Origin of the sequence: Vibrio antiquarius, assembly GCF_000024825.1 — a bacterium.
GTDB classification, from domain to species: domain Bacteria; phylum Pseudomonadota; class Gammaproteobacteria; order Enterobacterales; family Vibrionaceae; genus Vibrio; species Vibrio diabolicus.
This window is the reverse complement of the sequence record NC_013456.1, coordinates 1,613,140-1,728,482: the sequence shown is the minus strand read 5'-3', so window position 1 is coordinate 1,728,482 and position 115,343 is coordinate 1,613,140. Positions and strand designations below refer to the sequence as shown.

At 44.5% G+C, this 115,343-nt stretch carries 95 protein-coding genes, 4 tRNA genes and 1 other annotated feature (1 of these 100 running past the window's edge); of the genes, 46 read left to right on the top strand and 53 right to left on the bottom strand.

Going from position 1 to position 115,343, the window contains the following annotated elements; all coding sequences use genetic code 11:
* The 3 genes from VEA_RS08090 to VEA_RS08080 all read left to right on the top strand — a co-directional run.
* Positions 1 to 413: the 3' end of an L-serine ammonia-lyase gene (locus tag VEA_RS08090; RefSeq protein ID WP_005396900.1), read on the top strand. The gene continues 949 nt to the left of window position 1, outside the view; the window shows 413 of its 1,362 coding nt (coding positions 950-1,362); its start codon lies beyond the left edge, outside the window; the stop codon is at positions 411 to 413.
* Positions 414 to 620: 207 nt separating this feature from the next.
* Positions 621 to 2,336 carry a cyclic di-GMP phosphodiesterase TpdA gene (tpdA, locus tag VEA_RS08085; protein ID WP_006741437.1) on the top strand — a complete coding sequence of 572 codons (1,716 nt, stop codon included), beginning with the start codon at positions 621 to 623 and terminating at the stop codon, positions 2,334 to 2,336.
* 94 nt (positions 2,337 to 2,430) lie between these two features.
* Positions 2,431 to 2,898, top strand: a complete 468-nt coding sequence (locus VEA_RS08080) for a GNAT family N-acetyltransferase (protein WP_012841650.1) — start codon at positions 2,431 to 2,433, stop codon at positions 2,896 to 2,898.
* 89 nt (positions 2,899 to 2,987) lie between these two features.
* Here VEA_RS08080 and queD read toward each other — a convergent pair whose 3' ends face one another.
* Complete coding sequence (gene queD, locus VEA_RS08075; protein ID WP_005376896.1) at positions 2,988 to 3,350, bottom strand: 6-carboxytetrahydropterin synthase QueD; 363 nt, start codon at positions 3,348 to 3,350, stop codon at positions 2,988 to 2,990.
* Positions 3,351 to 3,642: 292 nt separating this feature from the next.
* Between queD and VEA_RS08070 the strand changes: the two genes are divergently transcribed.
* Together VEA_RS08070 and asnS are read left to right on the top strand one after the other, a co-directional pair.
* Positions 3,643 to 5,268 (top strand): methyl-accepting chemotaxis protein, encoded by a 1,626-nt coding sequence (locus tag VEA_RS08070; RefSeq protein WP_006741436.1) that lies wholly within the window; start codon positions 3,643 to 3,645, stop codon positions 5,266 to 5,268.
* A 188-nt stretch (positions 5,269 to 5,456) separates the two neighbouring features.
* The gene (gene asnS / locus VEA_RS08065) at positions 5,457 to 6,857 is read left to right on the top strand and encodes an asparagine--tRNA ligase (protein ID WP_041852918.1); all 1,401 of its coding nucleotides are present in this window, start codon (positions 5,457 to 5,459) and stop codon (positions 6,855 to 6,857) included.
* Between the two features lie 101 nt (positions 6,858 to 6,958).
* Here the strand turns inward: asnS and VEA_RS08060 are convergent, their stop codons facing one another.
* Positions 6,959 to 7,177: a hypothetical protein gene (locus VEA_RS08060; RefSeq protein ID WP_012841649.1), complete on the bottom strand. Its 219-nt coding sequence runs from the start codon at positions 7,175 to 7,177 to the stop codon at positions 6,959 to 6,961.
* Positions 7,178 to 7,298: 121 nt separating this feature from the next.
* Positions 7,299 to 8,705 carry an aminotransferase-like domain-containing protein gene (locus tag VEA_RS08055; RefSeq protein ID WP_006741434.1) on the bottom strand — a complete coding sequence of 469 codons (1,407 nt, stop codon included), beginning with the start codon at positions 8,703 to 8,705 and terminating at the stop codon, positions 7,299 to 7,301.
* Between the two features lie 259 nt (positions 8,706 to 8,964).
* Between VEA_RS08055 and VEA_RS08050 the strand changes: the two genes are divergently transcribed.
* The 3 genes from VEA_RS08050 (at position 8,965) to VEA_RS08040 (ending at position 11,298) form a co-directional block, all read left to right on the top strand.
* Complete coding sequence (locus tag VEA_RS08050) at positions 8,965 to 9,195, top strand: hypothetical protein (protein ID WP_005396877.1); 231 nt, start codon at positions 8,965 to 8,967, stop codon at positions 9,193 to 9,195.
* 281 nt (positions 9,196 to 9,476) lie between these two features.
* Positions 9,477 to 9,776 carry a hypothetical protein gene (locus VEA_RS08045; RefSeq protein ID WP_005396873.1) on the top strand — a complete coding sequence of 100 codons (300 nt, stop codon included), beginning with the start codon at positions 9,477 to 9,479 and terminating at the stop codon, positions 9,774 to 9,776.
* A gap of 331 nt (positions 9,777 to 10,107) precedes the next feature.
* Positions 10,108 to 11,298 (top strand): amino acid aminotransferase, encoded by a 1,191-nt coding sequence (locus tag VEA_RS08040; protein WP_012841647.1) that lies wholly within the window; start codon positions 10,108 to 10,110, stop codon positions 11,296 to 11,298.
* Positions 11,299 to 11,380: 82 nt separating this feature from the next.
* On the opposite strand, the gene VEA_RS08035 is transcribed toward VEA_RS08040, so the two are convergent.
* A complete protein-coding gene (locus VEA_RS08035) occupies positions 11,381 to 12,022 on the bottom strand; it encodes an outer membrane beta-barrel protein (protein WP_012841646.1) in 642 nt (213 codons plus the stop codon).
* Between the two features lie 318 nt (positions 12,023 to 12,340).
* On the opposite strand from VEA_RS08035, the gene VEA_RS08030 reads away from it, so the two are divergent.
* Both VEA_RS08030 and VEA_RS08025 read left to right on the top strand, forming a co-directional pair.
* The gene (locus VEA_RS08030) at positions 12,341 to 14,230 is read left to right on the top strand and encodes a DUF294 nucleotidyltransferase-like domain-containing protein (protein ID WP_005396868.1); all 1,890 of its coding nucleotides are present in this window, start codon (positions 12,341 to 12,343) and stop codon (positions 14,228 to 14,230) included.
* Between the two features lie 8 nt (positions 14,231 to 14,238).
* The gene (locus VEA_RS08025) at positions 14,239 to 14,958 is read left to right on the top strand and encodes a 3'-5' exonuclease (RefSeq protein ID WP_006741431.1); all 720 of its coding nucleotides are present in this window, start codon (positions 14,239 to 14,241) and stop codon (positions 14,956 to 14,958) included.
* A 70-nt stretch (positions 14,959 to 15,028) separates the two neighbouring features.
* Here the strand turns inward: VEA_RS08025 and VEA_RS08020 are convergent, their stop codons facing one another.
* Together VEA_RS08020 and VEA_RS08015 are read right to left on the bottom strand one after the other, a co-directional pair.
* Positions 15,029 to 16,912: a methyl-accepting chemotaxis protein gene (locus tag VEA_RS08020; RefSeq protein ID WP_012841645.1), complete on the bottom strand. Its 1,884-nt coding sequence runs from the start codon at positions 16,910 to 16,912 to the stop codon at positions 15,029 to 15,031.
* 230 nt (positions 16,913 to 17,142) lie between these two features.
* The gene (locus tag VEA_RS08015) at positions 17,143 to 18,714 is read right to left on the bottom strand and encodes a BCCT family transporter (RefSeq protein WP_005394723.1); all 1,572 of its coding nucleotides are present in this window, start codon (positions 18,712 to 18,714) and stop codon (positions 17,143 to 17,145) included.
* A 388-nt stretch (positions 18,715 to 19,102) separates the two neighbouring features.
* On the opposite strand from VEA_RS08015, the gene VEA_RS08010 reads away from it, so the two are divergent.
* A complete protein-coding gene (locus tag VEA_RS08010) occupies positions 19,103 to 19,579 on the top strand; it encodes a MarR family winged helix-turn-helix transcriptional regulator (protein ID WP_031780419.1) in 477 nt (158 codons plus the stop codon).
* A 40-nt stretch (positions 19,580 to 19,619) separates the two neighbouring features.
* Here VEA_RS08010 and VEA_RS08005 read toward each other — a convergent pair whose 3' ends face one another.
* The 6 genes from VEA_RS08005 to VEA_RS07980 form a co-directional block, all read right to left on the bottom strand.
* Complete coding sequence (locus VEA_RS08005) at positions 19,620 to 20,258, bottom strand: response regulator (RefSeq protein WP_005394727.1); 639 nt, start codon at positions 20,256 to 20,258, stop codon at positions 19,620 to 19,622.
* Positions 20,251 to 21,606, bottom strand: a complete 1,356-nt coding sequence (locus VEA_RS08000; protein WP_012841643.1) for a cache domain-containing protein — start codon at positions 21,604 to 21,606, stop codon at positions 20,251 to 20,253. The genes VEA_RS08005 and VEA_RS08000 overlap by 8 nt, the downstream gene beginning before the upstream one ends.
* 151 nt (positions 21,607 to 21,757) lie before the next feature.
* Positions 21,758 to 23,044 carry a TRAP transporter large permease gene (locus tag VEA_RS07995; RefSeq protein ID WP_005394731.1) on the bottom strand — a complete coding sequence of 429 codons (1,287 nt, stop codon included), beginning with the start codon at positions 23,042 to 23,044 and terminating at the stop codon, positions 21,758 to 21,760.
* A 12-nt stretch (positions 23,045 to 23,056) separates the two neighbouring features.
* The gene (locus tag VEA_RS07990) at positions 23,057 to 23,596 is read right to left on the bottom strand and encodes a TRAP transporter small permease subunit (RefSeq protein WP_012841642.1); all 540 of its coding nucleotides are present in this window, start codon (positions 23,594 to 23,596) and stop codon (positions 23,057 to 23,059) included.
* Between the two features lie 115 nt (positions 23,597 to 23,711).
* Positions 23,712 to 24,803 (bottom strand): TRAP transporter substrate-binding protein, encoded by a 1,092-nt coding sequence (locus tag VEA_RS07985; RefSeq protein WP_005394734.1) that lies wholly within the window; start codon positions 24,801 to 24,803, stop codon positions 23,712 to 23,714.
* A 414-nt stretch (positions 24,804 to 25,217) separates the two neighbouring features.
* Positions 25,218 to 25,622, bottom strand: coding sequence for a hypothetical protein (locus VEA_RS07980; RefSeq protein WP_005394736.1), 405 nt, complete (start codon positions 25,620 to 25,622; stop codon positions 25,218 to 25,220).
* A gap of 273 nt (positions 25,623 to 25,895) precedes the next feature.
* Here VEA_RS07980 and VEA_RS07975 point away from each other — a divergent pair, with 273 nt between their 5' ends.
* Positions 25,896 to 26,561, top strand: coding sequence for a DUF2982 domain-containing protein (locus tag VEA_RS07975; RefSeq protein ID WP_012841641.1), 666 nt, complete (start codon positions 25,896 to 25,898; stop codon positions 26,559 to 26,561).
* Between the two features lie 18 nt (positions 26,562 to 26,579).
* On the opposite strand, the gene VEA_RS07970 is transcribed toward VEA_RS07975, so the two are convergent.
* From VEA_RS07970 to nrfB, 15 genes are all read right to left on the bottom strand, one after another.
* Entirely contained in the window at positions 26,580 to 27,236 is a 657-nt protein-coding gene (locus VEA_RS07970; RefSeq protein WP_006743374.1) for an MBL fold metallo-hydrolase, read from the bottom strand.
* An 85-nt stretch (positions 27,237 to 27,321) separates the two neighbouring features.
* Positions 27,322 to 27,870: a peptidoglycan L,D-endopeptidase MepK gene (gene mepK / locus VEA_RS07965; protein WP_041852917.1), complete on the bottom strand. Its 549-nt coding sequence runs from the start codon at positions 27,868 to 27,870 to the stop codon at positions 27,322 to 27,324.
* A gap of 166 nt (positions 27,871 to 28,036) precedes the next feature.
* Positions 28,037 to 29,599 (bottom strand): L,D-transpeptidase family protein, encoded by a 1,563-nt coding sequence (locus VEA_RS07960; RefSeq protein ID WP_483027954.1) that lies wholly within the window; start codon positions 29,597 to 29,599, stop codon positions 28,037 to 28,039.
* Positions 29,600 to 29,719: 120 nt separating this feature from the next.
* The gene (locus VEA_RS07955) at positions 29,720 to 30,802 is read right to left on the bottom strand and encodes a DUF1513 domain-containing protein (RefSeq protein ID WP_012841637.1); all 1,083 of its coding nucleotides are present in this window, start codon (positions 30,800 to 30,802) and stop codon (positions 29,720 to 29,722) included.
* A complete protein-coding gene (locus VEA_RS07950; protein WP_006743134.1) occupies positions 30,783 to 31,820 on the bottom strand; it encodes an imelysin family protein in 1,038 nt (345 codons plus the stop codon). Before VEA_RS07950 ends, VEA_RS07955 begins: the two co-directional genes overlap by 20 nt.
* A gap of 10 nt (positions 31,821 to 31,830) precedes the next feature.
* Positions 31,831 to 33,213, bottom strand: coding sequence for a di-heme oxidoreductase family protein (locus VEA_RS07945; RefSeq protein WP_006743135.1), 1,383 nt, complete (start codon positions 33,211 to 33,213; stop codon positions 31,831 to 31,833).
* Positions 33,214 to 33,310: 97 nt separating this feature from the next.
* On the bottom strand, positions 33,311 to 34,573 hold the full coding sequence (locus VEA_RS07940; RefSeq protein ID WP_012841636.1) for an imelysin family protein: 1,263 nt from the start codon (positions 34,571 to 34,573) through the stop codon (positions 33,311 to 33,313).
* Positions 34,574 to 34,749: 176 nt separating this feature from the next.
* On the bottom strand, positions 34,750 to 35,406 hold the full coding sequence (locus tag VEA_RS07935) for a GTP cyclohydrolase II (protein ID WP_005394759.1): 657 nt from the start codon (positions 35,404 to 35,406) through the stop codon (positions 34,750 to 34,752).
* Between the two features lie 216 nt (positions 35,407 to 35,622).
* The gene (locus VEA_RS07930) at positions 35,623 to 35,799 is read right to left on the bottom strand and encodes a hypothetical protein (RefSeq protein ID WP_005394761.1); all 177 of its coding nucleotides are present in this window, start codon (positions 35,797 to 35,799) and stop codon (positions 35,623 to 35,625) included.
* A 146-nt stretch (positions 35,800 to 35,945) separates the two neighbouring features.
* Entirely contained in the window at positions 35,946 to 36,356 is a 411-nt protein-coding gene (nrfF, locus tag VEA_RS07925; RefSeq protein ID WP_005394762.1) for a heme lyase NrfEFG subunit NrfF, read from the bottom strand.
* The gene (locus VEA_RS07920) at positions 36,343 to 36,876 is read right to left on the bottom strand and encodes a DsbE family thiol:disulfide interchange protein (protein ID WP_041852916.1); all 534 of its coding nucleotides are present in this window, start codon (positions 36,874 to 36,876) and stop codon (positions 36,343 to 36,345) included. Before VEA_RS07920 ends, nrfF begins: the two co-directional genes overlap by 14 nt.
* Entirely contained in the window at positions 36,854 to 38,758 is a 1,905-nt protein-coding gene (locus VEA_RS07915; RefSeq protein ID WP_006743138.1) for a heme lyase CcmF/NrfE family subunit, read from the bottom strand. The genes VEA_RS07920 and VEA_RS07915 overlap by 23 nt, the downstream gene beginning before the upstream one ends.
* A 9-nt stretch (positions 38,759 to 38,767) precedes the next feature.
* Positions 38,768 to 39,739 carry a cytochrome c nitrite reductase subunit NrfD gene (gene nrfD, locus VEA_RS07910; protein WP_006743139.1) on the bottom strand — a complete coding sequence of 324 codons (972 nt, stop codon included), beginning with the start codon at positions 39,737 to 39,739 and terminating at the stop codon, positions 38,768 to 38,770.
* Complete coding sequence (gene nrfC / locus VEA_RS07905) at positions 39,736 to 40,422, bottom strand: cytochrome c nitrite reductase Fe-S protein (RefSeq protein ID WP_012841634.1); 687 nt, start codon at positions 40,420 to 40,422, stop codon at positions 39,736 to 39,738. Before nrfC ends, nrfD begins: the two co-directional genes overlap by 4 nt.
* Before the next feature lies 1 nt (position 40,423).
* On the bottom strand, positions 40,424 to 41,026 hold the full coding sequence (gene nrfB / locus VEA_RS07900) for a cytochrome c nitrite reductase pentaheme subunit (protein WP_012841633.1): 603 nt from the start codon (positions 41,024 to 41,026) through the stop codon (positions 40,424 to 40,426).
* 467 nt (positions 41,027 to 41,493) lie between these two features.
* Here nrfB and nrfA point away from each other — a divergent pair, with 467 nt between their 5' ends.
* Positions 41,494 to 42,903, top strand: coding sequence for an ammonia-forming nitrite reductase cytochrome c552 subunit (gene nrfA, locus VEA_RS07895; protein WP_006743141.1), 1,410 nt, complete (start codon positions 41,494 to 41,496; stop codon positions 42,901 to 42,903).
* A gap of 87 nt (positions 42,904 to 42,990) precedes the next feature.
* Here the strand turns inward: nrfA and VEA_RS07890 are convergent, their stop codons facing one another.
* The 3 genes from VEA_RS07890 to gyrA all read right to left on the bottom strand — a co-directional run bounded on the left by VEA_RS07890 (position 42,991) and on the right by gyrA (position 47,052).
* The gene (locus VEA_RS07890; RefSeq protein WP_012841631.1) at positions 42,991 to 43,545 is read right to left on the bottom strand and encodes a hypothetical protein; all 555 of its coding nucleotides are present in this window, start codon (positions 43,543 to 43,545) and stop codon (positions 42,991 to 42,993) included.
* Between the two features lie 39 nt (positions 43,546 to 43,584).
* Entirely contained in the window at positions 43,585 to 44,208 is a 624-nt protein-coding gene (locus tag VEA_RS07885) for a TPR domain-containing protein (protein WP_006743142.1), read from the bottom strand.
* Positions 44,209 to 44,331: 123 nt separating this feature from the next.
* Complete coding sequence (gyrA, locus tag VEA_RS07880; RefSeq protein WP_012841630.1) at positions 44,332 to 47,052, bottom strand: DNA topoisomerase (ATP-hydrolyzing) subunit A; 2,721 nt, start codon at positions 47,050 to 47,052, stop codon at positions 44,332 to 44,334.
* Between the two features lie 480 nt (positions 47,053 to 47,532).
* Between gyrA and ubiG the strand changes: the two genes are divergently transcribed.
* The 4 genes from ubiG to yfaE all read left to right on the top strand — a co-directional run bounded on the left by ubiG (position 47,533) and on the right by yfaE (position 52,519).
* Entirely contained in the window at positions 47,533 to 48,240 is a 708-nt protein-coding gene (ubiG, locus tag VEA_RS07875) for a bifunctional 2-polyprenyl-6-hydroxyphenol methylase/3-demethylubiquinol 3-O-methyltransferase UbiG (RefSeq protein WP_031780424.1), read from the top strand.
* Positions 48,241 to 48,741: 501 nt separating this feature from the next.
* Complete coding sequence (nrdA, locus tag VEA_RS07870) at positions 48,742 to 51,024, top strand: class 1a ribonucleoside-diphosphate reductase subunit alpha (RefSeq protein ID WP_006743144.1); 2,283 nt, start codon at positions 48,742 to 48,744, stop codon at positions 51,022 to 51,024.
* Between the two features lie 80 nt (positions 51,025 to 51,104).
* Positions 51,105 to 52,238 (top strand): class Ia ribonucleoside-diphosphate reductase subunit beta, encoded by a 1,134-nt coding sequence (nrdB, locus tag VEA_RS07865; RefSeq protein WP_005376818.1) that lies wholly within the window; start codon positions 51,105 to 51,107, stop codon positions 52,236 to 52,238.
* Entirely contained in the window at positions 52,238 to 52,519 is a 282-nt protein-coding gene (yfaE, locus tag VEA_RS07860) for a class I ribonucleotide reductase maintenance protein YfaE (protein ID WP_005376817.1), read from the top strand. Before nrdB ends, yfaE begins: the two co-directional genes overlap by 1 nt.
* Positions 52,520 to 52,614: 95 nt before the next feature.
* On the opposite strand, the gene VEA_RS07855 is transcribed toward yfaE, so the two are convergent.
* Positions 52,615 to 53,847: a CinA family nicotinamide mononucleotide deamidase-related protein gene (locus tag VEA_RS07855; protein ID WP_005394791.1), complete on the bottom strand. Its 1,233-nt coding sequence runs from the start codon at positions 53,845 to 53,847 to the stop codon at positions 52,615 to 52,617.
* Positions 53,848 to 54,040: 193 nt separating this feature from the next.
* Here VEA_RS07855 and VEA_RS07850 point away from each other — a divergent pair, with 193 nt between their 5' ends.
* Positions 54,041 to 54,943 carry a DUF3943 domain-containing protein gene (locus VEA_RS07850; RefSeq protein WP_041853032.1) on the top strand — a complete coding sequence of 301 codons (903 nt, stop codon included), beginning with the start codon at positions 54,041 to 54,043 and terminating at the stop codon, positions 54,941 to 54,943.
* A 226-nt stretch (positions 54,944 to 55,169) separates the two neighbouring features.
* Positions 55,170 to 55,682, top strand: coding sequence for a glycine cleavage system transcriptional repressor (locus VEA_RS07845; protein ID WP_012841629.1), 513 nt, complete (start codon positions 55,170 to 55,172; stop codon positions 55,680 to 55,682).
* Between the two features lie 78 nt (positions 55,683 to 55,760).
* Here VEA_RS07845 and nspC read toward each other — a convergent pair whose 3' ends face one another.
* The 10 genes from nspC to uvrY all read right to left on the bottom strand — a co-directional run bounded on the left by nspC (position 55,761) and on the right by uvrY (position 66,035).
* Positions 55,761 to 56,894, bottom strand: a complete 1,134-nt coding sequence (gene nspC / locus VEA_RS07840; protein WP_005394797.1) for a carboxynorspermidine decarboxylase — start codon at positions 56,892 to 56,894, stop codon at positions 55,761 to 55,763.
* Positions 56,895 to 56,997: 103 nt separating this feature from the next.
* Entirely contained in the window at positions 56,998 to 58,242 is a 1,245-nt protein-coding gene (locus tag VEA_RS07835) for a carboxynorspermidine synthase (RefSeq protein ID WP_012841628.1), read from the bottom strand.
* Between the two features lie 18 nt (positions 58,243 to 58,260).
* Positions 58,261 to 61,137: a pyridoxal phosphate-dependent class III aminotransferase gene (locus VEA_RS07830; protein WP_012841627.1), complete on the bottom strand. Its 2,877-nt coding sequence runs from the start codon at positions 61,135 to 61,137 to the stop codon at positions 58,261 to 58,263.
* Between the two features lie 911 nt (positions 61,138 to 62,048).
* Positions 62,049 to 62,124, bottom strand: a tRNA-Gly gene (locus tag VEA_RS07825).
* Between the two features lie 13 nt (positions 62,125 to 62,137).
* A tRNA-Leu gene (locus tag VEA_RS07820) sits at positions 62,138 to 62,224 on the bottom strand.
* 77 nt (positions 62,225 to 62,301) lie between these two features.
* A tRNA-Gly gene (locus VEA_RS07815) sits at positions 62,302 to 62,377 on the bottom strand.
* Positions 62,378 to 62,414: 37 nt separating this feature from the next.
* A tRNA-Cys gene (locus VEA_RS07810) sits at positions 62,415 to 62,488 on the bottom strand.
* A 464-nt stretch (positions 62,489 to 62,952) separates the two neighbouring features.
* Entirely contained in the window at positions 62,953 to 63,510 is a 558-nt protein-coding gene (pgsA, locus tag VEA_RS07805; RefSeq protein WP_005394805.1) for a CDP-diacylglycerol--glycerol-3-phosphate 3-phosphatidyltransferase, read from the bottom strand.
* 46 nt (positions 63,511 to 63,556) lie between these two features.
* The gene (gene uvrC, locus VEA_RS07800) at positions 63,557 to 65,389 is read right to left on the bottom strand and encodes an excinuclease ABC subunit UvrC (RefSeq protein ID WP_081441203.1); all 1,833 of its coding nucleotides are present in this window, start codon (positions 65,387 to 65,389) and stop codon (positions 63,557 to 63,559) included.
* A gap of 1 nt (position 65,390) precedes the next feature.
* Complete coding sequence (gene uvrY / locus VEA_RS07795; RefSeq protein ID WP_005386783.1) at positions 65,391 to 66,035, bottom strand: UvrY/SirA/GacA family response regulator transcription factor; 645 nt, start codon at positions 66,033 to 66,035, stop codon at positions 65,391 to 65,393.
* 427 nt (positions 66,036 to 66,462) lie between these two features.
* Between uvrY and VEA_RS07790 the strand changes: the two genes are divergently transcribed.
* Complete coding sequence (locus VEA_RS07790) at positions 66,463 to 68,826, top strand: DNA polymerase II (RefSeq protein WP_012841625.1); 2,364 nt, start codon at positions 66,463 to 66,465, stop codon at positions 68,824 to 68,826.
* Here VEA_RS07790 and VEA_RS07785 read toward each other — a convergent pair.
* Positions 68,823 to 69,590, bottom strand: coding sequence for a nucleotidyltransferase family protein (locus VEA_RS07785; RefSeq protein ID WP_012841624.1), 768 nt, complete (start codon positions 69,588 to 69,590; stop codon positions 68,823 to 68,825). The genes VEA_RS07790 and VEA_RS07785 overlap by 4 nt on opposite strands.
* Before the next feature lie 194 nt (positions 69,591 to 69,784).
* Between VEA_RS07785 and efpL the strand changes: the two genes are divergently transcribed.
* Together efpL and VEA_RS07775 are read left to right on the top strand one after the other, a co-directional pair.
* Positions 69,785 to 70,351 carry an elongation factor P-like protein EfpL gene (gene efpL, locus VEA_RS07780; protein WP_005376801.1) on the top strand — a complete coding sequence of 189 codons (567 nt, stop codon included), beginning with the start codon at positions 69,785 to 69,787 and terminating at the stop codon, positions 70,349 to 70,351.
* Positions 70,352 to 70,353: 2 nt separating this feature from the next.
* Positions 70,354 to 70,674 carry an HI1450 family dsDNA-mimic protein gene (locus tag VEA_RS07775; protein WP_005376800.1) on the top strand — a complete coding sequence of 107 codons (321 nt, stop codon included), beginning with the start codon at positions 70,354 to 70,356 and terminating at the stop codon, positions 70,672 to 70,674.
* A gap of 188 nt (positions 70,675 to 70,862) precedes the next feature.
* On the opposite strand, the gene rluB is transcribed toward VEA_RS07775, so the two are convergent.
* The gene (rluB, locus tag VEA_RS07770; RefSeq protein WP_006743307.1) at positions 70,863 to 71,801 is read right to left on the bottom strand and encodes a 23S rRNA pseudouridine(2605) synthase RluB; all 939 of its coding nucleotides are present in this window, start codon (positions 71,799 to 71,801) and stop codon (positions 70,863 to 70,865) included.
* A 546-nt stretch (positions 71,802 to 72,347) separates the two neighbouring features.
* On the opposite strand from rluB, the gene VEA_RS07765 reads away from it, so the two are divergent.
* Entirely contained in the window at positions 72,348 to 73,058 is a 711-nt protein-coding gene (locus VEA_RS07765) for a calcium-binding protein (RefSeq protein ID WP_005394815.1), read from the top strand.
* Between the two features lie 104 nt (positions 73,059 to 73,162).
* On the opposite strand, the gene VEA_RS07760 is transcribed toward VEA_RS07765, so the two are convergent.
* A complete protein-coding gene (locus VEA_RS07760) occupies positions 73,163 to 73,783 on the bottom strand; it encodes an L-threonylcarbamoyladenylate synthase (RefSeq protein WP_005376791.1) in 621 nt (206 codons plus the stop codon).
* 185 nt (positions 73,784 to 73,968) lie between these two features.
* Positions 73,969 to 74,826 carry an RNase RNM gene (gene rnm / locus VEA_RS07755; protein WP_006743306.1) on the bottom strand — a complete coding sequence of 286 codons (858 nt, stop codon included), beginning with the start codon at positions 74,824 to 74,826 and terminating at the stop codon, positions 73,969 to 73,971.
* Between the two features lie 95 nt (positions 74,827 to 74,921).
* On the opposite strand from rnm, the gene trpL2 reads away from it, so the two are divergent.
* The 8 genes from trpL2 to VEA_RS07715 all read left to right on the top strand — a co-directional run bounded on the left by trpL2 (position 74,922) and on the right by VEA_RS07715 (position 82,874).
* The gene (gene trpL2 / locus VEA_RS07750; protein ID WP_005376787.1) at positions 74,922 to 75,047 is read left to right on the top strand and encodes a tryptophan operon leader peptide; all 126 of its coding nucleotides are present in this window, start codon (positions 74,922 to 74,924) and stop codon (positions 75,045 to 75,047) included.
* Positions 74,994 to 75,097 (top strand) — a sequence feature (Trp leader region). (Overlaps the previous gene by 54 nt.)
* 126 nt (positions 75,098 to 75,223) lie before the next feature.
* A complete protein-coding gene (locus tag VEA_RS07745; protein WP_012841622.1) occupies positions 75,224 to 76,801 on the top strand; it encodes an anthranilate synthase component 1 in 1,578 nt (525 codons plus the stop codon).
* A gap of 5 nt (positions 76,802 to 76,806) precedes the next feature.
* Positions 76,807 to 77,415 carry an aminodeoxychorismate/anthranilate synthase component II gene (locus tag VEA_RS07740; protein ID WP_006743304.1) on the top strand — a complete coding sequence of 203 codons (609 nt, stop codon included), beginning with the start codon at positions 76,807 to 76,809 and terminating at the stop codon, positions 77,413 to 77,415.
* A gap of 37 nt (positions 77,416 to 77,452) precedes the next feature.
* A complete protein-coding gene (gene trpD / locus VEA_RS07735; protein ID WP_006743303.1) occupies positions 77,453 to 78,463 on the top strand; it encodes an anthranilate phosphoribosyltransferase in 1,011 nt (336 codons plus the stop codon).
* Positions 78,464 to 78,476: 13 nt separating this feature from the next.
* Positions 78,477 to 79,916 carry a bifunctional indole-3-glycerol-phosphate synthase TrpC/phosphoribosylanthranilate isomerase TrpF gene (gene trpCF, locus VEA_RS07730; RefSeq protein ID WP_006743302.1) on the top strand — a complete coding sequence of 480 codons (1,440 nt, stop codon included), beginning with the start codon at positions 78,477 to 78,479 and terminating at the stop codon, positions 79,914 to 79,916.
* A gap of 64 nt (positions 79,917 to 79,980) precedes the next feature.
* Complete coding sequence (trpB, locus tag VEA_RS07725; protein ID WP_005394827.1) at positions 79,981 to 81,171, top strand: tryptophan synthase subunit beta; 1,191 nt, start codon at positions 79,981 to 79,983, stop codon at positions 81,169 to 81,171.
* On the top strand, positions 81,171 to 81,977 hold the full coding sequence (gene trpA, locus VEA_RS07720) for a tryptophan synthase subunit alpha (protein WP_006743301.1): 807 nt from the start codon (positions 81,171 to 81,173) through the stop codon (positions 81,975 to 81,977). Before trpB ends, trpA begins: the two co-directional genes overlap by 1 nt.
* 201 nt (positions 81,978 to 82,178) lie before the next feature.
* Positions 82,179 to 82,874: a Crp/Fnr family transcriptional regulator gene (locus VEA_RS07715; protein WP_006743300.1), complete on the top strand. Its 696-nt coding sequence runs from the start codon at positions 82,179 to 82,181 to the stop codon at positions 82,872 to 82,874.
* Between the two features lie 125 nt (positions 82,875 to 82,999).
* Here VEA_RS07715 and VEA_RS07710 read toward each other — a convergent pair whose 3' ends face one another.
* Complete coding sequence (locus VEA_RS07710) at positions 83,000 to 84,541, bottom strand: long-chain-fatty-acid--CoA ligase (protein WP_006743299.1); 1,542 nt, start codon at positions 84,539 to 84,541, stop codon at positions 83,000 to 83,002.
* Between the two features lie 544 nt (positions 84,542 to 85,085).
* On the opposite strand from VEA_RS07710, the gene VEA_RS07700 reads away from it, so the two are divergent.
* The 8 genes from VEA_RS07700 to VEA_RS07665 all read left to right on the top strand — a co-directional run bounded on the left by VEA_RS07700 (position 85,086) and on the right by VEA_RS07665 (position 92,769).
* Positions 85,086 to 86,345: a dicarboxylate/amino acid:cation symporter gene (locus tag VEA_RS07700; RefSeq protein WP_012841620.1), complete on the top strand. Its 1,260-nt coding sequence runs from the start codon at positions 85,086 to 85,088 to the stop codon at positions 86,343 to 86,345.
* Between the two features lie 155 nt (positions 86,346 to 86,500).
* The gene (locus VEA_RS07695) at positions 86,501 to 87,685 is read left to right on the top strand and encodes an acyl-homoserine-lactone synthase (RefSeq protein ID WP_006742635.1); all 1,185 of its coding nucleotides are present in this window, start codon (positions 86,501 to 86,503) and stop codon (positions 87,683 to 87,685) included.
* On the top strand, positions 87,678 to 90,218 hold the full coding sequence (gene luxN, locus VEA_RS07690) for a quorum-sensing autoinducer 1 sensor kinase/phosphatase LuxN (protein ID WP_012841619.1): 2,541 nt from the start codon (positions 87,678 to 87,680) through the stop codon (positions 90,216 to 90,218). Before VEA_RS07695 ends, luxN begins: the two co-directional genes overlap by 8 nt.
* A gap of 111 nt (positions 90,219 to 90,329) precedes the next feature.
* Entirely contained in the window at positions 90,330 to 90,572 is a 243-nt protein-coding gene (locus tag VEA_RS07685; RefSeq protein ID WP_005392851.1) for a hypothetical protein, read from the top strand.
* A 203-nt stretch (positions 90,573 to 90,775) separates the two neighbouring features.
* Positions 90,776 to 91,339 carry a septation protein A gene (locus VEA_RS07680; protein WP_005392849.1) on the top strand — a complete coding sequence of 188 codons (564 nt, stop codon included), beginning with the start codon at positions 90,776 to 90,778 and terminating at the stop codon, positions 91,337 to 91,339.
* Positions 91,340 to 91,565: 226 nt separating this feature from the next.
* Complete coding sequence (gene yciA / locus VEA_RS07675) at positions 91,566 to 91,961, top strand: acyl-CoA thioester hydrolase YciA (RefSeq protein ID WP_012841618.1); 396 nt, start codon at positions 91,566 to 91,568, stop codon at positions 91,959 to 91,961.
* 115 nt (positions 91,962 to 92,076) lie between these two features.
* Positions 92,077 to 92,373, top strand: a complete 297-nt coding sequence (locus tag VEA_RS07670) for a YciI family protein (RefSeq protein WP_005392847.1) — start codon at positions 92,077 to 92,079, stop codon at positions 92,371 to 92,373.
* Positions 92,374 to 92,376: 3 nt separating this feature from the next.
* Positions 92,377 to 92,769, top strand: coding sequence for a GspS/AspS pilotin family protein (locus tag VEA_RS07665; RefSeq protein WP_005392846.1), 393 nt, complete (start codon positions 92,377 to 92,379; stop codon positions 92,767 to 92,769).
* A 132-nt stretch (positions 92,770 to 92,901) separates the two neighbouring features.
* On the opposite strand, the gene metE is transcribed toward VEA_RS07665, so the two are convergent.
* On the bottom strand, positions 92,902 to 95,184 hold the full coding sequence (gene metE / locus VEA_RS07660) for a 5-methyltetrahydropteroyltriglutamate--homocysteine S-methyltransferase (protein ID WP_012841617.1): 2,283 nt from the start codon (positions 95,182 to 95,184) through the stop codon (positions 92,902 to 92,904).
* Positions 95,185 to 95,462: 278 nt separating this feature from the next.
* Between metE and metR the strand changes: the two genes are divergently transcribed.
* Positions 95,463 to 96,374, top strand: a complete 912-nt coding sequence (metR, locus tag VEA_RS07655; protein ID WP_005392844.1) for an HTH-type transcriptional regulator MetR — start codon at positions 95,463 to 95,465, stop codon at positions 96,372 to 96,374.
* A 19-nt stretch (positions 96,375 to 96,393) separates the two neighbouring features.
* Here metR and VEA_RS07650 read toward each other — a convergent pair whose 3' ends face one another.
* The 3 genes from VEA_RS07650 to VEA_RS07640 form a co-directional block, all read right to left on the bottom strand.
* Positions 96,394 to 96,594: a DUF4250 domain-containing protein gene (locus VEA_RS07650; protein ID WP_005392843.1), complete on the bottom strand. Its 201-nt coding sequence runs from the start codon at positions 96,592 to 96,594 to the stop codon at positions 96,394 to 96,396.
* A 154-nt stretch (positions 96,595 to 96,748) separates the two neighbouring features.
* Positions 96,749 to 97,459, bottom strand: a complete 711-nt coding sequence (locus VEA_RS07645; protein WP_012841615.1) for a hypothetical protein — start codon at positions 97,457 to 97,459, stop codon at positions 96,749 to 96,751.
* Between the two features lie 86 nt (positions 97,460 to 97,545).
* Positions 97,546 to 100,002: an EAL domain-containing protein gene (locus tag VEA_RS07640; RefSeq protein ID WP_006742639.1), complete on the bottom strand. Its 2,457-nt coding sequence runs from the start codon at positions 100,000 to 100,002 to the stop codon at positions 97,546 to 97,548.
* Positions 100,003 to 100,424: 422 nt separating this feature from the next.
* Between VEA_RS07640 and VEA_RS07635 the strand changes: the two genes are divergently transcribed.
* From VEA_RS07635 to VEA_RS07625, 3 genes are all read left to right on the top strand, one after another.
* Positions 100,425 to 102,770, top strand: a complete 2,346-nt coding sequence (locus tag VEA_RS07635; RefSeq protein WP_006742640.1) for a YgiQ family radical SAM protein — start codon at positions 100,425 to 100,427, stop codon at positions 102,768 to 102,770.
* Between the two features lie 262 nt (positions 102,771 to 103,032).
* Positions 103,033 to 106,554: a T6SS effector BTH_I2691 family protein gene (locus tag VEA_RS07630; protein WP_006742641.1), complete on the top strand. Its 3,522-nt coding sequence runs from the start codon at positions 103,033 to 103,035 to the stop codon at positions 106,552 to 106,554.
* A gap of 3 nt (positions 106,555 to 106,557) precedes the next feature.
* A complete protein-coding gene (locus VEA_RS07625) occupies positions 106,558 to 107,511 on the top strand; it encodes a hypothetical protein (protein WP_006742642.1) in 954 nt (317 codons plus the stop codon).
* Positions 107,512 to 107,612: 101 nt separating this feature from the next.
* Here the strand turns inward: VEA_RS07625 and VEA_RS07620 are convergent, their stop codons facing one another.
* On the bottom strand, positions 107,613 to 109,709 hold the full coding sequence (locus tag VEA_RS07620) for a methyl-accepting chemotaxis protein (RefSeq protein ID WP_006742643.1): 2,097 nt from the start codon (positions 109,707 to 109,709) through the stop codon (positions 107,613 to 107,615).
* Positions 109,710 to 110,270: 561 nt separating this feature from the next.
* Here VEA_RS07620 and VEA_RS07615 point away from each other — a divergent pair.
* Positions 110,271 to 110,948: a response regulator transcription factor gene (locus tag VEA_RS07615; RefSeq protein WP_006742644.1), complete on the top strand. Its 678-nt coding sequence runs from the start codon at positions 110,271 to 110,273 to the stop codon at positions 110,946 to 110,948.
* On the top strand, positions 110,945 to 112,234 hold the full coding sequence (locus VEA_RS07610; protein ID WP_006742645.1) for a sensor histidine kinase: 1,290 nt from the start codon (positions 110,945 to 110,947) through the stop codon (positions 112,232 to 112,234). The genes VEA_RS07615 and VEA_RS07610 overlap by 4 nt, the downstream gene beginning before the upstream one ends.
* Before the next feature lie 95 nt (positions 112,235 to 112,329).
* Here VEA_RS07610 and VEA_RS07605 read toward each other — a convergent pair whose 3' ends face one another.
* The gene (locus VEA_RS07605) at positions 112,330 to 113,568 is read right to left on the bottom strand and encodes a leucine-rich repeat-containing protein kinase family protein (RefSeq protein WP_012841613.1); all 1,239 of its coding nucleotides are present in this window, start codon (positions 113,566 to 113,568) and stop codon (positions 112,330 to 112,332) included.
* Positions 113,569 to 113,848: 280 nt separating this feature from the next.
* Between VEA_RS07605 and VEA_RS07600 the strand changes: the two genes are divergently transcribed.
* Positions 113,849 to 114,745 (top strand): 1-aminocyclopropane-1-carboxylate deaminase/D-cysteine desulfhydrase, encoded by an 897-nt coding sequence (locus VEA_RS07600; protein ID WP_041853031.1) that lies wholly within the window; start codon positions 113,849 to 113,851, stop codon positions 114,743 to 114,745.
* 39 nt (positions 114,746 to 114,784) lie between these two features.
* Here the strand turns inward: VEA_RS07600 and VEA_RS07595 are convergent, their stop codons facing one another.
* Complete coding sequence (locus tag VEA_RS07595) at positions 114,785 to 115,327, bottom strand: isochorismatase family protein (protein ID WP_012841611.1); 543 nt, start codon at positions 115,325 to 115,327, stop codon at positions 114,785 to 114,787.
* Positions 115,328 to 115,343: the final 16 nt, after the last annotated feature.

The following is a 115,343-nucleotide window of genomic DNA, read 5'->3' as shown; positions in this document are numbered from 1 at the left end:
CAGCTTCTGGTGCAATTGGCGGCCTTTACAAGCGTAACGCGTCTATCTCTGGTGCAGAAGTTGGCTGTCAGGGCGAAGTTGGCGTGGCATGTTCTATGGCAGCAGCGGGCCTTGCTGAGCTTATGGGTGGTAGCCCAGAGCAAGTATGTATGGCGGCTGAAATTGCGATGGAGCACAACCTAGGTCTAACTTGCGACCCGGTTGCAGGTCAGGTTCAGGTTCCATGTATCGAGCGTAATGGTATTGCAGCTGTAAAAGCAATCAACTCAACTCGTATGGCACTGCGTCGTTCTTCTGCTCCTACTGTTTCTCTAGATAAAGTTATCGAAACAATGCTAGAGACAGGTAAAGACATGAACGCGAAATACCGTGAGACTTCTCAAGGCGGCCTAGCAGTAAAAGTTATCTGTTAAGCCTTGCTGGATATCGACGAAACCCGAGCCACTGCTCGGGTTTTTTATACTTCATTAACCATGAATAATGAGTTGTCACACCCAGCATAAAAAAACCTAAAACCTTGAATATATCCAATTATTATGGATATCCCCGTAAAAAATCACATCCCTCTCCTAGCTTTATTGATAACGTAGCCAAAAATTAAACTTGGAGCACACCAACACATGATTAGGTTTGAAATTGGAAACCAAATCTGCGTTTGCTTGTCCGAAAACGAAATATCTTTAGAGCTCAATCAATCACTCCACCACTCCATTCCAGTCAACCCAAATGAGTACGCCATTCTGTCAACCATCGCCAAATACGGCAGCTTAAATACGCCAATTAGCCAGCGATTGATAGAAAGCAAAATCACTCAACAATACAAAATGACACTGCCTGAAAATGGCTTTAAAAACGCGGTGGCCGCTCTAAGAAGGAAATTTCGCAAGCTCACGGAAGAACACGTAACCACAAAAAAAAATATTATCGAAAATATTCACCGGACCGGATACTTCATCCCTTTTACTATGCAAAACAACCATCAGAATGGCATCGACCATCAACACAAGATCAATCAATACACAACAAACAGCCTTGGCAAAGCCCTTCGTATTTGTCTGCGTAATAAAAAGATCTATTCAGATACACTGTGGGTCGTGTTGCTCACAGCGATCATTTTCTTTGCCATCTGTTATTACGCGATAAACAGCATTGTGAAACATAATTATCTTGATAACGCCTTCGAAATTGCAGAAAACCTTTCCCAAAAGAGCTGCTTTGCTGATGAAAGAGAATTGAAGTCGCTCTTTGATAATGTAAAGCTGGTGGAATCGAGCATGATGCTGGACCGTTTCAATATCCGGTGTTTAGTCACCCCCGAAACCGTTGTCCCTGTCAGCAAAAAAGCATTTGAAGAGTGGAGTAATAATAGCAATTATACGACCCAATCATTTGACTTGAATAACGCAACCGTTTTGGTTCGTGTCAAAAACATTAACTTATCCGACAACGTTGAAAATCATATTTCGCGTTTTTTTCTTTCCGGCATGAAGCTATCAACCAATACAGGGACCTCTTTAGAAATTGGTAACACCAATGAACGCTTTTTCAACTATCACGTGAAGAACAGCGGCTATAAAGAGGTGTATTACATCTCTGGCCCGTTTCAAAGCATCATTTTATTAAGCTTGCTGTTTCTAATAATACTGCGCCATCGCTCTCTACAAGCCTTTATGGCTTATTTGTGCGCAATTCGACAATTTAAAATCAAACTGGAGCCGATTTATGACACTTCAGCGCAAAAGATTGTGCATTACGAAGCGCTCTCGCGGTTTAAGGTAAAAAATACGCAACGGTTTATTGAGACACTGATCCGAAATGGGCTGCTCCTAACTCATACCTTACTGGTAATAGAGTCCATCTATACTAAGCACAAAGCCTTGCCTATTCCTATCAGCATTAATGTTTGTCCTTCTTTGCTGCGAGGTCGCAACTTTTCAATCCTACACAGAGAACTATCTAACCGAGATTGTCGTTTGCTGACGATTGAAATCACGGAAAATGCATCGATGTACTATACCTCCGAGATTTATGGCAATGTCGCTAAACTAAAAGCACTGGATTGTAAAATCAGTATCGATGACTTTGGCACTGGCAACAACAACGTGTCGCTCATCAGTAAAATCAATCCAGATTATTTGAAAATAGATCGGGAGTTTGTGATTGGTTTAAAGTCGGACGATAAGAAAGTGGAAACGTTGCGTCAGTTAATCGCCATGGGAAATACGTATCGCTGTACAGTCATTGTCGAAGGCGTAGAAACCGCCGATAGCGCTCACTTACTCACAACATTAGGTGCCTATATTCACCAAGGTTATTATTATTCTCTGCATTTCTAGCTTTTCTTAACCTCGTGAGTTACTTAAACTAGAGGAAATACTCTATTAAAGTTCGTGGTGGCATGAGGATATGCCGCCAATTTGTGGTTGAACGATGATTGCTATTAAATCCACCAAACTGAAAGATTTTTCGAGTTTGATGCAATTGGATGTGCAGGAAGAGCAGAAAGGATTTTCTACGCCGTTTGAAGTGGCTTATCAAAAACGCAATAAGTCTGAAGCGTTCTTTACGATTTATTCTGACGATCTATTAGTTGGCTATCTTGTTATCGATAAAGGCTTCTCCCAACATGCGCCCTTTGCCAAAAGGCACGAGCTGGGGCTCAAGTACTTGATGGTTGATCAACGTTTCCAACGCCAAGGGGTTGGGAGTGAAGCGTTACGCAAACTGTTCGTTTATGCGTATACCATTGACCCTGAAAGCACCTCTCTTTGCGTCACTGTGCCACAGAGTCAGCAATACGCTATCAGTTTTCTTGATGCGTGTGGATTCATCAATACAGAGAAAACAACGTTTGGTGAGAACGAAAAAGAGTGGATTTTACGTCATCCACTGAGCTAGCAAAAAAAGTATAAAAAATAGGGAATATCCAGATACAACAAAGGCAAGCTCATGGCTGCCTTTGTCTTCAATGCTCAATAAAAAGTGACTTATTCACCTTTGTAAATACAACCGGCTGTGCACGTTTCTTTGATTTCTACTTTGCTTAGCAACGGTAAACTTGGCTTAAGCTGTTGCCAAATCCATTTTGCTAGCACTTCGCTCGTCGGATTCTCCAACCCTTCAATGTCGTTCAGGTAATAATGGTCTAAACGATTGTAAATTGGTTTGAATGCCGCTTTGATTTCAGCGAAATCCACTACCCAACCAGTATGCGGGTCTACCTCACCTTCTACATAAAGACGAACTAAGAAAGAGTGTCCATGCAAACGACCACACTTATGGCCTTCAGGTACATGTGGCAAGTGATGTGCCGCTTCGAACATAAACTCTTTGTACAATTCTGTTTTCATCTTGATTCTCAGGCTTTAAAAAGACACGCAATACTAAGGAATTCACTGCCAACAGACAAGTGCTACTCAATACAAGCGTAGCAAAAGGCCGTTTGTTCTCAGCGAAAATAATTAAACCTTTGTCCTGATCGTCGTATTTCTGTCATGCGCCAAACATTTGATTACACAGCACTCACATCACAATTACATATCCCCAACATGAGTGGGGTCACAATCATTCATTTCGTTGTTCGCAGTGCGCATTTGTGCACATTAAGATTGTGCAGTTCGTTCCAATTACACTTATAAATTTATGCGCTCAACTATCACTTTTAAGCTCTTGCTCGCGTTAATTGCCGTCTTCAGCTGTGTTCTGGCTGCCTCTACGGCTTATCAATACCATCAACAAAAAACCTTAATCAATGATGTTCTCAGTGAACAGCTTCATGATAAGGCCAGTAATTACTTCGATAGCCTAAACATGATGATGCTAACAGGCACAATGTCGCAAAAAGAAACTTTGCGAAAAAAAGCACTCGCTCAAGAAGGGATTGAAGAAGTTCGCGTGTTGCGGGCCGATACCGTAACCAAGCTTTACGGACCAGGACAAGCAAACCAACAACCGGTCGATGATATTGACCAACGAGCTTTAAATGGCGAACTGGTCATTGAGCCAATTTCAGCCAATTGGGGGAACGGACTAGTTGTCGCGCTACCAATGAAATCAAGCGAAAATTATCGTGGCACCAACTGCGTTTCTTGCCATGTAGCACCAGAAGGCGAAGTATTGGGCGCGATTCGTTTGGAATACAACATGAACCACGTCAATTCAATGATCAATAAACAGGCAATGTTTGCGATGGGAATAATGGCCGTTATCGCGTTTGTTGGTTTTATTATAACGATGAGTTTGATTCGTAAGATCATTGTTCGCCCAATACAAAAAACGTCGCAATTCATGGCGAATGTGAGCCATAGTAAAGATCTATCTCAACGACTTGTTCATCACCAAAAAGATGAGGTAGGCCAACTTTCTACCGCGATTAATTCGTTTATGGATACGGTATCCGAGAGTTTAGAGCGTGTACAAGACACCTCCCACTCTCTTGCCAATTCAGCCAGTCAGTTAACGGATGTTGCACAATCAACAGACAAAGCGGCCAATAATCAACAATTGGAAACCAGTGACGTACAAAGCAACATCACCGACATGTTGCAACAACAAACCGCCGTTGAAGACTCGACCAATAACGCCACAGCTCTAGTCAACCATACCGTTGATGTTGCCACTCACAGCGCAAGCCAAGCACACAGCGTGAGCGAAGACATCAAACACTTGGTGAGCAATATTGACGGCGTACGGGAAAAAATCAGTTCGTTAAACCAAAGAACCGAAGAAGTATCATCCATTCTTGGGGTCATTAAAGGCATTGCAGAACAAACCAACCTGCTCGCGTTGAATGCTGCAATTGAAGCCGCCCGAGCCGGAGAGCAAGGACGCGGTTTTGCCGTCGTCGCGGAGGAAGTGCGTAACCTAGCTTCTCGGACCGCCGAAGCCACAGGCAACATTGAGCATATCATTTCTCAATTCCAGCAAGGGAGTGAAGAGTCCTTAGCCTCTGTGGATACTGTCTGCCAGTTTGCTCACCAACGTTCCGTCGATGTCGAGACACTTTCAGTCACGATGCATAACGTTGTCGATGAAATGCATCAAGTTCTGAAACATGCGGAAAACATTCAAAGCCAGACGCAAACCACATCCGACGTCAGTCAGCGTATTCAATCCAAAATTGATGTGATCACACTGCATGCTGACGACACATCGCAATCAGCATCGCACACGCGTGATATTAGTGTTGATTTAGAGCATCTATCCGAACGTTTAGAGCAATTACTTAACCAATTCACACTTTCAGAGCATCAAAGAGTGAATAAATAGAGAGATTCTCCCCATCAAAATGAATATAAAGGTTGATGCGAGCGAATTGACAGGTAATATGTCTCGTTGAATCTGTAAAATGCTACCCAACTCAGCACTTAGCTTGTTTTTTGAACAAAAATGTTATTAGACAAGTACTTTAATAAGTGTTGGGTTGAATTTTTACCTCAATGGAGAATATTGAAAACATGACTTACGCGCCTGTATCAGACGTATTGAGAGGTCAGCTAGCAGTAGACAGCGAAGTGACTGTTCGTGGCTGGATCCGTTCACGTCGTGATTCCAAAGCTGGAATCTCTTTCCTTGCCATATATGACGGCTCTTGTTTCGACCCGATTCAGGCCGTGGTCCCAAATAATCTTAATAATTACGAAGACGAAGTACTAAAGCTAACGACTGGCTGCTCTGTTGAAGTAACTGGTAAGATTGTTGAATCTCCTGCAAAGGGCCAAGACTTCGAACTTGCTGCCACTGGCGTTAAAGTGGTTGGTTGGGTTGAAGACGCAGAAACTTACCCGATGGCAAAAACTCGTCACTCTATTGAGTACCTACGTGAAGTAGCGCACCTACGTCCGCGCACAAACGTAATCGGTGCGGTAGCACGTGTACGTAACTGCCTATCTCAAGCGATCCACCGCTTCTACCACGAGCAAGGTTACTTCTGGGTATCTGCGCCGTTGATCACTGCCTCAGATGCTGAAGGCGCTGGTGAAATGTTCCGCGTTTCTACGCTAGACATGGAAAACCTACCTCGTACAGACGCTGGCAAAGTAGACTACAACGAAGACTTCTTCGGTAAAGAAACTTTCCTTACGGTATCTGGTCAGCTAAACGCGGAAGCTTACGCTTGTGCACTAAGTAAGGTTTACACTTTCGGCCCTACTTTCCGTGCTGAAAACTCAAACACAAGCCGCCACCTAGCAGAGTTCTGGATGGTTGAGCCTGAAGTTGCGTTTGCAGAACTGGACGACGTTGCGAAACTGGCTGAAGACATGCTTAAGTACGTATTCAAAGCAGTACTTGAAGAGCGTCGCGATGACCTTGAGTTCTTTGCTCAGCGCATCGACAAAGAAGCCGTTAGCCGTCTAGAGAACTTTGTTTCTTCTGACTTCGCACAAGTTGACTACACTGACGCGATCCAAATCCTGTTGGATTCTGGCCGTGAGTTCGAATTCCCAGTTGAGTGGGGTATCGATATGTCATCTGAGCACGAGCGTTTCCTAGCGGAAGAGCACTTCAAAGCGCCGGTAATCGTTAAGAACTACCCGAAAGACATCAAAGCATTCTACATGCGTATGAACGATGATGGTAAGACGGTAGCGGCAATGGACGTTCTAGCACCTGGCATCGGTGAAATCATCGGTGGTTCTCAGCGTGAAGAGCGTCTAGACGTACTGGATACACGTATGCGCGAAATGGGTATCGACCCTGAGCACATGAGCTGGTACCGCGACTTACGCCGTTACGGCACAGTGCCACACGCAGGCTTTGGTCTAGGCTTTGAGCGTCTAGTATCTTACGTAACAGGCATGGGCAACGTTCGTGACGTGATCCCATTCCCACGTACGCCTCGCTCTGCGAACTTCTAATCACTTTTTAGTGAGACAGAATTAGAAAAGACCTCCCTAGTGGAGGTCTTTTATTTTGTGCTCAACCGTCAATACTATCTGCCAAGCAACTCAAGCTTGAGTTAGTCTTCTTCCTTATCTCTGTCCGCTTTTTCAGCGTACTTTACGCCCACAATACATAAGCCAAACATTACGAAAGGGATCACGGCCGCGGTGTACTCTGTCCATGCCATATGGGAGAAAGACTTCGCCAAAATGAGATGCGCAAATACCAGTAAAAACGCACTAAAAATAGCAACGGCGATTAACCTTAACTCATGTTTAACCAACTGCTTTTTCATCTTAAATCCTGCTTAATCGTCCAAGGTCTGTCGACCTGAATAATGATTGAAGCACAATTTGCAAAAATGGCGCTGATACAGTTGGAGCAAAAAAACACTAAGCAGTTTAATGAGTATCAATTCAGAGTAATTCGCGAAGCAAATCACCTAATCTTTTGATAGCACGTTCTAAACTCGTTTCTAAAGGAAGCGATGCATTCAGTCTTAAATAGTTTTCGTATTGATCACTTATCGAAAAGAGTTTGCCATAAGCGACGGTAACATGCTCAGACAATAGTGCTTGATATACCGCTTTACTTGATATTCCATCTGGCAATTTCAGCCAAAGAAAGTAACCACCATCAGGACGTTGATAGGTAACCTCTTTAGGTATGTGCTTTGCGAGTAAATCCACGAAGTCAGCTTGACGGTGTTGCAGTGTCTTACGCAGCTTTCTCAGGTGGTTGTCGTAACTGTCGTTTTGTAAGTAGTGTGCAACTCCCTGCTGAATAGGGGCACTCCCAGACAATGTCGATATTAACTGGAGCTTTTGAATAGTCTCGTTAAAACGCTTATTCACCACCCAACCCAAGCGATATCCAGGGCATAAACTCTTAGAAAAAGAACCACAATGAAGGACACGTTCTTGCTCATCAAAGCTCTTTAATGAGTTCGGCCTTTTGTCAGAAAAATACAGCTCAGAGTACACATCGTCTTCAATGAGATACACATCATATCGATTGGCTAACTCAACAATGTATCGTTTGTGTTCATCAGACAAAGAAGCCCCGGTTGGATTATGAAAGTTCGTCATTAACCAACAAGCCCGAACATCTTCATTGGCAAAAGCTGCTTCGATTTGTTCAAGCGAATGCCCACTCTCATCATCGACACTGATTTCAATAGCCTTGAGACCTAACCGTTCTACCGCTTGAAGTGCGCCATAAAACGTTGGGGATTCAACAACGACGGTATCACCTGGTCGGGTGACCGCTTGCAAACTCAAGTTTAATGCTTCTAGCGCACCGGAAGTAATAACCACATCATCATGGGTTAGTGATATCCCATGATGAATATACCTCTGAGCGACGAGTCGCCTTAACGACTCAGCACCAGGAGGTAGGTTGTCTAGCAACTTATCCGGCCCCATTTTTCGTCCCGAGCTGGCCAAATTACGGTTAAGCGACTCTAAAGGAAACAAACACGGATCCGGAAACGCCGAGCCTAAATGAACAACATCCGATGTTGCTTGATGCTTCAAAAACGAATACAACTCATCATTCAACTTGGTGCATGGTGTATTGTTGCTTTTAATTCCATTCGTATTAGTGAGACGTTCAAGATCGGCAGTCACATAGTAACCAGATTGAGGCTTTGCTATCACCCAGCCTTGCGCCTCTAGCAATTGATAGGCTTGTAATACCGTACCTGCACTTACGGAATGATTGCGGCTGGTGACGCGTATTGAAGGCAGCTTCTCCCCTGCTCTCCAAGTATCTTGCTGAATTTGTGCCTTAAACAATTCGGCCAATTGACGGTATCGATTCATGTATCCCTCATTTCACTTGCAGCCGCACCATAGCATACTTCGCGCCAGCATTCTGATATGGCAGTAGTCAATTTAGCAACGTAATTTATCAAGCTTGTTAATAGCAATTTCGACGACGAAGTGAGAATTTATGTTCCATACTTTTACTGATACGTCCGAGTGGTCTTAAATCTTTGCCTTGTCCGAAAAGCAAGGCATTCCACAGAGCTGAGAGTGTAAAGTCCACTTAGACATCTATCTTTTAAGCCGGGAGGAAGCGATGAAAGTATTTACAATGGACGATCTCTCTTATCGCGGGAAACATAAAGGTGTACATAGCTGGGACCATCCTGGCGGCACAACCCCTTATTACTGGCATCCTGATTGGTTGCATATCGCTGAAGATGCCTTGGGTGAACACAAAAAGGCTGACCTTGAAGTCCCTGACGGAGAAGCAGCGACAGAAGAGCATGCAAAAGCGGCGATTCTCAAACACTTGAATGACGAGTAGCTTAGGCTCTATCACCGTTCAAGAATAGCGTTAGGCAGGCGAATCCATCGCCGTTCAAGAATAGCGTTAGGCAGGCGAATCCATCGCCGTGTGCTTTAAACGCAAATAAAGCCAAAACCTGCCAAATAGTAAATTCTTCTGAATGAGAAGTACGCATCGTCTGTAGCTATCGAATGACAAAATAAGTCGATAGTTATCACATTAATTTTCATTACATCTGTTACATTTAGATAGTAATGGTGATGCACACCTCAACTCATGGATTATGAGAGAAAACAATAATGGCGAAATACAACGAAGAAGACATTAAATACAAAGGTGAATCCAACGGCGTACATTCTTGGAGTTCACCTTCCGGCCAACCTTATTATTGGCACCCAGATTGGCTACACGTAGCGGAAGATGCGACGGGCACACACCCGAAACAAAAGCTTGAAGTCGAAAAAGCGGAAGTCCCAACAGAGAAGCACGCGTTAAAAGCAATCTTAAAGCATATGAACGACTGGGCGACTGAGAAGCTTTCTTCTAACCCAGACATCGAAACCAATGCGGTTGAGTCTGAAATCGATCTGAAGAAATAACATCAGCCAACATCTATACTTCTTACAAGCAAACGCTCCACCTTTAGTGGGGCGTTTTTGTCTCAACTAGTAACCGCCACTCAACGTAAATCACTAACGCAAAGCACTGAAGTCAAACGATTGGTATGTGAACAAAACTTCATCAACCATGGTATAAATCCCCTTCAAACTCTGTGCCTACCAAACGTTTTCATGGCAAAAACTTTAGTTATGTTAGAATTCTGTTTCAAATCGCAACTTTTTTAGGTTTTCTTTTCAGTAACGGTTGTAACCAATATTGCTGAAAGGTATAAATGTTAGCACACCCCTTCGATTAACATGGATGAAGATTATGTTTGAAAAAGTAGTTGCCGCTCCGGCTGACCCTATTCTTGGCCTTACTGAAGAGTTTAAAAAAGATACTCGCGCAGACAAAATTAACCTTGGCGTAGGTATTTACAAAAACGAGCAAGGCGAAACTCCCGTTCTTGCAACAGTAAAGAAAGCTGAAGCAGCGCTTGTTGAAACTGAAAAAACCAAGTCTTACCTAACTATCGAAGGCACAGCAGAGTACGGCATTGCAGTACAAAAACTGCTTTTCGGCTCTGATGCGGAAATTGTAAACGAAAAACGCGCTAAAACAGCTCAAGCTCCAGGTGGTACCGGTGCATTACGTGTTGCTGGTGAGTTCATTAAACGCCAACTTGGCGATGTAAAAATCTGGATCAGCAACCCTACTTGGGCAAACCACAACGGCGTATTTACTGCTGCTGGTATCGAAACGGCACAATACAGCTACTACAACGCTGAAACAAAAGACAAAGACTTCGATGCAATGCTAAACGATCTGCAATCTGCATCTGAAGGTGACATCGTGCTTCTACACGGCTGCTGCCACAACCCTACAGGTATCGACCCAACTGCTGAAGAATGGGAAACATTGGCGAAACTAGTCGCAGAGAAGAAATTGCTTCCTCTATTTGACTTCGCATACCAAGGCTTTGCTAAAGGTGTGGAAGAGGATGCGGCGGGTCTTCGTACTTTTGCTAAGTACAACAAAGAAATCCTAGTCGCGAGCTCTTTCTCGAAAAACTTTGGCCTATACAACGAACGCGTTGGTGCCTTCACGTTAGTAGCGGAATCAGAAGAAGTCGCAACAACCGCATTCTCGCAAGTTAAAGCCATTATTCGCTCTATCTACTCTAACCCACCAGCGCACGGCAGCGCGGTCGTGACTCACATTCTTGGCAATGCCGAAATGCGTGCGGAATGGGAAGCTGAAGTAGCAGAAATGCGTGACCGTATCCAAGAGATGCGTGAACTATTTGTAGCGACACTAAAATCAGAAGGTGTGGACGCAGACTTTAGCTTCATCGAACGTCAAAATGGTATGTTCTCTTTCTCTGGCCTATCTAAAGAGCAAGTAAACCGTCTGAAAGAAGAGTTCGGTATTTACATCGTCGGTTCAGGCCGAATCAGTGTTGCTGGTATGACGAAGTCAAATATGGGTCCTCTATGTAAAGGCATTGCAGCGGTTTTATAATCGATAGTCGCATACTTTATTAAAAGGAAAGGTCAGCATAAGCTGACCTTTTTTATTTATTGCCAATAAATGAACCTGTCCGCTAGTAGACAAACTTCAAACTCAGCCCCACTTCATTGACATAATCAGAGCTCTCACCGCTGTAATCGGTATCTCTAAACTGGTAAAAAAGACCAGTACCAATAACATCATGCCATTGGTAGTTAAAACCTATCTTAAAATTGTTCTCATCGACGATATCACTGCGGTTAACTTCCACCTCGGCCGTCGCAATAAGTTTTTCACTGAATAAGTAATTTACCCCAACGGTGACGGCTTGAAGCAATTCGCTATCTGAAGATAACGTATTATCCGTTTTGTCGTCCGTCGCTTTCGCTTTGATTGCACCTATTCCATATTTACCGTAGATATCGAATTGATCCGTAATCCCATAACGATAACCACCACCAAACAACAAACGGTCAATGCGAAGAGTAAAGTCGTCCGGATGGAAAAACTGCGCCGAGTAATCGACATTAAACAACCAGTTCTCAGTAAATAAGTAATTACCACCGAGCCCAATTGTGGTCGCGTTCGAATTATCTAACCACTCTTCATTTGTGGTTCCGGCACCCACATCCAGGTGAATGTGTTCATACCCAAATTTTTCTGCTTGGTCCATGACCGCCGCGCTAGTTGCTGCTGGCAAAGCAGCTAAAGACGCAAGCAATAAACTTCTCACCATTCGACTTCCTTTCATGAGAATTATTTAAACACTGCCCCCAAATCACCTTGAGTGGCTTAGTTCAACAAAAATAACTTAGTTTACAGACGCGGTAACGATTTGAAATCTGCTATGCCTCTAAATCAAGCATTGGCCCAAAATATATCGACCACGTCCGCTCACCTTTTAAGTGACTATATAGTAGTAGAAATGCCGATTCCTTATCGTGCGATATGTCAGAATCTTATGACTGAGTACGAAAATCACGGTTCAGATAAGACTCTGTTTTAAAACTAAGTTAAGATTACTTTATTATTTGCGAACTAAAAGGCACCTTCGATGGATGCAGAACTTCTCGAGATTTATAACTTTCTCGCCAAGTACCCCCCGTTCAATGAACTCCCTGAAGAAACACTAAACAAGGTGACAGAGAGTGTCGAGATCTCGTACTACCGAGAAGATACCCCAATCATCCATTTTGGAGACTATATCCAAGATCTCTACGTGGTGCGAAGCGGGGTCGTAGAAGTTTATCGACGCAAAGGAGAGCTTTATAACCGTCTTGATGAAGGTGACCTATTTGGCCAGATGGGAATGCTAACCAACAACAAAGTACGCTTTCCGGTAAAAGCCATTGAAGATACTCTGCTCTACTGTATTCCTGGTGACGTTTTCCAAGAAATATACGACAACTTTGATTCCTTTGCAGACTTTGTCGAAGTGGAAAATAGTGCTCGTTTACGCCAAGCCATTTCAGAAAACAAAGATGCCAATGACCTGACGACATCGAAAGTGAAAACCTTGCTGACTGGCGATGCTCATACGATTGATCGAGGACAGACAATCCAGCAAGCCGCGCAGCAGATGGCGAATGACAACGTATCTGCTCTGCTTATCGTCGATCCAGATTTCGTTCGTGACGAAGATGACCCACAGTCTCCGGTACTTGGTATTATTACTGACCGTGACTTGTGTACCCGTGTGTTAGCCGAAGGCTTGTCTCCACAGGACGATGTATCAAGTGTGATGACCACTGAAGTCATGTCTCTTGATCACAATGCCTACATCTATGAAGCAATGTTAACCATGCTGCGTTACAACGTGCATCATCTACCTGTGGTTAAAAACCAATTGCCTATTGGTATTATCGAAACAACCGACATTGTTCGTTATGAATCACAAAACTCGCTCTTATTGGTGAGCAGCATTTTCCAACAGCAGACCATCGAAGATTTGGCAGTTGTTGCTGAAGAAGTAAAAAGCAGCTTTGTACGCCTGGTCAACGAAGATGCCAACTCACACATGGTGGGCAGTGCGATGTCCGTAATTGGTCGAAGCTTCAAACAACGTCTGTTAGAAATGGCTGAAGAAGAGCTTGGCCCACCACCAATTCCTTATTGTTTCCTTGCACTTGGCTCAATGGGACGTGATGAGCAACTGTTGGTGACTGACCAAGATAACGCCATCATTCTAGATGAGACCTACCAAGAAGAGAAACATGGTAAGTACTTCGAAGCTTTAGCGAAATATGTCAGTGATGGATTAGATGCCTGTGGCTACAAGTATTGTACGGGCGATATTATGGCAACCAACCCATTATGGCGCATGACTCGTTCAGAGTGGGAAGAGTGCTTCGCTGACTGGATTGATAACCCGAACCCGAAAGCGCTACTCAACGCGTCCATCTTTTTCGATTTGGATGGCGTTTACGGTCGCTTAAAATGGGCAGAACAATTAACCAGCTTTATTGTTCGTCGTGCGCGTAAAAACAATCGCTTCTTAGCCTGTCTGGCTCGCAACGCACTTAACCGAACGCCGCCACTTGGCTTCTTTAAAGACTTTGTGATGGAGAAAGATGGCAGACACAACAACTCCATCAACCTCAAACGTCGTGGTACGGCTCCTCTGGTCGACTTAATTCGCGTTCACTCTCTGGCGGTTGGCTCACGCGCACAGAATTCGTTTGAGCGTCTCGACGACATCATTGATGCTGGCATTTTGCCAAAAGGTCGTGCACAAGACTTAAAAGACGCACTAGAGTTTATTTCCATGGTGCGTATTCGTCACCAAGCGACGGACGTGGAATTAGGCATTGACCCAGATAACAATATCGAACCAGAAAACCTCTCTGAATTTGAACGTCGCAACCTAAAAGATGCTTTCCAAATCCTAAGCAATGGTCAGAACTTCCTTAAGTTCCGCTACCAAGCAAATAAGAGCTTTAAGTGAGGTTGAACATGATCAAAAAGCTCTTTCAGAAGCCAACCATTCAGTGGCCAGCGAAATTTGAACACAAGTTGGAGATGGCTAAAGATGAGAATTTAATTGCGTTTTATAGCAATAAACCACCTGCACCAGAGACCCCCCTGTCTGAGGTGGAGTTCGTCGCGCTAGATTTCGAAACGACGGGGTTGAATCCCGAGAAACATGACATCATTACCATTGGTTTAGTGCCGTTTAACTTGAAGCGGATTTTTTTGCGCAATTCGCGTCATTGGAAAGTTCGCCCGCAGCGAGCACTCGATGAAGACTCAGTAATCATACATGGTATTACTCACAGTGAATTGATCGATGCACCTGACTTGGGTGACATCTTAAGCGAGCTACTACCATGCTTAAGCGGAAAAATCATTGTTGTGCATTATCGTCGTATCGAGAGAGAATTTCTGGATAAAGCACTCAAAAGCCGTTTAGGGGAAGGAATTGAGTTTCCAGTGATAGATACGCTGCATCTTGAAGAAACCATTCAACAGAAACGCTCTGGCTCACTCTGGGAGCGTTTAAAAGGGAAAAAGCCAGAATCGGTTCGGCTAGCGCAATCTCGACGCCGTTATGGTCTGCCAGACTATACCCCTCACCATGCATTAACCGATGCAATTGCTACGGCAGAACTGCTACAAGCGCAAATCGCCCATCATTATAGCGAAGAGCAACCGATCAGTGAGTTCTGGCTATAACGTCTTGCTAGCTTAATAAGCGATCAAAAAAGGAGCCAAATGGCTCCTTTTTATTTAGGTCGGTATCCGATTACAGCTTAAATCGTTGAATCTCTTGCTCTAATTCGTGTGAAAGCTCAGATAGGTGGGCAGCTTGTTCTGCTGCTTGATGAGCTTCTACCGACAGCTCGTTAGAAACGTCACGAATGCCTTCAGTATTACGCGTGATCTCGGTTGTTACCGATGCTTGCTCTTCTGCCGCCGATGCAATCTGCGTTGCCATGTCACTGATGCGCTCAACAGCAGTATGGATTTGCGTCAAGCTCGCTGCAGCCGCGTTTGCATCATCAACACTGGTGTCAGCCAGACGACGGCTATCACCCATGATGCCAACCGCTTTCGCTGTTGTGCCCTGTAACATCTCGATAGTTTCTTGAATCTCTTGCGTTGAAGCATGAGTGCGTTGGCTCAATACGCGAACTTCATCCGCAACCACAGCAAAGCCACGGCCTTGTTCACCTGCACGTGCCGCTTCAATTGCCGCGTTAAGTGCAAGTAGGTTAGTTTGCTCAGCAATACCTTGAATCGTTGATAGAATCGTATTGATGCTATTTCCGTGTGCTTCTAGCTCTTGAATCACATCAGTGGCGACTTGAACTTCTTGCGCCAAGTTCTGGATAGAACCTTGCGTCTGAGTCACTTGGCTAGAACCGTGTGAACAAGCTTGAACCGCTTCCTCTGAGTTACTTGCCGTGCTATCTGCATTACCTGCAATTTCTTGTGTCGCTGCTGCCATTTCGTTCACAGCCGTCGCAACCATGTTGATCTCATCTTGCTGGTAAGAGATACGCTGACTGCGCTCTTCAGCTTGCTGTGCCGTCGTGCGTGCTTGCTCTGAAAGCGCAGATGATACGTGGCTAAGCTTGGTCACCATCGTGTGCATGTTGCCAACAAAGCGGTTGAAGTTTTCAGCCAGTTTACCGACTTCATCATCACTACGTGGTTCTAGTCGTTGCGTTAAGTCACCTTCACCAGATGCAATTTCCTCAAGTGCATTTGATACACGGCTCAAGTCACGGAACAAGAAACCAACCAACCAAGATACCGCAAGAATAACTACAATGGTGATCATCACTGCAGTGATCAATAGGTCACGTAGCAATACCGCATGCCCTGCTTCTTCCGTTGCGCGATCCATTTCAATCGCGAACATCCAATGCGTGCCAGGTACTTTATTAAAGTAGTAAAGCTTCTCTTTGCCTTTGATTACCGTATCTTCGATACGACCTTCATCTGCAGCGCGCTCGATTGCCTCTTCTGAAAAGTCTTTTAGAACACTGGTGATAGGCTTAAGCGTTAAGCTTTTATCAGGATGCGCTAGGAACGTACCTTCGTTCATATCGATTAACATCGCATGCGCGTTTTCACCTGCATCTAGGTTAATCACGTCGCTGATAAGCTGATCGATCAGTACATCTGCACCAACAACACCAACAAACTGACCATTTTTCATTACTGGCTCAGCAATGGTTACAAGCAGCGCGTTAGTGATTGCATCTTGATATGCAGCTGTGATGATCTGCTTACCTGCGGCGTTAGCATCTTTGTACCAAGGACGAGTACGAGGATCGTAATCAGCACGGTTACGCTCTGGGTGAGAGCGATACATATCACCATTTGGTGTACCAAGGAAGATGTCATCAAAGCCACCAGCCTTGCGAGCTTGTTGTAGGAAAGGGACAACGTCTTGCTCTGTCGAGTAGTCGTTGAATGCGGTAGCAATATCTTTACGGATATTGACCCAATCAGAAATTCCTTCTGACGCAGTAGTACTTAGACTTTGCGCACGTGAATAGACACCTGAACGAGTCTGATCAAATAATTGACCAGCCGACAACCAAGTAAGTGCTGTTGCCATCACAACAACAGCAGAAAGGCTTGCGCCAATAAGCTTTTGTTTTAATGATAATTTCATATTTATAGTTTTTGAGTTGGGAGAACAGTTAAGGTGTGTGAATATTACACACTTTTTCACGACTATTCACTAATTTTTAAAAAACAAAATAGCACATTAACTCTTTGTAAAATATGAACTTTCATGTGTCATTTTTTTGTCTCACCGTCATAAAAACCGCACAAAAAAAGCCAGCAAAATGCTGGCCTTTTGATTACTTGTTACTCAGACAGATTTATAAAATGCCTGAATTATTGACGTTCTGTTCTCATACCCATCAATAAGCTCACACACATTGCAAGCAGAATGAAGGTAAACGGTAGTGCTGTAGAAATTGCACCAGCCTGAAGCGCTTGAACTGCTTCTGAGCCACCAATCCACAGTAGAGCAACCGCAATTGCACCTTCCATAAATGCCCAGAAAACACGTTGAAGTACAGGAGCGTCGACTTTACCGCCCGCTGTGATGCTGTCGATAACAAGTGAACCAGAGTCAGAAGACGTGATGAAGAACACAAGTACCAACACAACAGCAATGATTGAAAGCATGCTACCAAATGGAAGAACATCGAACATTTGGAACATAGCAAGTGAAACGTCAGTCAAACCATTCGTGCCCAACTCACCTACTTTATCAACAACTTGCTCGATCGCTAGACCACCAAATACTGACATCCAAACAACAGTAACAGCGGTTGGAACCAGTAGAACGGCTGTAATGAATTCACGAACGGTACGACCGCGAGAAACACGCGCAATGAACATACCTACGAATGGTGACCATGAAATCCACCAAGCCCAGTAGAATACTGTCCAGCCTTGGAACCATGCCTCATCTGTACGACCAAACGGGTTACTTAGCGGAATAATATTCTCTACGTATGCCATAAGTGTGGTTGGAATCGAACCTAGACTCGCCGCCCAACCGATAAGACCAACAAGAATCAGTAGCAAGAACGCCACGACCATGTTGATGTTACTAATGACTTTAACGCCACCATCAATACCACGTACCACTGAAACAACAGCAAGCAAAGTTACAACGGTAATGACGACGATTTGTAGGCCCAGGCCTGGCTCAACACCAAATACGTGATGAATACCACTTGCCGCTTGTTGTGCACCTAAGCCCAGTGACGTTGCAAGACCAAACAAGGTCGCAAGAACGGCCAAGATATCCACGATATGACCAGCCCAGCCCCACGCGCGATCACCCAGAAGCGGGTAGAAGATCGAGCGCATAGAAAGCGGTAAACCTTTGTTGTAGGCAAAGAATGCTAAAGAAAGTGCTACAACACCGTAAATTGCCCATGGGTGAAGACCCCAGTGGAACATCGTCGCACCCAGTGCCAATCTCGCTGCTTCTGGTGTGTTTGCTTCAACACCGAGTGGCGTTTCATACCAACCAGTGAAGTAAGCGACAGGTTCTGCGACACTCCAGAACATTAAACCGATACCCATACCAGCCGCAAATAGCATTGCAAGCCATGACATGAACGAGTAATCGGCAACAGCGTCTTTACCACCTAGGCGGATTTTACCCATTGGCGAAACGATAAGTGCCAAACAGAAAATAACGAAAATATTACCTGCAATAATGAACAACCAATCGAATGAACCAATGATCTTCCATTTCAGCCCATCAAGTGCCGTCTTTGCGGTATGTGCATCTAGAACTAATGCAGCGACAAGAAATAGCGCAATTAAACCTGCACTAATACCAAAAACTGGGTTATGAACATCAAAACCCCATTTTTGAACGTTGTCTTGACCTACCGTATAGTCGGTACTATCGATACTGTACTTATCTATACCCTTTGTCATCGTTCCTCTCTATTTTTGTACTGTTTTTACGTACCAAACAAAAAAAATCTTTCGAACACGATACGTTTTACATTCCGTGAAGGCGCAAGATCCTATCATTTGACACGTTTTTGTCTATCTTTTTGCTATGAAAAAATCCAATAACTTACTTTTCACTCAGCAATTTCCGCCTTTAAAAGGATAAACCACTAGCGCAATAGTTAGACCACAAACATTTATTGCTATAATAATTTTAGGTCTTCTTATTTTGTCTACACGACGCAACAAAATGAAATTGGAGACACTACTTAAAATTGTAGTGGTAATTTTTGATTCCACCCCTTTAAATAAGGGCGCATTTAAGTTAGTGTCGCCTCGATAAATGTTCCCTACAGACTGGATGAATAAATTGGAAAAGTACGAAGAAGTATTGGTCTCGATTCGTCAGATCATCCGCGCTATTGATTTACATTCTAAAAAGCTGAGCAAAGAGTCTGGATTGACCGCTCCACAGTTGATTTTGATGCGTGCTATCAATGAGTTAGATAACGTAACGATTAAACAGTTGTCTAGCCACACTAACATGAGCCAAGCGACCGCAACGACCATTCTAGATAGACTAGAACGAGGCCAGTTTGTTGAGCGTCAACGCAGTGTTCAAGACAAGCGTAAAGTGCATGCTGTACTTACGAGCAAAGGCCAAGAAGCCCTAAAGCAAGCACCAACGCCATTGCAGGAACACTTCATTAATCGATTCCAAAAACTGGAAGAATGGGAGCAGTCTCTGCTGCTATCTTCCGTTCAACGCATCTCAACAATGATGAATGCAGAGGATATCGATGTCGCTCCAATGCTAGAGCTTGGCAGCATTACAAAAGTCGATTAATTTCGCTCTCACGTGCTCGCTTTTTGCGGGCACTACTCTCCTACTCCGTTAACCCTGTTTCAAACGCATATTTCGCTAGCTCCGCCGTCGAATGTAAATCCAACTTGTGCTTAATGTTGTGGCGATGCGTCTCTACCGTTCGGTAGCTAATGTTAAGCAGTGTGGCGATTTTCTTACTGCTGTTTCCTTGAGCGACTAATTTAAGCACCGCTTCTTCCCTGCGGCTAAGTGGATTCGTTTTTTGAGTGGCTGGCACCACCTCTTGGGTAAAAAGCGTTTGTGTGACAGACTCGCAGAAATACGTTGAACCTTGATTCACCGTTTTTATTGCTTGCACCATTTTCTCGGCCGAGATTTCCTTGAGCATGTACCCTACTGCGCCAGCTTGCATGACCTTCATGATGTATTCACGGTTATCGTGCATGGTCAGCATAAGTATTTTGCTTTCTGGTCGCTCTTCTTTAATTACCCCTGTCGCTTCAATACCGTTCATTATCGGCATGCTAATGTCCATCAAGATGACATCAGGCTGAAGGTGCTTTGCGACTTCAATCGCTTCCAGCCCATTGCTTGCTGTACCGACCACTTCAATATCAGGCTCTAACTCCAAGCGAGCCATGAAGCCATCTAAGACCACTTGATGATCATCAACAATCACCACACTAATCGGTTTATCCATAAACTAATTCATCCAAATTAAGCAGCACGGTAATCTCTGTTCCTAAACCAAGCTCACTCATCAGTTCAAACTCACCACCAATGAACTCTACACGCTCTTGCATGTTCCTTAACCCAATCCCTTGTTGGTGCACTGCTTGGTTAACCACAAAGCCAACACCGTCGTCACGTATGAGTAATTGCAGCATATTGCCCATTTTTTGCAAAGTAACCGTCACTTTTTTCGCTCTTGCGTGTTTTTCGATGTTGTTCAAAGACTCTTGAGCAACACGATACAAGGTCGTCGCGACTTCCGACGTCAGTTTGTACTGCTGAGTATCAAAATTACTTTCTATATCAATCCCAGAGTGAGAGTGAAAGTCTTGCAGTAAAGTGGTCAGTGCCGCCTCTAAGCCGATATCATCAAGGGCGCTAGGGCGAAGTTGATGAGAAATATGCCTTACTTCATTTATCGCGGTGACCAATGAGCGTTGCGATTTATCTAAGTGGGATTTGAGTTTTTCGTCTTCCAGTCTATGACTCATTAAATCCAAATGACATTTACTAGAAACTAACAGCTGGTTGATTCCATCATGCAACTCTCTCGCTAGATGCTTTTTCTCATCCTCTTGAAACATGACGGTTTTATGTGCCAACTCTTTAAGGTTTTTATCGGCAAGACGGTGTTCATGCAGATTGATCGCTAAAGTGAGAACGATAATTACAGCAACGGTCACCGCTAAGATCACGACGACCGAGAAAAAAGTCGTTTCGATATTTTTGTTCACCGCAGCACGCATATTGGCGACTTCTTGACTGACGTCCTCAATATAGAGCCCTGTTCCTATCATCCATTCCCACTTATCGAGCCATGCGGCGTAGCTAAGCTTTGGGACGACCTCACCCGTAGATGGCTTTTGCCACAGGTACTGATGAAATCCACCACCTGATTGAGCTTGATACAACAAAGCTTCGATTAGACGATCGCCATTCTCGTCTTCAAGATAGAGTAAGTTCTCCCCGACTAGCTCTGGAAGAACAGGATGTACAAGGTTGGTGCCGTATTTATCGTAAGCAAAAAAGTAGCCGTCTGCTCCGTAGCTTAAACGGTTTAAAATCGCTTTCACGCGTGTTTTAGCAACGCCCTCTTCTAAGGTTGGATCGTTGTAAATATAAGAAATGGAGTCAAAGGCGACGTCGACCGTGTCTTTGAGCGCCGCCTCTTTTGATTGGATCAGGTTTTGATGAAAGATCTCTACCTCCCTTTTGCCAAGAGTCTTGGTTTGATAGATAGAAATCCAACTGATACTCGCTGACACCAATACCACGGGTATCAATGTCAGCAGAATTAACTTTGCTTTGAGAGGCATCCCTTTCCTCCATGAAACGCTGCTTTACAGCTCACTATCTTAGCAGCACAAATAACTCGACTTCGTCCGCCTAGACATAAATAGCAGCTTAACAACTTGTCTCAAAAGGTAAAAACTCTCAGTTCACAAAATCTCTTTTATTATCGAGTGATCAACTCATGCCATAAAAGCCAGGGAAGAACAGCAAAGAAGCCAACACGACAATTTGAATCGCGATAAACGGCATCACACCTTTGTAAATATCTCGCGTAGTGACACCTGCTGGTGCGACGCCTTTTAGATAGAACAAACTAAAACCAAATGGCGGTGTTAGGAATGATGTCTGTAAGTTCATTGCGATAAGAATCGCAAACCACGTCATGTTGATACCCATCAACTCAGCGACCGGCGCAATAATTGGCACGATGATAAAGCAGATTTCAACGAAGTCGATAAAGAAGCCTAAAATCAGAATCACCACCATGGTAATGATGAGGAAGCCCCACTTTTCTCCAGGCAATTCTAACATCCACTCTTCGACTAGATAATCACCGCCGGTGTAGGTAAATGCCATTGAGAAGGCGGTTGCCCCTAGCAAAATAGCAAAGACCATTGCGGTTACTTTAACGGTTTCTTTCGATGCATCATAAATCATCGACCAACTAAACTGCTTATACAGTAACGACAGAACTATCGCACCAGCGCCGCCCAGAGCCGCTGACTCTGTTGGCGTTGCAATCCCAGCAAAGATGGAGCCCAATACCACAATGATCAGTGCTAGTGGCGGTAAAACGGCTTTCAGCGCGGTGAATACTTCTTGCTTTCGACTGATCGACTCATCGCGCTCTATTGCCTGTGCGGCTTGAGGATTCAACTTCGCGTAAATAAGAATGTAGATAACATAGGCGCCGACGAGTGTGATACCGGGCCAGATTGCAGCTTGGAATAAATCCCCGACCGGAACGCCGAGTACATCCCCTAACAAGATCAACACGATAGAAGGTGGAATAATTTGTCCCAAGGTACCAGACGCACAAATAGTCCCGCACGCCAAGCCTTTGTCGTAATTGTATTTAAGCATCACAGGGAGTGAGATCAGCCCCATCGCAACAACCGATGCGCCGACTACGCCCGTTGACGCGGCAAGTAATGCGCCAACCAATACTGTCGAAATAGCAATACCACCACGGACGCCGCCAAACAGACGTCCCATCGACTCAAGCAGTTGCTCTGCAAGCTTCGTCTTCTGAAGTACTAGTCCCATGAAGACAAACAATGGCACGGCCATTAGCACCGTATTTTCCATAATGGATTGAATACGATATGGCATGAAAGCAAACATCTCGATGCCTTCAGCCCAAACACCAAAAATCAGTGCAATACCGCCAAAAGTAAAGGCAACGGGGAATCCCAATAAAAGCGCAAAGAGCGCGACAAAAAACATCACTATACCGATCATAATGACTTCCTTTTACGACTTACCGTTATTACCGGCATAGATAAGATGAGGGTTAACAATCTTGTTGATCGAATGCAGCAGCAGTCCAATGCCACTGACTGCCATAAAGAAAAATGACAGCGGAATCATCGCTTTGATGATCCAACGATATGGCAATCCGCCTGGATCACCAGACGTCTCGCCTAGCGCGTAACTTTCTTTGGCGAAATCGATACCAAACCAAGCCACTAGTAGGCAAAAAGGGAATAAGAAAAATAGCGTGCCTATGATGTCGATGATGGATTGTGCTTTGTAAGATAAGCGTTCATAAAAAATGTCGACGCGAACATGGCCACCAGACTTAATCGCGTAAGGCACACCAAGCAGAAATACGGCGGAGAATAGATGCCATTCCATTTCTTGGAATGCAATGGATACATCGTTGAATACATATCGCATCACAACGTCGTAAACCACATTCACCAACAATAAAATAAACAGGATGCTGGACAACCATCCGAGAAAATCGCTAAAGCGGTTAAATAATCGCTCAATATAAATAAGACTTCTCATTCCGAACTCCGTGGAACGTTTGGATACGCTCCGCTATGGTGCGGAGCATTCATTATGAAGTTTTCTTGGGCTTCGTTCGCAGGCTAAACCTCTCGGCGTCGCCTGCGTCATAACGTTATTGTTGAGCTTGACTGTTTAAGTAAGCTCGGTGTGAAATGTCTGACCAAGGTCGAACTTGATTCATGTAGTTCGCTTGCGACTCTTGAATCTCTTTCGCCAAAGCATCTTTTTCTGCGTGCTCTTTCAACAAACGATCGTTTGCTTCTCGCAACGCAGCCACTACTTCAGGCGGGAAGTCTTTGACTTCAACATTTGGGTATTCAGATTTGATAGATGCCCAGTTTTTGCCACTTTCGTGTTTCGATTGCGTGTACATATCGTAAGCGGCGGTTTTCATTGCTACTTGTAAAATCGCTTTTAGATCATCAGGTAGACGGTTCCAAGTACGCTTATTAACAAGGAACTGAAGCTCAGTTGCTGGCTCATGCCAACCTGTGTAGTAGTATGGCGCGATTTTGTGGAATCCCATGCGCAAATCCAATGATGGACCAACCCACTCCAAGGCATCAATTGTGCGACGCTCTAGAGAGGTATATAGTTCACCAGGGGCGATATTCGTTGGTTTTGCACCTAGCTCTGCCAAGATCTCACCAGCAAAACCTGGGATACGCATTTTCAAACCCTGCAAATCCTCGACGGACTTGATCTCTTTCTGGAACCACCCGCCCATCTGAGTATCGGTATTACCGCCAGGGAAAGACATCAAATTATGTGGAGAGTACACCTTCTCCATCAGCTCCATACCACCGCCGTAGTAAAACCACGCATACTGCTCAGTTGGTAACATACCGAAAGGCATAGAAGTGAAGTAAAGTGTGTTTGGAACCTTGCCCTTCCAGTAGTAAGACGCCGAGTGGCCCATGTCGTATTGACCAGACTTAACCATATCAAACACCCCAAAAGGCGCTTTGTGCTTGTTTGCGGAATCAATACGGATTTGTAGACGCCCGTTGGACATCTCCTCTGCCATTTTTGCCATGTTTTTTGTCGCATCACCAAAAATAGGGAAGTTAGGTCCCCAAGTTTCAGCAAGCTTTAAACGATAGACTTTTTCAGCAGCATTTGCAGAAGTCACAACGAATGTCATCGCGGCAACGACAGCGGTTGTTTTGAGCACTCGTTTTAAAGATTTTTGGATTAGACTCATCGTTCACGTCCTTTATCACCAAGGTTATTGTTGTCATCCATTTCATTAGGATTGGCTGTATTCGGTATAAAAGATGTAACAATGTTGTCGAATGCGAAATGGGCATGAACACGGAAGCGAGTAATTCATCAATAAGACATTAGCCTTAGGTATTACGTATAACTACGTAGGACAGCCGTTATGCAACAAGTTTAACCATGATAAAATTAATGAGTTACTTTTCCCTTAACGATGTAAAAAGAAAAATGATACGTACGTACTTCTCTGCCAAAAAATTTACATAGTATTTAAGAAAATGTGACAAAGCACTTATTGGCAGCGTTAAAATCAACACCTAATGGATTACTTTCAATACGAAGATAAAAAAATACCCCGGCATTGGCCGAGGTATTCAAGCTAGAACGGTAGCGGTAATTAAACTGCTTTATAGATAACTTTGTTACCTGCTAACTGCTCTTTTTGAACTAGGTTTTCTTCAAGAAGCTTCTTCAGTGCGCCAGTAGCCCATGATGCCGCTTTAGTATCTTCTTGACCTGCAGCTAGACCAATGCCTTTAGGATTGATACCTTCAGCATTTGCTACAACGATGTCTAATACTTGTTGTTGCTTAGGAGTAAGGGCAACATCAACTGTTTTCACTGCAGCTACTTTTTTCTCAGCTACTACTTTCTCCGCAACAGCTTTTTCAGCAACAGAAGGTGCTACTGCTTTTTCGGCAACAGGCTTCACTGCTTTAGGTGCTGCAGCTAAGTTTGCTACTGTCGCTTTAATGCGTTTTTGCAGTTTCATCTGCACTTTACGCTTATGAGCAAGTCTCATTGAATATTTCTCCAGTTCACTGCATCTCAGCAGGGATGAAAATTTGAAGCGCGTTTTATACCAAAATTCACAAGCAATTTGTAGGTTTTAGCGGCGAAACGCGATGAAAAATGCGCTCAAAGCATAGAACGTCTACTATTTAATCAGATATTTTATGAACGGATTTATTGAATACTGGGTATAAAAACAGAGGTTTCTTTTATTTCAAATGCAAGTCAATGCACATTTAGTCATCCACGCATTTTTGATCAAGTATTCGATGAGGTTATAAGCATGGAAACGCTGCACCTAACAAATTCACATTTCAAACCCGACTCCCCTATCAACAGAATACTTTTGTTGCTCGTTGCACTGATAACCCTGTTTTTGGTTGTCATTTCTCCGGGATGGAAGCAAGCCATGTTGTCGGTCATTTTGATGTCTGCAATTGTTGGTTTCGCCATCTTGATGATCAAAAAAAGCCAAGTCACTTTTACGCTGACAGCTTCTCACTTCCAACAACATCTTTTTAAAGGCGGATGGGTCGTCCGATGGCGAAATATTGAGTCAATAGGGATTTGTAGCTACCAGCAGGAAGGGTGGCATCAGCCGCTACCTTGGATTGGTATTCGTCTAAAACACTACTCACCTTATTTGGATTCGATCTGCCCTCGTATAGCGACAGAAATTCTCCTTAGCCAACGCGCACTACTTTATTTAGGTGCGAAGCAGAATCAGTGTGAAGAAAAGTTTGAAGATATGGTGCTTGATCCTAAGCCATACATAAACAGCAATGGGATTGAGTATAAAGGCTTACTGGCGATGCTCGCCAACCGTATGAAATATCAAAGAGGATTTTACGGCTACGATCTGTTTATATCAGCCAGTGACCTAGATCGTGAAGCAGAGGATTTTGTGGGACTGACTCGGCGATACTTAGCTGCCGCCGAGCCAGAATAATGCTTAGTACACGCGCTTTTAGTAAAGCGGCATCTCGTCAGCAACGAACGGGTTAGTTTTACGCTCGTGACCGAAAGTCGATTGAGGGCCGTGACCTGGGACAAACGTGACATCATTGCCTAAAGGCCACAATTTCTCTTTGATAGAGCTAATCAAGGTATTGAAATCACCTTGTGGGAAGTCAGTTCGGCCAATGCTACCGTTAAACAATACGTCGCCCACAAACGCCAATCGCGCTTCTTCACTATAAAGAACAACGTGACCAGGGGTATGACCTGGTGTGTGGAATACCTTTAATACTTGATTACCAAACGTGACAGTGTCACCCTCATTTAACCATTGATGCGGTTCAAAGGCTTCAGTCAATGGGAAACCAAACATTTGGCTTTGCCCTTCTAGACCTTGTAGCCAAAAATTATCCGCTTTATGAGGACCAATGATCTCAATACCACCAAGCATTGCAGCCAGCGGCTCTGTTCCGCCAACATGATCTAGGTGACCATGAGTTAGCACCAAGTTGACGATCTCGATGCCAAGCTCTTTAATGAGCATAGCAAGTTGCTTTTCGTCACCGCCTGGGTCAATAACGATGCCTTTCATCGTTTCATCACACCACACGATAGAACAGTTTTGAGAAAAAGATGTCACTGGGACAACTTGGTATTTCATAGCCATAGAAAACCTATTACCAAACAAATTTGCGTTAAAACTGGCGCAACTATGACACTAACCCCATGCGACTTCAAGGCTTGCTATTGACTTACCAAGAACGCACAGCACCTGTATCGATATGGACAAAGTTACTACTTGGATAATACCCAACACCACCAGCTTTCAAGCTAATTGCTGCATCGCGTACAGCAGACAATTTCACTCCATCAAGACGGAAGTCTATGGCCTTACCTTCCATATGAAGACTTTTCTTTGCCACTCCGCTAGCCCCTTTGCGCAGGGACGCATTGGTCAAAGGCGAACGGTAACCAGAAATTACAATGACTTCTGCATCTGTACCGATCAGCTTTTGAATCTGGCTGATTTGATCGAACAAGCGTCGATCCATCGGATGAACTTCGTTTCGACGGTGATCACGACAAAACTCATTCAGCTTTTTTAGTTCATCATCAAGATAGCGTCTACCATCGAAATAGCATGTTTCGAGGAGCTCTCCAGTATTAAGGTTGTTCATCGCCAACTCACGTGGCTCGTCAGGGAATGAAGCCCATGAAATCGATGGCAAGGCAGATGCCAATACTACGCCACCAGCGGTCATTTTAAGGAAATCTCGGCGGGAAAAATTACGACTTACCATTTCAAAAAACAATGCTCAACAACTAAACAAGTCGCGGACATTACCCAAACACATTTGTCACGTCAAATGCATAAATCGCTCCACCTTAATTTTAAGATGTGGCGATTAACGCTTAATTATTGAACAAACAGAAGATTCTTAGTTTTGTAAATTTTATTTAAAGATCTCAACTACGGTGATCGTATTTATAGATATCATCTCGGTAGTAAAGTGTTCCCTCTTCTAGCCATGCGGTTTGATAAATAATGTGCACTTGGATGCGTTCTCCTAAAGGAACCGACGTATTAGAGCGACGCGTACTTTCCCGTTTTTTCGCTAAGCGCTCTTCTAGTCCCTGAGTTTTGAATAAGAGCTCCGCCAGTTGGTCGGCATGTTCAACGCGGACACACCCGGAACTGAATGCGCGTCTATCTCGTTCGAACAAGTTTTTACTTGGCGTATCATGCAAATAGATAGCTTGGGGGTTTGGCATATTAAACTTATACAATCCCAATGCATTGTGTAATCCCGATGCCTGTCGCATACGATAAGGAAATGTTCTCGGATTCACCGTCGCCCAATTGATGGTTGTAGGGTCAATAATTTCGTTTGAAGTCCAAGACCGGATGATTTGAATGTTGTGGTTAATCAAATACATCGGATTACGTTTCACTTTAGGAATGATGTCTTTCACCATTATGGTCCATGGCACATTCCATGTGGGGTTGAGAATGACGGAGTCAAGAGTCCCCGACATGATTGGTGTTTTTCTTGAGGCTCTGCCAACCACAACTTTAGACTCGAACAACGGTTGACCATCGTGCCAATACGTCACTTCGTATCCAGGTACATTTACAAAGACAACATTATCTCTGTCTTTGGACCAAATCCTTGAACGTTCTGAGTTCAGCGCCAATAGATGCAATCGTTCTTGAGGAGAAAAGTTGATCCATCGAATGGTATTCGGGCCAATCACCCCATCTTCTTTCAAGCCATGAATACGCTGAAACTCTTTCACCGCTAACTCTAATTCTTCATCATACTGTTGGGTCGTGATATCTAAATACGATACATCCACACCAACCACTTCCATACGCTCAATCAGAAGCGGTTTATTTTCTAATTGGTCACCGACACGGGCAAGGCCCGTTTGTTCATAGATTGGATATTGATACTTAGCGTGCTCGGATAAAGAGGAGTAAGCGGAATAAAAAGCTTCGTCCGTTTGTAAAGGAGAGCGAAGGCTTGCTAAGAATTGACTAAGTTTGCCTACCGTAATTTCGTTACTCAGTACGGACAAAGTATCGATGCTAGGAGCAGGTAAAATCACGTGGGCTTTGTTAGCAAATAACCAATTGATACCTTCTTCAGGGAGCTGCTCGAGATAGCTGAGATACATCAAGAGTGAATCTGTCATTACCAAATCAAAGTCGAGGTTATCTCCCTGCCATCGAACTTGGTTTATACGATGGAGTTGATTCTCGAATTCGTCCGTGACGCCAGCAAGAGCAACCAGGTTTACTTGAAAAAGAAACTGCTCAATATCGCTTTCATTTTCCCAGTTCAAACGGTAATTAGTACTTTGATAAAGCTGGTCAATCACCTCTGGATAATGGATCATTTTTTCGACAGACAGCTTTTGTACCGCTCCCTCTTGCTCTGTTTGTGCAGAAGCTTCGAGAGAAACGACGGTAGAAAAGCTGAAAAACGGCACCATAAGTGCCGTCATGATTAAAACCCTAGCAAACACTGAAACGATCCTTGCGCTACTTGCCATAATGAAAAGTATGGCAAATATCTCACAGCTTGCAGGTTTAAAATTAAGAATCTGATGTTGAAATTAACATCAAGTTTCTTTATCTATTTGGGTTCAAACAATCTTTGACCAATGGTTATCCCATTGAACACCACTAAAAGAAGCGCTTTTATGTGTCGTTGGCCTTTGCTCAACCACTTTGCCAGCACCAGAGCTGACTCGGAACTCATCGCCATAGACCACAACACCAGAGGCGTCTGGTAACGCACTTAGTTCTACCAATTTTCCTGTAGATTTAGACCATATCCCATAACAACTGCCTGGAGGAGAAGTCGCAAGGATCCATTCATCCGTCGCCGCGATACTCGCGACATAGTGATTAAATCTCGCCCACTCTTCGGGTTCCGCATGCAAAGATTGCATCACGCCTCCACGAGTGTGCATCGCAAGTAAAGCTGGGTATTCATCCGGCTCTCCACGATATTGCTGACCACACAGTACCGTCTCTGCACCATCATGCGCTAAATGACGGATGCTCAACTTATGATCTGGTAAAGAGACTTGATCCAACAGCTCACCTTCTTGTGAAAGGTAACTCAGGCTTGGTCTCATGCTATCAAGATTGAGCGGTTCACGGCCGTTGGTGTGTACGCCACCGACGCCAATCGCTAATGCGCCATCAGGCATCATGATCACTTCATGAGGGCCAAGGCCAAAACCCGTTAACTCATCGATCTTTTGATATTGCTTTTGCACATCATAAACACCGATGATCCCACGGCTTGTGCCCCTTTCCCCTTCTGTAGCAAATAGCAACGTGCCGTCACGGGAGTAAACACCATGACCATAGAAATGGCGATCCGGTTTTGCTAGCTGCAGCTTGATCATCTGCTCAGAGTGATAATCAAACACCATGAAGAAAGTTCCTGGTCGACGACCAAAGACCACTGCGTGACCTTGTGGGTTGGTCGCCACACCATGACCACGCTCAGGAATCGGCAACGAAGATAGCGGCATACCATGCTCATCGGCCACTACCGCTGCGTATTTATCTCGGCCGATGATTGAGCAGCCAATCAACGCTGGTTGACGTGAACGTGTTGAAGCACAACCAAATGGCATCATAGGTGCGGCCGCACCAAAGAGTGCGGCTTTCAGTAAGGTTCGGCGGATTTGATCAGTCACCATCGGTTGCATTAAATCCTATAACTACGCCAAGCTCGATCGCCACCTCTTCATGGATCAAGTACTTCAATTGCTCTAGCTTATTGTATTGAGCGAGTACCATGCGGTAGCCTTCTTTACTTTGTAAAGCCGTGAACAAACTCTTATCTTCCGGCCATGTTTCCAACGCCATTTCAAACTGGTGAACAATACGGTCTGCGAGATCTACATGGCCTTGCTCTCTTAGTAGTGCATCTAGACCATTACCGTTGGCAAGATACAGCGCTTCCATTGCTTCAAGGTTTGCTTTTAAGTTTGAAAGCGACGTCTCTGAACGCCAAGATTCAGAAAAGTAAGGACGAGGCTTACCAATCTTCGCTAATGGACGACTCAACTTCTTCATACTGTAGTCAAGCTGATTAGAAAGCAGCGAAATGTACTCGGATTTCCATTCCGTCATCTCTAACGACTTCCAGGGATTTTGTGCCCAAGAATCTGCGATGATCTGCGCTTTGTTCTCTAGGTTTTCAGCAATTGCAATACCTGTCGCACAGGTATTGCTGTTGCTAGATAAGGTCGACGCTTTATCGTAAAGCAGCCATTCTAGTGCACCTAGGCCTTGCACAGTAACACTTTGCGTGGAGATCTTTTCCGCACTCCAAACTTGGTCAGATTTCGTCAGCACAGACATTTTTCGGCCAGTGGTGTTCTTTTTATCTGGCCAAAACTGGACATTCCAACTTTGCTCCAACGCCGTAGCAGGGCCACGCTCTTGACCTTGTAATGCCATCCACGTCAGCATAGTTTGGTGCCATTGCTGTTTTACTTGCGCATCATCTTTCGTCTCTGATGTGCAGTAATCCGCGAAGCTTTGTTCTAGTTCTGTGGTTTGCCCTAAAAATGTCTGCGCTGATTGAAACTCAACTTCGTAGACCGCTTGAGAAATATGACTTGTACTCTCAGGCTTGGCAGAGCGAGAACCGACTGTCGATTGGCAACCAACCAAACTTAACGTTGCGGCAACCGCACTCACTAACAGTGTTTTTTTCATGGTTGCTTCCTTATAGAGAATTCAGAAACGCAATCAATGCATCACGTTCTTTTTTGTTCAGTGCTAGCACGTTTTGTTTCGCCGTTTCCGCTTCACCGCCGTGCCACAGTACCGCTTCCATCAGATTACGGGCGCGGCCATCATGTAAGAAGTAAGTATGCCCGTTTACTTCTTCGGTATAACCAATGCCCCATAGGGGTGCCGTTCGCCATTCACGGCCGTTTGCTAAGTACTCAGGACGGTTATCGGCTAAACCTTCACCCATATCGTGCAGAAGCATGTCTGTATATGGATGGATAAGCTGCTCAGAAAGCGCTGGTAACTCTGGTCGCTTCGCCGTTTTGACACTGGTCTTATGGCAGCTTTCACAGCCAGAAGCCGCAAAGATTTTCTGACCGAGTTTCACGCTAGGATTGTTCATATTTCGGCGAATAGGTACGGCTAAGTGCTGGCTGTAAAACTCAACGAAGTCGAGAATATTTTCACTCACTTCTGGTTTGCCGCCATTTGGCATGTCGTCACAAATACTTTGTTTCGAGGTACAGTTTTCATTGGGGAATAAATGGCTCGTCAGACCCACATCACCATTGAATGCTGCTGCATTTTGCTGCATTAACGTCGGTTGTCCGGCTTTCCAGCCAAAACGACCAATCGAGAAGTCGTCCTTCTCAATATCCCAAACCTTGTTTACTTTACCTGAGATACCGTCTTTATTTGCATCTTGTGCATCAGCCCATGCAAGTAGCGTTTCGTCAGGAATACTCTCTAACAAACCAAGGCCGATCATTGGCGGTGCAACACGCGCTGAAAATTCCGTATCAGGGTGCATATCGCCGTAACCTAGATCGGTAATATTCAAATGAGGTTTTCTTAATGTCACCTTCGTGCCGTCTTTAAACTTCACTGGCACATCGGTGTAGGTGATTTCGATTTTTCCTTCTGGCGTTTGATCTTGCAGGGCAAAGTCTTGGAGCTGGCCGCCATAAGTCGGCTCAGGTATAACGCCGTCTCTGATGTACGCTGTTTTTTGTTCTGACGTCATCGCAGGGATGCTCAAACGCACTAACATGGACACCGCATGCAAATCATTTTGCTCTGGAGGATGACCACGACCATCTTTGATGTGGCAGTTTTGACAACCATTTGTATTGAAAAGAGGTCCCAAACCATCTCTGGCATCGGTAGACGCTGGCGCTTGTACCCAAGGGTTGCGGAAAAAACTATTGCCCACGCTAAAATCAAGACGTTTACTCATAGGAAGGTTCGCGGCAGGAAGAGAATACGCGTTGGCGCCTTCTTTTTTCACGCTCGTTTGTCCACCAGATTTCACATCATACGCGATAGCAGTAGAAGAAAAGATCACGGCCAAGGCCGAAATTAAGTAAGGCTTCATATCATTGCTCTAAAACACAACAAGAGGGGTGGGATAACAGCGAGTTAAAACGGTAAAGGGCTCAAACGAGCCCTTTCAATTATTTTTTGTACTTTGATTAAAACTCGTGGTCTGCAGTATCAGGGCTTAGGCTATCAATACCAATGATACCCGCAGCACGTTCAATTGAACCGGTTTGAGCAACCAATGACATGATGGTGTCATTCACTAACGTGTTGCCTTGTGCATTACCCGCTGCAATTAACTGGTCGAAGTGTTGGTTGTTCTTCTCCGCAGACGTAACCAATTTACCAACTTGATTACGCGTAACATCAAACTGCTTCTGGATCTCTTTAGCTGCTTGTTTGTCTTTTTGAGCCACTAGGTCAGCAATACTCGGACCAGAAAGCAATGTGCCGTCTTCACGCTTGTAAAGACCTGTGTAAACGTTATAGATGCCCTGCTCGTTGTAGTAATGAGAGTTGTGCGTATTGTCTGAGAAACAATCGTGCTCATCTTCTGTCGAGTTTGCTTCCAACGCCACCTTCATACGCTCACCAGCAAGCTCACCTAAAGACAATGAACCCATACCGAACAACATTTTACGTAGGCCATTATCCGCAGAATCATTAAGAAACGTTTCACGGTAGTTGCCTTTCACTTCCGCAGACCACTGTTTTTCCATCCATTCAAGGTCTTGAACCAGTAGATCGGCTGCCGCTTTTAGGTACTCACCACGACGGTCACAGTGACCATTCGTACATTCAGAACCGACAACGAAGTCTGTGTAAGCGCGCTGACCTGCGCCTGCGTTTGTGCCGTTTAGGTCTTGACCCCAAAGTAAGAATTCAATCGCGTGGTAACCTGACGCAACGTTTGCCTCAGAACCACCTACTTCGTTGAGATCCGCTAGCAATTCTGGAGTAATGTTTGAAACGTCTAGTTTAGAAGCACCAATCTGTAAACTGGTGTTTGCGATGATGTTTGCAGCAGCGCCTTCGTTACCGAGTTCATATTGGTAATCTGTCGCTACGTAGTCAATTAGGCCTTCATCAAGTGGCCATGCATTTAACTGCCCTTCCCAGTCATCAACAATCGCGTTACCAAAACGGAACACTTCAGATTGTTGGTACGGAACGCGAGAGTCTAGCCACGCTTGTTTTACTTCTTCAAGCTTATCCGCTGATGGCGATTTTAGGAATTCGTCGATTTTTACGTCGAGCGTTTTCGCCGTTGTCACTGAGTCAGCAAAGACTGCATGTGCAACGTCTGCATAATGTTCAACGACTTGTTGTTTCGTTACTTGGGCAGCAACGGTAGAACCACTGGCAATGAGGAGTGATGCAGCAATAGATTGGACTAAAACTGTTTTTGCATTCATCTGAAGCATCCTTGTTGAGCAATTTATTTGTTTTATTCGTAGTGCTAATTATTCTTATTTGCACTATTAGTCACGAGATAATACAAATTTACAATTTATTTTCAACTCTAGATACAAAAAAAGCCTCATCATTGTGAGGCTTTTAACATGCAAAACTGATGATTTAATAAATAAAATCAGAATTTTAGATTGTGCTTACCATGAGAAACTTTTGCTTTTAGGTAGCTTTCATTACCATCTTTAATATGTGCAGAGGTATTGACAACCTCAACAATCTCGATGCCGTATTCTGCTAATTCACGAATTTTCTTAGGGTTGTTGGTCACAAGACGAATTTTACTCACACCTAATGCTTCGAGCATTTGCGCTGCTTCAGTGAAATCACGAAGGTCATCGTCAAAACCCAAATGGTTGTTTGCTTCATAGGTGTTCATACCTTGGCTTTGCAAACGGTACGCATCAATCTTGTTGTATAGACCAATACCACGACCTTCCTGACGTAGGTATAAAATAATACCGCCAGATTCGCCCATGCGTTGAATGGTTTCTTCTAATTGCTCGCCGCAATCACAGCGGGATGAGTGAAAAACATCACCAGTAAGACATTCTGAATGCATACGCACCAAAGGCGTTTCTTGCGTTTGATCCGCTTGCCTAAAGATAACTGCCACATGCTCTTTATCTGTCTTCAGGCCACGAAAAGACAGGATTTCAGCATCGATATTACTTTTAGCCCCGACTTTAAAATCTACTCTGGCACGTACTTCCGCCATATCTATACTCACTCGATTTATTGCTTGATGCGCTTGATGCGTTTTCGTTATTGCATTCATGGGATTCACTCATTGCTCTTCAACTATGGGGATTGATACCGCATTTTTCAATATAGAGATCACAATTGAGAGCAGTTATCCCCTAAAGACAGCCAAAGAGAACAACTCCCCGCGCCGACGAATTGTTATAGTATAACAATTTTGAAAAACTACAATAAAAAACCCCAGACAAATTTTGTCTGGGGTTGATAATGAGTTGCATGTAGGGGTGATGATTTAATGTGTTTGGCTACGTTTCCAAACCGTAAGCTCTATCCATACCGCTTCGAGTTCTTGAATTTCTTCTTCGGTTAATACGGCAAGAGACGATGTAACTTGAGGCAGTTTCGAGGTTTGCAATGCACGAATCTGCGAATAAAAGTCTTTTTTTAACTGTAATATAACTGAATCCACTGCGTGCACCTACTTAGTTCTTTTATTACTTCTCCAGCTCAAATCGTTGATTTTCTTTATACTGGAATCTTCATAAATTCGGAAAAATGATAACATTCTGTTTGTTATCTGCACGATTTATTTCCCATAGTGGAATAGTGGTCACATTATTGACGCTTTATCATTTTGATCGAAAATAGGATAAAAAAGATCAAAAGTAATAGAGGAAAGATCCACAACGCTGCTGTCGAATAATTAAATGGTGGCTGATACAAAACGATATTCCCATATCTCTGAACCAAATAATCTTTTACCTCTTGATCCGTACTTCCTTCGTTTACCATCGAGTACACTTTCAATCTTAAATCTTTAGCGGCTTGTGCATTAGATTCAACAAGGTTTTGGTTTTGACATTGTGGGCATCGTAAAGCCTTAGCTAATGCATTTGCTCTTTGTTGCAGTTCAACGGAATGAAATTCAAACAGATCAACATGCTGCGTAATTTGCTCTGCTTTGACCCAAGAAGAACACAAAGAAAACAAAACAATAATGAAGTAAGCATATTTAAAGTGAGACATTAAAATACCCCGAAAATAACGAGTTCCATTTGTCTATTGTTAACTTACCTCTATATTTGATCAAAACATTGCCATTTTGATCAATTAAGTAAGTTTCCGGCGTTCCTATTACACCAAGTTCAACCGCCAGTTGCCCATTAGGATCGGATATAACTTCGGTATATGGATTGTGTGAAGAGCTCAAATAGCGTTTAGCCGCGCTTTCTTTATCTCGATAGTTAAGACCAACGATGGGCACACCTTGTCGAGCTAAGTTGAGCAAATCATCATGTTCTTGTTTACAAACCCCGCACCAAGACGCCCAAACATTCAATAGCACATAACCTTGATTTTCTAGTACTGCATCGGTGATTCGATTGCCTGAAATGAGTGAGTAAGCGGTAAAATCTGGGATAGATAACATACGATTTTGTTGTATTTCTACGTTTGGTCTATCGGATAATGCCATTGTCGCGGTGACAAAAAAAATCGCAACTAGCAATATGAGAACGATCAGTTTAAGCGTATTTTTCGATCTCATTACCTTTTCCCCTTAGATTCATCATACTCCCCAAAGCACTTATTACGATTAAAGCGCCACCAAACCATATCCACCATATGCCCGCGCGATATTGCACTTTAATTGCGTAGGCGCTGTTGTCGAGCTTGTCACCCAAAGTGATGTAGTAGTCTCCATGCCATAGTGATCGAATAGCGGGCTCGGTCATATTCATCACGCGTACAGGGTAATGCCGTTTCTCGGGTTGAAAGTTCAACGCCTTACCGCTCTCCAAATAAAGATCAACACTTCCCTGTTCTGCGGTGTAGTTCGGCCCAACTAACCATTCAATTCCATGATAATCAACGGTGATACCCGCTTTTTGATACGAGCTACCAGGCTCTACCCGTAAGTTGTATTCATACGAATAGTCACTATTAAATACTGCCCCGCTTGCACCCAACGCAAAGCCAACATGAGCAAGAAACATAGGCATTAATTTGCTCTTGTTTTCTGCACAAAACAGCAATAGCACATGAGAAACCACTACCCACGTCGCTAATACCAGAGTAATCAAAGTCGTTATATGAAGCTCTTTAGTAGCAAAAACGAAAATAGCGCTAACCGCAATAACATGAATACCGACAAACCCAATGGTTTTAACGGCATGAGGACTGGCTCCTTTCGTCCACTTCAACACGGGCATAAAGGCGAGAAAGGTCAGAGCAAGTAATGTAAGGGGAAAAACGAGGCTTTTAAAGTAAGGTGCCCCAACGGATATATTACCCAAGCCAAGCAGTTGATAAAGCATTGGGTAAAAGGTACCGAGGAAAACAATCGCCATACAAACAACGAGAAGTCCAATAGCGATGTATACCATGTAAGCACGACTTATTAACGAATCGAGCGTAAAACGAGGAATATGTAGCCCTCGCATAATGAGCACACCAAAGGTAACAATCACCAAAACGCTAAGAACAGCAAGAAGTACTACACCTTTGGTTGGATCAACCGCAAACGCGTGTACTGAGGTTAATACACCCGATCTCACCACAAATGTGCCGAGAATACTCAAACTGAACGTCGCAAAAGCCAATGCGTAGGTGCTCCAAATTGCTCCTTTATTACGCTTCGACAACACACCGCTATGCAGTAGTGCGGTACCCATTAACCAAGGCAGCAAAGACGCGTTTTCTACCGGGTCCCAAAACCACCACCCGCCCCAACCTAATTCATTGTATGCCCACCAAGAACCGATCAAAATTCCAATTGTTAGCGTACCCCAAGCAAAGAAAGCGGCACTACGGGCAACACCATACCATTCATTTATAGGTCGTTTCGCTAATAACGCAGCTAAGGCGAACGCCAGTATCGCGGCATAACCAACGTAACCCAAATACAACAGCGGTGGATGAATAATAAGCCCGATATCTTGCAACATCGGATTGAGATCTCGTCCCTCCAACGCTAGCGTCTGAGCATACTCAAAAGGATTAGACGTGGTGAGGGTAAACCAAGCGAAAATAGCAATAAGTAAGTTCATGATACCCAAGCCATCGCCTGTATATTGAGTGCAAACTGGCGACTTGATAGCAATAAAAGACGCCCATAAGCTCAACGTAACGACCCAAAACAACATAGACCCTTGATGGCCGCCCCAAGCAGCTGCAATCTTAAACGCGATAGGTAACTGGCTATTCGAGTGTGTAACCACATACTCAAGCGCAAAATTATCCTGAATAAAACAGACTATCAAAAGCGCCAAACAAACTAAGGAGGCTAAGCTGATAATATGAGACGTTGCGGTTTGGTGTGGCAACACTCCCTTCTTCCGCAGCGTAAAGCAAACCCAATGCAGCAGCGTCGCACATGTCGATGCGACAGCCACCAATATCAACAAAAAGAAACCGAGCTCAGCCTCCATTTTGCCTCCTTACACGATGGTCATTTGACCAGCATAGAGAATGAAAGTACGCAGCATGAGTACGCCAACCAAACTCAACGTTGTGACCGCAAAAACGTAACTTCCCCTATGACGAACTTCAGAAGGCGTCAACCAATTAAGAGTCAAAGGCGTTATCATGCCGATGAGCACCACCCCAACCCAGAACCACTGAGCCCAGAACCCACTCGAAATGGCATTCCAAGCCGCGGCTTCATTTTGCCCGCCACTAAAGATAAGCCCAGTAAAGAATGTCACTAAGACAAACAGCTCAAACAATACCACTGGGCGTTCAAATCCGTGCACCCAAGACACACTAGGGCTGCTGGTCGACTCTTTAAACACCAAGATGCCGAACATCAAACATGCTGCTGCGCCAGATGACAAACTAGAGAATAGGAATAAGATTGGCAGAACTGGATTGTTTAGCATTGGGTAAGTCTTCAATGCAGACAATAAGAAGCCGGTGTATGCCGCAAGCACGATCGCTAAAAAGCCCAAGAACAACTCAATCGCGTTGTTGGCTTTCCCTGCTTTAATCAAGATGCCATCGGCAAAATCCAACAGTTTGCTCGGTAACTTCCCTTCACAAAAGCTGATGATTTGATGACGGAAGATAACGCCGATCCAAACAAACAGCACTAGCATGTACACTTGGAACAAGACAACGCCCATCGACATCACGGAAGTCGGGTTGTAGTAAATCATGATCTTCCAAAACTCAAGCGGTTTAGTTAAGTGGAAAATCAAAATCACTAAGCCAGAAATAATGCCAAATGGCGCTAGCCAAGCCATTGCTTTTATAATGCCATTGTTTGCGGGATCACCTTCAATCACTTTGCGTTTTAAATAGATAGAAATCATCACCGCACCTGCTGACATCCCAGCAAGGAATAAGTAAATCGCAATAATCCAATCCCAGACTAACGAGTCAAAGTGGAATGCACTTTCGAAGCCGTTCATGATGACACCTCCCCTTTACTATGCGGAATTTTGTACAGTTTAGGCTGCGTACCTAAATGCGATTTATCGCGATAGACAACATGGCTTTCGATAGCTTTGCTCACCTCGCTAGCTGGGTCATTTAAATCACCAAAGATGAGTGCTTTTGTTGGGCAAGATTCCACGCAAGCTGGCTGCTTACCTTGCGCCAGGTTGGTATCGCGGCAGAAGTTGCATTTATCCGCAGAGTGATCGACTGGATTAAAGAAGCGCACTTGGTAAGGACAAGCAGCAAGGCAATAACCACATCCGACACATTTCTCTTTGTGTACATCCACAATGCCCGTCGCTTCATCTTTGTATGCTGCGCCTGTTGGGCACACATAGACACATGGTGGATTATCACAGTGCTGACAGGATTCGCGAGTAAACTGGTATTCCACATCTGGGAATTCGCCAATCGGTTCACTGCGATGAATTTTAAGTCGCGTCACGCCTTCAGGGACTTTATTTACTTCGCGACAAGCATCGGTACAAGCGGTACAGCCAATGCAGGCATTTTCATCATGAACCATACCCATGCGCTTCGCTTGTTCACTGTTGCTGGCATAAAGAGAGGAGCTAACAACGGAAGTGCCCGCAACGCCTGTAGTTAAAATCAACGCACCGCTGCTAGCTAAAAAGTTTCTTCTCGAACATTTCATGCTATCTCTCCTCTTCTTTAGCAAGTTCAGGTTCGACGGCAAATTCAGAGTGACAATCCACACACTGCTTAATCAGCTGTTTTCTGTCATAAGACAAAGCTTTGGTTTTTGCGGCATGAACATCATGACAGTTTGAACAAGTGAGATTCTTGGCGTGCACATCGTGCGTCCAATGCTTTTCTCTTAACTTAAGTGGCGCGTGACAATCCACACACTGGCTATTAGCTTTGAGAATCAAGCTTGGGTCAAGGGACACTTTGTCGTGCACCGCTTTCGATTGCGCAGCAGAAAACTTAATCACATCGGGTGCACCTTCACGGTGATCAGGGCCGATGTTGCTGTGACAGTTAGTGCAATTGAGCTGCTTACCTTGACTCAATAACGCTTGCGAATCATGCGATAGATTCAGAGTATCTTTAGCATCCTTATGACATTGAAGACATTTATAGTCTCGGTCACGGATCAACTCGACTTGATGACGCTCAGCTTGAGCACCTTCAACTGGCTCTGAAGAAGTCGCATGGGCGGCGGTGAAAAAACCATAGATGGCAAAGATGAAGAGAAATTTCAGCATTGTCTCTATGGTCAATTTTATATTGCCCATATTTTTCTTTCCTTAGCTCGATAATAATTGATAACTCTTATCAACTATTATTTGAGCAACAATTAATTTCCTCTGAAGATATTTTTACACCTTCAAATGACATCAATTCTTATTTTGGAAAGCCACAACGCTAAACCTGTATTTATAATACCTCTATAATTCCTAAGAGGTAGAATCACATGTTCAAAAAGCGACCTTAATCACCTTATTTTTAGAATGGTTATACCCATAACACGCTGTGATTAAAGGGGATTACAACATACCACTTTGGGGGTATATGAACTTAAACATGATTAAGATCACTAGCATAAATTGATCTAAAACAAGGCCAATTTCGGTCACTATTTCATCTATTCAATTCACTATTAATATTAACGATAGATCTCCGATTCTTATTTGGAATAGCTCCTCACAACGCTGCTAATAAAAACGAATATGGAGATAACACCGTGAGCATAAAACACTGGATGAGCGCACCTATCGCGGTTGCGACCTTATTCGCCAGCCAATTATTTTTGGTTGGTGCTCCTTTGGCGGCAGAGGATACTGGTCTCATAGAGCCTCGCAATGATACCTTTGAACAAAACCATCCTGACCAATATCACTCTTGGAAAGCCACATCGGAAAGCGAGCATATTGAAGATGCCTTAAGTGAAGACCCAAACATGGTGATCTTGTGGGCTGGTTATGGTTTTGCTAAAGACTACAACAAAGCGCGCGGTCACTTTTACGCGCTTGATGATGTGAGGCAAACCCTCAGAACTGGCGCACCAGCAGACGAAAACTCCGGGCCAATGCCGATGGCTTGTTGGAGTTGTAAAAGCCCAGATGTCGCCCGCGTAATTGAAGAGCGCGGTGAAGACGGCTATTTTGAAGGTAAATGGGCGCGCTTGGGCTCAGAAATCGTCAACCCTATCGGTTGTTCCGACTGTCACAGTACGGGTTCTGAAGCCTTCAAGAAAGGCGAACCCGCACTGGCACTGACTCGCCCATACGTCGAGCGTGCTTTTGACACCATCGGCAAAAATTTTGACCAACAATCTCGCTTAGATAAACAAGCGTCAGTCTGCGCTCAATGTCATGTCGAGTACTACTTCACAGGTCCGACTAAAGCAGTCAAATTCCCATGGGACATGGGGACCAACGTCGCTGATATGGAGAAATACTACGACGCGTTGAACTTTAAAGATTGGACGCACGCCGTTTCTAAAGCACCAATGCTTAAGGCGCAACACCCAGGTTTCGAAACTTGGAGAGCGGGTATTCATGGCAAAAACAAAGTGGTGTGTGTGGACTGTCACATGCCTAAAGTAACCAAAGAAGACGGTACGGTATACACTGACCACAAAGTGGGTAACCCGTTTGATCGTTTTGAAGACACCTGTGCGCAATGCCATACTCAAACCAAAGAGCAGCTACAAGGCATCGTTTCGACTCGCAAAGCGCAAGTACTAAACATGAAGCTAACCGCCGAGAAGCAAATTGTGGCAGCGCACTTTGAAGCTGGTGCAGCATGGGAAGCAGGGGCAACAGAAGAAGAGATGCAACCTATCCTACAAGATATTCGCCATGCACAATGGCGTTGGGACTACGCGATTGCTTCTCACGGTGTTCACATGCATGCTCCTGAGGTAGCACTTGAAGTACTCGGTACCGCAGTTGATCGCGCTGCTGACGCTCGTACTAAGTTAGTTCGTTTACTGGCAACAAAAGGTATTACTGACCCAGTTCAAATTCCAGATATCTCGACCAAAGCAAAAGCGCAACAAGCACTAGGTATGGATATGGAAAAGATGAACGCAGACAAGAAACACTTCCTAGAAACGGTGGCACCAGAATGGGATAAAGCAGCTGCTGAGCGCGAAGCAACGTACTGATCAGTATCGATTACACTAGGTTAAATGGATAAAACGAAGGGCGCACGTTGCGCCCTTTTTGTTTGATAGAAGGCAGAGGAAAACAGATTAGCGACGAGGAAGTCTCGGCCTAGGCTGAATATGTGGACGTGTTTTAGGCATCTGCACATTTGGGCGTGTAACTGGGCGCTGGATCTTCGTTTCCGGCAATGCTTTTCTTTGTTGAACCTTTTCTTTCACCGCTTTATCTTGTAAAGCCATAGGCTCGATGCGCTTGGGGCGGTTCTCCCACTTGGTTTGAATCTCCTGCTTTTGCTCGTCAGGCAGCGATTGCCAATGATCGTCAAGCTGTCGCTTCATGTTATCGATATTGGCGGACATATCATCGTCTTTCCAATCTTCGACTTTGTCTTTGATGGATTGCTGTTGCTCTTCATCCAAGCCATTCCACCATTCTTCTAGTTTCTCTTTGTATTCATCGTCGTTGTCGCAACAACCCGGATAGTAGTAAATCCAGTAGTCGTCATGATCGTACCACCAAGGGTCGTAATAACCGGAAGAGTAATAAACCGCAGATGAGGTGCCAGAATGTTCGGAAGAGCTACAACCCACTAACACGGAGCCGCACAGCACCACCAATATTCCGAACGCTTTATTCTTCATTCGTCCCCCCACCTTTCTTCTACTTATTAGAGTCTACTCCTACAACAGCTCTTTCGCTTTATTGATCGAGTTAATAATTTGTACTCGATCCAAGCTTGGATCGTTCGAGTCGAGCAATAGCACCCAAGTATCAATGGCTTCCTGAAAGCGGAATGACAAAAAATGATCATTGGCAATCAAAGACAAAGCCGCTTCATTGTGCGGTTCTATCTGCAAAGCTTGTTCTAGAAGCAAACTGACTTCTTGCGTCATTGATTGCTGGTGAATGTAGTATAAGGTCGTCGCTTTCGCAGCAAGTTGCGTGGCACCGACTGGCTCAGTCAGTTGGATGGCGTAATCAAAACAAATCAGCGCGCCATCCAGTTCTCCCTCTAGCAGGTAGCCCTGCCCTAACTGAAACCACAATTCTGCATTGTTTGGATCTTCACGCAATTGGTCTTGAATTTCCTGCATGATATCGCGAGCAGTCATCATTCGAGAGACTTCAGCTTGAATAGGTTGTGGAGGAGATTGACGCAACAATAAGAAGCTAGCGCTGGTTAACACTAATACCAAAGCACAAAAACCGAACCATTGTGCCGCTCTTACTCTTGAAGCGCTGAGCGATAATACGACGACGAATAATCCCATCAAAGTGATGGCAATGAAAAACCAAACGGACATAACGCGCTCCCTAGACAAACTGAGTATTAGTGTACTGGTTTAATGCTTGTATTGCGTTGATACAGGTACAAAAAAGCCGAGCAACTGAGGCTCGGCTTTTTACATTAGAATAGTAACGAAAGATTACTCTTCGTTACCTTCCTCTGCATCATCAGCGGCTGGCGCTTCTGGAGTATCTTGCTGCGTATTTTCGTCTGTTGACTCTAACGCTTCTGCTTCTTCACCAGCAGGCAGCTCTTCGTCATCAACTTCTTCAATACGTTGCAAACCAACAACAGATTCGTCTTCCGCAGTACGGATAAGCGTTACACCTTGCGTGTTACGACCAACCTGGCTAACTTCACCCACACGAGTACGTACTAGTGTACCAGCGTCGGTGATCATCATCATTTCATCACCTTCAACAACCTGGATAGCACCAACTACCGGGCCGTTTCGCTCAGAAACTTTGATAGAAACGACACCTTGAGTGCCTCGACCTTTTGTCGGGTACTCGCTCAGCGCTGTACGTTTACCATAACCGTTTTCTGTAACCGTTAGGATGTCGCCTTCGTGCGAAGGAACGATAAGTGATACAACTTGGTCATTTTCAGCCAGTTTCATACCACGAACACCAGAGGCAGTACGACCCATAGGACGAACACCTTTAAACTTGATCTCTGGCTGACCATTCTCATCAAGAACTGGCTTACCATTTTCGTCAAGTACTGGAATTTCTTCTGCTTCTTTAAAGCGAACCACTTTACCCGCTTTAGAGAACAGCATGATTTCGTTTTCGCCGTTAGTGATATCCACACCGATTAACGAATCGTCTTCACGTAGGTTTACCGCAATCAGGCCATTTGAACGAACATTTGCAAATTGGTTCAACGGCGTTTTCTTAACCGTACCGTCACCTGTTGCCATGAAGATGAATTTGTCTTCAGAGAATTCATCAACACGCAGAATCGCGGTAATGCGCTCACCTTCTTCTAGTGGAAGGATGTTCACAATTGGCTTACCACGAGCAGTGCGGCTCGCTAGAGGCAATTGGTAAACTTTCAGACGGTATGTTTTACCGCGAGTAGAGAAACACAAGATGTTATCGTGGGTATTCGCCACTAGAAGACGCTCGATATGGTCTTCATCTTTCATCTTGGTTGCACTCTTACCTTTACCACCACGGCGCTGTGACTCGTAGTCGCTCAGTACTTGGTACTTAACGTAACCACCGTGCGATAGAGTAACCACAACGTCTTCACGTGCGATCAGCTCTTCCATGTCGATATCATGGCTCGCAGCTGTGATTTCTGTACGACGAGCATCACCAAAACCATCACGAACCGCTTCAAGTTCTTCGCGGATCACTTCCATCAAACGCTCAGTGCTCGCAAGGATATGCATGAGTTCAGCGATTTCTTCTAGAAGTGTTTTGTATTCGCCAAGAATCTTCTCGTGTTCTAGACCTGTTAGTTTATGTAAACGTAGATCTAGGATAGCTTGTGCTTGTTGCTCAGTCAGGAAGTACTGACCATCACGAATACCGTATTCAGGCTCTAGCCATTCAGGGCGCGCAGCATCTGTACCAGCACGCTCTAGCATTGCTGAAACGTTGCCTAAATCCCAACCACGAGCGATAAGGCCCGCTTTTGCTTCAGCCGGTGTTGGCGCCTTACGGATAAGCTCAATGATTTCATCAATGTTGGCAAGCGCTAGCGCTAAACCTTCAAGGATGTGGGCACGTTCACGCGCTTTACGTAGTTCGAAAATAGTACGACGAGTCACAACTTCACGACGGTGATCAACGAAGCACTTCAACATATCTTTCAGGTTGAATAGCTGTGGTTGGCCATTGTTTAGGGCCACCATGTTGATACCGAAAGTGGTTTGCAACTGAGTCTGAGCGTATAGGTTGTTTAGAACCACTTCGCCCACTGCGTCGCGCTTACATTCAATAACAATACGCATACCGTCTTTATCTGACTCGTCGCGTAGTGCACTGATGCCTTCAACTTTCTTATCTTTAACTAGCTCAGCGATCTTTTCGATCAAGCGAGCTTTGTTTACCTGGTACGGGATCTCAGTGACGATGATGGTTTCTTTACCATTCTTCTCCACTTCGATGTCCGCTTTCGAACGCATGTAGATTTTACCGCGACCTGTTTTGTACGCGTCTACAATGCCTTTACGACCACTGATCAGCGCCGCCGTTGGGAAATCAGGACCAGGAATGTAATCCATTAGTTCATCAATAGTGATTTCTTCATTATTGATGTATGCAAGACAGCCATCGATCACTTCGCCAAGGTTATGAGGCGGGATGTTGGTTGCCATACCTACTGCGATACCAGAAGCACCGTTAACCAATAGGTTTGGAATTTTAGTTGGAAGAACCGCTGGGATCTGCTCAGTACCGTCGTAGTTTGGTACGTAGTCTACGGTCTCTTTGTCTAGGTCAGCCAATAGTTCATGGGCAATTTTTGCCATTCGAACTTCGGTGTAACGCATTGCCGCAGCAGAGTCGCCATCGATAGAGCCAAAGTTACCTTGACCATCGACCAGCATGTAACGAAGCGAGAACGGTTGAGCCATACGTACGATTGTGTCGTACACAGCACTATCACCGTGTGGGTGATATTTACCGATTACGTCGCCGACAACACGGGCTGATTTTTTATATGGTTTGTTCCAATCGTTGCCTAGTACGTTCATCGCGAATAAAACGCGGCGGTGTACTGGTTTTAGGCCATCACGCACATCTGGAAGAGCACGACCCACGATGACTGACATCGCATAGTCTAGATATGAACCTCTAAGCTCATCTTCAATGTTTACGGGCGTGATCTCTTTAGCTAAATCGCTCATAGAGCCATTATCCCTCTATTATCTGATCGTAATTACGATACGTGTAAGGTGCAAAAATATAACACACAATTCATCACTTCGGCATCACTTTCCCTCTCCTTTTATCAGGTTGTGAGCTTGGTTATGAATCAAATGTCGAGAATTTGCACACTCATCCCATATCTTTCTGATTAGTGGTTATATTTCGGTCAACATTGAGCAAAATCGGACTCTGTACGTATAAAACCGAGGTGAAATCGTTAATCCCAATATATCCACACAACGTCAAAAATGCAGGTTTTAGAGTATTGTCACTGGCACTAGTTCAAGGGTGAACCGAAAATAATGCAAGCGTTTTCAAAGTTACAGAAACCTGTTGTTGCCGCGCCAGTGAGCTCTGTCATGTCTCTTCACTAAGCACATCGAGGTTGTTTGGTTATAAAACGTTGGAGTATACTGACGCCCTCTAAAGGACTCAGATTGAATGCAATAAAACCAATTATGACTAAAGCACAAAACGTCGACCCAAGTGAAATTAAGAAATTCGAGGACATGGCTTCTCGATGGTGGGATTTAGAAGGCGAGTTTAAGCCGCTTCATCAAATTAACCCACTTCGTTTGAACTATGTACTTGAAAAAGCAAATGGCTTGTTTGGCAAGCGTGCACTTGATGTCGGCTGTGGTGGTGGCATTCTTGCTGAAAGCATGGCGAAAGAAGGCGCTATTGTTACTGGACTTGATATGGGCAAAGAACCTTTAGAAGTCGCACGACTACATGCATTAGAAACCGGTACTCAACTGACCTACATTCAGAGCACAATAGAAGACCACGCTATAGAAAACGCAGGGACTTACGATGTCGTGACTTGTATGGAGATGCTTGAACACGTTCCAGATCCTCTCTCCGTTATCCGCTCTTGTGCTGCGCTAGTAAAACCTGGTGGTCACGTGTTTTTCTCAACCTTGAACCGAAACATCAAGTCATACTTGTTTGCTATTGTCGGTGCAGAGAAGCTTCTTAAGATTGTTCCTGAGGGGACTCACGAGCACGAGAAGTTTATCAAGCCTGCCGAAATGATGAAGATGATAGACCAAACAGACCTGACGGAAATGGGCATTACGGGGCTTCATTACAACCCTCTAAATGACAGCTACAAACTCGGTCGTAATGTAGATGTAAACTACATCGTTCATACTAAAAAATACTGAACGCTATTAAGTTAAAAAATGTGTTTTGTGATTGACATTTTTTGTAGAAAATGAATCGAAAGCGGTAGCACAAAGTTGCCGCTTTTTTTGTCTTTTTATGCCTAAAATTCGTGCTCTAGATTCCATTTTAACCAACCTATTTTTCGTAGATAAAAACGGCCAAAGATCAAGGAAAATATTTTTGCATGCGGTTATTTCTAAACCGATCTCAAAACCGTGCTTTTAACCATTCAAGTCTGCCCTTTTCTCATCGGTTAGTGTTCACTTACTGATTTTTTTCATTTTGTCAGTTATCCACAAGTCATCCCCGATCTGTACCTTGATAAATCAGTGTAATAGCACTATCTTGTAACCCGCAAACAAATGAACCCCTATATGTTGTGTTTAAGCGACAATATATAGATAGACTTTGATCACAAAGCCGCCGCAAGCTTTACTCATATTGCACATAAACAAACAAAAATACGGCTTTTATCAGTTTTCTTAGGGAAATAAAGCAGAATGAACCAACAACTTACCGTCACCAAGCGTGATGGCCGTAAAGAAAGTATCGATCTGGATAAAATCCACCGCGTTATCACTTGGGCTGCAGAAGGTCTAGATAATGTTTCGGTTTCTCAAGTAGAACTTCGCGCTCACATCCAGTTTTACGACGGCATCACAACGACAGATATTCACGAGACAATCATCAAGTCTGCGGCAGACCTGATCTCTGAAGAGACTCCGGATTACCAATACCTAGCTGCTCGCCTAGCGGTATTCCATCTGCGTAAAAAAGCGTATGGCCAATACGAGCCACCAACGCTTCATGATCACGTGTCTCGCCTCGTCGATATGGGTAAGTACGATCAACATATTCTAGAAGACTACACAAAAGCAGAACTCGACGAACTTGATGCGTACATCGACCATAAACGCGACCTAAACTTCTCATACGCGGCAGTTAAGCAGCTAGAGGGCAAGTACTTCGTACAAAACCGTGTAACGGGCCAAATTTACGAAAGTGCTCAGTTCTTATATATCCTTGTAGCAGCGTGCCTATTTGCGAAATATCCAAAAGCAACGCGTCTTGATTACATCAAGCGTTTCTACGATGCGACATCGACATTTAAGATTTCTCTACCTACGCCAATTATGTCTGGCGTGCGTACCCCTACTCGCCAGTTCAGCTCATGTGTTCTGATTGAGTGTGGCGACAGTCTTGATTCTATCAACGCAACAGCAAGCTCGATTGTTCGTTACGTATCTCAGCGCGCTGGTATTGGTATCAACGCTGGTCGTATCCGTGCATTAGGTTCAGAGATTCGCGGTGGTGAAGCATTCCACACTGGCTGTATCCCGTTCTACAAATACTTCCAAACCGCAGTAAAATGTTGTTCGCAAGGTGGTGTTCGTGGTGGCGCAGCGACTGTATTCTACCCAATGTGGCACGGCGAAGCTCGCTCTCTAATGGTGCTTAAAAACAACCGTGGTGTTGAAGAGAACCGTGTTCGTCACATGGACTACGGTGTTCAGTTAAACAAACTGATGTACCAACGTTTAGTTGAGGGTGGCAACATCACACTATTCTCACCTTCAGACGTACCGGGTCTATACGACGCATTCTTCGAAAACCAAGAAGAGTTTGAGCGTCTATACGTGAAGTACGAGAACGATCCTTCAATCAAGAAAGAAACGGTTAAAGCGATTGAAATGTTCACTCTGCTAATGCAAGAGCGTGCATCAACAGGTCGTATCTACATTCAGAACGTGGACCACTGTAATACTCACAGCCCATTTGATTCTGAAGTAGCGCCAGTTCGTCAATCGAACCTATGTCTAGAAATCGCACTGCCAACGAAGCCATTAACTAACGTTGAAGATGACTCGGGCGAGATCGCACTATGTACGCTTTCTGCCTTCAACCTTGGTGCTATCAAGTCTCTAGATGATTTCGAAGAGCTATCTGATCTTGTTGTTCGTGCGCTAGATGCACTGCTTGATTATCAAGATTACCCTCTACCAGCGGCATACAAATCGACGATGAACCGTCGTACGCTAGGTGTTGGTGTGATCAACTTCGCTTATTACTTAGCGAAACATGGCGTGAAATACTCTGACGGTAGCGCAAATGGCCTGACTCACCGTACGTTCGAAGCAATGCAGTACTACCTACTAAAAGCATCGGTAGAACTGGCGAAAGAGCAAGGCAAGTGCCCTTCATTCGACGAAACGAACTACGCGAAAGGCTTACTGCCGATTGATACGTACAAGAAAGATATCGACCTAATTTGTGACGAAGCGCTGCACTACGACTGGGACAGCCTACGTAAAGAAATTATGGAGCACGGCCTACGTAACTCAACACTGACTGCGCTAATGCCTTCTGAGACCTCTTCTCAGATTTCAAACGCCACTAACGGTATTGAGCCACCACGTGGTTATGTTTCAGTAAAAGCTTCGAAAGACGGTATTCTGAAGCAAGTTGTACCTGAGTTCACTGAACTTAAAGACAACTATGAACTGCTTTGGAACATCGGTTCGAACGACGGTTACCTACATCTTGTGGGTATTATGCAGAAGTTTGTTGACCAAGCTATCTCTGCTAATACTAACTACGATCCGTCACGTTACGAGACTGGCAAGGTACCAATGAAGAAACTACTTCAAGACCTGCTAACAGCGTACAAGTTTGGTGTGAAAACGCTTTACTACCATAACACTCGTGATGGCGCAAAAGATGAACAGAAAGACGCTGTTCAACCACAAGATGACGATTGTGCTGGCGGCGGTTGTAAGATTTAATCTACCCGCACCTAACACTCCGTAAAGACAGACTATCGATAACCTCCCCTTATGGGAGGTTTAAAAGGAATTGAGGCATTATGGCTTACAGTACTTTTAACCAAAAAAAGAATGACCAATTGAAGGAACCAATGTTCCTAGGTCAATCAGTAAACGTTGCACGCTACGACCAACAAAAGTTTGAGATTTTCGAAAAGCTTATCGAGAAACAACTTTCTTTCTTCTGGCGTCCAGAAGAAGTAGACGTATCTAGCGACCGTATCGATTACAACAAACTGCCAGATCACGAGAAGCACATCTTCATCTCTAACTTGAAGTACCAAACGCTTCTAGACTCTATCCAAGGTCGTAGCCCTAACGTGGCACTGCTGCCGCTTGTGTCTCTGCCGGAACTAGAGACTTGGATTGAGACTTGGTCTTTCTCTGAAACGATTCACTCTCGTTCTTACACGCACATTATTCGTAACATCGTGAACGACCCTGCTGTGGTATTTGATGATATCGTTGAGAACGAGCACATCCTGAAGCGTGCAAAAGACATCGCGCACTACTACGACGATTTGATTCAAGCGACGAATGATTACCATCGCTACGGTGAAGGTGAGCATGTCCTTAACGGTGAAACAGTTAAGGTTAGTCTGTACGACCTTAAGAAGAAACTGTACATCTGTCTGATGTCTGTGAACGCTCTAGAAGCGATTCGTTTTTACGTAAGTTTCGCATGTTCTTTCGCTTTCGCAGAACGCGAACTAATGGAAGGTAACGCGAAAATCATCAAACTGATTGCACGTGATGAAGCGCTTCACCTGAACGGTACGCAACACATGATCAACCTGCTACGTAACGGTCAGGATGATTTCACTTTCATGCAAATCGCAGAAGAAGCAAAACAAGACTGTTTTGACCTATTCAAAGAAGCGGCTGAGCAAGAAAAAGAGTGGGCAGAGTATCTATTCAAAGATGGCTCTATGATCGGTCTAAACAAAGACATCCTAAGCCAATATGTTGAATACATCACCAACATCCGTATGCAAGCAGTAGGTCTACCTGCAGCTTATCCAGAAGCAACAACCAACCCAATCCCGTGGATTAACGCTTGGTTGTCTTCAGATAACGTTCAAGTTGCACCTCAAGAAGCGGAAATTTCTTCTTACCTTGTGGGTCAAATTGACAATGAAGTTCGCGCAGACGACTTCGAAGGATTCGAGCTGTAATGGCAACACTCAAAATCAACAAACTCATCAGTATTGAATCCAACCCTTCCAATACAATTTTGGAAACAATGGAGCAAGCTGGCTTATTACCAGAATACAACTGTCGTGATGGGCACTGTGGCGCTTGTCGCTGCAAGTTGGAATCTGGTGAAGTGGAGTATGTTGGTTTTGCCATGGCTTACACGCAAAGTGATGAGATATTACCTTGTATCTGTAAAGCAAAATCGGATTTGTCACTCAGTGGCGTTAACTATGCGATGAAAGAAAAGCAGCGCGCATAACGTGACTCGACGGTATAAAACGCAAAAGCCAAGGTGATTACCTTGGCTTTTTTGTATCTACGTGTTTTATCTCTCAGGCTGTTATAGGTCTCTGGTTATAAAGCACTACCTGGGAGATGCATCTCTTTAACTTTCTCTAAAAATGCATAATGTGCAAACATCGGTTTACGTTCTAGGTAACGACGCAACAAGTCTAGTGCTGCCGTGCTGATCACTTTAACTTGATCATTGCGCTGATACTTTTTCGAGAGTTTATATAACGCTCCCCACTCGCCTGAAGGTGTCGATAAAGCGACGGAAAAAACACCCTCTTCAATATCGCCAGTGACGAGTGATAAATCCGTCCCACACTTCTCTCGCGTCGCTCCTGCCAGAGCAAACGTTTCTGCTAATGGGTCTCCGCTGTTGCTCATCGCTTGAGTCTGGCTTGGTAGTACCCAACCATGTCCAAGTTGCCTTTCAGCGTTTTCATCACTATTTAACCAATAAGTTAAGTATCCACCACTGCTTTTTTCGGAAACCGACACGGTTAACTCTTTATCCACCAACAGCTGGCCGACATTTTCAACCATAGGTAAATCAATACTAACGGTATTGCTTTCAAGATGCTTATTGATCATCTGTACCAACTTCAAACGCTGTTCAAGCTGGTCAGAAGGGCCAAAGAGTTTCACTTCAATAAAAGGTAAGTAAGAGCGATAACCAAGCTCATACCCTTGAGGAAGTTTTAGCTGATCAAGCTTGTCCGAGATGCCGGATTCGGAAAGGCCAAACGTATAGATTCGACTACAACATGAACCTTGCACCTCTGGAAAAGCTCTTCTCAGATCAGGCAAAATTTGCGTCTCTGCCATAAGCTTAAATTCACTTGGCACACCCGGCGTAAAATAAAAAATGGCATCATTAATCAGCATCTTGAAACCACAGGCCGTGCCTATCGGGTTATCCAGAATCTCAGCCGTTTCTGGTAGCATGGCTTGTTTTAAATTACTGTCTGGCATTGGGATGCCACGTCGAGCATACAAACTTTCTAGATGCTGCAACCACTCTTTGAAAAGCACGAGTTTACACTCAGCAGCTCTCGCTGCGGCGGCCGCACTCATATCATCGGTCGTTGGCCCTAAACCACCATTCACGATCACCACGTCATTGTTGAAGCTCAACATTAAAAATTCTTCAACCAAGCTCGACAGGCTATCACCAACCGTTGAGCGCTTTGTTAAGCCAAATCCATGTTGATAAAACAGGCTAGATAACCATGCCGCATTAGTATCAACAATATCACCGTGGAGCACTTCCTCACCGGTACTAAGCATTGCTATTTTCACAACTGACTCCTGAACATAAGCACAATCCTATTATTCGTTATAGTGCTTATTTTTCTTTTTATTTGGACGAATCTCGACGAGATATATTGGGACTAAATAAGGATCAAGTATTTAAATGGTTGATGTTTTGAGGGATAATTGCGAGCCCGATCATCACACCATCAACTCGGAGACCTTTGTGTCAAAATCATCCATGTTCAAGAAAACTCTAACTGGCCTTTGCTTGACTTCGTCAGCGCTTGCGCACGCAAGTCAGTACGATATGACCAGTCATACGGAGTTTTCTTACACACCTGATTGCGTGTCAGGTTACTGCGAAACGACGACTCTGTACACCTTCGAGTCTCAAAATCGCGGTCTTATGTTTGAACAGAATAATGATGATTCATTAAATCTTGATGCAGGGCTTCAGCCTAAACATCTCATTATCCCTCAAGATAAAGACTGGGATTACCTCATGGGTCAAACCTACACCATTCTTGGCCTGAGTATCGCAACCGTTGGTATGATGACTTTCCTTCCAGAAAGTATCACTAAGTGGGACGAAGAAGACCGAGACATGAGTAAGCTGGGTCAAAAATGGAAAGATAATGTCTCTGACGGGCCTGTTTGGGATCGTGATGAACATGTCCTCAACTACATCATGCACCCTTATTTTGGCGGCGTTTACTACACAGCCGCACGCCATGCTGGCTATAACGAGTTTCAGTCATTCTTGTACTCCGCAACCATGTCAACGTTCTTTTGGGAGTACGGAGTAGAGGCATTTGCAGAAGTGCCATCTTGGCAGGATATTTTTATCACACCATTCTTTGGTGCTGTGGTTGGCGAAATGATGCTCACTGCTGAGCAAGATATTGTAGCAAACGGCGGCGAAGTCATGGGCTCTGAAACCGTCGGTGATGTATCACTCTTCTTCCTAAACCCTGTTGGGCATATCCATTATTGGGTAACCGATGCATGGGGCGGTAGTGCAGAATTACAATTTAATTCATCACCTTGGTTTGGTAATCAAGACGTCGCAAAATTCGCAATGGACGCAGGCGCCAACTACGACAGCCAATTTTACGGTGTCGAACTAAAAGTAACATTTTAGCCTTGACTTGAGTTGATACTCAGTAGAAAAGCAGCCTTATGATGGCTGCTTTTTTGTGCCCTAAACATCGTTTTAATTATTTGCTTCACGAATTAGTGTCAAAAATTGACTTTCATCAAACATAACCCTCTCCTAGCACCTACACTAAATAAAAGGATTTATTCCAATAACTTAAGTAGCACGTTTATTCGTACTGCGTCCAAACCTTATTCCAGGAGGGGACATTATGAACACCGTATTTATTGTTAACTTTGTCGGACAAGCGTCACCCGCAACTATCAAAGAACTCGCAGCAATTACTCATGAAAATGGCGGTAAATGGCTGATAAGCAAAGTAAACTTTATTGAAGATCAAGTTGCAGGTGTCATCAAAGTAGAGCTTCCAAGAGAAAATGCCGACATCGTTAAAGAGGCGTTCTCTTCATGTCAAACTCTTGTGGTTAGGTTCATTGACTCGGATCCTCACTCGCATCGTGAAGACACCATCTTTCAGCTTCGCTTAGATGCCAACGATAGAGCAGGTATTGTGAATGAAATTACTCACGTTCTCGATAATCAAGGCATTTCAATTCTAGATATGGATTGCCAACGCGTATTCATTGCAGGCGGCGGTGGGGTAAGCTCCAGCTTATTCAGCGCAAAAATGGCGATTAAATTGCCTAGCGAGCTAGAGATTGAGGACGTGGCTAATGAGTTAGAATCTCTGAGTGAAGACACTCGTGTAATTGTAGAAAGCTAACTGCATACCTTTAACGCTTCCCCAATAAAAAAGAGCAGCAATTCAGCTGCTCTTTGTCGTTCTAATACTCAATACGTTTTATTTCACTGACCACTGAGATAGTGAACGTTTGAAATCAGAGTAGTCAAACTCATTCAGTTTTTGAATGTCACCATTCGAGCGTTCACAGTAAACCGAAGGCATACGTAGACCGTTGAACCAGTTCAGTTTCACCATGGTGTAACCTGCACTATCTAGAATGTGCAGACGCTGTCCGATCTCGAGAGGCTGTTCGAAGTTCGCCACGCAAAACTGGTCACCAGCTAAACAAGAGCACGATCCAATCACGTATTCATGTTCACCGTTTTCAGATGCTTCAAGAATGGACGCTGGCTCGTTGTAGATAAGCGTATCCAAACGGTGAGCTTCTGTTGCTGAATCGACAATCGCCGTCTTCTTCACGTTCTCCACAATATCAACCACTGTTACAACAAGATCGGTTGTCTTAGTGATGATCGCTTCACCCGGCTCTAGATACATTTGTACGCCGTGTTTCTCTGAGAATGCTTTAAGCGCTAAACCCAACTTCTCGATGTCGTACCCCGGCCATGTGAAGAAAACGCCGCCACCCATGCTTACCCAGTCCAGCTTATCTAGGTACTCGCCAAACTGCTCTGAAATAGCATCGAGTAAGCCGATAAACGCATCCACGTCTTTGTTCTCACAGTTCATGTGGAACATTACGCCATCAATACCATCAAAAATTTCCGGTTTGATGTGATCAGCCTGAACACCAAGACGAGAGAATTGACGAGCTGGGTTTGCTAAGTCTTGCCCTGCGTAGCTCACACCTGGGTTTAGTCGCAAGCCAATCGATGCTTTACCTTCGACAATATGACGATAAGCCGCTAGCTGTGACTGAGAGTTAAAGATCATCTTGTCACAGATGTCCGCCACGTCGCGAACGTCATCTTCGCTGTAACCCACACTGTATGCGTGTGTCTCACCACCGAACGTTTCGTAGCCAAGCTTCACTTCAAACGGGCCAGAGCTGGTTGTTCCGTCTAGGTAAGGCTTGATGATGTCGAATACACCCCATGTTGAGAAGCACTTCAGTGCTAATACAAGCTTCACACCAGAGATGTCTTTTAGCTGTTTTGCTTTCTCTAGGTTCTCAATCAGCTTGTCTTCATTAATCATGAAGTATGGCGTTTTTAGTTCGTTTTGTTGCATTTTGATACCTTACGTCCCTTCGCCTTAGCAAAGGCACTATAAAATCGAACAAAGCCGACGCAAGTGCATCGGCTTAAACGTACAAATAAGAGTCGCTAGATTCTTACTTCAATTTATGGATAACAGGTTGTCCTGGCTCCAGTTCTTGAACATGCCAATCTAGACCAATCGATGGCATGGTTTCTAGGAATGGGTCTGGATCTAGCTGCTCCATGTTGAACACGCCTTTGTCTGCCCACTTACCACGGAAAAACTGCAAAGCCGCGGTGATCGCAGGTACGCCAGTGGTGTATGAGATAGCTTGGTGTTCAACATCTTCGTATGCAACTTCGTGATCTGCGTTGTTGTAGATGAACACACTGCGCTCTTTACCGTCTTTCTTACCTTGAACCCAAGTACCGATACACGTTAGGCCAGTGTAACCAGGAGCTAGTGATGTTGGATCTGGCAGCAACGCTTTAAGCACGTGCAAAGGTTGAACAACCGTGCCGTCGTGCAGTGTTAGTGGATCTGGGCTGAGTAGACCGATGTCACGCATTACATTGAAGTAATTTAGGTAACGATCACCAAAGCCCATCCAGAATTCGATACGTTTCGCCGGGATGAACTCTTGCATAGATCGAACTTCGTCGTGCGCCATTGAGTACACTTTATGTGAACCACAGTTCGGGAATTCAAACTCAAGCATACGTGAGTGACAAGGTACTTGTTTCCACTCGCCGTTTTCCCAGTAGAAGGAATCACCTTGAATCTCAAGCATGTTCGTTTCTGGATCAAAGTTAGTTGCGAACTTCTTGCCGTGGTCGCCTGCGTTGACATCCATTACGTCGATAGTATCGATTTCATCGAACAGATGCTTCACTGCGTATGCGGCAAACACCGATACTACGCCCGGATCGAAACCGGCACCAAGAATACCTGTGATACCCGCCTCTTCAAACTTCTCACGGTAGCCCCACTGCCAATCGTAAGCTTGAGGTACTTGTTGGCCTTCAGAACACAAATCAACCGCAACAGATGTATCAAGGTATGACACTTTAGCTTGGTAACATGCTTCCATAATAGACATGTTCACCCAAGGAGGACCCGCGTTGATCACTAAGTCAGGCTGCACTTCTTTAATTAAAGCAACTAAAGAATCTACGTCGTCCGCGTTTACCGCACGAGCTTCTAGTTTCTTAGTTGAATCTTTCAGATTGTTTTTCTTCTGAATCGATTCGATGATTTTCTCACACTTACCTACGGTACGTGATGCGATTGTGATATCACCCAGAACGTCGTTGTTTTGTGCTGCTTTATGTGCAACTACCCAGCCAACGCCGCCTGCACCAATCTGTAGAATTGCCATAGTTTTCCGTTACCTTTGTTAAACTAGCTCTGCCGCTAGCGTATTGATTTTTGAGAGCAAAGATTCAAAGTCCGCCGTCGTCAGACACGGGTTCAAAATCGTAAATTTCAATGCAGTTTTACCGTCGACAATGGTTTCACCCAATATCGCGATACCGCGTGTTAACGCTTCTAAGCGCAACGTTTTATTCAGTTCATCAAGATCCGCTGATTCATGTGTCGCGCGGAACAGAACCGTAGATAGCGATGGTTCAGCCAACAACTCAAAGTGTTTGTTATCTCGAATCATGTCCGCAACTTCAAGCGTCTGATCAAGCAAATGATCGTACATATCGCCTAGGGCTTTTGGCCCCACGCTTTGCATCGTCATAAACACTTTTAGCGCATCAAAACGCTTAGTTGTAGCAATAGACTTATCCACCAAGTTCGGTAGTTCGTCGTGCTCGCGGTTCAAATAGTCTGCATGATGAAGCAGGAACTTAAAGTTAGACTTGTCATTCACCAACAGCGCACCACAACTGATGGTTTGGTAAAACAACTTGTGGAAGTCTACGCTGATGGAGTGTGCACGCTCACAACCTTTCAGACGGGCTTTTTGGCTACTTAGAATCAGAGCTCCCCCGTATGCACCGTCGACGTGCATCCACATGTCATGTTTCGCTGCCATATCGGCGATAAAGTCTAGGTCATCAATAGCGCCGTGATCCGTAGTACCCGCTGTGCCGACAATTGCAAATGGGATCAAACCTTCTGCTTTTGCCTGATTTAGAACTTCGTCTAACTTAGTGACATCCATAGTTCCATCGGCATTAGCATCGACGGTCATGACCGCTTTTTCACCCAATCCCATCCAAGACGCTGATTTTTGAACCGTGAAGTGGGATTTTTTCGAACACACTATACGCAGCTTGTCTGCGTATTCAGGAAGGCCAAGCTTTTGAATTGAGTGTGCACTGAGTTTGTCAGCAATCCAATCACGCGCAAGCATCAAACCCATTTGATTACTTTGCGTGCCGCCGCTCGTGAAGATACCGTCCGCTTTTCCACCTAACTCGTATTTATCGCATAGCCAGTTCACAACTTTCTGTTCAACATAAGTCGCTGATGAAGCTTGATCCCATGAGTCCATTGATTGGTTCAAAGCCGCAATCATTGCCTCTGCGGCAATAGCAGGCATCAACGGTGGAGTATGAAGGTGAGCGATACAATCTGGATGTTGAGTAAAAATCGCGTTTTTCGCGACCAACTCGGCTGCATCATCAATAACCGTTTTGAGAGGCGCATTTTTATTGTCAAGATCAACAGCATGGATCGCTGCTTCCAATGCTTTTGGATCCATACCTGAGTATGGTGCAGCAACCTGTTCAAACACTGATTTCATTGCTGTCGTAGTGTGATTCATCACCGAAGCAAACTCATTGCTGCCCAACTCTCCAGTGTGGATGAAATGCTTCTTCCATTCATCTTGTGGCTGAGTTTCGATGTGACTACCGCCGGCGGCTAAAATCGCGTCTTCAAATACACGTAAAGCAAAGTCGATTTGCTCAAACGAGATGATAAGAGGAGGAAGGAAGCGAATTACTGCGCCTTCACGTCCGCCTTTCTCAACGATCAAGCCACGCTCAAGTGCTGCGCGTTGAATGGAAAGAGTGAGTTCACTATCCGCTTGAGGTTCGCCAAATTTATTGAGCTCACCGTTTGGATTTTTAATCTCCACACCAAGCATCAAGCCTTTGCCACGTACTTCTGCGATACAGTTCACGCGCTTTTGAATGCTTTCAAGACCATAGCGCAAATACTGGCCCGCAATATTGGCGTGCTCAACCAGATTGTCACGCTGGATGATTTCTAATGCTTTCGCACCAGAGACCATGGCTAACTGATTGCCACGAAACGTACCTGTGTGTTCGCCCGGCTTCCAAGTATCATGCTGCTTGTTGATAACCAATAGCGACATTGGTAAGCCACCGCCAATAGCTTTTGATAAACACAGGATATCTGGAACAATTCCCGACTCTTCAAATGCGAAATTGTAGCCAGTTTTACCAACACCACACTGGATCTCATCGAAGATTAGTAAGATACCGTGTTCATCACAAATACGACGTAACTCTCGCAGCCAGAATGCTGGCGCAGGAACAACACCACCCTCACCTTGCACTGGCTCAACGATGATCGCAGCAGGCTTCATAATGCCCGATTCATCATCGTTTAAAAGACGATCGATATAGCGAATACTTGCTTTCGCACCTTCATCACCGCCAAGCCCAAATGGACAACGCAGATTGTATGGGAAAGGCATAAAGTGCACGTCTGACATTAAACCAGTTCGACGCGCTTTCGTACCTAGGTTGCCCATCATTCCCATTGTGCCGTTAGTCATACCATGATATGCGCCACGAAAAGCAAACATGGTGTTGCGACCAGTAGTCTGCTTCGCGAGCTTGATCGCGGCTTCAACTGCATCGGCTCCAGACGGACCACAAAATTGGATAACGCTGTTCTCACTTAACTCTTGAGGAAGAAAAGATTTAACAGATTGAATAAACGTCGTTTTTGCTGATGTTGCAATATCTAGCGTCTGATATGGCAGACCCGAATCTAATTGCTCTTTCAGAGCTTGGTTTATTTCAGGATGGTTATACCCCAAAGCTAGCGTGCCCGCCCCCGCAAGGCAGTCTAAAAAGATCTGTCCACGTGTATCTTCAACCAAGCAACCAAAAGCTTGTTTGATTGCGATTGGCAAGCGACGTGGATAAGAACGCACTTCAGATTCATGCTCAGCCTGATCAATCAATACTTGATCTGGCGTTAAGTCATACGTTCCCTCAACGATAGGAACCTGAGACGAAAAAATGTTTGCGATATTGCTATCGACTTCAAAGGCAGTGCTCATACTACATAATCCCTTGAATTATAATAATTCTATATCCTGTATTAATAATCATTGGAATGAAGTTACAGGAGGTGTGTATACCCCTCCGCATTTGTCAGTGCAAAATGACAAATACAGATCATCTGCCACGATATTCGTGACTTTATATGTAAAAGGGATTAATCAAGGTTCTGTAATGCACCCGTTTTGTAAAACAGGACATTTCGGCAGTATGAAGCTGATTAGTGTGTGTTTATTCAAAGGTTTCAATGTTGGGTTTCCCATTAATATGCCGCTTTTACAGCATTAGTATCCCGTCTATCGACAAAAGGCTTTGCCGATACCTACCCTACGCAGTGTCACAATCAGCTTGAATGGTCACTACGCGTATCCCCCAGAGATCAAACGTTGTTAATTACGCTCCGAGATTGCGCGCGAATTTATCACAAAATAAAATCTTCTGGCAACGATTTTTCATATTAGTAACAGTGACGCAAATCACAACAAAGTTCCCCCTAGTGATATTTGTACATTCATACTCATCTACAACGCTTTTCTTCTTTTCTCAAATACCTGTTATTTAAACAAATATCCTTACAATATCAGCGCCATGAACCAAAACGGTTTATGAACATACCCATCTTTAATCGTAGAACATTATTTTCAGTATCCAAGGCATTTAACAGAGCTAGTATTTACGTTACTGCTCAGCCTAAATCGATGAGTCTTTATTCACAGAACTTTGATTGACTAAACTTAAACTAGTCGGATAGGTATGGCCATGAAGTGACGTTGCTATGGCTAAAATTAACAAGGAGTTAAGTTAGTAAGCTGAAGGAGCTCAGTGCTTAAAGAAATACATCGCGAAGAAGAAATTTAAGATTTTAAGAAATACAAAAAAGGCCCAGCATTTTGATGCTGGGCCTTAAACCTGGAGCGACACACGAGGTTCGAACTCGTGACCTCAACCTTGGCAAGGTTGCGCTCTACCAACTGAGCTAGTGTCGCATTTAATATGAGATGGTGCCCCGGGCCGGACTTGAACCGGCACAACGCGAACGTCGAGGGATTTTAAATCCCTTGTGTCTACCAATTCCACCACCAGGGCACACAAATATTCTTTGTGATGCCTTTACAGAAAAGTAAAACACCATCTGATACCGCTAACGCCATATCAATAAAATTTGGAGCGACACACGAGGTTCGAACTCGTGACCTCAACCTTGGCAAGGTTGCGCTCTACCAACTGAGCTAGTGTCGCATTTATTCTCGAAAGCTATTCACTCTCAAAAGAATAATGGAGGCGCCTCCCGGAGTCGAACCGAGGTCCACGGATTTGCAATCCGCTGCATAGCCACTCTGCCAAGGCGCCTCATCTGTGAATAAAGCTAAGCTTTTTTCACCACCCTACTGAGCTGTGCTCTCTTGGGTACGGGATGCATTCTACGGATTCGAGCGATCGAGTCAATACTATTTTTATTTTTTTAAATCGTTTGACTAGAATTTGTGCGAAAGACTGTAGATTGCTTAGTTTTAATACTAAAAATCGCTTAAATACACTTGTTTATCATAAAACTTTGGCTACGCCTTACACTGATGGCCGTGCGTTACGTGTATTGAAGCGTTAATAATCAGGAGGCTCGCTTCTCTGAGACTCTCCAAGGGCGAAAACAAGACTTAGATCACATATGGAACTCTATCGAAGCAAAAGCCCCAGATACAAATTTCAAGCATGACCTTTAGCAAGCATTGAAAAACGTGAGAAGCAAAGAAATGCTGTAGATTATCTTAGATACAAAAAAGCAGGCTATTAAGCCTGCTTTCTAATATCAGAATTTAATGATGCTCTTCATTCAACAGATCGTCTTTCGCAGCTGCTAAATATTGAATCATTGACCAGTACGTCAAGAAAGTTGCCACATACAAGGCTGCAAAGCCTAGCCAAACCATCCATTCATCGTAACGCCATATCAACACCCATAAGGCGAACATTTGCGAAACAGTTTTTACTTTGCCAACCCAAGATACCGCAACACTCGCTCGCTTACCGATTTCAGCCATCCATTCTCGCAATGCTGAGATAATGATTTCTCGCGCAATCATCGTTACCGCAGGAATGGTCACCCAAATTGAATGATAATGTTCCGTGATTAAAATCAATGCCGTTGCCACTAGCACTTTATCAGCGACAGGATCAATAAACGCGCCAAAACGAGAAGTTTGGCCAAGTTTACGGGCCAACATGCCGTCAAGCCAGTCAGTAAAACCCGCTACCCAAAACACCATTGCTGCTGCAAACGGTGCCCATGAATAAGGTAGATAAAAGACAACCACAAAAACAGGGATTAGGAACAGTCTAAGAAGAGACAGAATGTTCGGGATATTCAAACGCATTTTATTATTCTCTTACACATTGCGGCTTAATGTTGCGCGATTTTCCTTATTGTTTCAATGCTTGGAAAATAATTTCTGCTAAAGAGTGACTTATTCCCGGTACTTTGGCGATTTCTTCGACACTTGCACGTTTAAGTTCTTGTAACCCACCCATGTACTTGAGTAACGCCTGACGTCGTTTAGGGCCAATTCCCTCAATCCCTTCAAGTGCACTAGTACGTCTGGTTTTACCTCGCTTAGCACGATGCCCCGCTATAGCATGGTTATGGCTTTCATCACGAATATGTTGAATAAGGTGCAACGCAGAAGCATCGCTTGGTAAATGAAACTCGTCCCCATCGACTGTAATCAGCGTTTCTAAACCTGGTTTGCGAGTAACGCCTTTTGCAATACCAATCATGATAGGACGCTTTGGCCAATCCCCCCAGTACTGCGAAATGATGTCATGCGCACGATTTAACTGACCTTTACCACCATCGATAAAGATGATGTCGGGAATTTTCTCTACGTCCAATTGCTTCGAATAACGGCGCTCCAACGCTTGTCCCATTGCAGCGTAATCGTCACCACCGGTAATGCCAGTGATGTTATAGCGACGATACTCCTGCTTAACGGGGCCTTCATTGTTGAACACCACACACGATGCAATCGTACTTTCCCCCATGGTATGGGAGATATCAAAACACTCCATTCGAGCAATAGACTCCAACTTCAATGTTTCGCGAAGCGCATGAAAACGCTGATTAATCGTCATCTTGTGATTGATTTTGGTGGTAATCGCCGTTAGTGCATTCGTGTTCGAAAGCTTGAGATACCTTGCTCGAGAGCCAGTTGGCGAGGTATGGAAATGAACCTTACGACCTGCCACTTCACTTAACGCTTTCTGTATTGGCGCAATATCTTCTGCCAACTCTTGATTCAAAATAATACGAGAAGGAATCGTGCGCGCTTCGTTATGGCTCAAATAGTATTGAGTCAGAAAACTATCGAACACTTCCTGCTGGCTTGTATTTTGTGGGATTTTCGGAAAATGGCTACGGCTACCAAGCACTTTACCTTGGCGTATCATCAGGATATGAATACACGCAATACCATTCTCCTGAGCAAACCCTAGTACATCCATATCATCCATGCTGTCTTCTGAGACGTACTGCTGCTCTTGAACACGTCTAATCGCTTGGATTTGATCGCGAAATTTAGCGGCATCTTCAAAGCGCAATTGCTGACTGGCAACTTCCATTTTCTCGATCAGTTGTTTGAGTACTTGCTGGTCTTTGCCTTGCAAAAACATGCGCACAAAGCCAACCAACTCTGCGTATTCTTCATCAGAAATGATGGTATCAACGCATGGCCCTGCACAACGGCCAATTTGGTACATCAAACATGGGCGCGTTCGGTTGGAATAGACAGTGTCTTCACACTGGCGCACAGGAAATATCTTTTGCAGCAAATGCAATGTTTCTCTTACTGCACCAGAATCTGGGTAGGGGCCAAAATATTCACCTTTGCGCTTCTTGGCGCCACGGTGGATAGAAAGCCGTGGGTGTTTATGGCCGCTAATAAAGATATAAGGGTAAGACTTATCATCTCGCAGCAACACATTGTATTTCGGTAAATACTGCTTGATGTAGTTATGTTCTAAGATCAGCGCTTCTGTCTCAGTGTGAGTCACCGTGACGTCTATTTTGGCGATATTACTGACAAGCGCGCGAGTTTTCTCACTGTCTACTTTTTTTCGAAAGTAGCTTGAAAGGCGCTTTTTTAGGTCTTTGGCTTTACCTACATAGATGACAACAGCTTCGGCGTTGTACATTCTGTAAACGCCGGGCTGATGAGTTACTGTCTTGAGAAAGGAAGCCGAATCGAAGGGAGGATTCACGCTAAAGGGTCTCGGTGTCCAGCATTCCGTGGCGAATCGCTAAGTGAGTTAACTCAACGTCACCATTAATGTCCAATTTACTAAAGAGTCGGTAGCGATAGCTGTTGACTGTCTTTGGACTTAAATTAAGTTGCTCAGAAATATCCGTTACCTTTTGGCCTTTGGTGATCATAAGCATGATCTGCAATTCACGTTCGGATAAGTCTTTAAAAGGGTTCTCAGAGGCTGGAGAAAATTGACTCAATGCCATCTGCTGCGCAATCTCTGGTGAGATGTAACGCTGCCCACTATTAACTACACGAATCGCATTCACCATTTCATCAGGGCCAGCACCTTTGGTTAAATAACCAGACGCACCTGCCTGCATCACCTTGGTTGGAAACGGGTTTTCTGTATGAACGGTAAGTACGATGATTTTCACATCAGGATTCACGCGAAGAATTTTTTTAGTGGCTTCCAAGCCACCAATTCCTGGCATGTTCATGTCCATTAAAACGACGTCAGCATGATTACTGCGACACCATTTTACTGCATCTTCACCGCTGTCAGCTTCTCCTGCTACGTTCATTCCACGGACGTCTTCAATAATACGTCGTATCCCTGTGCGAACCAGCTCGTGATCATCTACAAGGAAAACATTTATCAAACTTGTATCTCCACACTTTGTATTGGTTCTGCACCCACATAACCATTATTTGTTAAATGTGGATATCAGTATGACTGCCTATATACTAACGTAATCGACAAAAAATTGCTTTCTATGAATATGTGCTGAAACGCAAACTTTAGCAAGAACTTATTCATAAACCACTCTATTATTTTAGAGCGTGATGAGCAGAACCGAAATCTAAGAAAAGACAATTAACAACATTAAGTACAATAAATCAAGTAACTAGGTTTCATATTGCCCAGAGAAACACGCTATAACTTAAAATGACACTGTCCCTCTTGCACCAGAGGCTAACTTGTAATCACTAATTCCAGCAAAAATTTGAACCGTTTTCTTTACTGGTTATTTTTACAGTTCTTAATGTTAAACTAGCGTTCTTCAAGTTTTCTAAGGTTTCTCACATTTGAATATCCAACAAGGCTTTCTGCTTACTCGACAGGCACGAGACATCAAAGGTCAAACTCAAATCGAGCTGTGGCTTTCGACAGAAGCAGGTCCTACTCAGTTAATTATTAATGGTGAGAAGCCAGTATTTTTCATCGCTCAGAAACACTCAGAGCAAGCAAAAACACTCGCGCGAGAAAAAAACATACCCGTCGACATCCGCCTTTTGGATCTCAAAACGTTTGAACATACGCCTCTTGCTGCCTGCTATACCAATGTAACCAGAGACGCTCTCACACTTAAAGACACATTCGCTCAAAAAGATATCACCACTTACGAAAGTGATATTCGCCTCGCCGATCGCTACCTCATGGAGCGTTTTATTAAAGGCAGTATTGAGTTTACAGGCAATGTGACTCGTACCAATGGCTACCAACGCGTCCAGAACGCAAAATGCCGTACGGGGCAATATGAGCCGAAGTTAAACGTTGTCTCGTTAGATCTAGAATGCTCTGAGAAAGGCATTCTTTACTCCATCGGATTAGACAGCGTCATGGATTCCCGCGTTATCATGATCGGAGAACCAGAACCTTCGGATACACCGATACAATGGGTCCAGGATGAAAAGGCGCTTCTAGAAGCACTCATCGATTGGTTTAAAAAATTCGACCCCGATGTCATTGTCGGTTGGAATGTCATTGATTTTGACTTTCGTCTGTTACACAAACGAGCAGAATGGCACAACATGAAACTCATGCTTGGCAGAGCAGACCAAGCCAGTTTTTTCAAAAGCTCATCTCAAAGCCAACAAGGGTTTATTTCCATTCCCGGGCGAGTTGTAATGGACGGTATCGATACGTTAAAAACGGCGACTTATCACTTTCGGTCTTGGTCATTAGAGTCTGTATCTCAAGAACTCTTGGGGGAAGGTAAAGAAATCCACAACGTTCATGACCGTATGGATGAGATCAATCGTATGTACCGCTCCGACAAACCATCGCTGGCTAAATATAACTTACAAGACTGCGTGTTGGTGAACAAGATTTTCAATCACACTCACCTGCTCGACTTTGCAATTGAACGCTCTCGCCTCACTGGTGTAGAACTGGATCGTGTCGGTGGCTCGGTAGCGGCATTCACTAATTTATACATGCCGCAAATACACCGCGCAGGCTATGTTGCCCCGAACCTACACCCAGAAAATTGGATTGCGAGCCCCGGCGGTTACGTGATGGACTCCATCCCTAACCTATATGATTCCGTTTTAGTGTTGGACTTTAAGAGTCTATACCCATCGATTATTCGCTCTTTCTTGATTGATCCTATGGGTTTGGTTGAGGGGTTATTACTCGATATTGGTAAAGAAGATGAGCAGGCAGTACCTGGCTTTCGCGGTGGTCAGTTCCATCGTACGAAACACTTTTTACCAGAAATGATTGAAAAGCTATGGGCAGCACGTGATGTTGCAAAGAAGAACAATGAAAAAGCTTTTTCTCAGGCAATCAAAATCATCATGAACTCCTTTTATGGCGTACTGGGCTCATCGGGATGTCGTTTCTTTGATACTCGGTTAGCTTCTAGTATTACCATGCGCGGACATGAAATCATGAAGCAAACTAAGGTGCTGATTGAGGAGCAAGGATATCAAGTGATTTACGGCGATACGGATTCCACATTCGTGTCGTTGAATCGACCATACAGTCAAGTAGAAGCTGACGCTGTTGGAAATCAATTAGTTGATTACATCAACTCTTGGTGGCAAGAACACCTGCGTTCTGAGTACAACCTAACATCTATGTTGGAAATCGAGTATGAAACCCATTATCGCAGATTCCTTATGCCAACGATTCGTGGCGCAGAAACTGGCTCGAAAAAGCGCTATGCGGGTTTAATCGGTGAAGGAAAGCAAGAACGGATTGTATTTAAAGGGTTAGAAAGTGCCCGTACTGACTGGACCTCGTTAGCACAGAAATTTCAAAATACACTCTATAGCATGATTTTCCATGGTGAAGATCCAAGCGACTATGTCCGAGAGATGGTTGAGAAAACTAACAACGGTGAATTTGATGAACAGTTGGTGTATCAAAAGCGACTGCGCAGAAAACTGCATGAGTATCAGAAGAACGTCCCGCCACAAGTGCGTGCAGCTCGTTTAGCGGATGAGATAAATGCCAAGCTTGGACGCCCATTACAGTATCAAAACAAAGGACGAATTGAATACATTATAACCGTGAACGGTCCTGAACCTTATGAGTACCTCAATAGCCCGATTGATTATCAACATTACATTGATAAACAACTCAAACCCGTTGCAGATGCGATTCTCCCTTTCATTGGGACGGATTTTGACAGGCTTTCAGCGCCTCAAATGGGGTTGTTTTAACCGATACGAAACTCTGTTTTCTGGTACTGTTTGACTAACCAATCACCAAACGCATCAATTAGCCCGATAACAGAACGCTTGGGAATACCCCGGCCAGAAAGTAAAATTTCTAGCCGCTCGATCTCAAGCTGCTTTTCAGGATGATAAGTTAAGAATACCTTGCCACATTGTATAGGGTCATCAAACCAACGTTTATCTCGATACATCACCAAAGAGTATGACGCTCTTAGTAACTTTTTAGCAATCACGCGCTGGGCGGCCACCTGCTCTTCTATCGTCTTCGCTTGTACGATTTTTTTGCGATACACCGTAATCCAATCTTCCACATCCATATTCCAGTGCTTAGCAATTTCCCAACTTGGGACGTAATCACCAAAACAGTCTGCTAGATCATCACCATAAACACAGACACAGCAATGCTTAAGCATAAAGCCCCAAGTGAAAATACTATCTAAATTAGCTACTTCGCTCACTAAGGCTGTACGGACCGATACACCATTAACTTGAGGGTAACTCTGCTGCGCACGCCACTTAATTGTGTTGAGCAAAGTCGCGCGATTGTGCTCAAAGGATGATTGAGTAACGACAACCAGGTCTAAGTTCGACCTCCCAGCGACCGCTGTTTTGCGAGCGACGCTACCATACACATAAACGCTGTGTAAGTTTTGCCCCAGTCCACCTTTGAGACAAGCGGTGACTTCTCTAATTAAAGGCGCAAACTCTGGTTGAAATGGTTGTTTAGGATCGATAACAGGCAGAGACATGACTTAAAACGTGATCTCAGATGGTTCAAGAAGTTGGACTATATGTTCTCTTAGCCGACTCACTGAATCAAGTCCATTCAGGTGTTTACTCATGGGAGTAACAACAAATTTCTGCAATGAATTTTAATGCTAGGTGGCTAACTTAGCGCTATAATCACCGAGTTTTGCTTAATAAGTATGAATAGGAATATACAATGCCAAAGGCAAGTGAAATCAAAAAAGGCTTCGCAATCGAGTCTAATGGTAAAACTCTTCTAGTTAAAGACATCGAAGTAACGACTCCTGGCGGTCGTGGCGGCGCTAAAATCTACAAAATGCGTTGTACAGATCTAAACACGGGCGCACGTGTAGATGAGCGTTACAAGTCTGATGACGTTGTTGAAACGGTAGAAATGAACAAACGTGCAGTTGTGTACTCATACGCTGACGGCGATGAGCACATCTTCATGGATAACGAAGACTACTCACAATACACATTCAAGCACAATGAAGTTGAAGACGACATGCTGTTCATCAACGAAGATACACAAGGTATCCACATTATCCTTGTTAACGGTGCTGCTGTGGGTATTGAACTACCATCTTCTGTTGAGCTAGTGATTGAAGAAACTGACCCTTCAATCAAAGGTGCTTCTGCATCTGCTCGTACTAAACCAGCACGCTTCGCTTCAGGTCTTGTCATCCAGGTTCCTGAGTACATTGCAACTGGTGACCGTGTTATCATTAACACAGCTGAACGTAAATACATGAGCCGAGCATAAGCATGTCTGATTTGATTTCTTACGACGACGTCATCGACGCAGCGTACGACATTTTCCTTGAGATGGCTCCAGATAACCTAGAGCCTGCTGACGTGATTCTGTTTACTGCGCAATTTGAAGATCGTGGTGCCGCAGAACTTGTTGAAACTGGTGATGACTGGGTTGAACATGTTGGCTTCGAGATCGACAAAGAAGTATATGCAGAGGTTCGTATCGGCCTAGTAAATGAGGAAAATGACGTTCTTGATGACGTATTTGCTCGTATGCTAATCAGCCGAGACCCAGAACATAAGTTCTGCCATATGCTTTGGAAACGCGATTAACGTTTCTTCATCATGAACAAAAAATACCAGCCTAGTGCTGGTATTTTTTTATCTACTGTTTTTGTTTAGCTGCGATATTTGTTTATCCAAAGTACCCTGCTCTATATCGGCTTTAGAGCCTTTCGTTATGTAACAGATAAGAAAAAGGCTTGCCGAATTGGCAAGCCTTTCTGATGTTTTGCTATCGATTAACGATGCTTGCTACGTGCGCCTTGGTCACCAGCAGTCTTCTTTGGCTTACGACGAGAAGGGTTGTTACTGCGACCTTTTGGCGTGTTAACACGCTCTTCATGGCGCTTAACTGCGCGACGAATTTTTTGGCTGCGTGCACGCTCACGTTTGCGTGACGTGTTGTCTTTGTTCAGATCAAGCATGGTTTCTTTCTCTGGACGAAGCTCTACAAGCTCACGCAAGTAGTTTACTTCTTTCAGGTCAAGCTCCATCCAACCGCCACGAGGCAGTTTCTTGTCTAAGAAAATGTCGCCGTAACGAACACGTTTCAGACGACTAACGGTACACTCTTGCGATTCCCATAGTCGACGAACTTCGCGGTTACGACCTTCGTTGATAACAACGTAAAACGTGTGGTTCATGCCTTCACCACCCGCGTAAACAACATCTTCGAAGCGAGCTAAACCGTCTTCCAGTTCAACACCTTTTACTAGATTACGAACTTTCTGTTCAGTTACTTCACCGAACACACGTACTAGGTATTCACGTTCAACTTGGCGGCTTGGGTGCATTAAGCGGTTCGCCAGTTCACCATCCGTTGTGAAAAGCAGAAGACCAGAAGTGTTCGCATCCAGACGACCAACTGAAATCCAACGAGAGCCACGAATTTTTGGCAGACGATCAAAAACAGTACGACGACCTTCTGGATCGTGACGAGTACACAGTTCACCCTCGGGTTTGTAGTACGCAAGTACACGACAAATCACTTCTTCTTGAATCTTTGCAGAGACAATGTGACCATCGATACGAACTACGCTGCTCTCGTCTTCAAGTCTTTCACCAAGCTTAGCGACTACACCGTTCACGCTAACGCGACCAGATTTAATTAACGATTCAATCTCACGACGAGAACCGTGACCAGCACGTGCTAATACTTTTTGTAACTTTTCGCTCATTTATCTACCTATGTGTCGTCTTCACAGACGTCTAGACCAGAATTGATCTGTATTTTGCTAATTACCCATTTCAGTGGGATTTTTCGGTCCGACATTATACGTAACTTTCTCAGTTAATGTAAGCTAAATCGGCGCCATTCTCCACACCCAAAATTCACTTTAAAACGTCGAAAATATTTACTCTATTCTGCAACTTTTTTCCTACTTAATACTGATATTGCCTAGCGAGAATCCCACTAATATCGGTCTTCCCGAGCCACTTTAACCGTGCAGTACCTGATAAAATTGTCAGGGTTACAACGATAACCACTTGGGGTGTGTTTACTGTTCGTGTTGCTTTAAAAGCAACGAAGAATAAACAGTCCCAGTTTGCTGCTAAGTAATACCAATCATCGTGGATAAATGAGCACTCATAGCAAGAAAGAAGCATCGGTAAGTCACTATTTACTATTAAAAATGACGCTAACGTTATCGTGTATTTTAACTAGCTAGATTGGCTCTGCATTTTCGGCGATTGGCATAAATCAGACAAAAAGGAATAGAACAATGTCTATGCTAAATCTAGACCTAAATTGGATTTTTGGGACATCTCAAGATGACGATATGACCGGTACAAAAGGGTCTGAAACAACCGATATTTTCTTCGGCTTCTGTGGTGATGATAAGTTCGTAGGATACGGAGGCAATGATGTTGTCTTCGGGGGCTGGGGAGACGATACCTTGCTCGGTGGCCGAGGAAACGACTTTGTTTCTGGCGGCTTTGGCAACGACTTCCTATCGGGCGGATTAGGAAATGACAAGCTCTTTGGTGGCTGTGGCGATGATACAATTTTTGATTACTCAGGTAACAACTACTTGAGTGGGGGTTGGGGTAACGACACGCTCGTCGTTGGCGATGGTGAATCAGTACTGAGCGGCGGCTGTGGAGACGACACTTTTGTGCTTACAAACCGCCTGGCTATTGGCGTACCCGATCAACCTGTATCTTCCAACGATATTGATATTAAAGCCGATATTGTCGATTTTAATATTTTTCATGACAAACTTGTCTTCGATATGGGCAGAGACACCGACAATGATGGCATTCGCGATACGTTCTTAGATTCAGCGGATGATCTGACTTTATCTTATAATGAGTGTGGCTGGGCAGTATTCTCTAGTGATGAATACAATGTTGAAGTGACACTAAACGGCGTGAGCTCTGCATACATCAACTATGCTGAACAAAATGGTATCGACATTTTCGATTTCGCTTAATCTCAATCAGCGAAGTTCGCTGAGATACTCAATAATAAGAAACTAAAATAGGAGGCGCGATGCCTCCTATTTTGTTTGACGGTGGTGTACGTCTATTAGTCGAATTATTCGAATGGTGCCGGGTCACCTGATCCCAAACGCACCACAACAGGTTCACCTTCGCTAAAGTCAATGACGGTCGTAGGTTGTTCACCTAAGTAACCGCCATTAAGAATCACATCAACCGCATGTTCTAGTTTATCGCGAATATCTTCCGGATCAGACTCTGTTACGTCACTGCCAGGTAGAATCAACGACGTAGACATCATCGGTTCACCTAATGCTTCCAACAAGTCCAAGGCAATTTGATTGTCTGGAACACGGATACCGATGGTCTTACGTTTCGCGTTCATCAAACGACGCGGCACTTCTTTCGTGCCTTTGAAGATGAAGGTGTAAGGACCTGGTGTGTTGTTTTTCAGTAGTCGGAATGCAGAGTTATCTACTCGCGCATATAGAGAAAGCTCCGACAAATCACGACACAATAAAGTAAAGTTATGCTTATCATCGAGACGACGGATCTGACAGATTCGTTCCAGTGCCTGTTTGTTCTCCAACTGACAGCCAAGTGCGTACCCTGAATCGGTAGGGTACACCACAACGCCGCCGTTACGAATGATTGCTACTGCTTGATTAATCAAGCGAGCCTGTGGGTTTTCTGGGTGAACGTAAAAAAACTGGCTCATTGTAATTCCTCATTATCGAGCCTCTCGGCTCTATATTCTTATGTGGAGCTTGAATGCCGCCTTGTTGTGTTTTATCAAGTGACTTCAAGATTCAACGTGTTGTTCAGTTCCAACGACAAGGAAAGCCACATTAATACCCAATATACACTTTCCAGTTATTTGATGCTGAAACCCACGCTTTGAGGTTACTTTGATATATCCAACGAAGGATCAATACCCCAATCTTTCCAAACTGGTTCGACGCCTGCGGGCAACCAAAGGTTCCTTCCTAGCTCCATCCAAGGGGATGGGTAGTGAAAATCACTGCCTTGAGACGCTAATAGTTTGTATTGTATAGCATAATCAGCCAAGTTGCGCCTTTCTTGTTGCGCTTGCTGCGGCTGTGCAACTTCCATCGCATCGCCGTTTGCTTCTACAAACGCTGCTAGAAGACGCTTAATCCACTTCGCTGTCAACTTATATCTTCCAGGATGCGCCAATACCGCCATCCCACCAGCCGCATGGATAGCATCAACCGCATCTTTCATAGAACACCAATTCGGTGGTACATAACCTGGGTTATTACGCGTTAGGTATTTTTTAAACACCATTTGCATGGTTTTTGCGTAACCATTATCCACCAGCCATTTCGCGAAGTGCGCTCTCGTAACAGGCGCATCACCGGCGATCTGCCTTACCTCTTCGAGCACGCCTTCCCGAGTTGCTTTTTGTAGTCGCTCTGCAATCAACTCTGACCTTGTTATGCGGTGCTGCTTCTGCTGCTCGATGAGGGCGGATAATTGTTCATTTTCCGGATCGATATTCAAACCGACAATATGAATGTCTTTGTTTTGCCAGACAGTCGATATCTCAATGCCGTTGATGATTTTGATCGGCAAATTATTGTCTTGAACGTATTGCTTGGCTAACGCCAAGCCGTCAACCGTATCGTGATCAGTGATCGCCAAAACCTCGATATCAAAACTCAGCGCCCTTTCCACTAAATCTTTAGGCTCTAACCGACCGTCCGATGCAGTGGTGTGACTATGTAAATCAATTCTCATATTTTTATCGTTTTAATGCTGTTTTGGGGTTGACTTTTTACTCTCGCACTAGTTAACTAGTACACAAATACAAAGTACGTAATTTAAGGTTCACCATGTTACAAGAATTTAACCAAAACCAAAAAGCGAAAGTTGCGGTTTGTCTTAATAAGGCAAACTCATCAGATCTTGCTTGGTGGCGCACTTGGACTAGTTCTTGGTGGGCGAACGTATACTTCTAGTTTATAGAACCAAACGTTGTAAAGCCCGCTACTTAAGCGGGCTTTTTTGTTTTGTTGCTCATTTCACATTCAACTGCCTAAACATTAATCGAATATGGCTAACTCTAGATTGGGAGAACGTTTGCTTTATGCGACTATGTACGGTAGGAAGATTTAGACAGCTACAAGGAGGTCTTGTGAATAAGGCCATAGAAATCAAGAAACTTGGATGCCTAGAAGTATTAAAGACTTCGGTTCCTTACACTCAAGACCCAACACGTTTGTTCCATACCATTTGTGAGAACAAAAGAGATAGCTTGCTTCTCGAATCCGCTGAAATTGATTCGAAACAGAATCTAAAATCACTTTTAATCGTAGATTCAGCGGTGCGCATCGTTTGTTACGGCCACACTGTAAACATGCAGGCGTTAACCAACAACGGTAAAAACCTACTGTCTCACCTAAACCAGAACATCCGTGGTGACGTTGAAAGTAAGTTCGATGGCGAAACGCTGACTTTGGAGTTTAGCCAGCCATGCGACACGTTAGATGAAGACTCTCGACTACGTGAAGCTTCTTCTTTTGACGCGCTACGTTTAGTGCAACACAGCTTCGATGTTTCACAGCAAGACAAACACGCGATTTTCCTTGGCGGTCTGTTTGCCTACGACTTAGTCGCAAACTTCGAGCCGCTTGGTAATGCAGAAGCAACCAATCAATGTCCAGATTACGTTTTCTACGTAGCGGAAACATTGCTTGTTGTCGACCATCAAACGGAATCTTGCCAGCTTCAAGCTACATTGTTTGTGGATGATTCAGAAAAACTAGCGCTAGAGACTCGCATCGCAGAAATCAGCGCTCAATGTGCGGCGCCAAAGTTACTTCCAAATGCAGAGCAAATCGCCGACGTAACGGTAGAACCTAGCGTATCTGATTCAGACTTCTGTCAAATCGTTCGCGACTTAAAAGAGTTCGTAGTGAAAGGCGATGTGTTCCAAGTCGTACCATCTCGCCGATTCACTCTACCTTGCCCTTCTCCACTCGCTGCTTACAAAGAACTGAAACAAAGTAACCCAAGCCCTTACATGTTCTACATGCAAGATGAGCTGTTCACTTTGTTTGGCGCATCACCAGAAAGCGCGCTTAAGTATGAAACCGACACCAACCAAATTGAAATCTACCCAATTGCAGGCACACGTCGCCGTGGCAAGCACCCTAACGGCGAGATTGATTTCGACCTAGATAGCCGCATCGAACTTGAACTGCGCACCGACATGAAAGAAAACGCAGAACACATGATGTTGGTTGACTTGGCACGTAACGACGTCGCTCGTATTGCTCAAGCTGGCACTCGCCACGTAGCAGACCTTCTAAAAGTCGACCGCTACAGCCACGTTATGCACTTGGTATCTCGTGTGGTTGGTCAACTGCGTGAAGACCTAGACGCGCTGCACGCATACCAAGCATGTATGAACATGGGCACGCTCACTGGTGCACCAAAGATTCGTGCAATGCAGTTGATTCGCGATGTAGAAGGCGCACGACGCGGCAGCTACGGCGGTGCTGTGGGTTACCTTACCGGCGAAGGTACACTCGACACATGTATCGTAATTCGCTCAGCTTACGTTGAGAACGGCATTGCTCAAGTTCAAGCTGGTGCAGGCGTTGTGTTCGACTCTGATCCACAAGCGGAAGCAGACGAAACGCGCGGTAAAGCGCAAGCGGTAATCTCTGCTATCCAAGCAGCGCATTCTCAACCTACGAACAAGGAGTAGCAGACATGGCGAACATCGTATTCATCGATAACTTTGACTCGTTCACCTACAACCTTGTGGATCAGTTCCGCTCGCTAGGTCACTCAGTCAAGATTTACCGAAACAGCATCCCAGCAGAAACCATCGAACAAGCGGTAAACGAGCTTGAAAACCCAGTGGTTCTGCTATCGCCCGGCCCTGGTGCTCCTTCAGAAGCAGGCTCAATGCCAGAACTTATCCTACGCATGAAAGGCAAAGTTCCGATGATCGGTATTTGTCTTGGTCACCAAGCGATTGTTGAAGCATACGGCGGCACCGTCGCTGGCGCGGGTGAAATCATTCACGGTAAGGTGTCTATGATGGAGCACCAAAACCATGCGATTTACCAAAACCTACCATCACCACTTGCGATTGCACGTTACCACTCGCTGGTTGCGACCAAAGTTCCTGAGAGTCTAACCATCACGGCAGAAGTGGATGACTTGGTGATGTCTGCTGTACATGAAGAAGATAAAGTTTGCGGGTTCCAGTTCCACCCGGAATCTATTATGACGACCTACGGAGCAACACTGTTGGCCAATGCCATTGAATGGGCACTTGAAGAACAAACTTCAGTGAACCCACTCACTGCTTAAAAAGCACTTGGCACATAAGAAATTTAGGAGAGGAAATATGGACGCAATCATCAACCCTATTATTACCAAACTGTACGAGCAAGAATCGCTTACTCAGGAAGAGAGCCAACAGCTGTTTGACATCATCATCCGTGGTGAACTAGACCCAATTTTGATGGCATCAGCACTGACTGCACTAAAAATCAAAGGCGAAACGCCAGATGAAATTGCAGGCGCGGCCAAAGCACTACTGGCAAATGCAAACCCATTCCCTCGCCCAGATTACGATTTCGCAGATATCGTAGGTACGGGCGGCGACGGTCACAACACCATCAACATTTCAACCACTGCGGCGTTTGTTGCTGCAGCATGTGGTCTGAAAGTAGCGAAACACGGTAACCGCAGCGTTTCAAGCAAATCGGGTTCTTCTGACCTTCTTGATTCATTTGGTATCAACCTAGCCATGAGCGCAGAAGATACACGCAAAGCGGTCGACGATATCGGTGTTGCTTTCCTATTCGCACCTCAATACCACGGTGGTGTGCGCCATGCGATGCCTGTGCGTCAAACTATGAAAACACGAACCATCTTTAACATTCTTGGTCCGCTGATTAACCCAGCTCGTCCAAACATCGAATTGATGGGTGTTTACAGTGAAGAACTAGTTCGTCCTATCGCAGAAACCATGCTACAAATGGGTATGAAGCGCGCCGCTGTAGTACACGGCAGTGGTTTGGACGAAGTAGCAATTCACGGTGAAACAACCGTTGCCGAAATCAAAGACGGTAAGATCACGGAATACAAACTAACGCCTGCAGACTTCGGTCTAGAAGCTCACCCACTAGAAGCCATCAAAGGTGGCGATCCTGAAGAAAACAAAGCGATCATTACCAATATTCTGACGGGTAAAGGTACAGACGCACAATTGGGCGCAGTGGCAGTGAACGTAGCTCTGCTAATGCGTCTATTCGGCCACGAAGATTTAAAAGCCAACACGCAACAAGCGATTGAGGCAATGAATTCAGGCAAGGCGTACCAATTGGTACAACAACTTGCCGCACACGCTTAAGGAATTGAAGAAGATGACTGACTTCAACACTCAGCAAGCTGGCAATCTGTCTGAACACGTTTCTAAGAAAGAAGCAGAAATGGCAGAAGTACTGGCGAAAATTGTCCGCGACAAATATCAATGGGTAGCAGACCGTAAGGTATCTCAACCGCTAAGCACATTTCAGTCTGATTTACTGCCATCGGATCGCAGCTTCTACGATGCACTGAGTGGCGAAAAGACAGCATTCATCACCGAATGTAAGAAGGCATCTCCTTCTAAAGGTTTGATTCGTGATCACTTTAACTTGGATTACATTGCATCGGTTTACAACAACCATGCTGATGCAATTTCAGTCCTAACTGACGAGAAGTACTTCCAAGGTAACTTTGACTTTCTTCCTCAAGTGCGTGGTCAAGTCAAACAACCAGTTTTGTGCAAAGACTTCATGGTAGACACCTACCAAGTTTACCTAGCACGTCATTACAGTGCTGATGCCGTACTTCTGATGCTTTCTGTCCTGAATGACGAAGAGTACAAAGCGCTAGAAGAAGCAGCTCACAGCCTGAATATGGGCATTCTGACCGAAGTCAGCAACGAAGACGAGCTTCATCGTGCCGTTAATCTAGGAGCACGCGTTATCGGCATCAATAACCGTAACTTGCGCGACCTAAGTACCGATTTGAATCGTACTAAAGAATTGGCACCGACCATTCGCGAACTGGCACCAAACGCGACGGTAATTTCAGAGTCTGGCATTTATACGCATCAACAAGTTCGTGATTTAGCGGAATACGCAGACGGCTTCTTGATTGGTAGTTCGCTGATGGCGGAAGACAACCTTGAACTTGCAGTACGTAAAGTGACGTTAGGCGAAAACAAAGTGTGTGGCTTAACGCATCCGGATGATGCAGCAAAAGCATATCAAGCTGGCGCGGTATTTGGTGGCCTGATTTTTGTCGAGAAGTCGAAGCGTGCGGTCGACCTTGAAGGTGCTCGCTTAACCATGAGCGGTGCTCCACTGAATTACGTTGGCGTTTTCCAAAATCACGATATCGATTTTGTTGCTTCAGTCGCAACCTCTTTGGGTTTAAAAGCAGTTCAGCTGCACGGTCAAGAAGACCAAGCTTACGTAAACCAACTCAAAGCCGAACTGCCAACAACAGTAGAAATTTGGAAAGCTTATGGCGTGACTGATGCCAAGCCAGAACTGCTTGCAGACCACATTGACCGCCATCTATTAGATGCGCAAGTTGGCACTCAAACTGGCGGAACTGGTCAAGTGTTCGACTGGTCACTGATCGGCGACCCAAGTCAAATTATGCTAGCGGGCGGACTGTCGCCAGAAAATGCTCAACAAGCAGCGACACTAGGTTGCTTGGGATTAGATTTAAACTCTGGTGTAGAAAGCGCGCCAGGCAAAAAAGATTCACAGAAGTTGCTTGCGGCATTCACCGCCATTCGCAACTACTAAAGCTGGATATCAGCTAAAAAATTTAAAGCTATTCGTAGCGAAAAATACGAGAAGGAATATAACGATGGCAAAACTGAATGCCTACTTTGGCGAATACGGCGGTCAGTACGTTCCGCAAATTCTAGTTCCAGCACTGGAGCAACTAGAGCAAGCGTTTATCGACGCGCAAGAAGATCCAGAATTCCGCAGCGAATTCATGACGCTTCTTCAAGAGTATGCGGGCCGTCCAACGGCTTTGACTCTAACTCGTAACCTAACCAAAGGTACGAAAACCAAACTGTACCTAAAACGTGAAGATCTGCTTCACGGTGGCGCGCACAAGACCAACCAAGTGTTAGGTCAAGCTCTGCTTGCGAAACGCATGGGTAAAAACGAAATCATCGCAGAAACCGGCGCAGGTCAACACGGCGTAGCAACTGCACTAGCGTGTGCGCTACTTGGTCTGAAATGTCGTGTTTACATGGGTGCAAAAGACGTTGAACGCCAAAGCCCGAACGTATTCCGTATGAAACTCATGGGTGCAGAAGTAATTCCGGTTCACTCAGGTTCAGCAACACTTAAAGACGCATGTAACGAAGCGCTACGCGACTGGTCTGCAACTTATGAAGACGCGCACTACCTACTAGGTACAGCGGCTGGTCCTCACCCATTCCCAACCATCGTGCGTGATTTCCAACGAATGATCGGTGAAGAAACGAAGAATCAGATTTTGGCACGTGAAGGTCGTCTTCCTGATGCAGTTATCGCGTGTGTGGGCGGCGGTTCAAACGCGATTGGTATGTTTGCTGACTTCATCGAAGAAGAAAGCGTTCGCCTCATTGGTGTTGAGCCAGCAGGTAAAGGTATCGATACTGACCAACACGGTGCACCACTTAAACATGGCAAAACGGGGATCTTCTTTGGTATGAAAGCGCCATTGATGCAAGATCCAAACGGCCAAGTTGAGGAGTCTTACTCTGTATCTGCGGGTCTTGATTTCCCTTCTGTAGGACCACAGCACGCACACCTAAATGCAATTGGCCGTGCGGAATACGACAACGTAACTGACGACGAAGCGCTCGAGGCATTCCAAGAATTGGCTCGCAGCGAAGGGATCATCCCAGCTCTAGAGTCTTCTCACGCTCTAGCTCATGCATTGCGCATGGCTCGTGAGAATCCTGAGAAAGAACAACTATTGGTCGTAAACCTATCTGGTCGTGGTGACAAAGACATCTTCACCGTACACGCCATCCTAGAAGAAAAAGGAGTGATTTAATGAGCCGTTATGAGAAGATGTTTGCGCGTCTAAACGAAAAAAACCAAGGCGCATTTGTACCGTTCGTAACGGTTTGCGATCCAAACGCAGAACAATCTTACAAGATCATGGAAACCCTCGTTGAGTCTGGCGCAGACGCCCTTGAACTTGGTATTCCATTTTCAGATCCGCTTGCAGATGGCCCAACCATCCAAGGCGCTAACATTCGTGCGCTAGATTCAGGCGCAACACCGGATATCTGCTTCGAACAAATTGGTAAGATCCGAGCTAAATACCCAGATCTGCCTATTGGCCTTCTGATGTACGCGAACCTTGTTTACTCTCGTGGTATCGAGAACTTCTATGAGCGTTGTGCAAAAGCAGGCATCGATTCTGTTTTGATTGCAGACGTACCAACCAATGAAAGTGCAGAGTTTGTTGCAGCAGCAGAGAAGTTTGGTATTCACCCAATCTTCATCGCACCACCTACAGCCAGTGACGAAACACTGAAGCAAGTATCAGAACTGGGTGGTGGCTACACTTACTTGCTTTCTCGTGCTGGCGTGACAGGTGCAGAAACCAAAGCAAATATGCCAGTTGGTCACATGTTAGATAGATTAAACCAGTTCGATGCACCACCAGCGCTGCTTGGCTTCGGTATTTCTGAACCAGCACAGGTGAAACAAGCAATAGAGTCTGGCGCAGCAGGGGCCATCTCCGGCTCAGCTGTGGTGAAAATCATTGAAGCGAATATCGAGCAGCCACAAATTATGCTCGATAAACTTGGTGATTTTGTGTCAGCGATGAAAGCTGCCACTCAGAAATAATTTCCATTTGATGTAACGCTATAGCGCCCGCTTAACATTCTGTTTAGCGGGCGTTTTCTTGTATGGCGTTTATACCATATCATTTTTTATTCAACGCCCGCACTTTCCAAACCAATCTAAAGCAGAGCAATCAAAGAGTGATAAACTTTGCCACTTAACCAGCACAAATAATAGCTAGAGCAGGATGCAGTAAGGTTGCACATGGAAGAAGTCAAAGCATTATTAGCCAAATGTCCTGTATTATCAGGGCTGCCCGAGAAAGGACTTAGTGAAGCAGCACAAATAGCTAAAGTTCGCTGTTTCGACGAAAAAGCACTGATTTGCAATAAAGGGGAACCTCAATCTTCTCTTATGGTCATTGCACAGGGTGCCGTACGAATTAATTCGATGAGTTCAAAAGGCAAAGAAGTCACATTAATGATTTTCGAGGCAGGAGGCTGGTTTGGAGACAATGTTTTTTCTCCCGGCATGCCCCGTATTTTTGGCGCAACCGCGCATTCGGGCGTGACCTTACTGGAACTACCTGGTGATAAGTTTCGCCAATTACTCGCCAAATATCCTCAAAGTTACCCTACGATTCTCGACTTACTTAGCCGCCGCTTATGGTCTGCAATTTCTGTTATCGAAGATGATGCGATTAGAGGAATCGAAGAGCGGATTGCAAGAAGGTTGCTGTTGCTTGCTGAATACCAACACAACCAAGCTATCAATACTCAGCCGTGTGTCGTGAGAGTGACTAGAGAGCATATCGCCAACATGATGGGGCTAACTCGTCAAAGTGTTCATAAAGTACTAAAAAACTTAGAGAGTATTGGGATGCTAGAACTGAAATATGGTTCAGTGACCATTACCAATCCAAAACGCTTAGAAGCGCACATAAAACAACTCGAACAATAGAGTAAACAGATAGTTCATGTGTACACGCTAGCGAGAGATTGCCATCTTCTGTTCCTTAGTAACCAGGCGCACAACACCATTCGCTCTAGGCAAGTGGCGCTGTGACCCAAAGTTCATTGAATTGACTAAGCCACATTCAATTCAGATTTCAACTCACGTTTCAAAATCTTTCCTGTTGCACTCATCGGGAGATGCTCACGAATTTCAACATAACGAGGATATTTAAAAGAGGCTAACTGCTCTTTGCCCCACTTTTGTAATGTTTCCGCGTCAATGTACTCTCCCGGTTTAAGCACAACGTAAGCCTTTATCTCTTCGCCATACTCTTCATTTGGAATCCCTATCACCGCTACCATTGAGATTGCAGGGTGAGTCATAAACACTTCTTCAATTTCTCTAGGGTAAACGTTAAATCCACCTCGAATGATCAGATCTTTCATTCTATCGACGATAAATAGATTACCTGAGCAGTCAAAACGGCCAACATCACCAGTATGGAACCAGCCATTTTGTAGCGCGGATTCAGTGACTTCCGGGCGGTCAAGGTATCCCTTCATAACATTATGCCCACGCACAACAATCTCACCTTCTTCACCGATAGGTAGCGCATTGCCTTCAATGTCGACAACTTTTACTTCAACGCCTTGAATCGGTTGACCTACCGATCCTGGTATACGTTCCTGATCTAAATGATTAAAACATGCAATAGGACTTGTTTCTGATAACCCGTATCCTTCAAGAATTGGGACATTAAATTGTTCCTCAAAGGCTCTAAAGATTTCGGTTGGCAACGGGGCTCCACCGCTGATAGCAACACGTAGTGAGGATGTATCAAATTGATGTTGGACATGAAGCAAACCGATATACATCGTTGGCACCCCAGCAAACAACGTCACTTTGTGTTTTTCCATCAGCTCAAGAACATGTTTAGGCTCAAACCTAGGCACTAATACCAAGGTTGCCCCACCCAAAACACTGGCATTTAAGTGGACGGTTTGACCAAAGGTATGAAATAAAGGCAAAGTTACTAAGTGAATATCATCGGCCTGGCTGCCCATAATGTTTTGTGCCACCAGAGCATTCATTATGATGTTCTGCTGCGTCAGTTCAGCTCCTTTTGGTAAGCCTGTCGTCCCTGATGTATACAAAATAACACAAGTATCATCTGCATTACGCGGTACATAATCTGACAATGGTTCTGCATTCGCTATAAAAGCATTGAGAGTTGGCACACCATTCCATTCGTTTTCACTTTGAGATTGAGTCATCACGACCATATTTTCACATATATCAGCCTGCTCAAACGCTTTAACCCCCTCTTTTGCCATTGGCAGTTCTGCTGTCCCTTCAAAACAGAAGTAAAACTTCGCTTTTGAATCTTCTAAGTGATACTTAATTTCTCGCGCTTTCAAAAGCACATTTAATGGGACAGCAACCGCGCCAGCTTTTTGTATCGCATAATAAACAAACGCGAAAAAAGGAATGTTTGGGCATGAGAGCGCAATACGATCGCCCGGAACGACCCCTTTGTTGATTAAAGATGCCGCGATCTTTCCGGTAATCGCATCAAACTGCGCATAAGTTATCTCGACATCACCACATATCAACGCCGTCTTATCTGGTTTACTCGCAGCATTTCTTTGTAATGCAGCAGCAAGATTCATCATAATCGCTTCACCTCTTACTTGTTGATTTTCGTTTTATCGGCTCGGGAGCATTAACAGAGAGAGCACTCCCCTACACTAAAATGTTGGTACTTAATATTTGTTTTGCCATTTTTGATTAACATTATGTTTACAATGCAATCCGAACTAAGAATGTAAAGCAATTAACATTTCACAAAGCTAATTGGTAAAAATGTGAGCTTGAAAGAGATTAATTGTTATAAATATCAATCCAAGTCACGCAAGACGCAGACTACGCTCGCAAACACAAAACCCATCTCAGTTAACAAAAAACAAACAAGAAAAAGAAATAAACAAAAACAATTACACAGCCAATAGGCATAACAAAAATCAATAGCAAACGTTTGCTATTGAACAAAACTTTATCGTTCGTCAATAAAATATCGATTAATCCATCAATAATACCTTGCTGCATATTGCCAATTGTAAACGATAAGTGTAAAAAGCAAGGCGAGATAATTATCCATAAAACCATTTATGGTTAGTGGGTAATTTTAGGATTTTACATTTTATTAGCACAGAGGTTATGGAAGTGTTAAAAGAAAAGAGTTTGCTAAACAACATTGGCGTACAAGTCGTAATCGCCATGATCGTGGGCACAGCCGTTGGTGCCATGATGGGTCATGATGCGACAGTGTTCGCTCCTTTAGGTGCTATCTTTATCAACTTAATCAAAATGTTGGTTATTCCTTTGGTCGCTGTAGCCTTGATTTCTGGCGCAGCTGGTCTTGGGAACAGCCAGTCAGCAGGCAAAGTTGGCATCGTCACTCTAGGTTATTTCGGTTTAACATCCGCCCTAGCCGTTGCGCTTGCACTATTTATGGGCGAAGTATTCCAACCAGGCATGGGGATCGACGTCTCTGGCGTTGAAGGCATGTTCTCAGCAGAATACGCTTCAAAAGGTGAACTACCTACTTTCTGGGCAACCATCACTGGTATGATCCCAACCAACGTTTTCCAATCACTAAATGAAGCAAACATCCTACAGATCCTCGTTTTCTGTATGTTCTTTGGTATTGCAATTTCTAAGCAAGCAAAAGAGCGTCGTGAGCCAATCATTAATGGTGTTAACTGCATCGTTGACGCAATGGTTTGGATGATCAACAAAGTGATGATCATTGCCCCTATCGGCGTGTTCGGTCTAATGGCAGAAGCAGTCGGTACATTCGGTTTTGGCGCACTAATGGTGGTATTCAAACTGTTCGTTGTTTACGTTGCCGCAATCCTAATCTTCGGTTTCGTTGTTTACCCAGCAATGGTGCATATTTTCACCAAGACATCAGCGAAGAAGTTCCTGTCTTCAATGAAAAAGCCACAAGCTGTTGCGCTTTCAACGGCCTCTTCTATGGCAACACTGCCTGTCACAATGGACACCTGTGAAAAAGAACTGGGCGTAAAAAATTCAACCGCGTCATTTGTTCTGCCTCTAGGCGCAACGATCAACATGTCAGGTAATGCGATTTACTATGGCTTGGTTGCTATCTTCTTTGCTCAACTGTTCAATATCGACCTAGGTATGGGCGCTTACATTGCAATTATCGTAACGTCTACATTGGGTGCGGTTGGTCAAGCGGGTGTTCCTGGTCCTTCTTTCCTAGTGGTTGCCGTACTTCTTGCCGCTGGCATTCCAATTGAAGGTCTACCACTGCTATTCGCTCTTGACCGTATTTTCGATATGATTCGTACAGCACTAAACATCACTGGTGATGCAGCATGTGCAGTTATCGTTGATGCGCTAATAGAAGAGGAAGCGGCAGAAGCTGAGCTTAAAAAGCAAGAAGCTTAGTCCTTTCTCGAATGAACTAAAAACCGCTCACTATGAGCGGTTTTTTTGTCTTTTCTTGCATTACGTAACTATATAAATAGAAACCAATAGCATAAATTTATCAAAATGATATAAACCATTACAAAATATAAAAAACGTCAGAACTAGGTTATATCATGAGTCTTAAGCTGTCTTTGGAGCCTCTCGCCAGTACAGATTTGCCGATCGAATCAAAACAACAGGCGCTGGTTAACACGGTTCTTCTTACTCTTACACCGCAAGAAAGGTCTTCTCTTTTTCAACAAGTTGCTTTGTATAGAACAAAGCTTCTTAAGTCCCTCTTTCCTAAATACGCATCTAAGAGTCTGTCCGTACTGTTTGAATTAATAGATTATCGAGATTTAGTACAGCAGTATCCAACGCCTTTCTCCGAAGAGGCGCTCTTAATTGAACAAATTGCCGCAGATTGTTACCCGCATTGGATGGTTTTCTGGTGTGAATGTGAGATTGCTGCGATCAAGCAAAAGCACCCTTTAAATGAAGCGACAAGACCAACTCAGCTCTCGTTTGACGACCGCGACTATTCAAGCATATTGATCGAAGATATTGCCGAATGCGACCTAAAGGTAACACTGCCAAATCACGCTGCATTAATGCCGATTTCCGAAGCAATCACACTGAGCAATCTTGAGCTCTTCGTCCAAACTGAACAATGGTTTGAGATATTGCCTCTATTATCACTCTCGCAGAAAGGTCAACACTTTGTGCTATTGTTCAAGCAGTCATCTACACCAATCATGGTCTCCTCCGCTTTGGTGCAAAACTGGCACCAAAGAAATATTTGGCTCAGCTATTCATCACCATTTAGTAGTGAGCAATGGCAGTTTTGCCTTCCTGATTATGGCCACATTACTCTTAATCAATTAGGCCTTTTTGGAGGTAACGATCTAACTCGCCAACGGACTCTTATTGAATTTGATGCGCAGTTCCAATCTCACTTGAAAAACACTGAAGCGGTTTGCGAAGTGCTGCGTCTGACAGTGGGTGGCAACATCCAACAAAAACTGTACTTTTTGTATTTGGCACAAAAAGCATTGATGAGTGAGCTATATAAAGCAGGCTATAAGCTCAGCTTTACCATTATTGAACAAATATTTATGTTAAATTTCTATCAATCTATTGATTTAGAGGCCTACTTTCACTCAGGATACCGCGACATTAACGGTGACGGTACCAAGACATACCGCGGTTTCTGGAATTTAGGTATGATGGTTGAAGCATTTCAAGACATACAGTTTCGCGACTACAAACACCGCGTACGAACAAAAAGAATTGATGAAAAGGTGAATGAACATGCTTGATATTCATCTTCACGGCCTTTTTTATCCAAAAGCAATGACGCTATACGCCACTGTACTGGTGGTGTTCGCTTGGTTGTTATATTACTGCTATCGCCTAAAACAGAAGAGTGAAACGATTTTAGGCTCGCATCATGCGCCGTACATTGCTTATTCTAGTTGCATCATCGTTTGGATCAGCAGCAACGCATACTTCCATACCGACTTATTGCCGGAGTTGGGCTCCTCTGGCGGTATTTTTATGGCTAAGTTGGCGAACTTGGCGTCATTCTTTGCCTTTGCATTCGCGTTCTATTTTTCTTGCCAGCTAGCGGCTGATATCAAAAAAACTGCGGTCAAAGCCTGGCAAAAAATCATCTTTGTGGCACTAGCAACGTACTCGCTTTACATCAACTTAGTACCAAACCTTACTGTCGAAAATGTCACCATTAGCGGCCCAAGTCAGTTCGTGATCGAGTTTGGTCCCCATACCTCATATTTCTTTATTAGTTTGCTGACATTTGTTGTATTAACCCTGCTGAACTTGATTACCATGCGAGCGAACAGCAGCAAACTCACGCTGGCAAAAAGTAACTATATGATCGCCGGCATTTTGGTCTTCATGTTATCAACTGCAGTGATACACCTTGGAATGACTTACTTCCTTGGTGACTTTTCCTTAACCTGGTTACCACCAGCACTTTCAATTAGTGAAATGTTGTTTGTAGGCTATGCCCTGCTTACCTCTCGCTTTTATAGCGCTAAATACCTCACATACTTAACCGTTAGCGCGCTGTTTGTCTGTGCCATTTTCGTCCTCCCGCTGGGCGCAATATTTATTCCTATCTCAGAAGATAACCAATGGCTTGTAGCGGTGCCTTTATGCGCACTCATCGGTATCACTTGGCACTTGCTTTACAAACGCGTCAGTCGTTTCGCGTCCTATTTTATTTATGGGAAACGACATACACCCGTTCAACAAATTCTTGGATTAGAAGAGGAATTTAAACGCTCAATAGATGATGCAATGCGCCAGTTAGCAGCGTTACTGAATATACCAAATAATAAATTGCAGCTCGTCACCAGCAGTTACACCGAAACGTTTTATGAAGATTATCTGCCGTCAAGCAAGTCTGTTCTCGTGCTTGATGAACTGTCTGAAGAAATTGATTATGCCTCCTCGTCTAAAGGCTCAATGCGCAAGCTCTACGAACGTATGCGATCCAGCAATACGGCGCTCGTAATGCCTCTTTTTGGTCGTGGAAAGTCCGTTACGCACTTACTGATTTCTTCACACAAAATGGATAATAAGCTGTTTTCTAATGAAGAAATTTCAGCATTGCAAACCTTATTAGTTCGCATCCAGAGCACCATAGAGGCCGATAGAAAAGTACGCCAAAGCCGTGCGCTCGCTAACTCTATTGCGCATGAAATGCGTAACCCTCTCGCTCAAGTGCAATTACGATTTGAAGCTTTAAAACAGCATATCGAATCAAACGCTTCACTTGAGACGTTAAAGAGTGAGATTGATAAAGGAGAAGCAGCGATTCAGCGTGGTCGCCAACTTATCGACATTATTTTGCGAGAAGTCAGCGACAGCTCACCTGAGCACGAACCCTTAACTATTACGTCTATACATAAAGCTGTAGATCAAGCGGTCAGCCGTTATGGCTTTGAAAACGATCAAATAATTGAAAGGATCAATCTGCCTCAAGAGCACGATTTTGTCGCGAAATTAAACGAAACTCTGTTTAACTTTGTCATTTTCAATTTGATTCGCAATGCTATCTACTATTTTGATTCTTATCCCGATAGTCAAATTGAGATTCGTAGCCAAACGGGGGCCTACGAAAACATTCTGGTCTTCCGAGATAGTGGCCCTGGCATAGATAGCAGTATCTTACACAAGATATTTGACGACTTCTTCTCGTATCAAAAAAGTGGCGGCAGCGGCCTTGGCTTGGGCTACTGTCAACGCGTTATGCGCTCTTTTGGCGGACGAATTGAGTGCCAGTCTGAATTGGGCGAATTTACTGAGTTCTACTTGTATTTCCCGGTCGTCCCAAACGCACCCAAACCAGAGACGTTGAGAACACCGGACTTCAATGGCTGGAAAGTAAATGCACCACATTCTGAACCTCGCACAGACCAACACGTACAAGTAAGTAACGATGCACCAACAGTGCTCATTGTTGATGACAAAGAGGTGCAGCGTACTTTGGTTCAAATGTACTTAAAAAGGCTGGGAGTCAACAGCTTACAAGCAAATAATGGCGCTTCTGCGGTGGAGCTATTTCAGTCGCACAAGATTGATTTGGTGCTTATGGATGTACAGATGCCAGTGATGAATGGATTTGACGCAAGCCAACGAATTAAGCAAATTGCGTCTTCTGTTCCTATCATCGCACTATCTGGAGAGTCTGGAGCTAAAGAGCTGGAGCTCATTGCGAAACTCATGGATGACAGACTTGAAAAGCCAACGACGTTAAATGCGCTCCAAACCGTCATCAAGCGCTGGTTGCAACATGAGAGTTTTGCTACTTCCAACACTTTCTAATTTGCGAAGATAAAACTGGCACTAGATGTGCATTACTGAAGTAAATCGAATTATCCAGAGGGTCAAGCAAGCTGCAAATGGTTAGCGGATGAGCTTGATAAGGAGATCGCCATGTTACTTCATCGACACACATACTACGGCTTGATTCATCATGGAATCAAAGCACTACTACTCGATCGCTTAGGCCACTATACAGAAGAAGAATACCATCAGTATTTGAGCCTAATGACCGGCAAATCCACTTGCTTTACGATGTCTCTCGAAGAGCTTGAAGCAACCGTTGATAACCTGTTGCGTGAAGGCTATTTAGAAGATGTCAAAACGCTTATTTCTCAATATCAACGTGTTGCTTGAATCTTAAATTCTATCAACTCAATTGCCGCTTTATCGCGGCAATTTTTATGCCTTCAATTTGCTACTTCATCTTTGCGAAATGTTGCTTGTTGTATCATTCAGTCAGGGGATTACTTCTCTTACCTCTAACCTTGACGGTATTCACATCTTGTCAGATTCCGTTAGACTGTCTTCAATTCACTAATTAGGTAGATTTTGCCACCATGAAGCAAATCCTAGATTTTATCCCACTCATCGTCTTCTTCGCTTTGTACAAGATGTACGACATCTACGCAGCAACAGGAGCGCTGATCGTTGCAACGGCAATTCAGCTTGTCGTCACCTATGCTCTGTATAAAAAAGTCGAGAAAATGCAGCTAATTACGTTCGTTATCGTGACGATATTTGGCAGCATGACCCTTTTCTTCCACGACGACAATTTCATAAAATGGAAAGTCACCATCATTTATGTGATTCTAGCTATCGGTTTAGCAGCGAGTCACGCAATGGGGAAATCGGCCATTAAAGGCATGTTGGGCAAAGAAATTTCACTACCTGATGCTATTTGGGCGAAGATCAACTGGGCTTGGGTCGGCTTCTTCTCATTCTTTGCTGGTCTGAACATTTATATCGCTTACGAGCTACCACTGGATGTTTGGGTCAACTTCAAAGTATTCGGAATGTTGATTGCGACATTTGCCTACATGATTGCGACTGGCTTCTACATTTACAAACACATGCCAAAAGAACAAAAAAATAACTCATCCGATGTGTCGACTGATGATTAAAAACTCAGTTTTGCTATAATCCGCGCACTTCGCAGCGACCTTCGGGTCGCTGTTTTGCTCCATGTATCACTAAACCGATCAAACGGCATACCGGAATCAGACCATTCTTGCTGCTGTAAACCAACTTTCTCTGGTCCGGTGTCTGTGGTTTTTTAAGGACCTTTGGTTCTAGGTATTTACTATGTTGGCGCTTAGTTTGAGCGCCTTTAAGATTTAGGATGTCACAATGAGTCAAGAAATTAGCTCTCCGAAAGGTCAACTACTGCTTCGTACCCTTGCAATGCCTGCCGATACTAATGCCAATGGCGATATTTTTGGTGGTTGGATTATGTCTCAGCTCGACCTAGCAGGTGCGATTCTGGCCAAAGAGATCTCTTCTGGTCGCGTTGTTACCGTTTCAGTGTCCAGCATTACCTTCAAGAAGCCTGTAGGTGTTGGCGATGTCGTTTGCTGCTATGGCGAATGCACTAAGATTGGTCGCACCTCAATGAGTGTCGATCTGGAAGTATGGGTCAAGCCGGTAAAAGCACACGGTGTCGGCGAGCGCTTCATGGTTTGTGATGCGACTTTCAACTACGTAGCCATTGACAGTGAAGGCAAACCACGCCCGGTTCAGAATTAGTCAACCTACAGCGCTAACTGTTAGAAAGGATCTCACATTTTCTGTTGTTCACTTGTGAGAGACACAAAAAAGGCGTTAAATTAACACTTTACCCTACCAATTAAGGAACTATGCTATGTGGTATGTCATCTTTTCTCAGGACGTCGAGAACTCGCTGGAAAAACGCATGAGCGTTCGCCCGCAACACTTGGAGCGCTTACAAAAGCTTCAAGACGAAGGTCGCCTTCTTACTGCTGGCCCTATGCCTGCGATAGACTCTGACAACCCAGGAGAAGCTGGATTTACGGGCTCGACTGTCATCGCTGAGTTCGCCTCTCTAGAAGACGCTAAAGCGTGGGCAGAAGCCGATCCTTACGTAGCGGCTGGTGTTTACGATAATGTAATCGTGAAACCGTTCAAAAAAGTGTTTTAATTTATGAAAAAATTACTGTGTCTTTTCTTGGCATTTGGTGCGTTAGCGGGCTGTTCATCTACCGATGATAATCAACGCCAGCTTGAGCTATTGGCATCAAACCGAGCGGGAGTCTTGTCCGCAGGTCTCCCTTTGGAATACGGTCCACTGCAGATAATGCGTGTCTCATCCAACAAAAATGTTGTTGAGATGATGATGATTTATAACGATGACGCACTCGGTGCAAAGCCGTTAAATCAAGTACTGAATACCAGTATCTACACCTATTGCAGTAACCCGGAAATTCGTAAGCAAATTGATATGGGCTTAATGTACCGTATTAAAGTGCGTAACTCTCGCGGTCAGTTGATGGCAGATGAGTTGGTTTCCGCGCAAACTTGTACTCAAATGAAATAGTCACAGTGAGTGCGTTGTTTTCGATACGAGCAATTCATCCGCTATTGCGGGATAGTATAACGACGAAAATGAACGGCTAAGAATAGAAAAACGGAGACAACGGTCTCCGTTTTTATTTGCTAAAAAGTTGCCTTACGCCAGCTCAGCACGAAGTTTCTTCGTCGCTGACACGAGGTTCGCCAATGCCGCTTCTGTCTCTGCCCAGTTACGTGTTTTCAGACCACAGTCTGGGTTCACCCACAAACGTTGTACCGGAATCTTTTCTGCCGCTTTCTTGATTAAGCCTTCAATCCACTCTTCCGCCGGAATGTTTGGTGAGTGAATGTCATAAACACCTGGACCGATTTCATTCGGGTAATTGAACTCTTCAAACGCTTTAAGCAGTTCCATATTTGAGCGTGACGTTTCAATGGTAATCACATCCGCATCGAGCGCCGCGACTGAATCAATGATTTCATTGAACTCGCTGTAACACATGTGAGTGTGAATCTGAGTCTCTGGTTTTGCACCCGCTGCCGAGATCTTAAATGCATCCACCGCCCATTCTAAATACGCTTTGTGATCGCGCTTTTTCAACGGCAGACCTTCACGAATCGCAGGCTCATCGATTTGAATGATATTGATGCCTGCATCTTGCAGATCAGAAACCTCATCACGCAGTGCCAGTGCCAGTTGCTGGGCGATTTCTTGACGAGTAATGTCTTCACGCGGGAATGTCCAACATAAAATCGTTACCGGGCCCGTCAGCATACCTTTCATCTGCTTGCTGGTTAGCGATTGTGCGTACGTCGACCATTCCACCGTAATCGGCTTTTCACGCTCAATGTCGGCAACCACAATGGCTGGTTTCACACAGCGAGAGCCATAACTCTGTACCCAACCAAATTTCGTCGTTTGGAAGCCCGCCAAGTTCTCCGCGAAGTATTCCACCATGTCGTTACGTTCTGCTTCACCATGCACAAGCACATCTAGGTCAAGGGCTTCTTGACGTTTTACGGCATCCGCAATATGTCCTTTTAGTGCTTGGATATAGTCGGACTCAGATAACTGGCCAGTGCGATAAGCACTGCGCTGAACACGAATTTCACCCGTTTGAGGGAAAGAACCGATTGTCGTGGTTGGCAACAGAGGCAAGCCCAATACTTCAGATTGATGCGCAGCACGCTCCGCGTAAGGTGCGCTGCGCTCGGCAAGTGACGCAGTAATACTGTTTAAACGTGCTTGAACTTGTGGCTTATTCACATGCGTTGCCGTTTTACGTGCTTTGATTGGCTGGCTGTAGGTATCACAAGCGAGAATCGCATCTTGATCACCATCGAGTGCGCGGCCAAGCAAGGCGACTTCTGTTACTTTTTGTTTTGCGAACGCAAACCAGCTTTTCACTTCCTCACTTAGTTCTGTTTCCAGTTCCAGATCAACCGGGCTATGTAGCAAAGAGCATGAGCTCGCCACCCAAAGGTTGTCGCCCAGTTTTTCTTTTACTGGCTGTAGGCGTTCAAGTTGCGCACTCAAATCCGAGCGCCACACGTTACGACCGTTGACCACGCCAGCAGACAGCACCCAACCCTCCGGTAGTTTGGCAACCACGTCGTCAAGCTGCTGAGGCGCGGCAGATAAATCGATATGTAAACCATCCACTGGTAGCTTTACAATTTTGTCTAGCGTATCGCTTATAGAGTCAAAGTACGTCGTTAGCAGCACTTTTACATCGCTTCGAATCACTTGGTACGCTAGCTTGAACGCATCAGCCCACTGACTTTCAAGCTCTAGTGACAAAATTGGCTCATCAATCTGAACCCACTCAACACCTTGACTCGCGAGCTTTGCCAAAATAGCTTGGTAAGCCGTAAGCAATCGTGGCAGTAGCGTCAGGCGATCGAACCCTTCTTCTACCTCTTTACCTAAGTAAAGATAACTGACTGGGCCAAGCAAAACTGGCTTCACTTTATGCCCAGCTTGGGTTGCTTCGTTGACTTCTTCAAACAGTTGAGGCCAGCTCACTTCAAATGTATCGTCCTTGCTAAATTCAGGTACGATGTAGTGGTAGTTTGTGTTGAACCACTTGGTCATATCCGATGCTGCTGCTCCTGCGCAGCCGCAACCCGCTTGAGATTGACCGCGACCCACTTTGAATAGCGTATCCAAATCAGGGAAACCGTCTGCGTGACGTTTTGGCACGTGACCCAGTAACAACGTGGTCGTCAGTACATGATCGTACCAAGCAAAATCGCCAGCGGTGGTAAAACTCAAGCCAGCATCTGTTTGCGTTTGCCAGTTTTTAGCGCGCAGATCTGCTCCAACCTTTTTAAGCTCTGCTTGATCAATTTCTCCGCGCCAGTATTTTTCCTGAGCGAATTTTAATTCTCGTTTTTCACCGATGCGTGGATAACCTAGTACGTGCGTTGTTGTAGCCATGTCCCTATTCCTTTTTCAATCTTGTTCAATTTGTTTGGGTCAGAGTATCTTTCGTCATAAAAGATGTCTGGATGGCTAAACTATCGCTCTCATCTGCGGTTTGAACAACGTCCATTTATTCAACTTGTTTATTAAAAAAATTCATCATGAGGAGACATGATTCGCAAATAAACACAACAAATAGACGTCTAGACGTTTACATATCCATTTTTTGTCGTTAAGTTATTTATACGATTGCTATTCTGTTCATAGCGAGCAACAAAGGATGAAAGGAATTCATGATAGAGCTAAAACATTTGCGGACACTCACTTCGCTTCGAGACACCGGCTCTCTAACCGCGACGGCGACCGCGTTGCATCTCACTCAATCAGCCTTGTCTCACCAGATCAAAGATTTAGAGGCGCGGATTGGGGGACAATTATTCCTTAGAAAAACTCGTCCGGTAAAGTTCACTTCAGAGGGAGAAATCCTATTGCGTCTTGCGGAAGATATTCTTCCCAAACTCGCAAGAGCAGAAAATGATTTGGCAAGCTTGAAAGAAGACGTCAATGGTCGGTTGCATATGGCGATTGAATGTCACTCATGTTTCCAATGGCTCATGCCTGCTCTTAGGGAATATCAACTTGCCTGGCCTAGCGTAACACTGGATTTTTCATCAGGTTTTGGCTTTGAACCACTTCCTGCACTGTTAGCTGGCGAGTTGGATCTCGTTATCACGTCAGATATTCAACCTCGTTCTGAAGTGCATTATGAACCTTTATTCGACTTTGAAATGCGCTTAATTACCGCGACCAACCACCCACTGGCGGAAAAAGAAGTTATTGATCCGCAAGATCTCGCAGATCAAACCATGCTCTCTTATCCGGTTCAAAAACAAAGGCTAGACGTCGTAAAACACTTCTTGCAGCCAGCGGGTGTAGAGCCCGCCAAATGGAAGCAAGCCGACAATACTCTGATGTTAGTGCAAATGGTCTCCGCAGGATTAGGGGTTGCAGCACTGCCAAATTGGGCGATTTCTGAATTTTCTCGCCAAGGGCTTATTACCAGTAAACCTTTTGGCCAAGGCTTATGGCGTCGCTTATTTGCTGCAACGCGTCACTCAGAGAAAGATAAACGTTACTTACAAGCCTTTTTCGCAACCGCAAGGCTACAATGTAAAAGCCACCTTGACGGAATCAAGATGGCTTAGGGATATGAATTAAGAAGGTTTAGCGTTGATATGCTTTAAATTGGTTGGTCAATGGATCGTACTGATAACCAAGCATATCAAGCTTGCCTACTACGGACTCTACATCCATTTCATACACCGATACTAACTCGTCAAAACTGTCGCACTCTAAACGTAGCTTTTCATTGACGATACCTAGCAAAATAATGCTATCCAAATTACCTACATTGCTTAAATCCATCGCGACTCTCCTCTTCGACAAGGTATATAAACAAGCGTAGACGTAATCACGTGAATTTAAAGTGAGCGCGATCCAAAACCGTGAGTGCCTTATACTCAAGCAACCTAGAAAGGACTTGAGTACAAGCAGTATTGCTCTGTTTCTCGACTCGCGATTAAGCCGCCAGAGAGAATAAACCTTGTAGGCTCGTCATTGACGCGAGCGCGAGCAACAGGGCGACGCTCAGTTGAACCTTTTCCGGTTTTTTATGTGTGAAGATATGCCAACACCAAACAATGATTGAAGAAATTAGCATGGCTAAAGACAATAAAATTGGTTGTGTTGCGGCGCTCAATGTCGCTTCATTTAACTGGTAAGACGCAAATAGAGTTGCGATTACCAGCAGCATTCCAGACACAATGCCCGTAACTGGCAAAATGCGGTGAAATGCCTGCAATCTGCTACGAGCGATAGTCAGAAGCAATTGAGAAAATGACGCCCCAAGGAAAAATATCATTATTGCCATCGCAATAGACGCAGGCCAGCTTGGCTGTTCAAATGCTTGAATACTTACATACGCAAAAGCCAAACCATTCGCTAAATGCATCGCCCAAAGAGGGCCTTTTTCACGCGTTTTCTTGGTTTGAACCTGGGAGTAGAAATAGAAAATAGCGAACACGATCATAAATGCTTCAATGCGAAGAGAAGCAACCGCAAGCCACAATAACGCCACTGCTGGCAACATTTTATGAAGACGGCCTCTCTGACCCGGACAAATATCGCCCTTGATGAGAAGTAAAGTCAGTAGCGCTTGCGCGCCAAATAGCATCGGAGGAAAAGTAACCAGCAATTGTTGAATCATGTTAAATGCACGCTCAAAAGTCATTTTGGGGTGGCGATAATAGCAAATCACCTATCGTCAAACCACCGAAAGTCTATCCCCAAATGTACTAGAACAGCGAGACTTTTTATTCAACAAGAAGCGAGATACTTCAACGCATCTTCTTGAGTTAACACGCCTCTGTATTCTTCTTTTTCATCACATAAAACCCACGGGAAGCGAATGCCTGTTTTGATTAGCTCTCGAATAGCAGCGACGGACAAATGCGCATTGACGAGCACAAACTCCGTGCTCATTATCTGGTTAACCGGGCGTTTCCAAATCCAATTTTCTCGCTCAGTCTCTAATTCTGTCCCCATGGAAGGCGTTAGGTGTAAGTTAACTTGCTCTTTGGTAACTAAGCCAACACAGCGCTTTTCGTTAATGACAACCAACGGCGAACTTGGACTTAAATTCATATATTCCACCGCCAACGATAATGGTTCCCCGGGATCAAGGTGCCTGACCTCTTCATGGCTCAGTGATTGCAATACATCATCTTGTTTTGGTTTAACAGCAACACCCGAAAACAAATGTTCGTAACTTTCCGCTTTCTCCATCAAATCGACAGGCCGAGCACGAGAGAACAAAAAGCCTTGCATGTAATCCACACCTATTTCAGCCAATGTTTGAAGCTCCTGTTCTGACTCCACGCCCTCGGCAACCACTTTTACATTCATTTGCTGAGCAAGATCAGTGACCATTTTGACAATATTATAACTGGTATTGCCATGCTGAATGTTCTTAACGAATTTTCGGTCGATTTTCAGTAAATCAAACTGCCCTTTCTCTAGGTAAGAAAAAGAAGAATACCCTGTACCGAAGTCATCAATCGCAATTTTAATGCCCTCTTTGCGCACTTGCTCTAGCGCTTGCGTATGCTCTTCGTCTTGCTCAAAATACGCTGTTTCCGTCAGCTCAATCGTGACTCGTTTAGGATCGACACCACTGGCTTTAATTAGGTCATGCGAACGCTGAAGAACCTGGAGCGAATCCAATTTAGTATTCAGTGAGCGATTGATGGTTAACCCTATTTCCTCTCCATATATGTCTTGCAAGCGCGGAAAGTGTTTGAGCGCGGCTTGACAAACCTCATCATCCAGAGCCGCAATCAACTCTAAATCTTCAATAACAGTAATCATCTCTTGAGTGCTATAGGCATCACTTTCATGATAAAAGCGGGCTAAGGCCTCGAACTTAACGACTTTACCAGTTCGGCTGTCAATTATTGGTTGAAAATGAACATCCACCAGCCCACTGTCGATTTGCGCTTCCAAAAACGCCTCTAAATGCTGGCGTTTGACTAACTCAGAATGAAGCTCACTATTATAAAAATTAAAATAGCCACCTTCTCCAGAAAGTGAGGACAACATCGCCTGGGCTGCATGCGCTAACGCTTGCTTTGGCCTGTTTGTATCATAGCCGAGGATTGACACACCCGTTTGTCCCTCGACGATAGTGGTATGCATTTTTGTTCCCATTTCATTCCTAAGCTCAGTGAAGAACCCTTTCATCGCAATTTGAATCAAACGTAAAGGACTTAGCCATTGACAGTGAGGAGTTTGTAAACAGACAACAAACACATCCCTAGAAAGTTGACCCGCTATACTGGTGTAGCGGCTTCGCATAATAAAATCGGCGAAGCCTAGTTGCTGTTCAAGTAAGCATTTTTCAGAAAAATTTGGTCTGAGAGTCATGACGATATTGAGTTCTTTACTCCCACTTTCGTTCGCCAAATTAGCTAATTGCAGTTCGAACTCTTCTCTAGAAGGCAAAAAAGCTGACCAATCATGTTGTTGTTCACAGCGATTTTTCATCCACAACAAGGAAGCCGAAATGTCAGTAGAGAAGCCGAGATAAAGAATCCGTCCAGAATGAAACGTTAGCCGATAGATACAAAGATGATGTGCCTGATTACTACCATTTGCAGTTCTACTCAATAAATTACCGCTCCAGTATCCTTCATCATCAATATGTTGCCAGAGTTGGTCGTAAAACGCCTGACTATGGTGAGATGTGCTAAAGATATAGGTTTTAAGTCCAACCAAATCACGGTTTTGATAACCCATTTGCAATTCAAAGGCACGGTTACAACCTAAGATTCGGGTGTCTTCGTCCGCGACTAAAACCCCTACGTTCGGTAAATCAAAAATCGTTTCGAGAATTTTCGCTAACTCTTCGCAGCCAGTGATCGTCAATTGCGGGATGATAGAGCCTTGAACAATACGCTCATTGAGCTTTTCAAAGCTAATTGTGACATGTATTAAGCGAGCTTCATTAAGCATCATGCAACAAGAAAAACGACCTTGCCCACCTAGGAGCTCCACTTCTAAAATTCGTTGCCTTAGTGTTTCCTGTTGCCCCATCAGCATGTGCTCAAACAAATCATCTAAGCAGGTGACTGGCGTATTTAACCCAAAAGCATTTGCCATTCCTAGCTGGTCGCATTCGAACTCGCGAGTATCAATCTTGTAAGACCATTCAATCACTGGAGTCGGATTGGATGTCGGTTGCACTTTTTCATGTGCTATTGTTGTTGAGTCACTCATTCCCTAGCCCCCTTTTTAATTAGCCTCATGCTCAGGGTTCGTAGTCAACGTGCCTTATTCCATTTGGGACCTGCTGATCCTCTTGTAAAATAGATTCTGGCAACGTAAGCCAATCGACTTAGAACCTTTTCAGAGCTTGTTCGGCTTTTTGCATTTTCCTATGCATTAATTTGATTATAGGCGTTGTTTTTAATAAGCACACCATTGCTTATTGGTTGTATTAACATTGCGACATTTTTCACGACTCGACCTATAACCATGAGGCTTTCAAGGTGATATTAGACATAAAATCGCCGATATAGCCTTGATATTTTTGCAAACCAAATAAAACTCGATGAACTAAGCTTGAATAGATGAGTTTGGTATAGATACCTGATCCTCAAATCGCTATAATTCGCGCTCCCTGGAACAGAGAGCAAAATATGACCAATAACATCACTCCTATTCATGAGTACAAAAAATACTGGGCAGAGTGTTTTGGTACGGCACCTTTCTTGCCGACCAGTCGCAAAGAAATGGACGCCCTAGGATGGGATAGCTGTGACATTATCATCGTAACCGGTGATGCTTACGTGGATCACCCAAGCTTTGGTATGGCTATCATTGGCCGTCTGCTAGAAGCACAAGGTTTCCGTGTCGGTATCATTGCTCAACCAGAATGGCAAAACAAAGATGCATTCATGCAGCTTGGTAAGCCAAATCTGTTCTTCGGGATCACTGCGGGTAACATGGACTCCATGATCAACCGTTACACCGCGGATAAAAAACTTCGTCACGATGACGCGTACACCCCCAATAACGAAGGTGGCAAACGCCCAGACCGCGCGACTTTGGTTTACTCTCAGCGTTGTCGTGAAGCCTATAAAGAAGTGCCTATTGTTTTAGGTGGAATCGAAGCCAGCCTACGCCGTGTTGCGCACTACGATTACTGGTCAGACAAAGTTCGCCGTTCGGTACTGTTTGATGCAAAAGCAGATATCTTACTTTTCGGTAACGCAGAGCGTGCACTTGTAGAAGTAGCGCATCGCATCGCAAATGGTGAAGACATCAGCACCATGACTAATATTCGTGGTACAGCCGTGAACCTGCCAACCGCGCCAGAAGGCTACACGGTTATCGATTCTTCTCGCATTGAAAAACCTCGTAAAGAAGCGTTCGTACCAAAGAACCCATACGAAGTAGAAACTCAGTGTGAAACTAAAAAAGATGAGCCAGTTGCACAACCAATCACGATTCGCCCATCACGCCACGATGCTGCGACAACTGCGGTTCGCTTACCTTCTTTTGAAAAACTAAGAAACGATCGCATTCTTTATGCCCACGCAAGTCGTGTATTGCATTTAGAAACAAACCCGTACTCTGGTCGAGCGTTACTTCAAAGCCATGGTGATCGTGAACTTTGGGTAAACCAAGCCCCAATCCCATTGACGACCGAAGAGATGGACTTTGTGTTTGGCCTGCCTTACGCGCGTGTTCCTCATCCTATGTACGGCAAAGCGAAAATTCCAGCGTATGACATGATCAAAACGTCTGTGAACATCATGCGTGGTTGTTTTGGTGGCTGTTCTTTCTGTTCGATTACCGAGCACGAAGGCCGAATCATTCAAAACCGCTCGAAAGAGTCAATCATTAACGAAATTGAAGAAATTCGCGACAAAGTTCCGGGCTTTACCGGCACAATTTCCGATCTTGGTGGCCCGACTGCAAACATGTACCGCCTAGGTTGTAAAGATCCAAAAGCAGAAGCGAACTGTCGTCGTCCTTCTTGTGTATTCCCGGGCATCTGTAACAAGCTAAATACAGACCACAAACACACCATCGATCTATACCGCGAAGCGCGTAAAGTTGAAGGCGTGAAGAAAGTGATGGTCGCATCTGGCGTACGCTATGACCTTGCGATTGAATCACCAGAATACGTAAAAGAGCTCGTAACTCACCACGTTGGTGGTTACTTGAAGATTGCACCGGAACATACAGAGAAAGGCCCTCTTGATCTGATGATGAAACCGGGTATGGGCACGTACGATCGCTTTAAAGAGATGTTCGAGAAGTACAGCGCAGAAGCGGGTAAGAAGCAGTACTTAATCCCTTACTTTATCTCTGCGCACCCAGGCACAGAAGACGAAGACATGCTGAACCTTGCTCTGTGGCTGAAGAAAAACAACTTCGAGTGTGACCAAGTACAAAACTTCTACCCATCACCGATGTGTAACGCAACGTCGATGTACTACTCAGAGACAAACCCTCTGAAACGAGTGAAGTATAAAAAACGTGAAGATGTACCTGTAGCAAAAGGTGAACGTCAACGTCGCCTACATAAAGCGCTGTTGCGTTACCACGATCCAGCAAACTGGCCAATGATCCGAGAAGCCCTAATCAGTATGGGTAAAAAACATTTGATTGGTGACAAACAAGGCTGTCTCGTTCCTGCGGAAGACATTGAAGCACAAACACCTGCACAACGTCGTAAATCTGGTCGTCACGGGGCAAACCGCTTTGCAACCAAACATACCAAAAACCAACCAGGCTTCGGTGGTCATTTGAACAAACGCTCTGAAGGCGGTTCAAAAGATGGTAAACCATCTGGCAACCGTAACGGTTCTGGCAAAGCACAAGGTAGTCAACGCCCTGCAAGCAACGGCCAACGCCCTAGCGGCAACGGTGCAAACCGCCCGGCAGGCAGCAAGCCGCAAGGTCAAGGTCAAGGTCAAGGTCGCCCACAAGGACAAGGCAAACCAGCTGGTCAACGTAAACCAAAGCGTCGCTAATTCTTTAGCACTTAAATACTAGAAAGGGCTCCAGAGGTAACTCTGGAGCCCTTTTGTTTTGTCGGCTCATTGAGGTATCACTCACAACTCAAACTTTGATTCAATCAATACAAAAAATGGTAAACACCAACCAACTTATTGGAAAAACAAACAATTATTTGATTGAAGAAAAATAATACAAAACTAACCCATTGATTTTTAATTACTTTATTTTGGTGCGATATTTGCGTAATAGAGTAAAACTCTTAAACATGGGCTAACGATGAGTAATCCACTTCCTCCAAAAACTTCGATGTTCTGGCACGACAACAGCTATACCTATGAGGAGGCCGTTCAGGCATTTGAAAGCGATGGTACGCTGAAATCGCTGAATATCGTTCCAACCACGGAATCCGATGATCTTGCTGGCTCACCCCCAGAGCGCAGTATGTTTTGGGAGGGAGAAACAAAAAAAATCGATCCGCCACCGCCGTCAGAACCAGAACCTCTCAATTTAAAAAACGAGAAAGAACCAACAGAGGCTTTACCGGCACACTTCATCCCTGTTCGCTACGCCATCGATCAGCTAGAAACGGAAGAAACACAATCTTTTGGTTTGCCTGAAGAATGGAAAGGCCAAGGCCCAGCCAAACTCAATACCGTTGGCTATACCCTTCGTCAGCTTCGCGATGGTTGGTTGTATGTCTATGATGCAATCAACAAAAGCCTAGACGAATATGAAATCAAAGGAACGCAATTCACACTCTACAAGCTAGGAGAGTCGGAAAGCCCAGAGTCCGAACAGCGTGGCACACCAGAAGGTGCAAAACCTTTCCTTACTTACGAAGACGGGAGTGTGCTGTCGATTTGTTACTCAGAACACCGTTGGACATGGAACATGTTCATGCGCGTCCTTAACAATCCGAGTAATCATATCGATCGAATGCAGACTGTTGTCCTGTCTGCAAACGATAATCAGCCCAACATTGCACCAATCGATAAGTTAACTCAAGTGGCTGATATTGAATCTTCCGCCGTTGATGATGGGCGTTTTGCGGATTCCGGCATCACTACCAAAGCTGATGAAGATGGTTCTATCTTTAAACCTGTCGCAGCCGAGAGTGATTTAACCTCTTCAATTCCAGAAGAAGAATCGGGCTACTTCGTCGCGATAAAAGATTACGCCGCAGACATTCAAGATATGTCGCTGCATTTTGTTGGCGCTGCAAGTCCCTACCGCCTTTTCATTGACCAGTTTTCAAACCAGTGGAACTTAATGCAGACCGCCATGCAGCTGTGCATGTTCGGGGCAAGCGACAATATAGACATGCCAGCTAGCGTTAAACGTAACAGTGAAGAGCTGTCGTTTTATACCGACATGGCAGAATATTATGACTCATCCAGTCAACTCGATTTGGCAGAGCAGAATAAAAGCTCAGTTCAATCAGGCTATCCTGCTAAATTTTCCGCTGGAGCGATTGAATCACACCAACATACCCAAAGTGACATTGCCAAAGCAATACAGGACAAATATCGAATTTCCGCGAGTCGATTTGGTAAATACGAACAATGGATAGCGACTGAACGCTGGCGCAAGCAGCTCAACTGGAAGCAAATGCTGAGCGAAATGCAAGAGCTGTCAGAGCAAAAAGAAACCATGCTTGCCGAAGTTGTCTCGGTAAAAAGCGACTTTATTGCTGTAATGGAATCTTTGACACCTCATCATCTCGAAAGAACCTTCGACCTATACAGCGAAGACACGCAGTACAGCTTGTATCAACTCCATAAGCAAGCCGTTGAGTCATTTACTCTGGTGATGCAAGAAGAAGACCGCCAATGGGCTGAAAGCCAATGGGAGAAACCAACCAGTTTACTCGCACTCTACACTTCCGGGTTTAGTCGTAGTCTCTTTAAACAAGTGGAGAAATTAATTCCTGAACAAGTTTCAAATCAGGTAGGTGAAGTAGACGTCGCCAAAAATGCTCCAGACACTGAAAGCTCAGACAAACAGTTCATGGACTACGTTTCGGCAGCAAGTAACCGTGTGGGTATGTATGCAAAAGTAATGGACTTTATTTCTAACCCAAATACTGCAGAAACCGAGTTTCTAAGAGATATAGCAAAAGGATTCGATGAGCTAGATAGCATATTCAAAGCGACTAACAGCGCTTTATTGAAGGGGGTAATAGAGGTTGGCGTTAGCCTAACAGCCCAAGCGTCTATCTTAATGATATCTCTATTGTCAAGACCGCTCACCCGAACAAGTTTTTACCTAAGAGCTGCCGTTGTAGAACGTTTGTCGATAGATACTCCAATCAATGTCAATAAAGGCTACGCTCAAAATTTTGGTACCTGGAAATCCAATCATGATAAAAAACTCGTCGCATCTAACCAAAACAAGGAAGTCTTAGCAGCCTTCAACAAGGGTGATAAAACTATATCAAACACGCAGTATAAGAAGGCTCTCCAGCAACAGCGGCACCTTCAAAAAAGTTTAGCCGTTGCGACGTTGGAATACCCACAGTATATAGAACTTCCAGATGACGTACTTGAGGCAACAATTCAAATGCGTAAAGACATATGGGATAACAGATTAAACAACCTTAAGAAACGGTTTGAATATGTGGGTGGTTTAGGCTTCTTAGCTCTGATTTTTAACTGCCTCGCACTTGCTGATGCAATGAACAGTATTCAAGAAACAGGGCTCATGTCTCAAGATGATTTCTTAGATATTCAACAAAAGCTTTTTTACACTGCCGGAGCTTGGACGGGCATTCGTACTGGGAAACTATGGGATAAGGTTAAGGGCAGTGACGAGCTCAGAGAGCATTCGCTAAAAACTCTTAAAAATTTAGTAGACAGAAATACAAAAGGCTTTGAAAACCTGATTCTAGATGACTTAAAAGTTTTTAATAAATGGCTCGCGATTACAGGTGCTTTAGGAGCGCTGGCTTCAGGTATTGAGGCTTACCGTTCTTGGCAGAGTGTAGATGACGTTTATGGTCTCGAAAGCAAATTGTATTTAGCAAATACCGTAACGCTTGGTTTAACTGGTGCGATTGGTGCGTTTCAGTTCGTAGGAGCCTCTACTGGTACTTTTTCGACTAACTTACTTTTTGGAGGCCCAATAACGGCAGCTTTAGTTATTCTTACAGTTACATACCTAGCCATCAATTATAAACTCAACAAACTGAAACAAGATGATTTCCAAAAATGGTTAGATAAACTGCCTTGGGGTTATCACCCGAGTCGTACTCAGTGGAGCCAATCTGCAAGCTTGCCCGAAAGAGAGAAGCACAATTCAGCATTGGTGCAACAAGCACTGTTTGACTTACAATCTATTATTCAACAGCCAACGGTATACCATCAGCCTATTGAAAAAATACAGGCTTATCCAGGCTATACGCATCATGAGCTAGTTGGCTTGGAAGTGCATATTCAGCTGCCACATCGTGCTGCAACGAATGGTGTTACAGTGAGTACCAACACCAAGGCAACAGAAGATGATTTGACGTCCGGCTCTTGGTATCAAAACGCAGATTTAGTCACGCTACAAACACAGAGCCAAGCTAGCAAAGAGTTACTGGTGTATAAGGTAACATTGCCGATTAAAGAGACCGATCAATACCTTGCCATGCAAGTAGCGTATGATGTGGAAGATGATGCCCCATCAAAGCGTGAGTATTGGTTCCAAAATAGCGTAAAACAGAGTGCAACTCATAGCGTAATTTCAGACAATACCAAACAAAACATCATTAAAAAGTCACTCACCTCAGTTGTTGGCACATTAGGTTTTAAGGAGTAACCCTTGGCATATTCACCATTTTACGTCACCCCAGAAGAATTATCAGTTTATCAAGAGGCGCAAGAGCAGGAAATACTCGCAGGTGATAATGTAACAACTTGGCATAAGTATGATGTAGAGGAACCATTTCGCTATTACTTTAAACTTTTTGCGTTTCCATTTGTGATCGCCCCATTCCTATTAACTTTGTTTATACACACGAGTGACACGGTTGGCGTAACTATTTTTTCTTTTATTTTGTCGGTGATGGTGTCTGGAGCTTTTTACCTTACGATTGGCCTCGATTATCGATATGACTACATTTTTTCAGATAAAGGCTTTGTGATGAAAAAGCGTCGCAATATGCCTAAATGGGTAAATACCGCTACGCAAGCTGTTGGCTGGATAGGTGCAGTGGTGTGTGTGATTATGGTAGCACTGGTTGGTCCGATGGCATTAGCTGGAGCAGGTGCCTTCATTTTGCTTTCATTTGGTATGTTAAAACGCCAGCCTGATGAACGAACAGAAGTTAAAGTGGGCGAACGAGAAGATTGGCTTTTTGCGGACTACAACAAGAAAAGGAAAGTGATCCAGTTCTATTTTAAGCATGACATATGCAGATATCGAGATACTGCTCATAAGACTATCTTTCGCTCACAAGATCGATTCGATTGTTATGTTTTCTTTAAAACTGAAGCGGATTTAGAATCCATGGTCGCGCAACTGTCAAAGGTCTACAAACTGAATTGTACCGAGGTCGATGACCATAAAAAGTTGTTTGAAGCAAAGCCAGAATCAAGGCTCTTTAGTATTCCTGTTTGTAGTAAAGAATATCAAACCGATGAGGTATTTGATTTAAGGGCGTCAAATGCCCCGCTTCCTGAGCGTGAATACCTTTACAACGGTAAGTGGCAAACTGAATCAGAAATCGAACGCTTAAAAGCAACTGGTGAACAGCAAGCCACTCCCGCTTCATAGTTCAAAACAAGCATTAAAAAGGGCTCCAGAGGTAACTCTGGAGCCTTTTTTTTGTGAGAAGTAAACGTTTTAAGTTGGGTTAAACTCTCTCACTTACTTGATTAAGACAACTTGAACTTACTCAACTCACCGTGAAGATCACTGGCTTTTACTGTCAGTTCGTTACTGATCGCTACAGAAGATGACATGGTATCCATCACTTCCATCGCCGTATCATTAATCACAACCACATTACGGTTGATCTCTTCTGAAACCGAACTTTGCTCTTCTGCCGCTGAAGCGATCTGATTATTCATATCATTAATCACTTCAATAGCTTGGTTGATTTCGGCCAACGCCAACTGCGCTGCTTGTGTTTCTTCTTTGGTATCCACCGCTTGTTTCTGGCTTTGCTCCATCAACACGACGATTGATTGCGTTTCTTGCTCCAAACGAGCCAACATTGCACGAATTTCTTCTGTCGAGCCTTGTGTGCGCGTTGCAAGGTTGCGGACTTCATCGGCTACCACAGCAAAACCACGACCCGCTTCACCAGCACGCGCAGCTTCAATCGCAGCGTTTAGAGCCAACAAGTTGGTTTGATCGGCAATGCCACCAATCTCACTCAGAATACCCTGAATAGCCGTGCTTGAAGCCACCAAATTCTGCGTCTGGTGCTGTGCATCATTCACTTGCGAAGCGAGGTTATCCACCGCGCTTGCAGCATTGTCCATACGCGACATGCCATTCGCACTATTGCTTTGAACTTGGCTTGCCGCCGCTGCTGCTTGTACCGCAGAATTTGCCACTTCTTGTGCGGTTGCGCTCATCTCATTAATCGCCGTTGCTAGCGAGTTGACTTCGTTCACTTGAACGTTCAGTTGATCTCTCGAAGCCGCCGCGCGAGCTTGGCCTTCACTTGCGTTTTTATCAACTTGGTCTGCCGTCGCCATTACGGTTAAAAGCATTTCCTGAATACGAGCGAGGAAGGTATTAAACCAGTGCGCCAGTTGGGCGGTTTCGTCCTTACCTTTCACCTCAATGCGGTAAGTTAGGTCGCCCTCGCCTTGTGCTGCGTCTTTAAAACGCTCCACTAAGTTAGTTAACACTTTGCCCAACGAGGTCGCTATCATCGTCATCGCAACAATACCAATCAGAGCCGCAATAATCCCTGCCCACACTCCCTTTTCAAGAGCTTCTGCACTTTGTTCTTCACTCCATCGCTCGTAGTCATCCACGTTCTTTTTAAGGAAGCTACTGGGAACCGACACCATAACGATCCAAGGCGCATCGCTGGTTTCAATTGCAGTAATCGCATACTCATCCCCACCAAACGTCACAAGGCCTGCGCCTTTTTGTTTCGCAATGGATTGAATACGAGCCCATTGAGACGCCAACTCATGAGAGACTTTCTTGCCCACTTGATCCGCTTGGCTGCTGTTCGCCAGTGTGATGCCTTTCCACGAAGAAATCAGAATACGGCCTTGTCCATCAAACAAGTCGCTCGCGTAATCTTCACTTTGGCTTTGTAACTCGTTCAATGACAAATCAAAACCGAGAGAGCCGATGATCTCGCCACGTAACTTGATTGGTTGGCTGATGGTCGTGATCAGTTCTTGTTTGCCGCGAACCGGATACATGTACGGTTCCATCACGAACGTTTTGCCCGTTTCGAAAGGCATCAAGTGCCAATCGTCTTTACGCTCACCGTTGTTGTTTAATTCAGTATTGCTAAAGCTATCCATCGCCACAACATCAAAACTGTTGTGCGAATTTGGCGAAAAGAATGGCGCTAAGTAGCCTTCGCTATTAAAGCCAAGGCTTTTGTCTTGAATAGTTGGCTCAACCCACGATGGCTTTTCCCACACCATGTAACCAGCAAACACAGCTTTGTTCTGAGCTTCTAGCGACGCAATAAACTGTTTAACAATAATGTCTGGCGTTGCGGCCGTCTCTGCGCTTAATTCGATAATTGAACGCGCTTGCTTTAAGTTCGCCAACACTGGCTCTAACTGGTTGGAAATATTCAGCCCTTGCTGAATCGCCGTATTGCTCAGGTCGGTCGTGGTGGCTTCGGTCAGTTGAGATTTTACTTTTGTAGTGATTTGTTCATTCACTTGCGTGAACGCATTGGTTGTCATACCCATTGCAATCAATAGAGTGAAGGCCATTGCCCCACCCGCACTGACAGCAATTCGAGTGCGTATACTGTTAAACATGATAGCCTCACAAATTGATTTTTATCTGGCATTAAGCATTGGAAGGATCATGGATTTTAAACAAGTAAAGTTAATAGGAGACTTTCGTTTATGAACAGATCAAGAACAGAAAATGTAGTTTTATTAATAATAATAAAATAATGCAGCGTTTCGCTTGTGCATGAAACCATTGATTTGATTGAATTATCTCAAAAAAGAGAATCTAAGCGTTTGTATTTAAACGCAATAACCATATCTAAAAAATGGTTTTATAAAAAGTAAGAACCTTTCCTATCGAGTGCACTTGTGAAGATTGGCAATTATTAATAATGTGCTCAGTGTCACATAAATAATTTAGTATCTTCATGTTTTATATGGAGTTAACAGAACCAACCAATCTATACCATTTATATTTCAATCAGTATTGATAGATATAAATAAACAGGTACCACTGTATTTAAGGTTAGACATTGAAAACCGACACAAAGGTGAGAAAATCATTGTCGACAACTTTTTCACACCTATAGTGAATAATGTTCGTTAAGATCAACATTCGAATTTATCGAGATTGGATAAGAATAAATGAAACGTGTACTTTTGGTAGAAGATAATCGTGAAATAGCGGGAATGTTGTTCGATTATTTTGAATGTGCTGGCATGCAGCTGGATTACGCCGACAACGGTGAGCTAGGCTTAAAACTGGCGATGGATAATGCGTTTGACATCATTTTGCTCGACCTCATGCTGCCGCGCATGGATGGCCTAACACTGTGCAACAAGCTGCGCGATGCGGGTAATAACACTCCGGTGTTGATGTTGACTGCACTTGATAGCCGAGACGACGTGCTCAAAGGCTTCCAACACGGCGCCGACGACTACCTCACCAAACCGTTTGATCTCGATATTCTTGAAGCACGCATGACTGCATTGATTAAACGCTACCGCGGTACGGTTGCATCAACCAAACTCCAGTATGGCGAAGTGTCTATCGATCAAAAAACGCATCAAGCCTACCGTCAAGATAAGCTGTTGGCATTGAATCCAACCACGTACACTATTCTAGAAATGCTGGTCAAAAATGCCCCCGAAGTTGTGACGCGTGAAGAAATCGCATTCCGCTTATGGCAAGAAAATGAGCCAAACAATGACGTTTTGCGCAGCCACATTTATCAACTGCGCGGTCAACTCGATAAACCCTTTGAAGAACATTTATTGAAAACCATCCCTAAAGTCGGCTTCCGCTTGGAGCCGGGGGCATGATTCGCCGCTTATTTAACAACACACAAAGCTTAACTGGACGCCTCGAACTCTTCTTCCTGTTGGTGTCGATTGTGATTGGTCTGCTGTGCTTCGCACTTGTTAGTGGCGCGTTGTTGTGGTCGGAAGATCGCGTCGGTGAACGACGTATTATGATCGACAAGAAAGAAGCGATTGAGCATTTTAGGCGTCATCCTGGCGACGGAATGATCAAGCTCGATCTGCTAACAACGGCGTACAACGATATCAATCTGATCCCACCTGTCTACCAGCCTTTTTTGCAAGACAAGCAGTACTTTCTCGGTGAAGTCGGTCAAGAGCCGAACACCAGAATGATTTACATGAGCACTTTTAACCAAAATGGCGAAGAGCACCCTATCATTCTGATTTCACTCATTGATGAAATCGAAATCACCTCAACCGAGTTTGTTTATGTCATCGTAATGGTACTGGCGGTGGTAACGGCGCTTATCCTAATTTTTGGCAGCCTTTTACTGCGCCTATCGCAACGTTTGATTGAGCCAGTCAGCGCACTCAAGGTGCAACTAGACCAACACCAAGGCGATACATCCCAAAAATTCATCGTGCCTGAAGGTTCGGCTAAAGAGTTCCAAACGTTAGCCTCTCAGCTCAATGAATATCGCAGCCAAATCAATCAGGTGATCAAACGTGAGCAAGCTTTTGCGCGATATGCCAGTCATGAACTGAGAACGCCACTAACGGTGATGAAAGGATCGAGCAGCCTGCTAGCCAGAAGCCCAAGTACGCCGTTTCAAGAGCGTCAGATTGGCCGTATTCAAGATGCTACTCAGCAAATGTCGACCATGGTTGATGCTTTGTTGGGATTAGTTCGATATGAACGTAACACCGACGACAGCCCCGTTCGAACCATCTCAGAGCAAGAGCTTCACAACATCGTTGCTCTTAGCCAAGCGCAAGCCGATGAAAAGTCGTTAGAATTTAATGTTCAGATATTGGGCCATCCGCAAACCAAAGCGACCACTGCAGTGCTTAACATTACGTTGAGTAACTTAATTCGCAACGGCATTGCAGCCACGTCAGCGGGAACGATTCATATCACCATGACTGATACCACACTGTCGGTGAGAGATGAAGGCGAAGGCTTCTCTTCCGTGCCAGATGCCGAAGGCCATGGCTTGGGGCTCATGATTGTGGACGACTTATGCCGACGCTATGGCTGGCAATTCACTATTGATACACATCCTGAGGGTGGATGTGAGGCAGTGATTGACCTTTCGTCAGAGCATCATGAGGCTTGCTCAGAGTAACTTCCTCAGCACTAGATTCAATCAAGAGGTATCTCATTTGCTCAGTATCAAAACGGGCGGTTCGATACCTCTTTCTTATTCGATTGAATGAAATCTTATGCCGCAAGCGCAACTAGTCGTTCGAATGCTTGCGATGCCGATTCCGACGCTTCGCACACAGAAAACACATCTTCGATAAAGTACTTCAACGCTCTGGATTCAATGGCTCTGATTGCAGCTTGCTGCTCGTCCGATAAATAGCCGTAAATGCTCGCCGCGCCAAAGTCACCGAAGATCATCTCCCCTTGCTCGTTCACCAACGTATTGTGCGCATACAAATCACCATGACACACCTTGTTGTCGTGTAGGTGATTAAATACGTCCACCATCTGCTCAACAATAGAATTCACTTGCTCGACTGTCAGCGTAAACCCTTGTGGGAACGTATCTCGGGTGCAGGTTTCCAACGTTGGTGGCAAACCTAAGTTGTAGTAATTGTTTGGAATCAGCTCCATCACCAACGCAAGCTCTTTACCGTCATCCACTTGCGCGATGGATTTTACTAAGTTGTTGTGATGCCCAGCTTGCAAACACGCTTCAAGTTCATCATGAGGGTAACCATCACTGGTGACCTCGCCCTTGAACACTTTTACCGCAACTTCACTCGGGAAGTCGTATTGAGCGTCAATCCAGTTAGCATGAGAAATCACGCCACTTGCCCCTTGGCCGAGAACATGGTTAAGCGAGTAACTGTTTGTGGTCACTTTCGGCACACTGTCTAGCGAAGATGGGTGTTTGCAGAATGGATTACCTGCAAAAGCAAACCATGCCAATTTAGGTAGCTTCATCAGCACATCCGGAAAGTGCTCTAGCTGGTTCGCAGAAAGACGAACCAATTCCAAATTAACTAAGTTTTCCATGCTACTTGGCAGTCGTTTGATGCGATTCCCCGCCAGTGCAAGCTTTCTTAAGCGCGGCCTTTCACCCAGACTGTTTGGTAGCGTTTCAATCTCGTTGTCGGTCAGGATCAGCCAACGTAACTGACTTGGTAGTGAGGCTTCACTCACCACTTTGATCTTGTTGGTTTTAAATCCAACCATCTCAAGGTTTGGCAGCTTGCCCAATACCTCTGGTAAATGGGTGAACTGATTATTGGAAGCAAAGATGATTTTTAGTTTGGTCAGCTGTTCCAGCTCTTGTGGCAAATCTGACAGTGCGTTGCCGGATAAATCTAACACTTCAAGCGAGTCTGCAAGCTCTAAAATTTCCATAGGGAACTCAGTTAGCCCTTCCGCCAACTTCAGTTGTTTAAGTCCTACTAATTGTCCTGTTTTTAATTGTTCTAGAGTCTGCAAAACCAAGCCTTCTGATTGAATGGAAATAAGCGACGTAGTGTACGTGGCTTGAGGTAGAAAGGCGAGTCATGGGATGGAATACCATGGAATCAAAACAACCAAAGGATAGAAGTGAAACCATTGAAATGGTATTACAGCAGCAGTGAGTGCGAGTCAAAACATCAGGAATAACCGAAATGGTTGTACTGAAACACAGACTTTTTATCTGGGTTTAATGGCGTTACACTACGCGCCCTTTTTAAATGGCAAAGGTGACACGGTTTATTCCGTCAGCATCGACATGAAACTCTCAGAAAGTCCTATCACCCAACATAGCTTTAATGGGCGCAAATTTTTCCTTAAACGTGACGACATGCTCCACTCCCACTTTTCCGGGAACAAAGCACGTAAGTTTATGACGTTAATGGAAGAGCAAAGTCCCGACATCACCACGTTAATAAGCTTTGGCTCCGCTCAATCTAATGCCATGTACTCGCTAGCGGCTCTCGCCCAGATTAAAGGTTGGGCATTTGAGTTTTATGTTCATCACATTCCATCTTGGCTAAAAAGCTCCCCCATCGGAAACTATCGCGGCGCTCTCGATTTAGGTATGAAAATCACCACCATGCAAGACATCGGTAGCGAACTCCACCCTAGTGAATACATCCACCAGGTACGAAGAGTAGATGAGTCGACATTGCTTATTCCAGAGGGTGGACGTTCCCACCTCGCTGAAGCTGGTATCAAACAGTTAGCACGAGAAATTCTTGATTGGACGCGATTGAGAGGTAAAGAACAGTTTACCGTCGCCCTGCCATCAGGCACTGGCACGACCGCTTTATATCTTCATAAACATTTAAGCCCACACGGCATAGAAGTGCTAACTTGCCCTTGCGTAGGCAATGCAGATTACTTAACTGAGCAGTTCAACCAGCTCGGTGAAAACAGCCACCCAACCATTTTAACCGTGCGCAACAAACACCATTTTGGTCGCTTGTACGAAGAAGATTACATCACATGGAAAGCGCTCTTTGAGCAAACCGACCTCGAATTTGACCTGTTATACGACCCGTATATGTGGCAATGCCTCACCCCTTGGTTGGAAGAGAACACAGATAAAACGGTGATTTATATTCACCAAGGCGGGTTACTTGGCAACGAATCGATGTTGCCAAGATATCAACGAGAATTTGAATAGCGTGTTCAAATAAAGTTGTTGCTGATTACAGTGATTCCACTATTTGATGAGCGCCAGAATTTTTTTGAATTCAGGTGCTCGGCAATCTTCGACCATTTCATACAAACACATTTCTAGCCCAGTGAGCACCACACCGTTAGCGGTTAACTTCGCAAGAGCGAGCGCTTTATTGGCAGCGGTTCGGGAAGATACACAATCCGTGACTAATTCAACGCGATAACCGGACTGGCGCAGAGAAACCGCGGTTTGATAGACGCAAATGTGGGATTCAATACCGCAAACCAACCAGGTATCAACTTTCGCGTTCTCCACCGCGACCTTAAACGTCGCCTCTTTGCAACCATCAAACGTGTACTTGGTAATAGGTAAATGCGTGCTTTCAAGCACTTCACGAATCGGCTCCGCGGTTGAGCCCAACCTTTCTGGATTCTGTTCTAGCCACAGAATAGGCAAATCTAGCGCTTTGGCACCCTTTACCAGTTTCGTGATATTTTCAATCAGTGCGTCGCTTTCATGCATTAATGTAGCGAGTTTGCCCTGAACATCCACCACAATCAGGCCCGTGTTTCCTTTCGATAACATTTCCATCTCCTATCTT

Bases quoted from the DNA above. Each gene is read 5' to 3' on its own strand.
- tpdA (WP_006741437.1), top strand. From the start codon at position 621: ATGATTAGGTTTGAAATTGGAAACCAAATCTGCGTTTGCTTGTCCGAA.
- VEA_RS08080 (WP_012841650.1), top strand. From the start codon at position 2,431: ATGATTGCTATTAAATCCACCAAACTGAAAGATTTTTCGAGTTTGATG.
- queD (WP_005376896.1), bottom strand. From the start codon at position 3,350: ATGAAAACAGAATTGTACAAAGAGTTTATGTTCGAAGCGGCACATCAC.
- VEA_RS08070 (WP_006741436.1), top strand. From the start codon at position 3,643: ATGCGCTCAACTATCACTTTTAAGCTCTTGCTCGCGTTAATTGCCGTC.
- asnS (WP_041852918.1), top strand. From the start codon at position 5,457: ATGACTTACGCGCCTGTATCAGACGTATTGAGAGGTCAGCTAGCAGTA.
- VEA_RS08060 (WP_012841649.1), bottom strand. From the start codon at position 7,177: ATGAAAAAGCAGTTGGTTAAACATGAGTTAAGGTTAATCGCCGTTGCT.
- VEA_RS08055 (WP_006741434.1), bottom strand. From the start codon at position 8,705: ATGAATCGATACCGTCAATTGGCCGAATTGTTTAAGGCACAAATTCAG.
- VEA_RS08050 (WP_005396877.1), top strand. From the start codon at position 8,965: ATGAAAGTATTTACAATGGACGATCTCTCTTATCGCGGGAAACATAAA.
- VEA_RS08045 (WP_005396873.1), top strand. From the start codon at position 9,477: ATGGCGAAATACAACGAAGAAGACATTAAATACAAAGGTGAATCCAAC.
- VEA_RS08040 (WP_012841647.1), top strand. From the start codon at position 10,108: ATGTTTGAAAAAGTAGTTGCCGCTCCGGCTGACCCTATTCTTGGCCTT.
- VEA_RS08035 (WP_012841646.1), bottom strand. From the start codon at position 12,022: ATGGTGAGAAGTTTATTGCTTGCGTCTTTAGCTGCTTTGCCAGCAGCA.
- VEA_RS08030 (WP_005396868.1), top strand. From the start codon at position 12,341: ATGGATGCAGAACTTCTCGAGATTTATAACTTTCTCGCCAAGTACCCC.
- VEA_RS08025 (WP_006741431.1), top strand. From the start codon at position 14,239: ATGATCAAAAAGCTCTTTCAGAAGCCAACCATTCAGTGGCCAGCGAAA.
- VEA_RS08020 (WP_012841645.1), bottom strand. From the start codon at position 16,912: ATGAAATTATCATTAAAACAAAAGCTTATTGGCGCAAGCCTTTCTGCT.
- VEA_RS08015 (WP_005394723.1), bottom strand. From the start codon at position 18,714: ATGACAAAGGGTATAGATAAGTACAGTATCGATAGTACCGACTATACG.
- VEA_RS08005 (WP_005394727.1), bottom strand. From the start codon at position 20,258: ATGGATAAACCGATTAGTGTGGTGATTGTTGATGATCATCAAGTGGTC.
- VEA_RS08000 (WP_012841643.1), bottom strand. From the start codon at position 21,606: ATGCCTCTCAAAGCAAAGTTAATTCTGCTGACATTGATACCCGTGGTA.
- VEA_RS07995 (WP_005394731.1), bottom strand. From the start codon at position 23,044: ATGATCGGTATAGTGATGTTTTTTGTCGCGCTCTTTGCGCTTTTATTG.
- VEA_RS07990 (WP_012841642.1), bottom strand. From the start codon at position 23,596: ATGAGAAGTCTTATTTATATTGAGCGATTATTTAACCGCTTTAGCGAT.
- VEA_RS07985 (WP_005394734.1), bottom strand. From the start codon at position 24,803: ATGAGTCTAATCCAAAAATCTTTAAAACGAGTGCTCAAAACAACCGCT.
- VEA_RS07980 (WP_005394736.1), bottom strand. From the start codon at position 25,622: ATGAGACTTGCTCATAAGCGTAAAGTGCAGATGAAACTGCAAAAACGC.
- VEA_RS07975 (WP_012841641.1), top strand. From the start codon at position 25,896: ATGGAAACGCTGCACCTAACAAATTCACATTTCAAACCCGACTCCCCT.
- VEA_RS07970 (WP_006743374.1), bottom strand. From the start codon at position 27,236: ATGGCTATGAAATACCAAGTTGTCCCAGTGACATCTTTTTCTCAAAAC.
- mepK (WP_041852917.1), bottom strand. From the start codon at position 27,870: ATGGTAAGTCGTAATTTTTCCCGCCGAGATTTCCTTAAAATGACCGCT.
- VEA_RS07955 (WP_012841637.1), bottom strand. From the start codon at position 30,802: ATGCAACCGATGGTGACTGATCAAATCCGCCGAACCTTACTGAAAGCC.
- VEA_RS07950 (WP_006743134.1), bottom strand. From the start codon at position 31,820: ATGAAAAAAACACTGTTAGTGAGTGCGGTTGCCGCAACGTTAAGTTTG.
- VEA_RS07945 (WP_006743135.1), bottom strand. From the start codon at position 33,213: ATGAAGCCTTACTTAATTTCGGCCTTGGCCGTGATCTTTTCTTCTACT.
- VEA_RS07940 (WP_012841636.1), bottom strand. From the start codon at position 34,573: ATGAATGCAAAAACAGTTTTAGTCCAATCTATTGCTGCATCACTCCTC.
- VEA_RS07935 (WP_005394759.1), bottom strand. From the start codon at position 35,406: ATGAATGCAATAACGAAAACGCATCAAGCGCATCAAGCAATAAATCGA.
- nrfF (WP_005394762.1), bottom strand. From the start codon at position 36,356: ATGTCTCACTTTAAATATGCTTACTTCATTATTGTTTTGTTTTCTTTG.
- VEA_RS07920 (WP_041852916.1), bottom strand. From the start codon at position 36,876: ATGAGATCGAAAAATACGCTTAAACTGATCGTTCTCATATTGCTAGTT.
- VEA_RS07915 (WP_006743138.1), bottom strand. From the start codon at position 38,758: ATGGAGGCTGAGCTCGGTTTCTTTTTGTTGATATTGGTGGCTGTCGCA.
- nrfD (WP_006743139.1), bottom strand. From the start codon at position 39,739: ATGAACGGCTTCGAAAGTGCATTCCACTTTGACTCGTTAGTCTGGGAT.
- nrfC (WP_012841634.1), bottom strand. From the start codon at position 40,422: ATGAAATGTTCGAGAAGAAACTTTTTAGCTAGCAGCGGTGCGTTGATT.
- nrfB (WP_012841633.1), bottom strand. From the start codon at position 41,026: ATGGGCAATATAAAATTGACCATAGAGACAATGCTGAAATTTCTCTTC.
- nrfA (WP_006743141.1), top strand. From the start codon at position 41,494: ATGAGCGCACCTATCGCGGTTGCGACCTTATTCGCCAGCCAATTATTT.
- VEA_RS07890 (WP_012841631.1), bottom strand. From the start codon at position 43,545: ATGAAGAATAAAGCGTTCGGAATATTGGTGGTGCTGTGCGGCTCCGTG.
- VEA_RS07885 (WP_006743142.1), bottom strand. From the start codon at position 44,208: ATGTCCGTTTGGTTTTTCATTGCCATCACTTTGATGGGATTATTCGTC.
- gyrA (WP_012841630.1), bottom strand. From the start codon at position 47,052: ATGAGCGATTTAGCTAAAGAGATCACGCCCGTAAACATTGAAGATGAG.
- ubiG (WP_031780424.1), top strand. From the start codon at position 47,533: ATGACTAAAGCACAAAACGTCGACCCAAGTGAAATTAAGAAATTCGAG.
- nrdA (WP_006743144.1), top strand. From the start codon at position 48,742: ATGAACCAACAACTTACCGTCACCAAGCGTGATGGCCGTAAAGAAAGT.
- nrdB (WP_005376818.1), top strand. From the start codon at position 51,105: ATGGCTTACAGTACTTTTAACCAAAAAAAGAATGACCAATTGAAGGAA.
- yfaE (WP_005376817.1), top strand. From the start codon at position 52,238: ATGGCAACACTCAAAATCAACAAACTCATCAGTATTGAATCCAACCCT.
- VEA_RS07850 (WP_041853032.1), top strand. From the start codon at position 54,041: ATGTTCAAGAAAACTCTAACTGGCCTTTGCTTGACTTCGTCAGCGCTT.
- VEA_RS07845 (WP_012841629.1), top strand. From the start codon at position 55,170: ATGAACACCGTATTTATTGTTAACTTTGTCGGACAAGCGTCACCCGCA.
- nspC (WP_005394797.1), bottom strand. From the start codon at position 56,894: ATGCAACAAAACGAACTAAAAACGCCATACTTCATGATTAATGAAGAC.
- VEA_RS07835 (WP_012841628.1), bottom strand. From the start codon at position 58,242: ATGGCAATTCTACAGATTGGTGCAGGCGGCGTTGGCTGGGTAGTTGCA.
- VEA_RS07830 (WP_012841627.1), bottom strand. From the start codon at position 61,137: ATGAGCACTGCCTTTGAAGTCGATAGCAATATCGCAAACATTTTTTCG.
- pgsA (WP_005394805.1), bottom strand. From the start codon at position 63,510: ATGCGTTTGAATATCCCGAACATTCTGTCTCTTCTTAGACTGTTCCTA.
- VEA_RS07785 (WP_012841624.1), bottom strand. From the start codon at position 69,590: ATGTCTCTGCCTGTTATCGATCCTAAACAACCATTTCAACCAGAGTTT.
- efpL (WP_005376801.1), top strand. From the start codon at position 69,785: ATGCCAAAGGCAAGTGAAATCAAAAAAGGCTTCGCAATCGAGTCTAAT.
- VEA_RS07775 (WP_005376800.1), top strand. From the start codon at position 70,354: ATGTCTGATTTGATTTCTTACGACGACGTCATCGACGCAGCGTACGAC.
- rluB (WP_006743307.1), bottom strand. From the start codon at position 71,801: ATGAGCGAAAAGTTACAAAAAGTATTAGCACGTGCTGGTCACGGTTCT.
- VEA_RS07765 (WP_005394815.1), top strand. From the start codon at position 72,348: ATGTCTATGCTAAATCTAGACCTAAATTGGATTTTTGGGACATCTCAA.
- VEA_RS07760 (WP_005376791.1), bottom strand. From the start codon at position 73,783: ATGAGCCAGTTTTTTTACGTTCACCCAGAAAACCCACAGGCTCGCTTG.
- rnm (WP_006743306.1), bottom strand. From the start codon at position 74,826: ATGAGAATTGATTTACATAGTCACACCACTGCATCGGACGGTCGGTTA.
- trpL2 (WP_005376787.1), top strand. From the start codon at position 74,922: ATGTTACAAGAATTTAACCAAAACCAAAAAGCGAAAGTTGCGGTTTGT.
- VEA_RS07740 (WP_006743304.1), top strand. From the start codon at position 76,807: ATGGCGAACATCGTATTCATCGATAACTTTGACTCGTTCACCTACAAC.
- trpD (WP_006743303.1), top strand. From the start codon at position 77,453: ATGGACGCAATCATCAACCCTATTATTACCAAACTGTACGAGCAAGAA.
- trpCF (WP_006743302.1), top strand. From the start codon at position 78,477: ATGACTGACTTCAACACTCAGCAAGCTGGCAATCTGTCTGAACACGTT.
- trpB (WP_005394827.1), top strand. From the start codon at position 79,981: ATGGCAAAACTGAATGCCTACTTTGGCGAATACGGCGGTCAGTACGTT.
- trpA (WP_006743301.1), top strand. From the start codon at position 81,171: ATGAGCCGTTATGAGAAGATGTTTGCGCGTCTAAACGAAAAAAACCAA.
- VEA_RS07715 (WP_006743300.1), top strand. From the start codon at position 82,179: ATGGAAGAAGTCAAAGCATTATTAGCCAAATGTCCTGTATTATCAGGG.
- VEA_RS07710 (WP_006743299.1), bottom strand. From the start codon at position 84,541: ATGATGAATCTTGCTGCTGCATTACAAAGAAATGCTGCGAGTAAACCA.
- VEA_RS07700 (WP_012841620.1), top strand. From the start codon at position 85,086: ATGGAAGTGTTAAAAGAAAAGAGTTTGCTAAACAACATTGGCGTACAA.
- VEA_RS07695 (WP_006742635.1), top strand. From the start codon at position 86,501: ATGAGTCTTAAGCTGTCTTTGGAGCCTCTCGCCAGTACAGATTTGCCG.
- luxN (WP_012841619.1), top strand. From the start codon at position 87,678: ATGCTTGATATTCATCTTCACGGCCTTTTTTATCCAAAAGCAATGACG.
- VEA_RS07685 (WP_005392851.1), top strand. From the start codon at position 90,330: ATGTTACTTCATCGACACACATACTACGGCTTGATTCATCATGGAATC.
- VEA_RS07680 (WP_005392849.1), top strand. From the start codon at position 90,776: ATGAAGCAAATCCTAGATTTTATCCCACTCATCGTCTTCTTCGCTTTG.
- yciA (WP_012841618.1), top strand. From the start codon at position 91,566: ATGAGTCAAGAAATTAGCTCTCCGAAAGGTCAACTACTGCTTCGTACC.
- VEA_RS07670 (WP_005392847.1), top strand. From the start codon at position 92,077: ATGTGGTATGTCATCTTTTCTCAGGACGTCGAGAACTCGCTGGAAAAA.
- VEA_RS07665 (WP_005392846.1), top strand. From the start codon at position 92,377: ATGAAAAAATTACTGTGTCTTTTCTTGGCATTTGGTGCGTTAGCGGGC.
- metE (WP_012841617.1), bottom strand. From the start codon at position 95,184: ATGGCTACAACAACGCACGTACTAGGTTATCCACGCATCGGTGAAAAA.
- metR (WP_005392844.1), top strand. From the start codon at position 95,463: ATGATAGAGCTAAAACATTTGCGGACACTCACTTCGCTTCGAGACACC.
- VEA_RS07650 (WP_005392843.1), bottom strand. From the start codon at position 96,594: ATGGATTTAAGCAATGTAGGTAATTTGGATAGCATTATTTTGCTAGGT.
- VEA_RS07645 (WP_012841615.1), bottom strand. From the start codon at position 97,459: ATGACTTTTGAGCGTGCATTTAACATGATTCAACAATTGCTGGTTACT.
- VEA_RS07640 (WP_006742639.1), bottom strand. From the start codon at position 100,002: ATGAGTGACTCAACAACAATAGCACATGAAAAAGTGCAACCGACATCC.
- VEA_RS07635 (WP_006742640.1), top strand. From the start codon at position 100,425: ATGACCAATAACATCACTCCTATTCATGAGTACAAAAAATACTGGGCA.
- VEA_RS07630 (WP_006742641.1), top strand. From the start codon at position 103,033: ATGAGTAATCCACTTCCTCCAAAAACTTCGATGTTCTGGCACGACAAC.
- VEA_RS07620 (WP_006742643.1), bottom strand. From the start codon at position 109,709: ATGTTTAACAGTATACGCACTCGAATTGCTGTCAGTGCGGGTGGGGCA.
- VEA_RS07615 (WP_006742644.1), top strand. From the start codon at position 110,271: ATGAAACGTGTACTTTTGGTAGAAGATAATCGTGAAATAGCGGGAATG.
- VEA_RS07610 (WP_006742645.1), top strand. From the start codon at position 110,945: ATGATTCGCCGCTTATTTAACAACACACAAAGCTTAACTGGACGCCTC.
- VEA_RS07600 (WP_041853031.1), top strand. From the start codon at position 113,849: ATGAAACTCTCAGAAAGTCCTATCACCCAACATAGCTTTAATGGGCGC.
- VEA_RS07595 (WP_012841611.1), bottom strand. From the start codon at position 115,327: ATGTTATCGAAAGGAAACACGGGCCTGATTGTGGTGGATGTTCAGGGC.